General features: G+C 35.2%; 93 protein-coding genes and 3 pseudogenes (1 of these 96 running past the window's edge). 26 read left to right on the forward strand and 70 right to left on the reverse strand.

Annotated features, from left to right (window positions below):
• From U6A24_RS19580 to U6A24_RS19585, 3 genes and pseudogenes are all read right to left on the reverse strand, one after another.
• On the reverse strand, positions 1–1,717 hold a 1,717-nt coding region (locus tag U6A24_RS19580; protein WP_324181711.1), incomplete at its 3' end, for a leucine-rich repeat domain-containing protein.
• Between the two features lie 42 nt (positions 1,718–1,759).
• Positions 1,760–2,818, reverse strand: a pseudogene (locus tag U6A24_RS23230) (leucine-rich repeat protein); the annotation flags it as partial.
• A 652-nt stretch (positions 2,819–3,470) separates the two neighbouring features.
• Entirely contained in the window at positions 3,471–4,406 is a 936-nt protein-coding gene (locus U6A24_RS19585) for a nicotinic acid mononucleotide adenyltransferase (RefSeq protein ID WP_324181712.1), read from the reverse strand.
• Positions 4,407–4,528: 122 nt separating this feature from the next.
• On the opposite strand from U6A24_RS19585, the gene U6A24_RS19590 reads away from it, so the two are divergent.
• The 12 genes from U6A24_RS19590 (at position 4,529) to U6A24_RS19645 (ending at position 15,480) form a co-directional block, all read left to right on the forward strand.
• On the forward strand, positions 4,529–5,524 hold the full coding sequence (locus U6A24_RS19590) for an NAD(P)H-dependent glycerol-3-phosphate dehydrogenase (RefSeq protein WP_324181713.1): 996 nt from the start codon (positions 4,529–4,531) through the stop codon (positions 5,522–5,524).
• A 41-nt stretch (positions 5,525–5,565) separates the two neighbouring features.
• Complete coding sequence (locus U6A24_RS19595; protein ID WP_324181714.1) at positions 5,566–6,021, forward strand: nuclear transport factor 2 family protein; 456 nt, start codon at positions 5,566–5,568, stop codon at positions 6,019–6,021.
• A 17-nt stretch (positions 6,022–6,038) separates the two neighbouring features.
• Positions 6,039–6,497 carry a nuclear transport factor 2 family protein gene (locus U6A24_RS19600; RefSeq protein ID WP_324181715.1) on the forward strand — a complete coding sequence of 153 codons (459 nt, stop codon included), beginning with the start codon at positions 6,039–6,041 and terminating at the stop codon, positions 6,495–6,497.
• 13 nt (positions 6,498–6,510) lie between these two features.
• Positions 6,511–7,359, forward strand: a complete 849-nt coding sequence (locus U6A24_RS19605; RefSeq protein ID WP_324181716.1) for a sulfurtransferase — start codon at positions 6,511–6,513, stop codon at positions 7,357–7,359.
• Positions 7,360–7,384: 25 nt separating this feature from the next.
• Positions 7,385–8,503: a glycoside hydrolase family 3 N-terminal domain-containing protein gene (locus tag U6A24_RS19610; RefSeq protein WP_324181717.1), complete on the forward strand. Its 1,119-nt coding sequence runs from the start codon at positions 7,385–7,387 to the stop codon at positions 8,501–8,503.
• Positions 8,504–8,538: 35 nt separating this feature from the next.
• A complete protein-coding gene (locus U6A24_RS19615; protein WP_324181718.1) occupies positions 8,539–8,934 on the forward strand; it encodes a nuclear transport factor 2 family protein in 396 nt (131 codons plus the stop codon).
• Positions 8,935–9,132: 198 nt separating this feature from the next.
• A complete protein-coding gene (locus U6A24_RS19620; RefSeq protein WP_324181719.1) occupies positions 9,133–12,285 on the forward strand; it encodes a S41 family peptidase in 3,153 nt (1,050 codons plus the stop codon).
• A gap of 38 nt (positions 12,286–12,323) precedes the next feature.
• Positions 12,324–13,034: an SGNH/GDSL hydrolase family protein gene (locus tag U6A24_RS19625; RefSeq protein WP_324181720.1), complete on the forward strand. Its 711-nt coding sequence runs from the start codon at positions 12,324–12,326 to the stop codon at positions 13,032–13,034.
• Positions 12,989–14,008, forward strand: a complete 1,020-nt coding sequence (locus U6A24_RS19630; protein ID WP_324181721.1) for an AraC family transcriptional regulator — start codon at positions 12,989–12,991, stop codon at positions 14,006–14,008. The genes U6A24_RS19625 and U6A24_RS19630 overlap by 46 nt, the downstream gene beginning before the upstream one ends.
• A gap of 68 nt (positions 14,009–14,076) precedes the next feature.
• Positions 14,077–14,247, forward strand: a complete 171-nt coding sequence (locus U6A24_RS19635) for a hypothetical protein (RefSeq protein WP_324181722.1) — start codon at positions 14,077–14,079, stop codon at positions 14,245–14,247.
• 7 nt (positions 14,248–14,254) lie between these two features.
• Complete coding sequence (locus U6A24_RS19640) at positions 14,255–15,130, forward strand: sterol desaturase family protein (RefSeq protein WP_324181723.1); 876 nt, start codon at positions 14,255–14,257, stop codon at positions 15,128–15,130.
• Positions 15,127–15,480, forward strand: a complete 354-nt coding sequence (locus U6A24_RS19645) for a SnoaL-like domain-containing protein (protein ID WP_324181724.1) — start codon at positions 15,127–15,129, stop codon at positions 15,478–15,480. Before U6A24_RS19640 ends, U6A24_RS19645 begins: the two co-directional genes overlap by 4 nt.
• Before the next feature lie 5 nt (positions 15,481–15,485).
• Here the strand turns inward: U6A24_RS19645 and dprA are convergent, their stop codons facing one another.
• The gene (gene dprA, locus U6A24_RS19650) at positions 15,486–16,589 is read right to left on the reverse strand and encodes a DNA-processing protein DprA (RefSeq protein WP_324181725.1); all 1,104 of its coding nucleotides are present in this window, start codon (positions 16,587–16,589) and stop codon (positions 15,486–15,488) included.
• Between the two features lie 147 nt (positions 16,590–16,736).
• Between dprA and U6A24_RS19655 the strand changes: the two genes are divergently transcribed.
• Both U6A24_RS19655 and U6A24_RS19660 read left to right on the forward strand, forming a co-directional pair.
• On the forward strand, positions 16,737–17,735 hold the full coding sequence (locus U6A24_RS19655) for an HU domain-containing protein (protein WP_324181726.1): 999 nt from the start codon (positions 16,737–16,739) through the stop codon (positions 17,733–17,735).
• Positions 17,736–17,940: 205 nt separating this feature from the next.
• On the forward strand, positions 17,941–18,450 hold the full coding sequence (locus tag U6A24_RS19660) for an acyl-CoA thioesterase (RefSeq protein WP_324181727.1): 510 nt from the start codon (positions 17,941–17,943) through the stop codon (positions 18,448–18,450).
• A 230-nt stretch (positions 18,451–18,680) separates the two neighbouring features.
• On the opposite strand, the gene U6A24_RS19665 is transcribed toward U6A24_RS19660, so the two are convergent.
• From U6A24_RS19665 to U6A24_RS19760, 20 genes are all read right to left on the reverse strand, one after another.
• On the reverse strand, positions 18,681–19,910 hold the full coding sequence (locus U6A24_RS19665) for a murein hydrolase activator EnvC family protein (protein ID WP_324181728.1): 1,230 nt from the start codon (positions 19,908–19,910) through the stop codon (positions 18,681–18,683).
• Positions 19,907–20,683: a DUF4292 domain-containing protein gene (locus U6A24_RS19670; protein WP_324181729.1), complete on the reverse strand. Its 777-nt coding sequence runs from the start codon at positions 20,681–20,683 to the stop codon at positions 19,907–19,909. Before U6A24_RS19670 ends, U6A24_RS19665 begins: the two co-directional genes overlap by 4 nt.
• The gene (locus tag U6A24_RS19675; RefSeq protein ID WP_324181730.1) at positions 20,683–22,062 is read right to left on the reverse strand and encodes a tetratricopeptide repeat protein; all 1,380 of its coding nucleotides are present in this window, start codon (positions 22,060–22,062) and stop codon (positions 20,683–20,685) included. Before U6A24_RS19675 ends, U6A24_RS19670 begins: the two co-directional genes overlap by 1 nt.
• A 34-nt stretch (positions 22,063–22,096) precedes the next feature.
• Positions 22,097–23,113 carry a sugar phosphate nucleotidyltransferase gene (locus U6A24_RS19680; protein WP_324181731.1) on the reverse strand — a complete coding sequence of 339 codons (1,017 nt, stop codon included), beginning with the start codon at positions 23,111–23,113 and terminating at the stop codon, positions 22,097–22,099.
• 66 nt (positions 23,114–23,179) lie between these two features.
• Positions 23,180–23,614, reverse strand: coding sequence for a dUTP diphosphatase (dut, locus tag U6A24_RS19685; RefSeq protein ID WP_324181732.1), 435 nt, complete (start codon positions 23,612–23,614; stop codon positions 23,180–23,182).
• 31 nt (positions 23,615–23,645) lie between these two features.
• Positions 23,646–25,100: a lipopolysaccharide biosynthesis protein gene (locus U6A24_RS19690; protein ID WP_324181733.1), complete on the reverse strand. Its 1,455-nt coding sequence runs from the start codon at positions 25,098–25,100 to the stop codon at positions 23,646–23,648.
• A 91-nt stretch (positions 25,101–25,191) separates the two neighbouring features.
• Positions 25,192–25,650, reverse strand: coding sequence for a hypothetical protein (locus tag U6A24_RS19695; protein ID WP_324181734.1), 459 nt, complete (start codon positions 25,648–25,650; stop codon positions 25,192–25,194).
• 150 nt (positions 25,651–25,800) lie between these two features.
• Positions 25,801–28,380, reverse strand: a complete 2,580-nt coding sequence (locus U6A24_RS19700) for a hypothetical protein (RefSeq protein WP_324181735.1) — start codon at positions 28,378–28,380, stop codon at positions 25,801–25,803.
• 369 nt (positions 28,381–28,749) lie between these two features.
• Positions 28,750–29,610, reverse strand: a complete 861-nt coding sequence (gene atpG / locus U6A24_RS19705) for an ATP synthase F1 subunit gamma (protein WP_324181736.1) — start codon at positions 29,608–29,610, stop codon at positions 28,750–28,752.
• A 32-nt stretch (positions 29,611–29,642) separates the two neighbouring features.
• Positions 29,643–29,981: a four helix bundle protein gene (locus U6A24_RS19710; protein WP_324181737.1), complete on the reverse strand. Its 339-nt coding sequence runs from the start codon at positions 29,979–29,981 to the stop codon at positions 29,643–29,645.
• 23 nt (positions 29,982–30,004) lie between these two features.
• On the reverse strand, positions 30,005–31,585 hold the full coding sequence (atpA, locus tag U6A24_RS19715) for a F0F1 ATP synthase subunit alpha (protein WP_324181738.1): 1,581 nt from the start codon (positions 31,583–31,585) through the stop codon (positions 30,005–30,007).
• A 60-nt stretch (positions 31,586–31,645) separates the two neighbouring features.
• Positions 31,646–32,173, reverse strand: a complete 528-nt coding sequence (gene atpH / locus U6A24_RS19720) for an ATP synthase F1 subunit delta (protein ID WP_324181739.1) — start codon at positions 32,171–32,173, stop codon at positions 31,646–31,648.
• A gap of 6 nt (positions 32,174–32,179) precedes the next feature.
• Positions 32,180–32,680, reverse strand: coding sequence for a F0F1 ATP synthase subunit B (locus tag U6A24_RS19725; protein ID WP_324181740.1), 501 nt, complete (start codon positions 32,678–32,680; stop codon positions 32,180–32,182).
• Between the two features lie 88 nt (positions 32,681–32,768).
• Complete coding sequence (gene atpE, locus U6A24_RS19730) at positions 32,769–32,960, reverse strand: ATP synthase F0 subunit C (RefSeq protein WP_027394417.1); 192 nt, start codon at positions 32,958–32,960, stop codon at positions 32,769–32,771.
• Positions 32,961–32,994: 34 nt separating this feature from the next.
• Complete coding sequence (gene atpB, locus U6A24_RS19735) at positions 32,995–34,062, reverse strand: F0F1 ATP synthase subunit A (RefSeq protein ID WP_324181741.1); 1,068 nt, start codon at positions 34,060–34,062, stop codon at positions 32,995–32,997.
• Positions 34,063–34,602: 540 nt separating this feature from the next.
• On the reverse strand, positions 34,603–34,857 hold the full coding sequence (locus tag U6A24_RS19740; protein ID WP_324181742.1) for an AtpZ/AtpI family protein: 255 nt from the start codon (positions 34,855–34,857) through the stop codon (positions 34,603–34,605).
• The gene (locus U6A24_RS19745; protein WP_324181743.1) at positions 34,805–35,254 is read right to left on the reverse strand and encodes a bactofilin family protein; all 450 of its coding nucleotides are present in this window, start codon (positions 35,252–35,254) and stop codon (positions 34,805–34,807) included. The genes U6A24_RS19740 and U6A24_RS19745 overlap by 53 nt, the downstream gene beginning before the upstream one ends.
• A gap of 22 nt (positions 35,255–35,276) precedes the next feature.
• Positions 35,277–37,913 (reverse strand): type IX secretion system periplasmic lipoprotein PorW/SprE, encoded by a 2,637-nt coding sequence (gene porW, locus U6A24_RS19750; protein ID WP_324181744.1) that lies wholly within the window; start codon positions 37,911–37,913, stop codon positions 35,277–35,279.
• Positions 37,914–38,175: 262 nt separating this feature from the next.
• A complete protein-coding gene (locus U6A24_RS19755) occupies positions 38,176–38,871 on the reverse strand; it encodes an ABC transporter ATP-binding protein (RefSeq protein ID WP_324181745.1) in 696 nt (231 codons plus the stop codon).
• Positions 38,872–38,875: 4 nt separating this feature from the next.
• A complete protein-coding gene (locus tag U6A24_RS19760; protein WP_324181746.1) occupies positions 38,876–40,351 on the reverse strand; it encodes a DUF5687 family protein in 1,476 nt (491 codons plus the stop codon).
• Between the two features lie 127 nt (positions 40,352–40,478).
• Between U6A24_RS19760 and U6A24_RS19765 the strand changes: the two genes are divergently transcribed.
• Entirely contained in the window at positions 40,479–41,531 is a 1,053-nt protein-coding gene (locus tag U6A24_RS19765; RefSeq protein WP_324181747.1) for a ferredoxin--NADP reductase, read from the forward strand.
• A gap of 67 nt (positions 41,532–41,598) precedes the next feature.
• On the opposite strand, the gene U6A24_RS19770 is transcribed toward U6A24_RS19765, so the two are convergent.
• The 3 genes from U6A24_RS19770 to U6A24_RS19780 form a co-directional block, all read right to left on the reverse strand.
• Positions 41,599–42,648 carry a glycosyltransferase family 9 protein gene (locus tag U6A24_RS19770; protein WP_324181748.1) on the reverse strand — a complete coding sequence of 350 codons (1,050 nt, stop codon included), beginning with the start codon at positions 42,646–42,648 and terminating at the stop codon, positions 41,599–41,601.
• The gene (locus U6A24_RS19775) at positions 42,635–43,243 is read right to left on the reverse strand and encodes a DUF4254 domain-containing protein (RefSeq protein ID WP_324181749.1); all 609 of its coding nucleotides are present in this window, start codon (positions 43,241–43,243) and stop codon (positions 42,635–42,637) included. Before U6A24_RS19775 ends, U6A24_RS19770 begins: the two co-directional genes overlap by 14 nt.
• Before the next feature lie 140 nt (positions 43,244–43,383).
• Positions 43,384–44,304 (reverse strand): DUF6427 family protein, encoded by a 921-nt coding sequence (locus U6A24_RS19780; RefSeq protein WP_324181750.1) that lies wholly within the window; start codon positions 44,302–44,304, stop codon positions 43,384–43,386.
• A 124-nt stretch (positions 44,305–44,428) separates the two neighbouring features.
• On the opposite strand from U6A24_RS19780, the gene U6A24_RS19785 reads away from it, so the two are divergent.
• Positions 44,429–44,659, forward strand: coding sequence for a DUF6341 family protein (locus U6A24_RS19785; protein ID WP_324181751.1), 231 nt, complete (start codon positions 44,429–44,431; stop codon positions 44,657–44,659).
• Positions 44,660–44,740: 81 nt separating this feature from the next.
• Here the strand turns inward: U6A24_RS19785 and purD are convergent, their stop codons facing one another.
• The 15 genes and pseudogenes from purD to U6A24_RS19860 all read right to left on the reverse strand — a co-directional run bounded on the left by purD (position 44,741) and on the right by U6A24_RS19860 (position 66,689).
• Positions 44,741–46,012, reverse strand: coding sequence for a phosphoribosylamine--glycine ligase (gene purD, locus U6A24_RS19790; protein WP_324181752.1), 1,272 nt, complete (start codon positions 46,010–46,012; stop codon positions 44,741–44,743).
• Positions 46,013–46,820: 808 nt separating this feature from the next.
• Positions 46,821–47,381 carry an REP-associated tyrosine transposase gene (locus U6A24_RS19795; RefSeq protein WP_324181934.1) on the reverse strand — a complete coding sequence of 187 codons (561 nt, stop codon included), beginning with the start codon at positions 47,379–47,381 and terminating at the stop codon, positions 46,821–46,823.
• 188 nt (positions 47,382–47,569) lie between these two features.
• The gene (locus U6A24_RS19800; protein ID WP_324181753.1) at positions 47,570–48,058 is read right to left on the reverse strand and encodes a hypothetical protein; all 489 of its coding nucleotides are present in this window, start codon (positions 48,056–48,058) and stop codon (positions 47,570–47,572) included.
• A gap of 239 nt (positions 48,059–48,297) precedes the next feature.
• A pseudogene (locus tag U6A24_RS19805) lies at positions 48,298–48,420 on the reverse strand (transposase); the annotation flags it as partial.
• Between the two features lie 226 nt (positions 48,421–48,646).
• Positions 48,647–48,985, reverse strand: a complete 339-nt coding sequence (locus tag U6A24_RS19810) for a hypothetical protein (protein WP_324181754.1) — start codon at positions 48,983–48,985, stop codon at positions 48,647–48,649.
• Positions 48,986–49,048: 63 nt separating this feature from the next.
• Positions 49,049–55,426, reverse strand: a complete 6,378-nt coding sequence (locus tag U6A24_RS19815; RefSeq protein ID WP_324181755.1) for an RHS repeat-associated core domain-containing protein — start codon at positions 55,424–55,426, stop codon at positions 49,049–49,051.
• An 11-nt stretch (positions 55,427–55,437) separates the two neighbouring features.
• Positions 55,438–55,896 (reverse strand): T9SS type A sorting domain-containing protein, encoded by a 459-nt coding sequence (locus tag U6A24_RS19820; protein WP_324181756.1) that lies wholly within the window; start codon positions 55,894–55,896, stop codon positions 55,438–55,440.
• Entirely contained in the window at positions 55,886–56,971 is a 1,086-nt protein-coding gene (locus U6A24_RS19825) for a hypothetical protein (protein WP_324181757.1), read from the reverse strand. The genes U6A24_RS19820 and U6A24_RS19825 overlap by 11 nt, the downstream gene beginning before the upstream one ends.
• A 4-nt stretch (positions 56,972–56,975) precedes the next feature.
• The gene (locus tag U6A24_RS19830; protein WP_324181758.1) at positions 56,976–58,268 is read right to left on the reverse strand and encodes a hypothetical protein; all 1,293 of its coding nucleotides are present in this window, start codon (positions 58,266–58,268) and stop codon (positions 56,976–56,978) included.
• Between the two features lie 10 nt (positions 58,269–58,278).
• On the reverse strand, positions 58,279–59,439 hold the full coding sequence (locus U6A24_RS19835; RefSeq protein WP_324181759.1) for a hypothetical protein: 1,161 nt from the start codon (positions 59,437–59,439) through the stop codon (positions 58,279–58,281).
• Positions 59,440–60,378: 939 nt separating this feature from the next.
• The gene (locus U6A24_RS19840; RefSeq protein ID WP_324181760.1) at positions 60,379–61,677 is read right to left on the reverse strand and encodes an O-antigen ligase family protein; all 1,299 of its coding nucleotides are present in this window, start codon (positions 61,675–61,677) and stop codon (positions 60,379–60,381) included.
• Between the two features lie 111 nt (positions 61,678–61,788).
• A complete protein-coding gene (locus U6A24_RS19845; RefSeq protein ID WP_324181761.1) occupies positions 61,789–63,135 on the reverse strand; it encodes an exopolysaccharide biosynthesis polyprenyl glycosylphosphotransferase in 1,347 nt (448 codons plus the stop codon).
• Between the two features lie 12 nt (positions 63,136–63,147).
• A complete protein-coding gene (locus U6A24_RS19850) occupies positions 63,148–64,122 on the reverse strand; it encodes a UDP-glucuronic acid decarboxylase family protein (protein WP_324181762.1) in 975 nt (324 codons plus the stop codon).
• Between the two features lies 1 nt (position 64,123).
• On the reverse strand, positions 64,124–65,437 hold the full coding sequence (locus U6A24_RS19855) for a UDP-glucose dehydrogenase family protein (RefSeq protein WP_324181763.1): 1,314 nt from the start codon (positions 65,435–65,437) through the stop codon (positions 64,124–64,126).
• A gap of 31 nt (positions 65,438–65,468) precedes the next feature.
• Positions 65,469–66,689 (reverse strand): WcaI family glycosyltransferase, encoded by a 1,221-nt coding sequence (locus U6A24_RS19860; protein ID WP_324181764.1) that lies wholly within the window; start codon positions 66,687–66,689, stop codon positions 65,469–65,471.
• A gap of 198 nt (positions 66,690–66,887) precedes the next feature.
• On the opposite strand from U6A24_RS19860, the gene U6A24_RS19865 reads away from it, so the two are divergent.
• Entirely contained in the window at positions 66,888–67,742 is an 855-nt protein-coding gene (locus tag U6A24_RS19865; protein ID WP_324181765.1) for a hypothetical protein, read from the forward strand.
• Between the two features lie 23 nt (positions 67,743–67,765).
• On the opposite strand, the gene U6A24_RS19870 is transcribed toward U6A24_RS19865, so the two are convergent.
• The 20 genes and pseudogenes from U6A24_RS19870 to U6A24_RS19970 form a co-directional block, all read right to left on the reverse strand.
• Positions 67,766–68,947: an O-antigen ligase family protein gene (locus U6A24_RS19870; RefSeq protein ID WP_324181766.1), complete on the reverse strand. Its 1,182-nt coding sequence runs from the start codon at positions 68,945–68,947 to the stop codon at positions 67,766–67,768.
• Positions 68,948–69,000: 53 nt separating this feature from the next.
• Positions 69,001–69,657, reverse strand: a complete 657-nt coding sequence (locus tag U6A24_RS19875) for an O-antigen ligase family protein (RefSeq protein WP_324181767.1) — start codon at positions 69,655–69,657, stop codon at positions 69,001–69,003.
• Positions 69,658–70,213: 556 nt separating this feature from the next.
• Positions 70,214–70,912, reverse strand: coding sequence for a CDP-alcohol phosphatidyltransferase family protein (locus U6A24_RS19880; protein ID WP_324181768.1), 699 nt, complete (start codon positions 70,910–70,912; stop codon positions 70,214–70,216).
• A 42-nt stretch (positions 70,913–70,954) separates the two neighbouring features.
• Positions 70,955–72,352, reverse strand: a complete 1,398-nt coding sequence (locus tag U6A24_RS19885; protein WP_324181769.1) for an oligosaccharide flippase family protein — start codon at positions 72,350–72,352, stop codon at positions 70,955–70,957.
• Positions 72,353–72,375: 23 nt separating this feature from the next.
• Positions 72,376–72,822, reverse strand: coding sequence for an adenylyltransferase/cytidyltransferase family protein (locus U6A24_RS19890; protein WP_324181770.1), 447 nt, complete (start codon positions 72,820–72,822; stop codon positions 72,376–72,378).
• A 71-nt stretch (positions 72,823–72,893) separates the two neighbouring features.
• Entirely contained in the window at positions 72,894–74,714 is a 1,821-nt protein-coding gene (gene asnB / locus U6A24_RS19895; RefSeq protein ID WP_324181771.1) for an asparagine synthase (glutamine-hydrolyzing), read from the reverse strand.
• A 3-nt stretch (positions 74,715–74,717) separates the two neighbouring features.
• Positions 74,718–75,770 (reverse strand): GDP-L-fucose synthase family protein, encoded by a 1,053-nt coding sequence (locus U6A24_RS19900; protein ID WP_324181772.1) that lies wholly within the window; start codon positions 75,768–75,770, stop codon positions 74,718–74,720.
• Between the two features lie 3 nt (positions 75,771–75,773).
• Positions 75,774–76,886 carry a GDP-mannose 4,6-dehydratase gene (gene gmd, locus U6A24_RS19905; RefSeq protein WP_324181773.1) on the reverse strand — a complete coding sequence of 371 codons (1,113 nt, stop codon included), beginning with the start codon at positions 76,884–76,886 and terminating at the stop codon, positions 75,774–75,776.
• A 321-nt stretch (positions 76,887–77,207) separates the two neighbouring features.
• Positions 77,208–78,233, reverse strand: a complete 1,026-nt coding sequence (locus U6A24_RS19910; protein WP_324181774.1) for a mannose-1-phosphate guanylyltransferase — start codon at positions 78,231–78,233, stop codon at positions 77,208–77,210.
• Between the two features lie 12 nt (positions 78,234–78,245).
• Complete coding sequence (locus tag U6A24_RS19915; RefSeq protein WP_324181775.1) at positions 78,246–79,214, reverse strand: type I phosphomannose isomerase catalytic subunit; 969 nt, start codon at positions 79,212–79,214, stop codon at positions 78,246–78,248.
• A gap of 4 nt (positions 79,215–79,218) precedes the next feature.
• Positions 79,219–80,082, reverse strand: a complete 864-nt coding sequence (gene rfbD / locus U6A24_RS19920; protein ID WP_324181776.1) for a dTDP-4-dehydrorhamnose reductase — start codon at positions 80,080–80,082, stop codon at positions 79,219–79,221.
• Entirely contained in the window at positions 80,072–80,623 is a 552-nt protein-coding gene (gene rfbC / locus U6A24_RS19925; protein ID WP_324181777.1) for a dTDP-4-dehydrorhamnose 3,5-epimerase, read from the reverse strand. The genes rfbD and rfbC overlap by 11 nt, the downstream gene beginning before the upstream one ends.
• A 2-nt stretch (positions 80,624–80,625) precedes the next feature.
• Positions 80,626–81,483 carry a glucose-1-phosphate thymidylyltransferase RfbA gene (gene rfbA / locus U6A24_RS19930; protein ID WP_324181778.1) on the reverse strand — a complete coding sequence of 286 codons (858 nt, stop codon included), beginning with the start codon at positions 81,481–81,483 and terminating at the stop codon, positions 80,626–80,628.
• Between the two features lie 64 nt (positions 81,484–81,547).
• Positions 81,548–81,918 (reverse strand): annotated as a pseudogene (locus tag U6A24_RS23235) (four helix bundle protein).
• 23 nt (positions 81,919–81,941) lie between these two features.
• Complete coding sequence (rfbB, locus tag U6A24_RS19945; RefSeq protein ID WP_324181780.1) at positions 81,942–82,958, reverse strand: dTDP-glucose 4,6-dehydratase; 1,017 nt, start codon at positions 82,956–82,958, stop codon at positions 81,942–81,944.
• A gap of 3 nt (positions 82,959–82,961) precedes the next feature.
• Positions 82,962–83,936 carry a type I phosphomannose isomerase catalytic subunit gene (locus U6A24_RS19950; protein ID WP_324181781.1) on the reverse strand — a complete coding sequence of 325 codons (975 nt, stop codon included), beginning with the start codon at positions 83,934–83,936 and terminating at the stop codon, positions 82,962–82,964.
• Positions 83,937–83,999: 63 nt separating this feature from the next.
• Complete coding sequence (locus U6A24_RS19955; RefSeq protein ID WP_324181782.1) at positions 84,000–84,968, reverse strand: hypothetical protein; 969 nt, start codon at positions 84,966–84,968, stop codon at positions 84,000–84,002.
• 2 nt (positions 84,969–84,970) lie between these two features.
• Positions 84,971–86,662 (reverse strand): DUF6909 family protein, encoded by a 1,692-nt coding sequence (locus U6A24_RS19960; RefSeq protein WP_324181783.1) that lies wholly within the window; start codon positions 86,660–86,662, stop codon positions 84,971–84,973.
• A gap of 23 nt (positions 86,663–86,685) precedes the next feature.
• Positions 86,686–88,185, reverse strand: a complete 1,500-nt coding sequence (locus tag U6A24_RS19965; RefSeq protein ID WP_324181784.1) for a GH3 auxin-responsive promoter family protein — start codon at positions 88,183–88,185, stop codon at positions 86,686–86,688.
• A 2-nt stretch (positions 88,186–88,187) separates the two neighbouring features.
• On the reverse strand, positions 88,188–89,060 hold the full coding sequence (locus U6A24_RS19970) for a M23 family metallopeptidase (RefSeq protein ID WP_324181785.1): 873 nt from the start codon (positions 89,058–89,060) through the stop codon (positions 88,188–88,190).
• 246 nt (positions 89,061–89,306) lie between these two features.
• Between U6A24_RS19970 and U6A24_RS19975 the strand changes: the two genes are divergently transcribed.
• Entirely contained in the window at positions 89,307–89,498 is a 192-nt protein-coding gene (locus U6A24_RS19975) for a Sec-independent protein translocase subunit TatA/TatB (protein WP_324181786.1), read from the forward strand.
• A 202-nt stretch (positions 89,499–89,700) separates the two neighbouring features.
• On the forward strand, positions 89,701–90,270 hold the full coding sequence (locus tag U6A24_RS19980; RefSeq protein WP_324181787.1) for a hypothetical protein: 570 nt from the start codon (positions 89,701–89,703) through the stop codon (positions 90,268–90,270).
• A 40-nt stretch (positions 90,271–90,310) separates the two neighbouring features.
• Here U6A24_RS19980 and U6A24_RS19985 read toward each other — a convergent pair whose 3' ends face one another.
• From U6A24_RS19985 to U6A24_RS20005, 5 genes are all read right to left on the reverse strand, one after another.
• Complete coding sequence (locus tag U6A24_RS19985; protein WP_324181788.1) at positions 90,311–92,437, reverse strand: Tex family protein; 2,127 nt, start codon at positions 92,435–92,437, stop codon at positions 90,311–90,313.
• Positions 92,438–92,661: 224 nt separating this feature from the next.
• Positions 92,662–93,642, reverse strand: coding sequence for a DUF4837 family protein (locus U6A24_RS19990; RefSeq protein WP_324181789.1), 981 nt, complete (start codon positions 93,640–93,642; stop codon positions 92,662–92,664).
• A gap of 16 nt (positions 93,643–93,658) precedes the next feature.
• Positions 93,659–95,287, reverse strand: a complete 1,629-nt coding sequence (locus U6A24_RS19995) for a LysM peptidoglycan-binding domain-containing protein (protein WP_324181790.1) — start codon at positions 95,285–95,287, stop codon at positions 93,659–93,661.
• 285 nt (positions 95,288–95,572) lie between these two features.
• A complete protein-coding gene (locus U6A24_RS20000; protein ID WP_324181791.1) occupies positions 95,573–96,760 on the reverse strand; it encodes a phosphoglycerate kinase in 1,188 nt (395 codons plus the stop codon).
• Positions 96,761–97,021: 261 nt separating this feature from the next.
• Positions 97,022–97,930, reverse strand: coding sequence for a LytTR family DNA-binding domain-containing protein (locus U6A24_RS20005; RefSeq protein WP_324181792.1), 909 nt, complete (start codon positions 97,928–97,930; stop codon positions 97,022–97,024).
• Positions 97,931–98,165: 235 nt separating this feature from the next.
• Here U6A24_RS20005 and U6A24_RS20010 point away from each other — a divergent pair, with 235 nt between their 5' ends.
• The 7 genes from U6A24_RS20010 (at position 98,166) to U6A24_RS20040 (ending at position 103,521) form a co-directional block, all read left to right on the forward strand.
• Complete coding sequence (locus U6A24_RS20010; protein ID WP_324181793.1) at positions 98,166–98,522, forward strand: VOC family protein; 357 nt, start codon at positions 98,166–98,168, stop codon at positions 98,520–98,522.
• A gap of 29 nt (positions 98,523–98,551) precedes the next feature.
• The gene (locus U6A24_RS20015; protein ID WP_324181794.1) at positions 98,552–99,304 is read left to right on the forward strand and encodes a CPBP family glutamic-type intramembrane protease; all 753 of its coding nucleotides are present in this window, start codon (positions 98,552–98,554) and stop codon (positions 99,302–99,304) included.
• Positions 99,305–99,322: 18 nt separating this feature from the next.
• Positions 99,323–99,754 carry an SRPBCC family protein gene (locus U6A24_RS20020; protein ID WP_324181795.1) on the forward strand — a complete coding sequence of 144 codons (432 nt, stop codon included), beginning with the start codon at positions 99,323–99,325 and terminating at the stop codon, positions 99,752–99,754.
• Positions 99,755–99,761: 7 nt separating this feature from the next.
• Positions 99,762–100,715, forward strand: a complete 954-nt coding sequence (locus U6A24_RS20025) for a gliding motility protein GldB-related protein (RefSeq protein WP_324181796.1) — start codon at positions 99,762–99,764, stop codon at positions 100,713–100,715.
• Positions 100,715–101,800 (forward strand): hypothetical protein, encoded by a 1,086-nt coding sequence (locus U6A24_RS20030; protein ID WP_324181797.1) that lies wholly within the window; start codon positions 100,715–100,717, stop codon positions 101,798–101,800. Before U6A24_RS20025 ends, U6A24_RS20030 begins: the two co-directional genes overlap by 1 nt.
• A 91-nt stretch (positions 101,801–101,891) precedes the next feature.
• Positions 101,892–103,046 carry a DNA polymerase III subunit gene (locus tag U6A24_RS20035; RefSeq protein ID WP_324181798.1) on the forward strand — a complete coding sequence of 385 codons (1,155 nt, stop codon included), beginning with the start codon at positions 101,892–101,894 and terminating at the stop codon, positions 103,044–103,046.
• A gap of 79 nt (positions 103,047–103,125) precedes the next feature.
• Complete coding sequence (locus U6A24_RS20040) at positions 103,126–103,521, forward strand: DoxX family protein (protein ID WP_324181799.1); 396 nt, start codon at positions 103,126–103,128, stop codon at positions 103,519–103,521.
• Positions 103,522–103,603: 82 nt separating this feature from the next.
• Here the strand turns inward: U6A24_RS20040 and U6A24_RS20045 are convergent, their stop codons facing one another.
• The 3 genes from U6A24_RS20045 to U6A24_RS20055 all read right to left on the reverse strand — a co-directional run.
• Positions 103,604–110,221, reverse strand: a complete 6,618-nt coding sequence (locus U6A24_RS20045) for a T9SS type A sorting domain-containing protein (protein WP_324181800.1) — start codon at positions 110,219–110,221, stop codon at positions 103,604–103,606.
• Between the two features lie 200 nt (positions 110,222–110,421).
• Positions 110,422–111,378 (reverse strand): PorP/SprF family type IX secretion system membrane protein, encoded by a 957-nt coding sequence (locus U6A24_RS20050; protein ID WP_324181801.1) that lies wholly within the window; start codon positions 111,376–111,378, stop codon positions 110,422–110,424.
• 95 nt (positions 111,379–111,473) lie between these two features.
• A protein-coding gene (locus tag U6A24_RS20055; protein WP_324181802.1) for a T9SS type B sorting domain-containing protein crosses the window boundary here: on the reverse strand, positions 111,474–115,343 show its final stretch. The gene runs 7,752 nt beyond the window's last position; the window shows 3,870 of its 11,622 coding nt (coding positions 7,753–11,622); its start codon lies off the right edge, out of view — the gene reads right to left on this strand; it ends in the stop codon at positions 111,474–111,476.

The raw sequence follows: 115,343 nt of genomic DNA on the forward strand, positions 1-115,343 counted from the left end.
TTTGGTGGCGGTTTGCATTAGCAAAGGCCGTTGCATGGAGCACTGGCGGATCATTGGCCTCTACTGTCACCAAGACAAGGTCTGGATTGTTATAAAAAGCATGGCTATCTATACGTTCCACACTGCCGGGTATGGTAACCGCTGTCAATTTGTTATCACTAAAAGCCCTTTGCCCGATGCTGGTGACACTGGTAGGAATTTCGATACTGGTCAGTTCCTTATTTTGAAAAGCACCTTCTACGATAGTGGTCACCGTGTAGATGTTCGTACCATTGTTCACCGTTTCTGGCATTGTGATCTCTGTGGCCATCCCGGTATAGTCCACCGCCATTACTTCACCAACCGAAGTAATTGCATATTTGATGTTATCAACCGTAAAGATTCCGTAACTGATGGATCTGAATCCGTCCCACCCATTATCTAAGTAAGTCTGTTTGGTGTCTGTAGGTACCACAAGATCTATTTGGTCTCGGTATGCATTTGAAAAGGCATCTTTATGAAGGTTTGGGGGAGTCTTGGCCTCCACCGTGACAAAGTGAAGATCGGGGTTGTCCAAAAAAGCATACAAGTCTATATTCGTCACACTGTCAGATATGGTCACCTCTGTCAATTGGTTGGAGGCATAGGTCCAACTTCTAATTCTATTCACATTACTCGGGGTGGTTATACTGGTCAATTGGTTGTCCCTAAAAGCAGAATCCCCAATATCGGTCACACCGTTCGGTATGGTCACTTTTTCCAAATTGTTATGGGCAAAAGCAAAATCCCCAATACTGGTCACTTTGTCGGGTATGGTCACCTCCCCATTTAAATTGTTATTGCCAAAAGCACTTGATCCTATATAGGTCACAGCATCGGGTATCTCAATACTCGTCAATTGATTATCTTGAAAAGTACCGACCGCAATACTGTCCACCGTTGTGGGTATAAGAACACTAGTCAATCCCTTCCCCTTAAAAGCGTCCTTCCCAATAGACGTGACCGTATACATATTGTCAAGCTCGCTGTTTGCGAGGTATCCGATTTCTGAGGGAATTTCCACGTCACCACCTCCATAAGGGTACCCCACGAGACTTACTTCATTGGGGATTAGCGATGTGACTTCCCAAGTCCAGCCACGACTATCGCGATGTAGCTGCCCTATGAGCGAAAAGATGTCCCTGAAACCCGTCCACCCTGCATCTTTATAAGCTTGCTCCCTGCCCTCGGGCACTATCAGGTCTATTTCGGTACGGTGTGGGTACTCAAAGGCAGTTGAATCGAGCGCTGGTGGATCATTGGCCTGCACCATCACCTGTTTAAGGCTTGAGTTATAAAAGGCCTCGGCTCCAATACTTTTCATAGTCTCCGGTATGATAAGTGTTAGCAGCGGTAGCGTGCCAACATCTGGAAGAGCTTTATCACCTATAGCGGTCACATCGCAGGTGACCCCGTCAATATCCACCGTTGAAGGAATGGTTAAATTATATGGATTACCAGTATTCTGAATCAGCGTTGCCTCGTTTGGAGTGTCAATAATTCCGTATTTAATGCCATCAATGGTAGTGATTCCGGCGGTGATGGTCACAAAACCAAAGTCCTCCTTCCAGCCTGCATCTTCATAAGCTTGTATAGCGGTCAAAGACACCAAAAGATCCATGCTTCGGAAGTGCGGTCCGCTTGGAGTATCAAAGGCCGTTTTATCAATTTCTGGTGGGGGATTGCGCTCGCACCTCACAGTCCTCAATCTAGAATTGAAGGGATCGAGTCCATAAAAGGCCTGAAAACCAATATATTCCATATTGACTGGTATGGTCAGGTCTTGTAAATTGCATTGGGCAAAGGTCCACCGCTCAATTCTGGTGATATTTTCTGGAATGTTAACACTGCTTATCCCTAAATTAGTTCCAAATGCCCTTTGCCCGATACTTTCCACACTTTCTGGAATCTCCAGATTACCTGTCAATTGGTTTTCATAAAATGCATCTTCTCTGATATGGGTCACATTACTCTCACCGGAGAAGACCAACTTGGTCAATTGCTTATTGTAAAAAGCTCTATAGCCAATAGCGGTCACCGTGTAAGTGTTCGTGCCATGATCCACCGTTTCGGGGATGGTCACCTCTTTTCCGGAACTGGCATCATAGTCTGCGATCTCAACTTCGTTTTGAGAGATAGAGGTAATTGCGTATGTGATGCCATCATCGGTATCGGTAAAGGTGCCGGGGTCGATGGAGCTGAACCCGTCCCACCCATTATTCGAATAATGATCGGACCTGTCTGCGGGCACTAAAAGTTTTATTTGACTACGATTACTAAAGACATTTGCGTTAACCAGCAATGGACGATTGTAAGACCTTGCAATCACGGTCTCCAGCGGGTTGTCTTGAAAAGCAGAAGCTCCGATACTTTTCACCGCATTGGGTATGACCACCTCGGTTAAATTGTGATCACGAAAAGCACTTTCCCCAATACGGGTCACCCTGTGGGGGATATAAACACCGGTCAATAGGCTATTACCTTGGTCTTTACGAAAAGCATCATCTCCGATACTGGTCACCATGAAATCATGATCTTTGTTGTTAACCTTTGCGGGGATAGTCATCTCTTCTCTGACACCGCTATAATCTACGACCTCTACTCTGCCTGGAAGAAAAAATAAAGAGTCATTGGGATTAGCATAGTCAGGAATAGTGGTAATTTTGTATTTGATGTCATCAACGGTAAATTGGTCCCCTACGGTAAATTGGTCCCCTGCATTTTGGCCATATGTGGTAAGGCTCGCCAATACCATAAAGATGGCAGGCATTATTAGTTGTAATTGTTTTAGATTTTTCATGATAGATTTACTTTTATAAACTTTTGAATATTGATTAATACAAATCTTAATTATATAAGAATAATATCCAATAATTGGTGCCCAACCCCGTTAAAAACGGGATGATACCAGATCTTTCAGGGATAAAGAAAACTAGAAGTTAGTATAGAGCACAAAGTATTAAGACCATGATAACGATTTAAGAATGTACTTTTTAAAAAATCTACAGCTACTAAGCCTGTTGAGATCGAGGAATAGTTTATTAAACTGCTACAAAGTTTTGAGCAGTCAACTACCCCGGAGGAAGCCTACGAGGCATTCGTTAGGAAAGTATTTAAAAAATCGAGGTAAGTCTCGGAGCATTTAAATCTCGATTATCGAGTCAAGCGAAGTTTTTAATGAATTCTTTTTGACCACATATTGGTTTCCTCTTCCTCTGGGCTACCGTAAGTACATCAATATGGATGGATGTTTTCGAATAAAAATCAAGTCCATAAAAAATATTCCACACATAAGCCTTGTGTGAAATTACCAAGGTAAGGGATATGAAAATCCCCCTTATTCATAAACCAAGAGTCTCATTAAAAAGAAATCGCCCCAACAAGATTTCTCTTGTAGAGCGATTCCCAACTAAATAACCAACCAAAAAGTTAAGTATTGTTTAGCGCGATCCTTACTTTTTACTTTTAAGCTTTAAGAAATCGGCTTTTTTATATCGTTTAGTTTCATTCTGAGTAGGCTTACCATTCTCAGAACTCTTGAATTGTATACGTCCTCTTCCTACGAATTCGTAAACCGTTTCAGAAGAAGGATGAAACAATTCTATTTTACTGTCATTTATAACGGTCAATTCAAAGAATTCATTGCCCAAGTAATCGTAACTAAGTGTTAAAGTTTTCCTATCAAAAGTGTTAATGATATCATTTACCTCATAATATCCAGTATAATCATAAAAAATATCATTGATCGGAAGTCCATTTTGATCTTGCGAACTCATAAAGTTTTCTCCTGCTCCAAAATATTCGAACTTAAGATAGTTCTCATTATCAAATTCATTTAATACTCCAAACTCGCTTGTATATACTTTTTCCCAAACTCGATATTCTTGAAGGAAATAATGAATATTATCATAAAATACTTGGTCATAATCAAAAGTACTTCTTTGATGTCCTATCAAATAATAACTTGTATTCGTTACACCATCATATAATTCGATTTGATTACTTGATAATTGCGTTACGGCAAGTTGATACACTCCGTCAATATCATGATCGATATCTACTGTTGTTCTATAGGCATCATAAAATCCAACATCCAGCCCGAAACCATTTCCGTTACTTCCCATTCCTACCAAATTGTTGTTGGCATAAAATGTTCCGTTTCTAAAAGAAACCGTAAACGCTTTTTGTAAAAACGGCACTTCTCCATTACCTGTAGTACGTTCAATATCAACATACCAGATCTCGTAATCACTAAGCAATGCATTTAGGCTAATGCCTGGTGCTGGTTCATCAATAAAAACATCTTCTTCAATTACCACTTCTGCTACACAAGAAGTTAGTAACATAGACCCGAATAAAATAACCGAAAGTAATTTAAGCGTTTTCATAAGCTGTGTGTTTTCAATTTCGAATATGAGAACCAAAACACATGCCAAACTTACAATAATCTGATTATCAATATTTTAATTTGAAATGTATTTTACTTATTTTTGAAATCATAATCTTTTCAATGGAAAAAAAATTAAAATTTGCAGTTCTTGGTGGCGGTAGTTGGGCTACCGCTATTGTAAAAATGCTTACCGAAAACCTGGACGAAATTGGCTGGTACATGCGAAGTGTATATGCCCTCGAACACTTAAAAAGACAACAACACAATCCTAATTACTTAAGTTCTGTCGAATTTAAATTAGAACAACTAAAACTTACCAACGATATTAATGAAGCAGTCGAATATGCAGATTATTTAATTTTTGCAATTCCTTCGGCTTTCTTGCACAGCGAATTGCAAAAACTTACTGCTTCTCTAAAGGATAAGGTTATTTTTTCGGCCATTAAAGGTATTGTTCCAGAAACGGGATTAATTGTAGGAGAACATTTTCATGACCAGTATGGTATCCCTTTTAATAATATTGGTGTAATTACAGGCCCTTGTCATGCAGAAGAGGTTGCATTAGAGCGTCTCTCTTACCTCACAATTGCTTCAAACGACGAGGAAAAAGCAAAAATCATAGCAGACCGTTTAAGTAGTTATTATATCAAATGTAAAACTAGCGATGACATCATTGGTACCGAATATGCAGCCGTTCTTAAAAACATTTATGCTGTTGCTGCAGGTATAGCACATGGTCTGGGATATGGAGATAATTTTCAGAGTGTTTTGATGAGTAACGCCATTCGTGAAATGAAACGTTTCATCAAACATGTACACAAAATGAAACGTAATATCAACAATTCGGCGTATCTGGGAGATTTACTCGTTACGGGATATTCAATTTTCTCGCGTAACAGAATGTTTGGTAATATGATCGGAAAGGGATATACCGTAAAAAGTGCCCAAATGGAAATGAATATGGTTGCCGAAGGGTATTATGCCGCAAAAACCGCCTACGAATTGGACGCCACCGCCGCTACACGAACTCCAATTATTGATGCTGTTCATGACATCTTATATGAAAACAAAAATCCAAAAAAGGTATTCAAAAAATTAGCCGAAAAACTGGATTAATTATCCGTATCTTCATAGCGCTTATTTTACAATCATATGCTATGAAGAACGTTATTGAAGCATTTTATACAGGGCTTAGTGAACTTGATGCCGACAAAATGGTGTCCTGCTATCATAATGATATTGTTTTTGAGGACCCAGGATTTGGTGTACTTGAAGGTGAACGTGCCAAAGGTATGTGGCGCATGCTATGCAAAAGTGCTCAAAATTTTAAAGTAGAGTTCTCTCAAGTTCAAGCCAATGATCAAACAGGATCTGCTCATTGGGAAGCTTGGTATACATTTAGTCAAACTGGTAGACGCGTTCACAACGTCATCGATGCAAAATTCGAATTTAAAGATGGGAAAATTATAAAACACACCGATCATTTCAATTTACATAGATGGGCGTCGCAAGCTATTGGCTGGAAAGGTAAATTGCTTGGTGGCACGTTATTTTTTAAGAAAAAATTAATGCAACAAACCAATCGAATGCTTGATAAATTTATAACTTCATAATCAAGAAAATATGAGGTATGAAAGAACTTATCGAAACTTTTTATTCTGCATTAAACAATCATGATGTTGATGCGATGATGACCTGTTATCATGACGATATTGTTTTTGAAGATCCAATATTCGGAAAATTAGATGCAGAAAAAGCAAAGAAAGTATGGTATTGGCTTTGTGAAAATGGAAAAGATCTTACGGCTAGATTTTCGGATATTACCATAGATGGAAACAAAGGATCAGCCTACTGGGAAGCTCGATATTCTTTCGGCTCAAGAAAAAGACCTGTTCTTAATAGAGTAAAATCTTCCTTTGAGTTCAAAGATGGTAAAATCATAAAACATACAGATCACTTTAGTTTAAAGAAATGGGCTTCACAAGCTATGGGTTGGAAAGGAAAGGTTATGGGTGGAAGTAGTTATTTCAAGAAAAAAATACAATATCGATCTAATAGATTACTTGACAAATTCGAAATCAATTCGTAGACAGCACTGCATTATGAAAGACTTTGAAATTAACGCTCCTTTAGTAACTATTTCCTGGCTTTATGATCGCATTGACCACCCAGATTTGATCATTTTGGATGCCACAATCAAAAAAGTAACTTCAAAAGCAGGCGAGAACGCTTCCAACATTAAGATAAAAAATTCTCGATTTTTTGATATTAAGAAGTCTTTTTCTGATAAAAATACCGATCTACCCAATATGCTTCCTTCAGAAAAAGACTTTGAAGAAGCCTGTAGAAAACTAGGGATTAATGCTAATCATAAAATCGTAATCTATGATAAATTAGGCATTTACTCAAGTCCCAGAGTATGGTGGATGTTCAAAGCCATGGGACATCAACAAGTAGCTGTGCTCGACGGTGGTTTACCAGAGTGGCAAAAAGCAAATTTACCTTGCGAAGACGAAACGAATCTAATTGAATATACAAGTGGTAATTTTAGAGCTGTTTATAATCCAAAATTGGTAATAAATTCTGAAGACATCCTTAGTGCTATACATCGTAAAGATATTTTAATACTAGATGCACGATCTCCTGGTAGGTTTACAGCACAGGAACCCGAACCCAGAGATGATCTTAAAGGAGGTCATATCCCGAATTCAATGAATTTACATTATGCTCAAGTGCTAAAAGATAGTAAAATGCTGCCTATAGATACCCTAAAAGAAATCCTTGCAGATTTTAATATTGAAAATAAAAAACTGATCTTTACTTGCGGATCAGGAATTACCGCTTGCATTATCATGTTGGCTGCTAACCTTGCTGGTTACAAAAATGTATCGATATATGATGGTTCCTGGAGCGAATGGGGACAGCTTAGCGGTGTACCTATTGAGTGTTAACAAGAATTATATACCCAAATATGAAATGAACATTAAGAAATTTAAACGTGTGAAATATATTTCCTTTTTGTTTTTGCTGTTGGTTTTTTCAAATGGAATTGCCCAAAATTCAAAATTTAGCTTAGACGATTTTTATACCGATAATCCCGCTTTGGATCATAAAGTTGATTCGATTTTTAATGCTTTGTCTGATCAGCAAAAAATAGCCCAGATGATCATAAGTTGCACAGGAGAATTGGGTAAATCTGAAGCAACTGTCAAAAAATTGGCCGAGGATGATATTATTGGTGGCGTCGTTTTTTTAAAAGGAAGTAAAAAGACGCACACGCAAACGATCAATGAATTAAATACTATTTCAGAAAAGAAGAAAACGCTACCTCTTATCTTCAGTATGGACGCAGAGCCAAGTTTGTTTGCCAGCAGAATTAAAGGAGCTCAAAATGTTGGTAAAACCATTGAAATAAAAACACATTCGCGATCGGATTCTGTGGTGAATATCATTAACAAAGAGCTGAAAGAAATTGGAGTGCATCATAATTTTGCCCCAGTTTTAGACATTAGTCCTGGTAATGAGGCTATAAAATCCCGAAGTTACGGAAACAATAAAGATTCTGTAATCGATCTGGCCAACCGTTTTATTAAATGCACAGAAGAAGGCGGTATTATTGCAACCGCAAAACATTTTCCTGGTCATGGGTTGGTAAAAGGAGACACTCATAAGCAAAGCGTCTACATCGATGGCCCTTTACAGGAAGTAGACAATTACAAGCCTATCATTGCCGAAGGTGTATTATCGATCATGGTTGCCCATATCACGGTAAGAAATAATGATGTTTTTGGAACCGATGGTTTACCTTCTAGTTGTTCTCGAAGAATTATTACCGATTTGCTTAAAGACGGAATGTGTTTTGAAGGCATTGTGGTGTCTGACGCCTTGAATATTATGAAGGCTGTTACTATTTTGGATAATGCTCCCCTTTTGGCTTCAAAAGCAGGATGTGATATGATTTTGATGCCGCAAGATGAAAGAAAGACAATGAATTCTATTCTTGCCGAAATCAAAAAAGATCCCGAATATCATCAACAGGTAATCGCATCTGTAAAAAAAATATTAAGACTAAAAGTTTGTGCCGGGATTATTTAGTTGGTAATTTTCAATCAATGTAAATCTAAATATTTATGACTCATCAAGAAGGTTTGGCAATGTGGCACCAATTTGTAGCGCAAAGAAATGTATCTCAATTAGGAGATCTTATTGCCGATGATGCCGTTCTTCATTCTCCAGTAGTATGGACCCCGCAAATAGGAAAGACTATTGTGTGCATCTATCTTACTGCAGCAGCTAGTATTATTGCTAATGAGCATTTTAAATATGTGCGCGAGGTAACAAACAACGAGCATAGTATCTTGGAATTTACCACAATCATAGATGGTGTTACTGTAGAAGGAGTAGATATGCTTACTTTTGACAACCAAGGTAAGCTGAAAGATATCAAAGTTATGGTTCGCCCCTTAAAAGCGATACAGGTGGTTCATAAAAAAATGGGAGAATTTTTGGAGCAAATGAAAAAGTAGGTTTTTAAGACTTTGTTTTCAAATGCGATATTATACCAATTACTATCGTCTCTTAAATTGATTCTACACTATATTTAAAACCATTTGAGACCGAAAATCATCAAAAATAAGGCTGGAAATTAGTATTTTAACTTTTTGTTTTTAGATTGATATAGGGCAAGTTTAGTATCTTTCTTGCTTCAATCAAATAAGCACTACATGTTCAAATCACTCTTAATTTCGGTTTCCTACCTTACTTTTATTCTTTTCACGTTCCCGATTTATGCACAAGAAGCCTTTTTTACCACAGATCCAACATTATCTCCAGATGGCAAAACAATTATATTTAGCTATGATGGTGACTTATGGAAAGTACCTTCAGATGGTGGAGAAGCATTGCGAATTACAGGAATGCAAGGAAACGAAACCTTGCCAAGAGTTTCTCCAGACGGAAAATGGATATCTTTTAGTGCAACGCAATATGGTAATAGAGATGTTTATATCATGCCTTTTGAAGGTGGAGAAATAAGGCAACTTACCTACCACGACTCTGATGATGACGTAGATAGTTGGTCATGGGATTCAAGAAACATTTACTTTACCTCATCAAGAGAAAATAGATTTTCTGGGTACACCGTATCCATTTCAGGAGGAACCCCAAGCCGTTTGTTTCCTCATTATTTTAATACCGTTCACAATGTAGTAGCTCATCCTATTTCTGGGGAAGTTTTTTTTAATGAAAGTTGGGAAAGCAAGTATTTCGCACATAGAAAACGATACAAAGGAGATTATAATCCCGATATCAAATCTTATAATCCAACTTCCCAAGAATATAAAGAATATACTTCGTATAGAGGAAAAGATTTTTGGGTCACATTAGACGAAAAGGGCACTCTTTATTTTGTTTCAGACGAAGCCAACGGAGAGTATAATTTGTATACTTTTAAAAATGGTCAAAAAACTGCCCTTACCACTTTTAAGACTTCTATCCATAGACCACAGGTAAGTGCCGATGGAAGCAAAATAGTTTTTGGCAAAGATTATCAAATCTACATATACGATGTGGCTTCGAATGTTTCAAAAAAGGTTCCCGTGGTTATTTATCGTAACAATACGCTTAATAAAACTCAGGACTTCAAGGTTAAAGAAAAAATCTCTTACTTTGATGTCTCTTCAGATAATAAAAAAATCGCATTTGTATCAAGAGGAAGATTGTTTGTATCTGATGTTAAAGGGAAGTTTATCCGTCAAATCCCTACAGATCCTAAAGAACGTATCGTTGAAGTAAAATGGTTAAAAAACAATCGCAGTTTATTGTATAATAGAACTTATAACGGCTATTTAAACCTATTTACTGTTTCTGCAGAGGGAAATGGAAGCGAAAAACAAATTACCAAAGATGCTAGAAACAATGTAAACATAGAAATAGATACCGCTTCAACACGTGCCATTTATATTAGTGGAAGAGATGAGTTGCGCCTTCTAGATTTAAAAAGTTTTAAAAGCACCATGGCCGTTAAAGATGAATTTTGGGCGCTTTATCCCCCACAACCCAAGTTTTCACCCAATGGAAAATACATCGTTTATAATGCGATTCGAGATTTCGAAAACGACATTTTCACATACCACATACCGTCAAAAAAAGTAGTACACCTAAGTGAGACCGGAGTAACAGAAAATAGCCCGTTTTGGTCACCCGATGGTAAATATATATACTTTAGCTCTAACTTAACGCAACCAAGCTATCCCTATGGTTTAAGAGAGGCCAATGTTTACCGTATGGCACTTGATAAATATGAAAAACCCTACACCTCATCAAAATTTGAAGAATTGTTTGTTGAGGAAAAGGACGAAGAGGATGACAAAAAAGATAAAAAAGAAACAAAGACTAAAGAAGTCCCTATTACCATCAACCAAAAAGGATTAATGGATCGAATTGAACGCATTAGTCCGGAATTTGGTTTTCAAGGCGGCCCGATTATCATCTCAAAAGAAGAAACAACTTATGTATTTTACCTTTCTAATCATGATGAAGGAGACATGAAACTATGGAAAACCACCATAAAACCCTTTGAAAAGAACAAAACCGAAAAAGTTTATGATAAAGAAATCTTTGATTATCAAATTGCCAAAGGAAAAGACAGTCATTATGTATTACTAGGGGGTAATATACATACCTTAAATATCGAAAGTAATAAGACTGAAATGATTGAAATTGATTTCAAGTTTAGAAAGTCATTATCTGAAGAATTTAATCAAATGTTTGAAGAGGCCTGGGCAGGTTTCGAAGAGAATTTTTATGATGGAGATTTTCATGGTGAGGACTGGAAAAAGCTAAAAAATAAATATAAAGCATACCTACCCTATATCACAAATCGATCGCATTTAAGATTGCTTTTTAATGATATGTTAGGTGAATTAAATACCTCTCATTTCGGATTTCGTTCTACTGGCGAAGAAGAAAAAAAGTTCTATAAAACCAATACCCTATCTACCGGAATCATCTTCACAAAAAATGACCCATATGTCGTTGAAAGAATCGTAGAAGATAGTCCTGCAGATGTGGCCAATAAAAATATAAGACCGGGAGATCGCCTCATTGCAGTAAATGGTCAAAGCATTGACCTCAAAAACAATAGGGAATCCTATTTTGTTCAACCTTCTATGGATAAAGAAATACAATTAACGCTAGATCGTAACGGGCAAAAAATTATGGTAGAACTTCACCCTATCGAATCAAATAAATTCACTGGGTTGTTATATGATGAATGGGTAGATCATAATCAAATGTACGTTGATCAAAAAAGCAATAAAAAAGTGGCATACGTTCATATGAAAAACATGGGACGCAATGAATTAAACAACTTTAAAAAAGAAATGGTTTCTGAAGCCTATAGAAGAGATGCTCTGATTTTGGATTTAAGAAATAATACAGGAGGTAATGTTCATGATGAAGTACTACAATTTTTATCTCAAAAACCGTATCTTCAATGGAAATATAGGGAGGGTAAAGTAACATCACAACCTAATTTTAGTCCAGCTGCCAAACCTATCGTTGTACTTATAAATGAGCAGTCCTTAAGTGATGCCGAAATGACTTCTGCTGGTTTCAAACAATTAGGATTGGGTACAGTAATTGGAACCGAAACCTATAGATGGATCATCTTTACATCCAGTAAAGGTTTGGTTGATGGCTCATATTATCGCTTGCCTTCTTGGGGTTGTTATACACTAGATGGCAAAAATCTGGAAAAAACAGGTGTTCAACCCGATATTTATGTTAAAGAAAATTTCAAACATCGCCTCGATGACGATCAACCGCAACTTGATAGAGCTTTGTCTGAAATTATGAAACAATTGGGAACTAAGTAGTATCTCGAAACGATGATATAATAGTAAAGCGTTACGATATGACTCAAAAAGTATTTATTTTCTTATCGGTAATATTGGTATTGTTTTGCTGTTGTTCTTCGAATGATGAATCACCGGTACAAAAACCCGAAGGAGAACAAGAAAATGAACAGGTAAAAAACTTCTCTTTTCTGGCACTAGGAGATTCGTATACTATTGGCCAAGGTGTCGAACAGGATCAAAGTTGGCCTTTTCAGTTAAAGTCTTCAACCCAAGCTTCAAAAAAAAGAATAGAAACTCTCACGGTTATTGCCAGAACTGGATGGACTACCGGTAATTTATTAAATGCCATAGACGAACAATCCCCATCAAACCATGATTTGGTCTCCTTACTTATTGGCGTAAACAATCAATATCAACGAGGCAGTTTTTCAAAGTTTCAAGAAGAGTTCAATACACTGCTCGATATCGCTATCGATTTGGCGCAATCTAATAAAAAGGTAATGGTAATTTCAATTCCAGATTATGGGGTTACTCCTTTTGGCGCCAGTAATAGTCAAACCATAGCCGAAGAGTTGGATACTTATAACGCTTATATAAAACAACAGTGCGTTGCTACTGAAGTAGTTTTTGTTGATGTCACCACAATTTCAAGAAACCTTGGGGCTTCAGAAAATGCTCTGGCAAGTGATAATTTACATCCTAGCGGTTATCAATATAACTTGTGGGTAGAAAAAATGCTTCCGGTTGTAGAAGAGATTCTAAAGTAAATGATCCTTGGGGTATTATACTCTTTGGCGGTGCCAATAAATTGTCCAAAATTGACAATAGTACTACGCTTCTTGATTTGTACCTTTCAAAAAAAGGAATGGTTATGAGTAATACTACACAGATAGAAAGATATAAAACCCTAGTCGAATTTTTAGATCAAAAGTTCAAAGAAGACATCTCTATTAAGGATATAGAAGATGTTTCGTATTACTCCTACCGAAATATTAACCGAATTTTTCTTGCCTTGCATCACGAAACTATCGGGAAATACATAAAAAGAATCAAACTAGAAAAAGCTGCCCAGTATCTAAAATATTCAGACAATACCATTTCAGACATCGCTTTTGAAGTTGGTTATAGCGATATAGCTGCTTTCAGTAAAGCCTTCAAAAATCAATTTAATTGCAATCCTTCTCGTTTTAGAGAAACACAAGAACTCAAACAACAAATAATTCAAAAAGCCATAGCCGAAAGCGAAACTGCCCTTAAACCTTCACTAGAATTTGAAATCGAGGAGTTACCCACTCTTGAAATTCTTTATCTAACCTATCAAGGATCTTTTGAAGATATTAAGGCTATAAAAAAGATCTGGAATAAGCTTATGAAGTATGCCTTTAAAAAAGAATTGATAGATGATGACAGCATATTTCTTGCCGAAATATTAGATGATAATGAGATTACCGATCAAGTACACTGCAGATACAACGCAGGTATTGTTATTGAATCTCCTTTACAATTTAAACCAAAAGGACTTTTTAGAACAAAAATTATACCTTCTCAAAAATATGCTAAATTTCTTCATAGGGGCAGTCATGAAGATTCGTTACTAACTTATGATTACATCTATTCTAACTGGATATCAGAAATAGATCTGGAATTAGAAGATAAACCAACGCTAGAGTTTTTTCTGAACGATGAAGAAGACACTGCGCCAGAAGAATTACTTACCGAGATCTATATCCCTATTAAATAGCAGATTGTCCAAAATTAACAAACACAGCAGCCCGTATTGAAATTACTTTTGCCTCATAAACCAGAAATATGAGCAATATTACATTTCAAAAATATTGGTACTTGGGAGTTTTTGGCTTTGTTGGCTTCTATAAATTTCAATTTGCAATTGATTATTTTCAAGGGCAAGGTGCCTTATGGGACCTATTAAATCTATTGTGGTTCTTCTGGTTTTTATACTTCTTACCAAATAAAAAATAAAACTAGAATGAACGTAGAAGAAATTATTACCCTTTTTGAAACCTCAAAGATTTTAACCTATGTGGGTTACTTCTTTATCATTAACATTTCACTTATTCTTTTTGAAATTTTACTGGATGTACTTACCTCAAAAGAAAGGCGATGGAAAGATACGGGAGCCAATATCGTTATCTTTTTTCTTGGGCAACTGCTCGAGAAAACGGTATTTGGTTCTATTGGTCTTATTTGCTTGTTGCCATTTCATCATCTTACTCCTTTGGAAATCCCTATGAATGGATGGACTTGGGTACTAAGTATGCTCGTGGCCGATTTTACCTATTACTGGATGCATCGTATCGAGCATGAACATAGAATTTTATGGGCAAATCATAGTGTACATCACTCTTCTGAGGATTATAACCTTACTATTTCTATGCGTTTGAGTATTATAGAAAGTGCTATCGAGTGGATTTTTCTTATTCCTATGATATTAATTGGATTCAACCCCTTTCAGGCAATTATATCTTTGGTATTTGTGGCACAATACCAAACCTGGATCCATACAGAACGCATTGTAAAATTAGGTTGGCTTGACGAGGTTTTTAATACACCTTCAGTACATCGGGTGCACCACGGTTCTAATCGCAAATATCTCGATAAAAACTATGGTGGTATTCTTATGATTTGGGATAAGTTATTTGGAACTTTTCAGAGAGAAGAAGAAAAAGTGGTGTATGGATTAACCAAAAACATTAATTCGAATAATCCAATTACTATAAACTTTATTGAATACAAAAATATTTGGAAGGACGTTCAACAATGCAGGTCCTGGAAAGACAAGTTGCGAATCATCTTTGGAAATCTTACCTGGAAACCCTATTACTTTAAAAATAACAAATCATGATAAATACTATTGCGAATCAGTTAGTAACATTATTACGACAAAAAAGATTTTTAGAAGCTCAGGAAACATTATTTGCTTCTGAAGCTGTATCCCTAGAACCTGAATTTAATAAGGAAAGGTCTACTTTTGGTTTAGAAGCAATGACAACCAAAGAGAAAAGATTTCTTGCCAATATAAAACAGTGGAATCATTTTGAAGTTTCGGATCCTCTTATAAGTAAGAACCACTTTATAATCCATATGATCACCGATGTTATTTTAAAAAATAATGATAACATTCATATCGATGAAATTATTATTTATGAGGTAGACAACAACAAAATCATTAAAGAACAATTTTTTTATAGATAAAAATATCAAACAACTTCAAACAACTTTCCTGGTAAAGGTTTAATCACGCCTTTCAGTTCCATATTTAATAGCACCGAAGCCGTTTTAAAAGTGGGGATTTGGCATTGCAAAGCTATGGTGTCTAATAATTCCTTTCCATTATCATTTAAAAAATTGTAAATCTTCTTTTCGTCTCCTTCTAACTCAACAAAAAGCTTTTTTTGAACAACCGGTTTTTCTTTTTCTTCTAGTTCCCAATTAAGCATATACACCAGATCTGCCGCACTGGTAAGCATATGTGCCCTTTGGGTCTTGATTAACATATTACAACCCTTGCTAAGAGGGTCGTTGGCTCTACCAGGTACTGCAAATACTTCACGATTATACGAATTTGCAATATCGGCAGTAACAAGAGATCCTCCTTTATTTGCACTTTCTATTACCACCGTTGCCTCACTAAGTCCAGCAATGATACGATTACGTCCTAGAAAGTTCTTGCGATCAAAAGTATCTGTACTCCAAAAATCTGTAAAAAACCCACCATTCTCTTCTATTTGCGAAACATACTTTTTATGGGATTTTGGATATATTTGATTAAGCCCATGGGCCAAGCAGCCTACCGTTTGCAAACCATGTTTTACAGCAGTACGTTGTGCCGTAATATCGACCCCATAGGCAAAGCCAGAAACAATAACAGGATTGATTGGTGCCAAAGTTTCTATTAATTCTTCACAAAACTGAGTACCATAACTAGTTACCTGTCGGGTACCAACAATGCTTACTATTTTCTGATTTTTTAAGTCAATATTTCCTCGACCAAACAATACCACTGGACCATCGATACAATGCTTCAATTTTTCAGGATAATCAGTTTGATCATAGGCCCAATACTTTATCCCATTTTCTTCAATAAACTTTAGTTCATTTTCTACGGCCTTTTGATGATCAGGATTATGTAAATCTTTAATTTTTGTTGTTCCTATTCCATCAATTTTAAGAAGATTACTTGCTTTTTCTTTAAGAACATCTTGAGCAGAGCCCACTTCTCGAATTAATTTTTTGATAGAACTATCACCAAGATTTGCTGTCTTCTTTAGAGTTAGTAACGCTATAAGTTTTTCGATGGTCATGTAATATTTTGTATATCAGCACAAGAAACAAAAAAAATCAAAACTGTTGATAAATAAACCTATGATTGTTTTTACGACTTTCATTTTTTTTTACCTTTGATTTAACTAACCACACACTGCGCAAGCGGCATATTTTAGAAGGGGTAAATGAACAATACTGCAAAATACATAAGCGAATTATTATATAGATATGAATGTGTAATCTTACCTGGTTTTGGTGCTTTCTTAACGAGACGTCAACCAGCAATGATCCAAGAAGCTAACAATTCGTTTTTACCTCCTAAAAAGTTAATTTCTTTTAATCGTCAGTTAAAAAATAATGATGGTTTACTAGCTAATTATTTGGCTACCGCAGAAAACATTTCTTACACCGATGCAGTTGCCAAAATACAGCGCTATGTATTGTCGCTTAATGAAAAAATCGCACAAGGGAAACGTGTTGAATTAGAAAGCATTGGTTCTTTCTTTACCTCAGTTGAAAATACCTTGCAATTTGAGCCATTGCAAGAAGTAAATTATCTTACCGAAGCCTTTGGGTTAAATACATTTGTATCGCCAACCATTACACGTGAAGTTTCTATAAAGAGAGAAGAGTACAAAGAGGAAGTTGAAGCTATTGAAGAAGTTGCTCCTTTAACTTTTACTCCCGAAAAACGTCAAGAACGTCCGTATTTGCAATATGCTGCTGCTGCAGCTATTCTAATTGGTGTTGGAGGTTTCTTTGGTGTACAACAAATTAGCAATAACACCAAGAGCTTTAATAATCAAGAGTGGGTTAAAGCCGATGCCGAAATCGAGAATAGAATTCAAGAAGCTACTTTCGAAATCAGCAATCCATTACCTGCAATTAATTTAAACCTGGCCAAGGAAGAGGAAGCTTCTGTCAATATTGATGAAGAATCTACTATGGTATCTGGAAAATATCACATTGTGGCGGGAGCCTTCAGAATAGCATCAAATGCCGATAAAAAAGTAAAAAACCTTAGAGCTCAAGGTTTCGACGCCAAGCTTATTGGTGTTAATAAGTACGGTCTTCACCAAGTAGTATATCAAAGTTATTCTGATCGCATAGAAGCACTTCAAGCACTTCGAAAAATTAAAAAAGAAGAGAGCCCAAGAGCTTGGTTATTGGTGCAGGAACTATAGGGCAAAAAAGTATCTTTCAAAGAAAACTATGTAACAGTATCTTCTTTTTAAAGATTTACTGTATCTAATTCTGTTATTTTCAATTTCCAAACAAAAAAACTGTCAAATCCATAATGGGTTACTTTTTGGCCTAATGCACTTTTATTCAACAGTATAGTGTAGAGTTATTCTTACCTGATTATCTTTGCCAAAAATTATACAGTTTATGGAAGGCAGACACCCCTCAGAATCTCTGGCAATACTTACCGACTTTGTATTGACGGGAGAAACAAATTCTTTAAATAATCTATTTGGTGGTGAATTATTAGCTCGTATGGATCGTGCGGCTGGAATTGCAGCAGGAAGACACTCCAGAAGAGTTGTAGTTACGGCCTCAGTAAATCATGTTGCATTTAATAGAGCCATTCCTTTGGGAAGTGTTGTTACTGTAGAGGCAAAAGTTTCAAGGGCATTTACATCGTCTATGGAGGTTTATATTGACGTTTGGGTAGAAGATCGCCAGAGTGGAGATAAAACTAAAGCCAATGAAGCCATTTATACCTTTGTCGCTGTAAATGAAACCGGGAATCCAGTTCCGGTTCCACCTATTATTCCTGAAACCGATTTAGAAAAGGAACGTTACGATGCAGCACTACGTCGTAAACAACTTAGTTTGGTACTTGCGGGTAAAATGAAACCCAATGATGCGACCGAATTAAAAGCTCTTTTTGTGTAATCTTGCTGCAAGCTTAAAAATATCCTAAAGTCTATTTAACTAATATTAAATACGTTCTATTTCTTTATATTTATTATGATTCTAAATCATATACATTGTATAAAGTTAAGAAAACAACCATATCACTTATTATAACTTTAACCGGATTAATTCTGGCGATTATTCTTTTTATCAGGCTTACATATTGTGGTACACAAGAGTATCCTGTAGCGGCTATTTTGACATAGTCATTACATTCTATAAATCCAAGTTTGCGGATTTAGTCTTTTAGCATTTTGATAAATCAAGAACTTCATGATCGCTCTTCCTGTGGTAGGGTTTACACGAACTTCACCTATGGATTCTTTGGTCGCTACTTTTTGACCTTCTTTAACCGTGATGTTTTCTATATTATAATATGTAGTAATGTAATTACCATGTCTTATTTGTACAAGACGACTGGCTCCTTTTAATTTTTGAATAGCAATTACCTCACCTTCAAAAATCGCTCGTGCCTTCTCCCCTTTTCTAGTTTCAATCTCGACACCACTACTATTAATTTGTATGTTAGGAAGTGTAGGATGAGGCTGACGGCCAAATTTTTTGGTAACTCTACCGGTTCCCACAGGCCAGGGGAGTTTTCCTTTGTTTGATGTGAAGTTATCTGCCAATATTTTGGCTTCGGCAGTCAAGGCAAATGTGGTTGCAGATCCTTTTTTTGTGACTTTTTTGCCCGCTTTTCTATTGGCCTTGGCAATGGCTTCTCTGATTAACTTTTCTATAGCTTTATCGATTGCACTAGCCTGCTCTTCTTTTTTCTTAATCTGTTTGGTATATACACCTCGTTTTTTCCGAATAGAAGCCATTAAAACCTGTTGTTCTTTTTTCTCTTCTTTCAGTTTTTCTTGGGCTTCGCGATTTTCTACAATAAGTGTTTGTTTATCTTCTTTTTGCTTGGATAAGTCTTTATTTAATTTCTGAAGCTCCAAGGTATTTCCCTCAATACGTTCTGCCTGTTCTTTGCGATGTTCATTGTATTGCTTCATATATTGCAATCGCTTATAAGCCTGAGCAAAATCTGAAGAAGAAAGTAAAAACATGATTCTACTTTGATGAGACTTACTTTTGTATGATTTTTTGATCATTTTGGCATAATCCGCCTTAAGCACCTTAAGCTCTTCACGGTAGGTATCGATTTTTTTTAGATTGGTGTTAATCTCTCTGGTAAGTAAATTTGCCTGTTGATTGGTAATCTTTATCAGGTTTTCGCGTGTACTTATCTGAGAATTTATCGTTTCTACCTCGTCAAGTACCGAACGCTCTTTAAGTTTATTATCCTCACGCAACTTTTTCATTTGGGCAATTTCTTCTCGAAGTCGTTGTCGTTCGGCTTCAAGTTGCTGTTGCTTTGCACTTTGCGCAAAAGACGGTGTGCAAATCAACAATAATCCAATAACATATATAGCTCTTAAAAACCTCATTGAATGGTAATCTCCTTATATCCTGATGGTATTTTAAACGGAAAACTTACTCGAGCATTGTAGTCTACCGCTCGATATTCTATTCCGATTATCGTTTTGGCACCTCCTTGTTTAGCTTTGATACTTATTTCTTTAGGAAAATCTTGATTTCCTACCTTTTGATAACTGCGATAATCTATAGTAAGATCTCTGTTCTCTATAGGTTGTTTGAGTTGTTGTGAGGCCATTTTAAAGCTACTCGGATGAATCAAAAATAGTCGTTCAAATAGGGCCACCTGTGTCTTAGGTTGTAATTGGTAACCTTGCTCTATAATTGAAGATTTATACTTATCATCTCTTAAATTAAATAAAGCTTGACCCACTAACATTTGCTGTACCTTGTTATAATCAAGTTCATCAGTTCCTAACCATTCACTTAAAACCTTAAAATCTCCTTCAAAATATGTATTATCGATTTTTTCATAATAGCTCACCTTTTCTGGAGTAATTAATGCCTTGGCCAGCGTTATACCCAACATTTTTACGCTCAGCCAAATTGTTTTGTCTTTTTGTATTCGTAAAGTTGCTGTAGGACTATATGAATTTTTTCCATCATCATACTTTACTTTTACTCTAGCATTTAGTGTTTCAAAATTAAATGACCTGTTGTAGTGATTAGCAATAATTTTTTCGGCACTTAATTTTTTTATTCTAACTCCGGTAGTTGCTTTGGTTCCTTTACACGAACTCAATAAAACCAAAGAAAAGAAAAGTAGATACAATATCCTGTTCATTAACCGTTGTGATTTTTCTGAAGCTGAATTGCTTTTTGTTGATATTCTGAAGCTTTTGTGGTATCTCCCAATTTTTGATAAGCAATACTTATTTGCTTATAAAAATCGGACTCCATTTTTTGATCATCTATTACATAGTCAATCCCCAAAGAAAGTATTTCTATCGCTTCTTTGGCTTTTTCGAGATTGATAAGTGAAACCCCATTTACCAGATAAAAAATAGGCTGCGCGGGGTACATTTCTAAAGCAAGTTGACTTCCTATTTCGGCTTTTTCATATCGTTTTAGGTCTAATTGAAGAAGTAAAATTCTTTTTAGAAGCCCAAAGTCGCCGGCATTACTTTTTATTCCTCTTTCATAAAAATTTAGTGCTTGTTCCTTACTATCCTTTTTATAGTAAAAATGTCCTAGCTCTGTAAAAACTTTAGAATTGTCTTGTCCTCCTGAAACCAAAGACATGATTTCTCCTAATTGAGGTTCATATTGTGGATTTTTATTAAGGAATGGTAAAAAATCGTTAACTATCTTATACTTGGATTCTGTATCTATTTTTGAACTTTGTAAAGCAATTTTCATTGATTTAATAGCCTGATCTACTTTGTCTTCTTCGAGGTAGAATTTATAGAGTGCCAGATGTACCAATTCGGATTTCGGATTTTTTTTCTGCAACAGTTTTGCCGTAGTATAAGCTTCCTCATTTTGGTTATTTTGGCTATAAATAAAAATGAGGTTGAGATAGTTCTGCTCTACCTTTGGGTTTTCTTTTATTCTTTTTTGTAAAATAGCAATTCGACTATCTGGGTTTGTTATTTTGGAAGCGATTCTTTTACGCAACTGATCTCGATAGGTATCTGCCCCGTATTCTTCATTAAGTTCGTCCAGCACCGCCAAGGCATCATCGTATCGTTGTTCAAGAAAATATAGGTTTGCTAATTGTTCTTTGAACATTGAATCATAAACGACCAATTTTTCGACTACTTCTACCGATTCTTTGTATTTGCGTTGTTGAAAATAGACTTCATACAAAAGTTCGAGTACATACTTATCGTTGGGCTGGGTTTCAAGTACCTTTTTAAAGTAATATTCTGCTCTTTCAAAAACTTTGAGTGCCAAATAATTTTTTCCCAACTCTGAATATAAAAAATTAGGCTTTGGGTCAATTTCAATACATTTATCCAATGCCTCAATTGCTTTGTCATAGTTGGTGATGGCTTTTTGTTTTAAGGCTTCGAAAAAGTTTTCCTGAAATTCATCTGAAACATCACCCAAATCATCAATATTAACGTCTTGTTTTGGTTCTATTTCTTGAGAAAAGACAATGGTTTGGCCCAACCCAAAGAACAGGGATAAAAAACAGATATATTTCCAGCACTTACTCATAAAACCTATTAAAACATTCTTTTTGCCTCACAAATTATTCCAAAATAGAATAGTCTCCTATACTAACTGTTTTAAAATGACCATCATAGACGGCATTGTTTCCTATCATAGCATTGTCTAAGTTAGCATTTTTTATGACAGTTTTGGTCTGTATTAAACTATTTTTAATTTCAGAATTTTCGATTTTACACCCTTCACCGACCGAAACATTTGGTCCTATGGTGGTATTGGTTAATACTACATTTTCTCCAACATAACATGGCGGTATAATGGTTGCGTTATTCAGCGTAATATTTTTACTCACCAAATCTTCTCCATCATCCTGTAAAAACCCTAACATTCTTGTATTTGTTTCTACAGTTACATTTTTGTTTCCGCAATCCATCCATTCATCTACCTGCCCGGTTACAAATATCTTTCCATCTGCCATCATTCTTTTAATCCCATCATTAATTTGGTACTCTCCTCCATTAATAATGTCATTATCCAGAACATATTGTAATTCGTTCTTCAAAACGGCTACATCCTTAAAATAATATATCCCAATTACTGCTTTGTCTGAAACAAATTTCTTCGGTTTTTCTACCAACTCAACGATTTGATTTTTATCATTCAGTTTTACCACTCCGTAGGCTTCAGGGTGATCAACTTGTTTTACCCAAATTACAGAATCCGCATCCTTATCAAGGTTAAAGTCTGCTCTAATCAACGTGTCGGCATAGGCAATAACTGCGGGTCCCGATAAAGAATCTTTTGCACACATAATTGCATGACCTGTTCCCAAAGGTTCATCTTGTCTATAAATAGATGCTTTTGCACCAAGGCTTTCTGCCAATATTGTCAAACTTTTTACCACGTCATCACCAAAAAAAGCTGGATCCCCTAATACAAAAGCAATTTCTTCTATAGGTTCACCTAAAACTTTGGCAATATCTGATACCAATCTATGTACGATTGGTTTTCCTGCAACAGGTATTAATGGTTTGGGAACAGTAAGTGTATGAGGTCTTAATCTCGAACCTCTTCCTGCCATTGGTACAATAATTTTCATTCTATGTTGGTTTTTTGTTTTTGATTGATTTATATAACGTTTCGTTGGTTTATCAAAATTCTCTAGTTACTTTACTCCTGTACTTCCAAATCCTCCTTCGCCCCTAGAAGTTTCAGAAAGTTCGTTAACTTCAATCCATTCTGCTCGTTCATGTTTTGCAATTACTAATTGTGCCACCCGTTCTCCATTTTCTATAGTAAAACTATCGTTGGAAAGATTTACCAGGATTACTCCTATTTCTCCTCTATAATCTGCATCAATAGTTCCGGGAGCATTAAGGACTGTGATTCCTTTTTTTGCAGCCAAACCACTTCTTGGTCTTACTTGTGCTTCATATCCAACGGGTAGTTCAATAAACAAACCTGTTTTGATAATTGTACGATCCAAAGGTGCCAAAGTTACAGGCTCTAATAAATTAGCTCGAAGATCCATTCCTGCTGAAGCAATAGTTTCATAATTAGGAAGATCGTGTGATGACTTATTAATGATCTTTATTTGCATAGTTACATGGATACTCAAAATTTATGAGTATTTATCGTTTTAAAAATTGTTTTAATTCCCTTTTTTCAGAGGCGTACAAAATTACTAAAAACAGCAGTAACAAAGGGATCGAAATCATATAATTACTGTCAAAAATATAATACGATACTACCGAGAAACTTATGGACAGTATAAGATAAAGACCTATTTTCTTTAGATTATAAGGTATTGGATAGTATTTTCTTCCAAAATACCATGACAACAACATCATAGACCCGTATGCCACCAAGGTAGCAATAGCAGAACCCAAATAGCTATACATAGGGATTAATGCAAAATTAAGCCCCAATGTAATTATAGCGCCAATAATAGATATATACGCTCCAAATTTGGTTTTGTCGGTAATCTTGTACCACACCGATAGATTGTGATAAATACCCAGGCATAGGTTTGCCAGCAGAATTATTGGCACAACTACCATGGCTTCCCAATATTCAGGGTTTTTAATCATAAACTCTTTAAGTAAATCTGAAAAAGTGACCACCCCAAGTAGAATCAAAGACCCAAAAATCACAAAATACTGGGTAATAGCCGCATATGTCTTGGGAGCATTTTTATTGCCAGCATGACTAAAAAAGAAGGGCTCTATCCCCAATCTAAAAGCCGTAGCAAATAACGTCATAAACAAAGCAAGTTTATAACATGCCGAATATGCCCCAGAGTCAAATAAGCCTTTTTCTTTCCCCAAGATCCATTCTAGTAATATCTTGTCAAAATGCTCATTAATTGCAAATGCCAATCCAGAGATTAAAATAGGGGATCCGTAAAGCATCATTTTTTTCCAAAGCTCTTTGTCAAATTTATATGGGATCCTAAAATAAAAAGGCAGCATTAATAACAAAGTCACTCCGCTGGCAACAACTAATGATAAAAACACATATTGAATTTCAAAATTATTAAAGTAAATGGGTTGAAGCCACTTTACTTCTTCAGAAAGTTTTGGTAAAAAAATTAGAGAAAAAACGTTAAGCCCCGCGTATATAACGACATTTATTATCTTAATAATCGAATACCTAATGGGTCTTTCTTTGGCCCTTAGGTCGGCAAAAGGAATAATAACCAGTGCATCAAGGACCAAAATTAAGATTACATAATGTAAAAATTCTCTTTCGATACCAATAAGGGAAGAAATCATATCTTGCCCCAAAAATGCCATAACTCCAAAAATTAGTGTAGTTATGACTATAGATATTGCCGATGTACTCGTTACTGTATTTTTATACTTTTCTTGATTTAAAAACCGAAAAAAAGAAGTTTCCATCCCATAGGCAAGGATTACATTAAAAACTATAATCCATGAAAAAAGAATGGTTACACGACCATAAGACACTGGGCCTTCAAGATATTTTGTATGTACTATAACCAGAAGAAAGGATAGCATACGTGGTAACACTGTAGCTAACCCATAGATAAACGTCTGTTTAAATAGTTTATGAAAAATGCTCAATTCGTAGTATGCTTGTAATTGTAAAAATACAATTTTTTATCACCAGAGTCGGTAGATATTCTTTTTACTCCTTTTTGACCTGCTTATATGATCATTGTTCTGGTACATTTTCAATGCTGAAATGCCCTTCGGTACCTTCTTTTGAATAAACAATAATACATTCGCCCTCTTTAAGTCTAAAGGGTATTCTTTCTATTCCTGCGGGAACCTTATTCTTAAATTCTTGTTTAGGATCATCACTCATTACCATATCTCCTTCCTTTTTTGGATAGGTATATTTTCCGGTATATAGTGCCTTATCATTTTCTTTTACCAACATTATCTTTTTCTGCTTGAAATAGGCATGTTTTAGGGCAATTGACATCTCTTGATCTACAGGGATGTACAATGTGAAACCACTTTCGTTATCAGAATGCCAATTTTTGAAATATGCATTTTTAACTCCTTCAGGTGTTGTGTTGTTCATCTTTTGACTGCTAGCACATTGCGTAAAAGCAACCAGTGCTAATAGTATGCATACCTTAACGCAAATTATTTTAAAATTTTTCATACTTACTTTTTGTCTATTTTGAGGAAGGCAAATCTAGTGCCAAAGTGAAATATACTATTTTTAGTCTTAAAATTAATCGTATAGGATATTAATTATAACAAATAAGAGCCAGCATAAAGCCGACTCCTATTATTCTGCCAAAATTATTAATTATTGAAGATCGATACTCAGGGTTCCTGTTCCCTGGGAGTAGTTGTTATATCCCCCGGCAACAACATAATATGTCCCTGCATTTATTGTGCCGGTCATATTTCCAGAATCACGGCTATTAATTAAATTACCCACATCATCATAAAGATATACGAACTCGTCATAATTTGCCGAATTTATTTCGATGGTGTAATTTGCCGTTGCACTAATACTTAATGTATAACCAATTTTCTTGTCAATTTCGCTTGTTGTATCAAAGGCAAACGACTGGTTGTATGGAATACTTAATGCTCCCAAATCAACATCAGATGCTATTGGATCATCAAAAAGTAGGTTTACGGTACCTGTAGTTCCATTATATCCATTATTATTAACTATCTCTAGGTAGTAATTTCCTGCTGCAAGCGTACCCGAAACATTATTATAGCTACTTGCAACATAATTTCCATTCTCTTGATATACATTCAAATAAGCTCCTACTTCGGTCGAAAACGAATACCCCGTTTCTGCTCCGATTTGAAATGTATATCTAATTTTATTATCGGTTTCTTCATAATTGATACTGAAATCATTAGAAGAAGAATATGGTATCGCAATCGCTCCCAAATCAACATCGGTAACACTTGGATCATTAAGAACTATTGTAAAAGTTCCAGAAGCTGAAGAGTTATAATAGTATTCCATAACTTCCAAATAATAATTCCCTGCTGGTAACGATTCATTAAAAGCATGCCTGTATCCAGAAGCAATATAGTTTCCATTGTTATCTAACAAATTGAAATTTACGTCGGTTGAAGAGAAAACTGAAAAACCAGTTTCTTCGCTTATCTGAAATGAATATCCAACTATATTATCTACTTCTGTTTGAGGAATTGAGTAATTGGTATTGGTATTATATGGCACCGTTAATGCTCCCAAATCTACATCGGTTGCTTTTGTATTTCGTATTGCCATAGAAAAGTTTCCAGAGACGTCGGTATCATTATAGTAATACGATGAGATTTCAATATAATAAAATCCTGCATTTAGATTAGTCCCTTCAATGGTAGAACCGCCACTATTAATGTAATTTCCATTAACATCTTTAAGATATATATCTGCACTTATATTAGAAGTAATGTAATATCCCACCTCCTGATCTACCTGAAAATCATATCTAATTTTTCTGTCTGGTTCTATTTTTTCGATTATTATATCTGAAGTATTATCATATGGTAATGATAATATGCCCAAATCTACATCTGTAGCATTAGAACTTCTTAAAGAAAACCTGATTTTATTAGAGACTGTCGCTTCACTATAATTATGAACTTCAAGGAAGTAAGTTCCCGCCTGTATCGACTCTCCTCGTACATACGAACCTCCATAAATATAGTCTCCATTAACACCTCTTAAGTTTAGATATACTCCTTGATCTGAAGAGATGTAGAACCCTGTTTCTTGTTCTACTTCAAAACGGTATCTCACAATATTATCAGGTTCATTTTCATCAATGGTTAAATCCAATGTTGCGTCATATGGCAATGATACTGCTCCCAAATCAACATCAGTATCTCTAAAATTAAACGTTTGGCTGATTTCTGCTTCACCCCCGGATCTATCATTGGCTATTACCTTGACTGTAACTTCATTGTCGAGATACTCATCATAATTTTCATAATAATAAACATTTCCAACAAAGGCTTCAGAACCAATAATAAAGTCATCTGCAATTAGTATATCATTTAAATACACGTCATAAGACAATACATCTCCGTCTTCATCTATAGCCGGGTACCAGGATACGTATAAATTGGAATAACTAGACATATCAAAATTAATACTAGCAAATTCGAAAACACCCGGAGTTCTATTCAATAACACGTTTCTTTTTACTTCTACTTCTTCAGAAACACTATCGCTGGTATCGTATGCTTTGATTTTGATTGTCAATTCCAGACTAACTCCTTTTATTAAATCACCACCTTTTGTTTTTCTACTTTTTTCGGGTATAAGATCTACAGCATCAAACTCTATAAAGGTTTCTGTAGTCTTATCGGCTATTACTTGGCCATTCACCACAACATCATAAGAGATTTGGTCGTCACTTGGGTGTTGAGATGGGTCCCATGATAGTCGCACCATTGTTCCTTCTATAGCAACCGCTTCGATATTAAGAACATTTGAAGGTGGAATATTCACAAAAACACTCTTTGTTACCTCTACTTCTTCTGAAACACTATTATTGGTGTCATAAGCTTTGATTTTGATCAAAAGCTCTAAAGTGGCTCCTTTATTTTGAACGCCGCTTTGTATGCTACCTCCTTTAGAAAAATCCAGATCATTTGCGCTAAATTCAACAAATGTATCTGAAGTTTTACTGGCTACTACCTTATCATTCACAACAACATCATACGAAATGGCATCGCCATTTGGATCTTCTGATGCCTCCCAGCTTACTTTTATTTTGGTTTGCTCCATCACTTCGGTTTGAATATTAGAAACCTCTGATGGAGGTAGGTTTCCGAGATCATCATCCTTGCTACATGAAGATATAAGAATCAATAGAAAGACGGTTAAAATACTTACTAGTTTTCTCATAAAAGTGTTTAATTAATTTTTGTTGTTTAATACTAAGTTATTTTGATACTGCTTATTTTTCACAATACTTGTTTATAATCCCAAATACTTCAAATTGAAGCACAAAAAGACTTAATACTTTGATGTAATTACTATTTATTGTGTTTGATCTGCCGGTATTCTCTTATTTTACTTTAGAGATGACAGTAGGGTAGGCTAAAAACGGTGCAATAATAGTTCTTTTTTTTAAAAAATAAGAGGTTTTACCATACAATAATTATGGTACTTTTTTACATGGTTTTAACCTATTGATTTATAAATAATTAAAAAAACAAAGCCTAACTTTAAAAGTTAGGCTCTATTACTTTTATAGAAACTTAATTATATCTGCTAATTATTCAATGCTTCTGCACCACCAACGATCTCAAGGATTTCATTTGTAATTGCGGCTTGTCTTGCTTTATTGTAAGACAATTTAAGAGAATCTCTTAATTCTGTTGCATTATCTGTAGCCTTATGCATTGCAGTCATACGTGCTCCGTGTTCTGAAGCAAATGAGTCACGAATGGCCTTGTACAATTGTGTTTTAAGCGATTTAGGAATCAATTGTTCTACAATTTCTTCTTTAGACGGTTCGAAAATGTAATCTACATTACTAGCCGTAGCACCTTCTATAGGAACAATTGGTAAAAACTGCTCTGTTGTAACATCCTGAGAAGCTGCGTTTCTGAATTTATTATAAACAATTACGATTTTGTCATATGCGCCATTGGTAAATAATTGCATCAACTCTTCTGCAATTGCAGCAACATTGGCAAAAGTAAGGTCATCAAATACTTCACTTTTGTTGGCAACAACAGTGTGCGTTTTGGAAACAACATCATTCACTTTTTTACCAATTGTATAAAAGTCAACCTGCTTACCTGCATATTCATTCTCATATAGGTTTTTTACACCTTTGATGATGTTTGAGTTAAAAGCACCTGCCAAACCACGATTAGAAGCGACAGCCACCACCAATACTTTGTTTACCTCACGTTGTTCTGCATAAACACTAGCACTATCACCTTCAAGAGAAGCACTTAAGCTTTGCAGAAGCTCGGTAAGTTTATCTGCATACGGACGCATAGCAGTAATCGCCTGCTGTGCCTTGTTCAACTTTGCAGCCGATACCATTTTCATGGCACTGGTAATTTGCATCGTTGATGACACTGAGGTAATTCTACTACGTAATTCTTTTAAATTCGCCATTGTTATTCAAATTATGAGTTAAGAGTGATGTGTTATGAGTTTTTAATAATTTTTACTAAAATTCGGATCAACTCATCACATTTACTCAATAAATCGTTAGGAATATCCATTATCGTTTCTTCAATAACCAAAAGCCAAAACTCTGTCTCATCGGCCTCTTTTAAGGCTATTCCAAATTTATTTTTAAAATCTTTAGTGCTAACACCTCGCTGAGCTTCACGAACATTAGCGCCTATACTTGTTCCTGATCTTAAAATTTGAGAAGCAATTTCATATTCTTTCTTCTCTTTCAGTAGTTGAGCAAAGCGAACAATGTCACATGCAAATTCAAAACTTTTATTTCGAATAGGACTATTATCCAATCCACTCATAACACTGAACTCAAGACTCTTAACTAATTTTTATACTTCGCTGAAATTTCTTTGCAAGCAGACATTAATACGTCTGTAACTTCATCTGTAAGTTTTCCAGCCTTAAGTGTATCTAGTGTATCTCTATGCTTAGCATTTAGATATTCGATGTAATCACTTTCAAACTCTTTTACTTTATCTACAGGTACGTCTCTTAATAAGTTTTTAGATCCTGCATAAATAATTGCAATCTGATCTTCTACTGTATAAGGATCATTTTGTGCCTGCTTAAGAATCTCAACGTTACGCTTACCTTTTTCGATTACGTTTAAAGTAGCCGCATCAAGGTCAGAACCAAACTTTGCAAACGCTTCTAATTCACGGAACTGTGCCTGGTCTAGTTTTAAGGTACCCGCTACTTTCTTCATCGACTTAATCTGTGCAGATCCACCTACACGAGATACCGAGATACCTACGTTAATCGCCGGACGTACACCAGAGTTAAACAAGTCTGACGTTAAGAATATCTGACCATCTGTAATCGAAATTACGTTGGTTGGGATATACGCAGATACGTCCCCTGCCTGTGTCTCGATAATTGGAAGTGCGGTTAAAGATCCTCCTCCTTTTACTTTATCTTTTAAAGAATCAGGAAGGTCGTTCATGTCTTTTGCAATGGTATTATCGGCAATCACCTTTGCAGAACGCTCTAACAATCTTGAGTGAAGGTAGAAAACGTCTCCAGGGTATGCCTCACGTCCTGGTGGACGACGTAACAAAAGAGATACCTCACGATATGCTACCGCTTGCTTAGATAAATCATCATAGATGATTAATGCAGGGCGACCTGTATCACGGAAATACTCTCCGATAGCGGCACCAGCAAAAGGAGCATATACCTGCATTGGTGCTGGATCTGATGCGTTGGCAGCAACAATAGTTGTATATGCCAATGCACCTTTATCTTCTAGTACTTTAGCAATACCTGCTACTGTAGAAGCTTTTTGTCCAATAGCTACATAAATACAATATACTGGCTCACCAGCATCATAAAATTCTTTTTGATTAAGGATCGTATCAATACAAACTGTAGTTTTACCAGTCTGACGGTCACCAATTACCAACTCACGCTGTCCTCTTCCAATCGGTACCATGGCATCGATAGACTTGATCCCTGTTTGAAGTGGTTCATTTACCGGCTGACGGAAAACTACCCCTGGAGCTTTACGCTCTAATGGCATTTCGAAAGTTTCACCTTCGATTGCACCTTTACCATCAATAGGATTTCCTAGCGTGTCTACCACACGACCTACGATTCCTTCTCCAACATTGATCGATGCAATACGCTGTGTACGTTTTACAGTTGCACCTTCTTTTACTTCTGTTGAAGAACCTAAAAGTACTACCCCAACATTATCTTCTTCAAGGTTAAGTACGATACCTTCTAAACCAGATTCAAATTGCACTAATTCTCCATATTGAGCATTAGACAATCCGTATACACGAGCGATACCATCACCTACCTGTAATACAGTCCCTACCTCTTCTAATGAAGCCGATGCTTCAAATCCAGATAATTGTTGTTTTAATATTGCTGATACTTCAGCAGGATTCACTTCTGCCATCTTATAGTAATTTAGATGAATGAGACATTATATCTCAATCCCTTATTATTAATTTATATTTTAATTACTTAATTCTCTTTTTAATGTGGTAAGCTTGTTTGCTATACTTGCGTTATATTGCAAATCTCCTACCCTAAGAATAAATCCACCAATGATACTTTCATCAACGATGTTTTCTAAAGTAGCTTCGTTACCCGTTAGCTCTTTAACTTTATCTAAAACTTTTTTGCTTGAAGCTTTATCCAAAGGAACCGCGGTAGTAACTGTTGCCACTTGAGTGTTATTCAATTGATCGAATAAAATCATATATTGCTTTGCAACCTCTGCAAGCAAATCCACTCTTTTATTTTGAATCAATGTTTCGAATAATTTTTGTGTGATGTCGCCAGCACCTTTAAAGATCTCGCGTAGAGAAGCCAGCTTCACTTCGCTTTTGATCAATGGACTGTTTAAAACCATTTTAAGCTCGGCGCTATTATCAACAGTAGCGATAATACTTTGCATATCCTTCTGAACATCCTCAGTAGCTTTTTTATCCTGAGCCAAACTCAAGACTGCTTTTGCATAACGTATTGCTGCTCTACCCATTTATTATTAGTTTAAGGTAACATCTCCCAACATAGAATCAACCAATTCTAGTTGTTTCTTTTTGTCGGCCAATTCATTTCTTACCACTTTTTCTGCAATTTCTACAGAAAGTCCGGCAACTTGATTCTTTAACTCGGCAATTGCAGCTTTCTTTTCACTAGCGATAGTAGCTTGCGCTTGAGCAACAATCTTATCAGCTTCAGCTTGTGCCTCAGCCTTAGCATCTGAGATCATGTTTTCTTTAAGCTGTCTAGCTTCTTTCAACATTCCATCGCGCTCTGCTCTTGCTTCGTTTAAGATTCGCTCATTATCTGCCTGAAGGTTTTGCATTTCTTTTCTTGCAGCTTCTGCAGACTCTAATGCATTTTTAATTCCTTCTTCACGATTATTAACTGCATCAAGAATTGGTTTCCAGGCAAATTTTCTTAACAATAATACCAATCCTACAAAAAGTAAAATCTGCCAGAAAAAAAGGCCGAACGAAAAATCATTTATTAACTTCTCCATTATTAATATGTGTTATTTCTTTATTGTCTAATTTTAAAAAAATCTAGAACAACAGCTATAACCAACCGTTATAGCTGTTGTTTGTAAATTAAGCTGCGAATAAAGCAGCAAATCCAATACCTTCAATAAGGGCAGCTGCGATAAGCATTGCCGTTTGGATTTTTCCTGAAGCTTCTGGCTGACGAGCGATAGCTTCCATCGCTTGACCACCGATTCTACCAATACCTAAACCAGCACCGATAACAATCAAACCAGCTCCTACATAATTTAAACCTTCCATAGTAAAGAATTAAAAAAATTAAACAATTATCGTTTTAGTGATGCGCCTCTTCATTTGCCATACCGAAGTATAGTGCAGACAACATCGTAAATATATATGCTTGTAATGCTGCTACCAATAATTCTAATATCGACAGCGCAAATGCTAAACCAAATGAAAGTGGACTACCAATCCAGCTTTTAAACAAAAACATCATCCCCACAATACTCATTAAAACTACGTGACCCGCAGTCATATTTGCATATAAACGAATCATTAATGAGAATGGCTTAATGAATACCCCCAATAACTCTATAGGAGCTAATACAATCTTCATGAACGTTGGAACACCGGGCATCCAGAAAATGTGTCCCCAATAGTTTTTGTTTGCGGTGAAATTTGTAATCAAGAATGTAAGCAATGCCAAGGCAAATGTCACAGCAATATTTCCTGTAACATTTACTCCTAATGGTGTCATACCGAGAAGATTTAACAACCAAACAAAGAAAAAGATCGTTAACAAGAAGCTCATATACTTCTTGTACTTTTTCTCTCCTATATTTGGTATTGCAATCTCGTCTCTTACAAAAAGCACTAATGGCTCCAAGAAACGACCTACACCCGTAGGAATACCATTGTTCTTTTTATACGATTTTGCTAAACTTCTGAACATAAAGAACATCAACAAACCAATAAGCAACATGCTTACCACATTCTTTGTAATCGAAAAATCTAAAGGTTTTGCATTGGTAGCATGATGATCTTCATCATAGTTGATAGTTCCTTGAGCATCGGTCTTATAAATTTTGCTATGGTATAATTTGTAGTAGTTACCATCAACCTCTGCAACAGTTTCTCCATGATGAAATTTTGAGGAAGAAAAAACTTTTAATCCATTATCCCAAAGTATAACCGGCAATGGAAATCCGTAATGCTTATTAGTAGCTTTGTCAGAAAATAAAGTAAAATCATGAGAGTCTTGAAGGTGATGATCAATAAACTCTTTTATTTCAGTTTTTAAATCTCCTTTTCCTTCTTTCTCAGTTTCTTTTGCAAATAGATTAGAAGTGGTAAAAACCAGGGTAAAAATCAGTAAAATCTTAACTACAGTACGTTTTTGCATTACGCGTAAAATTTCGGTTCCTAAATTTCGGTGCAAATGTACATAATTATGTTAGATTCTTAAACTATTTTAGTTAAATAAGTTTGAGATTATTTTTAAAAATATAATTAACTGTAAATCAATTAATTAATATCCTTCAAAATTCTCGAAACATAATAAACTTCTAAGATCAAACAAATTAGATAGGCGACAAAGAAATCTTGAAAGACATTTTTATCGATCTGAATATCGTTAAGCTTGGTAATAGCAATAAACCCACCTATTTTAACCAAGCTACCCCCCATAAAGATAAAACCGATCTGATCTTTGAATTTTTTGCTTAATAAGAGGATTCCTATGGTAAACACCAAGGTAAAAATGCCATTAAATAGATAAGAAAGATTAATGATTTTTAAATTGCGATCAAGGGAGAAAAATTCAATGCATTTTGTATGAATAAAATACCCCCCAACGACAATAACTACAAATAGCAATGAAAAACGAAATAAACTGTGAAGCATTAGTATTCGTTGCTTAGAAATAATATGATGACAAAACCCACTACTTATTATCGGATTTATTAATTCGGTTGAGCTGCTTAATCACTACATATATAGACGCAGTGACTCCAAAAAGGACCAAACCCATTGTAAACCATTGTTTTTCTAGCTCATAATAGGCATCCAATTTTTTTCCGGCATAGGCGCACAAAAATATGGTAGCTCCCATCTGGAAAGCTATTCCAGAGAGAGCAGCATATTTTTTAAGCTGATTTCCCTTGTCCTTGCGGTTGGGTTGGTTGTTTTGTTGGCTCACTACTAGTTGGTTTGCTTAAGGATTTTACACCACCTTTCATAGAACAAGATGCGTTGAAGTTGGCGCCCGGTTCTACGGCAAGTTTACCTACAGTAACTTCGCCCTCGATATGTGCAGTCGGTTTTAATGATAGCGTATTAGAAACGTTTAGGTTTCCTGAAAACTTACCTTCAAAATCTGCATCAGAACATTCTAATGTTCCTTGAATAAATCCAGATTTCCCTACCACCACTTTTCCAGTGGTTTTAAATGTACCTTCGATAGTACCTTCAATTCTGAAGCCTCCTTCGGCAACAATATCACCAACAATTTTAGTTCCTTCCGAAATTTTATTCTGATTGCGTGAAAAATCTGTCATACCTGCTTGATCTCTTCCTTTTTTATTATCTGAAAACATAATATATAGGGGGATTAAATTATTACTCTGTTTCTTCTGTTTCTGTTTCTTGGTTATAATTCTCCAAATTCTTATGAATCTGAAGTATTCTATAATTAGGAGATGCTATCGTAAAAAATTTGGCATCTACTTTATCATAATATTTCTTTTTTCGATTCCATCTCGTCAGATCAACACCTCGCGTATCTTCTGTTTTACCCAAAGATAATAGCTCGGCCAATCCTTCGGCTTCCAATTTAGTTCTTCTAGTATGTACAACTACAAATTGCTGGTCTTTAGTATATATATCCAGAGAAACTTTCATTTTTTCGTATCTAAGCTCTTTCAAGATTTGCGCAATGTGTTCTTTTAAGGCCATTGCCTGATTGTTTCCAAAGGTCGAAAAAGGATATATCAATTTATGATTTGTCTCTTCTTCAAGATTGGTTAAAAACGTATTGCTCTCAATTTGCGGAATGGTAACCTGATAAATCATTTGTGCTTTTTTACCTTCAGGGCTTTGGGGGTAATTTAAAGCAACATAGTTTAGGGCTTGTTTGTATGCCTCAAAACCTCGGTAACGGCCAATTGCCTGGGCTTTTAACAATTCAAATTTTGGCAAAAAGTTATCATCTGCACCAAACTTGGTTATCAACTCATTACTTTGTTTAATGACTTGAGCATACTTTTGATCCTGAAAATCTTTATATAGCTGATTATATCTTGATTCTGGGCTATCTTTATCCTGTAGCTCTTCATTGGGGTTTTGCAAAATTTTTGCATACCTAGATTCACCATGATTATTAATAATGTCCTGTTTATACCCATTAGCTTTAGAAACATTACCTTGAGCCGTATATATCTTATATAGATTATATTTTGAAGGGATAATCAAGCGCTCCTCTGGTCTATTTTGAAGCAGGCCTTCAAATTTGTCGATTGCCAATTGATATTCCAAAAACTTTTCTTTATAAATCACTCCTAGTTGATAATATGCAAAATTACGATCGGTATGCAAGCTATCCAGGGTGCTTTGTTCTGTGGGTAGTTTGGCTATATAAGTTTGTGGATCAAAAGCGGGATCATCATCTATAGCATATTCCTCTGGTTTTTCCTCGACTTCTGCTGAAACAGCTCCTGGGTTTGAGATGCTTGATACTCTCCAGTTGTCTTGCAACTCCCGGTTACCATAAATTCTTTTGAATGCTGTTTTTCCATAGGCCACAGTGGTTTGGTTATAGAAATAGAATTTATCTCCAGTAGTATTACCACTTTTTGGTGCACCAGCCAGCCTTGGCCCTGTTTGACCAAAACGTTGTTCTGTAGGCAGTTGTCCTTTAATTTGTGCTATTTCCTGGGCTTCCTGTTCAGCTACAGCTTCTGCTTTTAGTTTATCGGTATATTCTGAATAATACGCTAACCGTTCTGCCGGTGACATCGCAACTACCGTAAGAATACTATCGTTTGTCCTGGCAATGCCCTCATACAAAATAACATCATCCAGATTAACTCGTTTTTTCTTAAGTACCCTATATCTTTTGGAATTCACAACCATCCTTTGTAGGGTACTATCATAATATGCCCCCGCGGTTGCATATTCTTTTCTATCAAAATTGATATCCCCAAGAGTATAATAGTTAAGAGACTCGAGATATTTGTCTTCAGAGTTCGTTCGTAAAGATTTGTTATAATAAACGACGGCTAGGTCTATTGAATCTAAGGTTTTAAAATACTCTGCTTTTTGATTGTATATTTTATCTAGAAATGGTCTGTTTTCCCGGTTTTCTTCGAGATCTGTGAGCAACTCAAGAAATTCTTCTTTATTTCCAATTTCGTAATTGAAATTTCGCGCTTTTGCCATCTCGGCATTGATCATGTAAATTCTAGGGGTTCTTCTATTTAAAGCAATGACCTGATCAAAAGCATAGTTGGCACTATCTTTATATCCAAGTTGATTTAAGAGTTGTCCCTTGATGTACAGATAACGTCCTTTTTCTTCGAAATTTTTGGTATGAACTGCTGCTTTGTTAATATAGGTAACGGCAGAGTCTTTTTGTTTTAAGTTGATATAGGCCTGCGCCTTCATCGCTACAGCGTCGGCATAATCTTGAGGCTTCATATATTCCTGCTCGATCATCCTGGTGAGGTCTTCGATTGCCTTTTCGTTATTATCCAAACGAAGGTTGGTTTTGGCTCGCCATACCTTGGCATGGTTAATCGTATTACTGGTTGGATACTTATACAAAATGTAATTAAATGCTTCGAGTGCCGGAATAAATCGTTGCTCAAAATATCTTGCTTTTCCCAGTAATAAAAAAGCTTCATCAATTTTCGGGTTACGCTCCCTGCCATCGATCAACATGCTATGTTTTTGGATGGACTTTACCGATTTTTCTTCGGCTTTATCAAAATTCTGGTTTAAAACCTCATTGGGCAGTCTAACATCTTCACTTACAATCATTCGCTCTATAGGAAGTAGTTCCCAAAAATTATCCTTATAAGATTGAATAAGCTCTTCCTGGCCTTTGGTATAGGCTACTCGACCGTTATATAAGGTATTATTTTTGGTGGTAACATCATGCCATGCACGATTAACGAATTTGTCTTTTTTTCGTGAACAGGCAAATCCTAAAAGTGCTAGAAGCAGAATGAGCGTGATTTGTGATATTCTTTTCCCCAAACCAGATAATTTATATATACGTGTGTGATAACTAAAAAACTTGTTTTTTAGTGTGTTCTGACTTCACAAAAATAACAAGTGAACGGTAAAAATACATTTCTTTGGTTAAAAAACAGGTTGTTAGCATGTTTTTCTCTTCCAAATATCATTTTTGTCCTATTCTCTATGCCGGATAACCATAAAATCATTGTAATAAAAAACATCACCACATGAATTGCGCGGTGATGTTCATAAAAAATTCCCTGACTTTTTGCTTAATCTCTTATTTATTAAAATGCTCTTCTAATTCTTTAAGTGTTTCTTGTGAAGTAGTGATGTCTTTTACAACCTCTCCTTTATCCAAAACTACAATACGCTCACATACCTCGGTAACATGCATAAGATCATGACTTGATACCAAAACGGTTACCTCTGGATTCGAAGCAAGATCTTTGATGATCTTCTTCAATCGTATCTGAGTAGTTGGGTCCAAATTGGCAAAGGGCTCATCAAGAATAATAACATCTGGACTACCTATTAATGCTGCAATAATCCCGACCTTTTTCTGATTTCCTTTTGATAAATCCCTTAGATACTTCTTTTGTCCCAAAATTTCGCCATGAAAGAAATCTTCAAAACCAGCTAACAGACTATCTACATCGGCCTTGTTTTGACCTCGCAATTCGCCTATAAAGTAGAAATATTCTTCGGCTGTAAGATATCCAATCAAAAAAGTCTCGTCTATAAAGGCCGACGTGGTGGCCTTCCACTCTTCGCTCTCATTAACCTTTACCCCCATATTTTCGATATATCCCGATGTAGGTCTAATTAAATCAAGTAGTGCACTAAACAAGGTTGTTTTTCCAGCTCCATTATTACCAACCAAGCCAAAGCTATTTCCTTTTTGAATTTCAAGATACTCTATGTTTAGAACTGTTCTTCCTGTATATTTTTTTGTCAGATTTTGTACCGCTATCATTCTCTTAGTTTTTTTGTTTATAGGCCCAAAGGGTCTTATATTTTTCTGATCTGTAAATGCTTTCTATTTTATCAAAGACTTTGTCCTTGAATGCGAACCCTGCCACGCCAGCCACGGCTACTAATACATAACCAGCATATGGACTGTAGGCATAATGCCCGATGGCATACAATATCATAGGCAAGGCCATTTTTGGAAGTGATAGTAAAAGCGTTTTTGTATTAAACGCCTGTCTATCTCCAAAAGCCTTTTTGTTACTAGTAAGATCAATAGGAGTCTTAACATATGCCCCCGCCCAAAGTACGACGTGAGAATTTACCCCGATATTATATACTGCAGCCACCAAAATTGCAACATATATCTCCCATCCATAATATAGATATCCCGAGGCAAGGATGGTTGAGATTAGTGTTGCTATTACCATTAACCACCATTTTGATTGCAAATACTCTTTGTATTTGATATTCTGGCTCATCATAAGTGGATAGTAAGAGCTATCCCAACTAGGTACAAATTGTCCAAAACTTAATAGAAACCCTCCTGTTACAAAAATTGCTGCAAAAATTCTAAACACCGGACCATCGTAAGCTTCTATAGAGTTTGTAAAAAATAATAATCCATAAAAAAGAAATAATATACTTACCATTACCGTAGATCTTGCTCTTTTATTTCTTTTAATAAGTTTAATATCATTCTTAAGGAATGTTGCCGTTTTCCCAAATCGATTTAACCAATCCAGATTTTCAACTTTTACGTCTTTAGATCTTGTAGCCAGACCAGCATCGAGGTATAAGTCACTACTGAAGGACCTAAACGAAACAAATATCAAAAAGAATAAAAGTACAACTGGGGCCAATACTAAAGCAGGAAAATTATATAAAGCTTCAAAAAATGGCGCTGTGTATAGCGTTACATCAAAATATCCAAAATACTGCAATCCTCCTAGTAATACTACAATCCCACCTATTATAAAAATGAGATTATCCTTTTTATTAAGGATGATATTCAAAAAGTTATTGCTATATATAAGTGCGATTAATCCCAAATTCCATAACAAAACATTCATCACAGGATATTCGGCCTCGGTAACCAGTAATACAGAAAACGGAATAAAAAAGAAGGCATGAACAATATTAAAAAACGAGAATATCGTTTTACCAAATGCAAAGGATACAATCCTATTTTTGTTAAAAGGTAACAACAATAACGGTGTTATATTAATAACTGGCATTTTTTGTAAGGCATATCTAAAAACCAAATCTACTACCAGCCAATAAATTAAAAATCTATTGATGACCTCTAAAGGATCCAGTTCCAGTTCTTTTTTAATAAAGAAAAATGCTCCTACACCACCAGAACTCATCATTATAATAAACCAAACTGCCCAAAACCCCATAAACAACTTCATAAAAAGTCCAGAAGTTAAAGAGGCCGAGCGCCAAAAGGATTTCCATTGTAAGGTGATAAAGTGTTTGAACATAGTTGAGTAATATTTAACTATTTAGTAATCAAAAATGAAATTTTGTTACAAAATAGAGCTTAATAATTTTTTCTTAAACCTCTAGATGCTCTTATTGCATTTGTTATTTTTGCCAAAAATTACCGAAATGTCAGACTTTAATACACTCGCTATAAAAAACATCACCAAAGAAACTCCGAGTGCGGTTTCAATTGCTTTTGATGTACCCACAAGCCTTATAGATACCTATTCATTTATTGCGGGTCAATATCTTACTATAAAAACCGAGGTAGAAGGAAAAGAAATACGCAGAGCCTATTCGATATGCAGTTCTCCAAAAAGTGGAAAGCTAAAAGTGGCTGTCAAAGAAATTGAAGGCGGGACATTTTCGGTAATTGTCAACAACCAACTAAAGGAAGGCGATACCCTTGAGGTGCATCCACCAGAAGGGCAGTTTCTTCTACAAACAAACTCGACTGCAAATAATACGTATGCTGCTTTTGCAGCCGGTAGCGGGATCACACCAATTATGAGTATGATTAAAGCAGTTTTAGAAGAAGAACCTGACAGTCGTTTTGTTTTGGTATACGGAAATAGAACCGTGGAAGAAACTATTTTTCGCGATGAGCTTTTAGCACTGCAAAGCAACTACCCAGAACGGCTATTCATTGAATTTGTTTATAGTCGCAGCCAGGAAGACGACGCTCATTTTGGAAGAATCGAAAAGCCCATCGTAAATCTGGTCGTAAAAAATAAATTCAAGGAGGTTTCTTTTGAGGCATTTTATTTATGCGGTCCAGAAGAAATGATTAATACGGTAACCGATATTTTGGTTGAAAACGGAATCGAAAAAGACCATATTCATTTCGAATTATTTACTGCAAGTACCGAAGAAGTAGCAATGGATGCCAATCTTGAAGGAAAAACAAATGTAACCGTCTTGGTAGATGATGAAGAATTTACCTTTGTTATGGATCAAAAAAGTACCATTCTTGACGCTACTTTAGAAGAGGATATCGATGCTCCATATTCATGTCAGGGAGGAGTTTGTAGCTCTTGCATTTGCAAAATTACCGAAGGAAGTGCCGTAATGGAAAAAAATAGCATCCTTACCGATGGTGAAATTGCTGAAGGTCTTATTCTTGCTTGCCAGGCGCACCCCACAAGTGTGTCAATCAAGGTTGATTTTGATGATGTGTAGTTTGTAAGATCAATCGAAAAAGAACTTCCTTACTCTTCACCAAATACGTAAGGTGTCGTATGAAAATTTATAGATTATTAATTGCCTCGACAACAGTTTTTGGTTTTATGGTATGCATCACCTTTTCATAACCCGGTGGTACTTTATTTCCATAAATTGATGTTGGGATCAAATCATATTTCGTAAGATTTGGTAAAATTGCTCGTTCAAAAGGTTGTCCAAAGGGCATAAAACCAGTAAACGGATGTGTCACGCCCCAAAGTGTAATAGTAGGCACACCATACATGGCTGCCAAATGCGCATTACCACTATCCATAGACAACATAGCATCCAGGTTTCCTATGAGTTTCAGTTCATCTTCAAAAGGTAGTTTGCCCGCCACATTTACTACATTATTGTATTTGCTTCCGATGTTATTTAGAATATCCATCTCTCGTTTTCCGCCTCCAAATAGGAAAATCTCGAATTGGTCATCTTTATCTAATTGTTCGATAACCTCAACCATTAATTCCAATGGATATGTTTTACTCTCATATTGCGCAAAAGGAGCAATGCCTAACCATTTTTTTGTTGAGTTTTGCGTGAGCGATACAATGTTCGGACTTAGTCGTTTCTTTTCAGGAAATTGATGTGCATCAAGATCAATAGGATACTCTAAGCTATCAAAGACATCTGCATACCGTTGATGCGTCGTTTTTAATTGTTTAAAGACCTTGTTTTGGGATCGCGTCAATGCCTTTTTTTCTGCCCTTCCTTTGTCAATTTGTACTACTTTGATTCCTTTTAGAGAGAACATTGTCTTTAGCACATTCGACCGTAGCACATTATGCAAATCTGCAACCGCATTAATATTTAATTTTTGAAGTTCGTTAAACAAACGATTAAGACCAAATATCCCTTTATGCCTTCCAGTTACATCGGCATGATACACCTCGACATTTTCTATGTCGCAAAATATAGGTTCAAAAAACTTTCTGGTAAGGACCGTTATTTTTACATCGGGATAGGTAGCCCTAAAAGTTCTTAATACGGGAACCGTCATAGCTACATCTCCCATTGCCGAAAGACGAATAACGAGAATATGTTTTTCAGGATTTTTGGAGCTATTTTTCGCCACGCAAAACAGGGTTCAATTCGTCGTCATTGTACATTTTCATCTGTTTGTAAACTTTCATGTACTTATCTCCATTTTCAATATCCTTAAGCAATGTATCAATTGCTGTAGAGAGATCTACTTGCTGCTCCAATAACACATTCAGTTTGGCTTGGCATGTTGCTTTATGCGATTCACTGGCACCTTCACGCACAGTTTCTTCATGCATATGATAAACTTTAAGTGCCAAAATTGACAATCTGTCGACTCCCCAAGCCGGGCTTTCTGTATTTATGGTAGCATCGGTTTTTGCTGTGACGTCCTTGTATTTTTCTAAAAAGTAACTATCGATATATTCAACCATATCGGTTCGATCCTGATTGGATGCATCGATTTGTCTCTTTAATTTTAATGCTGCTATAGGATCAATTTCCGGATCTCGAATAATATCTTCATAATGCCACTGTACAGTATCTATCCAACACTTACGATACAATAAATGTTCTAGAACTTCAGACTTACTATCATAAGGATTAGAAAATTCCTGATCAACCTTATCAATAACATGATACGTGTCTATAACTTCTTTAAAAATTGAATTTGCTTTATCTGTAAACATGTGCATTATCTTTTTTGAGAGGTACAAAGGTATCATATTTTACTCGATAATCGAGATTTAAAATGCTTCAAGGCTTGCCCCGAGATGAAAAATCGGTTTCATACAAATGCCTTGTAAGCTCTAACCAAGGTTCTTGTCGTCTAAAACAATAGTGTGGTAAACGGAATTAGCAGGAACACCCAAATATTGATCTCTTTGGCAAACTCGTGAAATTGCATTTCGAGATAGGTTGTTCCTATGATGGCAAGTGGTATGGCCACAAAAAATAATTCGGAAACATTGTTTTGAGGAGAGGTAATAGCAATAGCAACAGTAATGATAAGGTATGCAATGATTAATCTCAAAATGGGTTTAATATTTGCGGGCTTTCGGCTAAATTTTAGTAGATATATACCCAAAAAGAAGATCAAACATATCGACAAAACTCCTACCGAAAATAATTGATCCTTTGCAAGATACGATTCAAATGAAAATGAAATAGGGTCTATATATTCTTGAAACGAAAAAAAAGAATCATAAAATAATAATGTAAAGCAATTTGCAAATAGGTATATCATAAGTAAGCCAATCACAGGAATAATCCAGTTACGGTAATTTTTGGGCTCGAAATAGGAAATAGCTAAAAATATTAGGGCCATAAAACCAATACTCCAAAAAAACGCCAAGGAAGCCAAACATATATAAATCGATGCATTAAAAATTTTGGCCTTTATATGTTTTTCATTCCTAAGGTGTAGTAGATTTTGCAATCCAAGCATAACCAAAAACCCTGCAAGCAAAACATTAATATTGGTCAAAGCTCCTGGTAAAATACCTGTAAGGAAAGCATACAAAAGTATGGTGTAGGTTCCCTTATCTGTAATATCGTTTCGTTGTACTACAACACTAAGTAGTAACATTGGTACTATATACAAAATTGCTCCTAAGACAAATAATACTATCGCTATGGTTTCTAGCTCAAACCCTCTTTTATAATGTGCAATAATATAGAGTGTAAGCATATACAATCCTACTACAATATAATTTATGGGCTTTGATTTACTAAAAAAGCTTGTTAACACTACTATTTTTTATATTTTTGTGGCAAACAATATTAAACCATTGTTTTGATTTATTGAAGAACTAATGTATAAAAAGTTTAAGGATTTGTTTTTTTAAACTTTAAACCCGATCATATCCTGAATTATGAAAGAATTTTTTGAAGCTATCGAATCTCTTTTTGTAGATGTTTTATTTGCACCATTAGATGCTCTAAGAGCTCTAGAGCTTGAAAGCTGGACAGGAGCCAATGTAGTTAACTGGTTGTTTATGCTAATTGGTTTTGTTGCATTTTTCTATTGGATGAAAGAGTTGAAAAAGTTTAACGATAACAATGAGGAAGACAGAGATCCAACTGCTCACTCTTTTTTGAATTAGATTTTTTCTAATTTCTTAATAAAAACAGACAGCCGTTATCTTCGAAGATAACGGCTGTCTGTTTTATATACTTTAGCCTATTTATAAATCAAACCCGAGGTCTTTTCTATAATACATTTTATCAAAGTGTAATTTCTCAATATTTTGATATGATTTTTTAAGCGCCTCTCTAAAATCTGAATCAAATGAGGTTACGGCAATTACCCTTCCGCCATTTGTAACCACTTTATCTCCTTCTAATTTTGTGCCTGCATGAAAAACGATTGAATCTGAGATAGAATTTATGCCTGTGATTTCCTTTCCTTTTTCGTATGCTTCGGGATATCCTCCTGATACTGTCATAACAGTTGTTGCACTTCGATTATCAATCTCTAGTTTTGCTTGATCTAATGTTTGATTACCTACGTGTTGAAACAAAGAGACCAAATCGGTTTTTACCCTAGGCAATACTGCTTCTGTTTCTGGGTCCCCCATTCGCACATTATATTCGATCACTTTGGGGTCATTACCTACTTTGATCAATCCTATAAAAATAAAGCCTTTGTAATCTATATTTTCTTTCGATAAACCATTTACTGTAGGCTTTATGATTTGTTCTTCAATTTTGGTCATGAAGATTTCGTCTGCAAAAGGCACAGGTGAGATAGCTCCCATACCTCCGGTATTGAGACCGATATCTCCTTCTCCAATACGTTTATAGTCTTTTGCAGTGGGTAATGTTACATAGCTTTTACCATCGGTAAGTACAAATACACTTAATTCTATACCCTCAAGAAATTCTTCGATCACTACTTTTTCGCTTGCGGCACCAAATTTTTTATTGGTAAGCATATTTTCGAGTTCGTTTTTGGCTTCTTCAAGGTCTTTTAAGATGAGTACTCCTTTTCCGGCGGCAAGACCATCGGCTTTCAAAACATAAGGAGCGCTTAATGTCTCCAAAAATTGTTTTCCTTGTTCTACAGTTTCTGCAGTAAAACTTTGATACGCTGCAGTAGGAATGTTGTGTCTAAACAAGAACTCTTTGGCATACTCTTTACTGCCTTCTAATTGGGCGCCTTCTTTTGAAGGGCCAATCACCACAACCTCTTTAAGATCAGGATCACCAGCAAAGAAATCACTAATCCCCTGCACCAAAGGGTCTTCTGGCCCTACAACTACCATTTCAATATTTTCTTTGACCACTAATTCTTTAATAGCAAAAAAGTCGGTAACCCCAATTGGTATATTGGTTGCTATGGTGGCGGTACCAGCGTTACCTGGTGCAACAAATAGTTTGTCACATAAATTGCTTTGTGCGATTTTATAAGTAAATGTGTGCTCTCTCCCTCCTGATCCGAGTACTAGAATATTCATGTTAGTTGTGCTTGAATTTTACGGCATCAAAAATAGTTGATTCGATTTGGTAATGCTAATGGTTTTGGTTAAAAACTTGCGATCTGACGAAAGATTTTTAGCAGGATAATAAATACGATGCCTGTATTATCACTTCTTAGGATTGACTTGGTGGGTTTAGGTGGCTGCATAAATAAAAAAGGCCACGCTTGTATTTGAATACTATTAGTTTACATCATCTGTCTGGAAAAATCAAACCATTCTTAAGAAATATGTATTGCTTTGTAATATGATATTACTCATATCCTTGCGCTCGCACTAGCCGGGGTCTACATAAGTTCTAAGCTTCATGGCATCGAGATCTTGTTCTTCGCCAGGCTCTATGACGGTATGCGTGTATTTTGAAAATTATCCATTCTTAAAACTTTTTAATTGTAGCATGACCAATACATGGTTCATAGGTTATATGTAACTTAAATTATTTAGAATGATTCTACACCTGGGAAAAACGCCCCGGAAAACCCGGGAACATTTTCCGGGCCCGGAAAAACGTGCCGGGTTTTCCGGCAGCATATTCCCTGCTCGGAAAGTTGTACCGGAATTTCCGGCAACACATTCTGATGGGATAATAAGCTGCCAGAGTTTCAAGCCTGTTTTTCCTTAAAAATTATCCAATGATAGGTGCTACGAGTTTCATTTTTCGCTACGGGGAAGAAAAAAGTGAATTTTTTAAACTTTTTTTAGGACGAGACATATTCGTTTGTTGCACGGATTGCAAATTCGCTATCCCTGGCTAGCGCTCGAATCCTTTCGAGTGCTCATATTCCATTTAATTCGCCAAAAACCCAGCAGTGTCAATATCTAAAACTGTAGGATCATCCTGATAATTTCGTGCACTGCTATATTTCCAATCTACAACATTTGTGACAAAACCTAATACTATTGGATTTTGATGAATATAATTGATCTTCTGTTTAATTACCTCTTCACTCCATAACTCAATAGGCTGATTATGATGTTGCCAAAATTGATACTGAGTTACATTACCAATGGCTTTTCCTGCCTTTTCAAACATCCATAATAGCCATTCTTTTCTGCTTTCTTGAGGGTTGTTCACTATACTTTCTATCATTTTTTTGGAAGTATATCGTTTAAAATCTCTTAAGAGTTCCATAGGCTTTTCATTTGCAGATCTAAAGATAAGATGTATATGACTTGGCATAAAGCAATAACAATACAACTCCATACCTTTTTCTTTTCTGCAATACCTTATACTATCTGCCAATACTTCAAAATATTGCTGTCTTGTAAATACATCGATCCAATATACTGTAGCAAAACTTACAAAATATAAACCTCTTTTATTATGAAACTTGTATTTTCTGCTCATACTATCAAAAATATAATGCCCTAGTTTCATTTTTTGAAACTGAACGTTACTTATAAATAAAAACAGCCACATCCTTTTACAAGATTGCGACTGTTTTTACTGTATCTTTTACTCTTGCTTGCCAAGCCTTGACGGCACTCGACAGGAGTCGAGCGCTAGCGATCAATCATTCGAGCGCCATCAGGGGGCTATCTAGTTTTTATAATTCCTATTTTACCTATGCCTTCTATTTTAAGAAGCTTATTAATTCCTATTTTGGAAAAAACACGAAATCCAAATTCCAAAAAAATAAATCTCAAAACGAACAGAGTTGATATAGTAGGCAAAATTAATTCTGTAATTTTCGAAATTCCATTTTTTACCAAAGCCATTGCAAAACCTGCAATCGGAAAAATGAAAAATATTAAGAAAATTAAACGAAAAACCTTATTCACCTTTATTTCTAAAATACCATTAATATTTTGAAATTTTCCCCTAAAAACGCATAGCTGCCCCAGTATTTTTTTTGATAATACTATTTCAAACCCATTATCATTTACTTTACCAATAAACGTTTGATTGTTCCAATTTGAAATGTACTGTTCGCTCGATTTAGTCAATTTATTTAGCTCAGATAACACTGCATCTTTACTATTTTCTAATTTAATTTCATAATTACTAACCGAAAAAAAATTCATTTTTTTAGTCTTGAAGTTATAATCATATTCATTTTAATTTACACAAATTGAGATTATTTTAATTTGCTATCATCTTTGCCAGGTATTATAATTCCTGCTTTGAAATTAGCTTCAACGCCTACAAGATAAGCCGCAGTAAAACCAATATTTAATCCCAATTTTGACCTTGAAATTTTTCCTTGATGAATTCCAGAAGTATGAAATTCATTTGTAAGTTCTGAAACTAGGCCACTATAGGTGTTTATACTATCTGCCAATACATCAAAATATAACTGTCTCGTGAATACATCGATCCAATATACTGTGGCAAAACTTACAAAATATAAACCCCTTTTATTATGAAACTTGTATTTTCTGCTCATACTATCAAAAATACAATGCCCTAGTTTCATTTTTTGAAACTCAACGTTACTTGTAAATAAAAACAGCCACATCCTTTTTTACAAGATTGCGACTGTTTTTACTTTATCTTTTACTCTTGCTTGCCAAGCCTTGACGGCACTCGACAGGAGTCGAGCGCTAGCGATCAATCATTCGAGCGCCATCAGGGGGATTTTACCATGGAAATCGAGGGCGAGTATAACGTTATCAATCACGACATTTATAATCGAGTTTAATCTCTGTAATACTTCCATTTCTATAAACTAATACACCATAACCTCCTTTACTTTTAACAATGCTATCTTTTTTTGATACATAATCAAACAAATTACTCTTATCGTAAGATAACACGAGTTTATGCATCCCACCATTATTAGTTAACTCTATCGTTCTTAGCATATGATTATTAGTATCTATATACTTATTTTGCACAGTTCCAGAATACATAACATCTTTCTGTAATTTGTATGCCTCCTTACAAGATGGAATTTGATTAATGTTTAGGTAAATAAAAATAAAGGCAATTATGGGAAAAATGAATAACATAACTTTTTTATAAATCCTAAATATTTTTATCACCTTATCTTTATTTGAATTTTTCATTTTAAATCAAAATCTAATTGGTTCCACTTTTACAGGGAGTTTATAAATTGACGTATTGGTTTCTTCCCATGTGGCCCATCCAAAATCTATTCCTTTTCCAAATCCACTTGCACTTATCTGCATATAAGGGGTTTCTACTTCACCATTGGTTCCAAACTCTAATCCGTAGGCTCCTAATCCAACACCATGAGAAACTCCTCTACCTCTTAAAACATCCATATTTACATTTCCTTGAGTACCATGAACATAAGAAATTTCTGGTGCAACTGAAAACGCATAACCTCCTTGTCTATTTGTTTTTTCGGTATAATACCACCCGATATGTGTAATATCTGCTACCAATCCAAAGCTTACACCTTGCCCACAAGTAGTACATCCTGTCCATTCAGGTAAAACCAGCTCAAAAGTTAATCCTAATGTTATTGGCCCCATTGCCCATTCCTCTTCTGGGGTAGATGGATCTCCAATCCATCCTATTTCCCAATCGTCATAATTTCCATCTACGTAAACAGACGCCGTTGGTTTACTTGGTTCTAATAATGGATTTGCAGGAGCATCATCTTCAATTGTAACCTCATCATTACCCCAAATTTCACCTCCAAAAACGGCGAGTCCGCCTAATGCTGCCAGCTGAGCATATCCGGCATTGATCGTAATATTTACCAGGGGTATCGTTACTCCCTTAACCGAGGTCCCTGCACCTAGCAGTAAACTCATATTACCAGCTTGAATCTGACCACCAGAAAAACCTCCAATTATGGCTCCAACACCAATACCAATCCAAGTACTTGCACTACCCCAATCCCATTTACCTGGATTAAAGGTTCCATTGACAGCAGACCCTCCTAAATAGGCTCCTACTAATGCCCCAATAATGATTCCTATAATCTCTCCACTAGGATCATTATAAATTAGAGGATTGTTCCATACATATCCATAACGATTAAAACTTTGAGTGTTGTATGGATCCTGAATGTAATTATCAGGCGATAAGAATCTTCCCAATTGTGCATCATACATACGACCGTTCATATGAATCAACCCAACGCTAAAGAAATGTTCATGCCCTGTAAATCCGCGACCTAATAGACTTTCATAACCAAATGCTGTTGTACCATTCTTCGCCCAGAATCGATCTACTTTACCCCAGGCACCAAACTGGCTTTGTTCAACAATTTCACCAGCACTATTACTAATCCCTAAGATACTACCCAAATAATCTCTATGCAAGTAATGGTATTCATTAATGGCTTGACTACCTGTTTTTTTGATGTGGGCCATCGGTGCACTGTATGCATCACCCATTATATAGGTGATCATCTTATAGCTGTTATCCTGGGTGTCGTGCACAATTTCTGCAGGAATAATTGATGAATATTGTTTATGATATCTACGTTGTAATTTATCTTCTTGCAATCCACCATACCATGCATGGCTACGGCTCATCATCGGGCTATATTCAAAACTTACTCTTCCATTACCTGCCTCATGAATATCCACGGGTTTTTTAAACGCATTATACGTAATCTCTTGAGGCGAATGTTGTTCATAATATTGATCACCCCCAGCATTAAGTGTAATGTCTTTTAACTGATACTTGCTACTGCCCTGATACGCATAAGTACCTATATCAGAATTGTCAACAATTCTACCACTACTATCATAAGTTTGTGTTTTAGTTACTGCTCCTGATATCCCCGTTAACCTATCTAAACTATCATAACTAAAATTTTCTTGCCAATTAAATTCGTGATTCTTTCTACTATCTAGAACTCCTTTGGCCGCATTAAACGTATACGTAGTGTGCAATGCTACCGCGTTGGTGTCATTATGAACATCGCTTATAGCTTTTGGCAAACCATAAAGATCATATTCTCGAGATTTTGTGATTCCATTTCCTAACTCAATGGTCAAAGCCTGACCTCTATCATTATCTTCAACAAGTTTCCAAAGGCTTTGTCCAGAATTATTATCTAATACTTCGGTTCGAATACCCCCAGAACTGTAAATATTTCTAACAGAAACCGTGCTAGATTGTCCATGAGTTGAGGATTTATAAGTTTCTCTATTGACTCTACCATTCGAATCGTACGTTAAACTCTTTTCAAATACGGCTTCTCCGGTATTTTCGATTACTTTTTGTGGACGTTGATATGCATTATCATACTCATAGGTATACGTATACGATCTATCAAAAAATGAATCCTGTGCCGTAATGCCAGAAATTAGTTTTGTAGTTGCGTTATATGCATAGTCAATCATCATTGATGTGTTTTCTCCATCAATTTTCTTATTAGTGATTTTTCCATAATCATCGTACGTATAGTTTGTAGTACCTTTTGGAGTGGTCTCTTGCAATAGTTCTCCCAAAATATTATAAGTATATGTATAGGTACCCGCAGATGGGTCGTGCAATTGTGTTTTTCGACCCCACCCATCGATATCTACTGTTACTTTATGCCCTCCGTAATCCGCAGATTGCATGCTTCCATTTGCATGATATTTGTAGTTGATCGTACCTCCTGGATCGGTTACCTGAGCAATATTACCAACAGCATCTAATGTTCTTGTGGTAACTTTTGTACCATCATCAACTGTTGTAGAAAGTCCATTATACGAAGTACTTACTACCCGACCTGTATGGAGTTGTTTAGAAATGGGTCTACTGTACTCGTCATAACTTGTAACCGTCCACTGGGATGCGGCAGATGAATACGGTTCACTTTCACGTCTTACTTTACCGGCTACATCGTACTCAAACTTTCTTGAAACTAACTTTCCATTTAGTCCATACACTGAATGCTTCATCTCCCAACCAAAGTGATTGATATAAGATTCTGTATTCTGCCCATGTGTAGATCTATTATGTGAGATCTTAAGAAAAGCATCTGCATTTGATGAAGTAGTATAGCTCGTCTCTGTAATCTTACCTAGATAATCCGTGGTTCTTACAACTCTACCCCATCCGTCGTATTGATATTGTGTCTTTCTACCATGGATATCAATATCATTTAGCAGGTATCCGGTAACACCATCATAAGAGTATTGACTCTCCATCCCTTCGATGTCGATAGCTTTTTCCATAAACCTACCCGAGGTATCGTATTGAAAACTTTCAGTTCTGTCTGTAACACCGGTTGCCGATAAGGTTTTTGACGTTATGTTTCCAAAACCATCGTAACTAAAAGTTTCAGTAAGCCAATCGGTATTGTTTCCTTTTCTCTTTATTTCTGAAACAAGATTGTTTTCATAATCATATTCTTCGGTAGTGCTAAAAGTATTTCCGTAGATAGTAGACGATTCTACTTTTTTGCGCAATCTTCCTATATGATAGTTCAGTGTACCTGTGTCATGAAAATAGGTATATGTTTCGCTACGAGACCCTCCTGGAAAAGTTGTTCTTACCGTTAATGGATTATTATAGGCATCGTACGTATAGTTTGTAGTTGTACTGATGCCTTTTAGGTTGTCATCAACCTCTATTTCTGTTGGGACAACTTTGTACACTTTATTGCCTAACAAAGAATAGCTATAACTATAATCAGACTTTGTAATATAATTTCCTGAGTTTGCCGGGTTGGATGATAAGGATGTCCATTGCGTTGTAATTGCCCCTCTAAGTTGTGGATCGCTTTTAGACACATTGTAAATAGGTGATACATCGGTTCCATGCCAATTTGATCTTACGAATGTTTGAAATCCTAAAAACCCTAATCCTTGAGCGTGTGAAACTGCACCCCCATACGTATAGTCCTGACTTCTCTCAATCCCTGAGGCCGTTTCGGTAATCTTGTTGACCAGTTTGAATGATGATGCTGCATTTACATTTATATAAGGATATTGCTGATTGCTTTCTGGAATATAAGTGTCATTATCCTCTATACATCCATAGGTAATTTCCTGAGTTAAACCATTATTTCGAATTCGATAAAGTTCGGTTTCATCTTGATTACTCTTACCGAATTCGTATGCAAAAAATCTTCCCTCAGATATATATCCATACGTTTGAATACTATTTGATTGTTTTAATCCCAAAAATACTGGCATCCCATATTTTGTATAGCCTTTGTCCGTATTTATAATCCATCCTGGATTTGAAAATGAGGGTTGTGTTTTATTTTCCTCTAAAATGTTTTTAAATGTTTGAACTACAGAATACGATTTATCATTTGAATTTAATGGCGTTGCTACTACATGTTTTATAATATCGGTCTTACCATCTTGATTATAATCTTGTGCTATGTAATGATACTCTGCAAATGGTGCATATATATGCCCCACATTAACACTACCATCGTTGGTTGCAAAAGATTTTTGGTAAGTGACCGTAATTCCCTTATTGTAAATATAAAAATCAGTACCTCTAGACATGAAAAATCGCCAAATTTTTGATTTATCTTCTGTAGGTAGTACAAAATCTGTTTTACCATCGCCATTATAATCTCCTAAAAGAATTGGGGTTTCAGATTTTATATAATCATCTGTAATACTTTCAATTAATACCAACTGATTTGCTTTATTTAGGCTATATATCTTTAAGAATTTATCTCCAAATTGAAACAAATCTGATTTACCATCGCCATTAAAGTCTCCTACACTTATTGGATATTTATAGGATGAAGATATTGAATTTTGTAGCTCTCCTGCAAAGGTTCCAATGTTTCCGGTATGAGCACGATTTAAGTTTATAAAATAAACTTTGGGATCACTTTTTTTAATATCATAACACTCTTCCTCATAACCCTGATCTAATGGATCCTGTGATATTTCGCAATCCAGTCCTACCGTATATGTTTTCTGAATTGCTAAAACATCAATAATACCATCTCCATTAAAATCACCAGAAATATATTCTTTTGGAATTTTTTTACGATCTCTATAATCCATTTTACCATGGAAAGTACTTCCGGCGGTAGTATGAAAACCTGGTTTCAGGGTCAATTCTTCTGAAACACCATAAGTCACATTAGCACTGCTATATACTCTGTGACTGGCAGTAACAAAATCATGATATTTATTTATCATCTTTCCTTTGACATCCCTCGTAAAGCTAACTGTTGTTGGTTCTCCATTATGATCCTCACCATAATAAACATGAGTAGGAACTTCATTCCAAACCTGTTGATATTGTTCCCAACTGTTGTTTATTCTTTTAAATGTTTTAAATCTAACTTGAGAAGTCCCAGAATTTCTTGAATAATCTTCATCAATAATAGTAAAACTATTTCCTGATAACACCTTATTATTTTCATCCATATAGGTGCTTGTAATAATATCATCAAACCTATTACTAAATTCTATGATAGAACCTGCACTTGTAGTATTTGATGTCCCATTAAAAAATTGATTAAAAAGATTAACTTCATTTCTTGTTTTTGTAGGATAAGTAACAAAATCCATACTACCGTCTCCATCAAAATCACCAGAAACAACCCCATTATCTTTACTATTGGCAGAAGGATATATTGAGCGGGCACCATTATAAATTGAACCAATGTCAGATCCATTCGTATTTTTATAATCAAATAATACTTTTGGAAAGGCACTTCCTTTTCCATTAAGCTCTTGGACTGTTTTTAACCGTTCATACCCTAAAAATGTCTGATCATGTTCTAAACGATATTCACGAAATAATGTATTTCCTCCTTTTACTTCAATTTTATCCAAAATATGTGACCTAGTAAACGTCTGTCCTGCAAAATGAGAGATCTCTGAACGCTTTCTGGTTTTATAAGAAAAAGTAATCGTATTGTCTTTATATGTAATGGTATCTATTTTTAATAAATGCCCTGACACCGAATACTTATATACAATTGCATTTCCCTGTGTATCCTGCATTCTAGATATTGCCCATTCTAACTTTCCTTGAGAGTTACCATGAAAACCATAATAAATCTTTGTCCCATTAGGCATATAAACCACAAAGTATCCTGGTGATCCTCCAGAGCCTCCATAAGCCCTAATCTTTATGTTGTTAAAATTTTCAGTTTGGTACTCTGAACCATCCGCACCATAGGTGCCTGATTTTAATAATAAACGCTGCCCATCTAGAGCAAATCTATCTTTACTATCAAAATCAACCGGATCAATTTCGCCATCATGATATGTTGTAGAAGGCACCCTAGTAATTGTCGATAAACCTGAGATATTCCAACCCCAACCCGCTAATCCATTAGCAGATTGACTATTAAACTGAAGTCCTATTCTTGGCACTAAATCTTTTACTCCTGGTGGTACCGTAATTGGAATTTTATAATTAGCTCCTCCTGTAGGAGTAACCGAAAGTTCGCCGGTAGTTGCTCCAGCATCTATAGTTTGTGCATTTACGTTTATAAAGGATAAAAACAGAAATGATAAGATTAATAATCTTTGTAAAGCTTTCATATATCGATCCGTTACTTTTTAATAATTTTTTTGGTTAGTGAGTTTCCGTCGGTAAGGAAGAATCTTACGACATATAGACCATTGGGCCAGGTTGATAAATCAATTTTGGCTTGATGATCTCCCGGAGTATATTTTACACGATGCACTTTGGATGCAATATCGATCAATACAATCTCAGTGATCGAGTTGCTGTATTCTTGGTTCCAGTTAATCGTTAAAAGCCCTTTGGTTGGGTTCGGAAACACAGCAATACTTTTGTCAAATTGCGTAGTAACCGTAGTCTCTTCTTTGATTTCTTCTTCGGCTACTTCTTCGGTTGCGGCTTCTTTTGAGGCATCGCAATCCCCATTTTTACAGTACACTCTTTTTACCTGGTTGCCTGCGGTATCATAAGTAAACACCAATTTTGATTGCGAGAATCCCAAGGCTGTGATCAGAAAAAATGCTATGCTAAGTATGTTATTTTTCATTGGTTTGTGTGTTAAGTAGATTTGCTATTATTTTTTCAAGATTTTCAACTCGTTCTTCTAAAGTTGTATTTTGTTTTTGTACCGCTTTTAAGGTTTGTATTTCTTTTTCTTGCGCTATGGTATATAAAGTCAACTCTTCAATCTTTTCAAGTAGCTTCATATTCATGGTTCCCAGATCCACACCTTCGGTTTCCATAACCTTTGCTGATGGAATATTAGGTAGGTGTCCTTTTTCCTGGATATACTGTTGCACCTCATCAATGGTCAACAAGTCATACTCTTTTTTGAATACATAATCTGGTGCGGGTACACTTAGATCAATTTTCACTTCTTCGGCGTGAATTTTTCCTTTGACGGTAAGTTTGGCATCAGGAGTTGTGGTTCCTATACCCATTCTTCCATTTGATGTTATTTTAACCAAATTTCCGTTTGCGTTTCCAAAATTATACCCTCTTATAGTGGATGAATTCGAGATATTAACCCCATCATCATTAATCCCTACCGTCATTGTGTAGGGACTGGAGTTACTCCCAGTCAGAAATCTGATAGTTTGTCCCACATTTTTTAAGTTGAAGCTTCGGATTTTTGAGTTATTAGTAAAATTTACTCCATCATCATTTAATCCCAAACTCATTGTGTAACCACCGCTATTGGTTCCTGTTAGTAGCTTAAAGTTTTGTCCTCCATTTTTTACATGAAATCTCGACTCGGGAGCAGATACTCCTATTCCTACATTTCCAAATTCGTTTATAATCATTTGGGGTAAAGGATCGACAACCTGACCAGCAATCGTATTACTTTTATAGGTATAAAACATAAGTTTGCTCCAACTTGCTCTTAGACCGGCAAACCCATAATTGTTTGAATGATTAAAAGGAGTATACATTTTATTGTGATTGGCCCCTCCTTGAAATAGCGCTAAGTTGCTCCCGAAAACCGCATTGCCCCCCGTAGTTCCTGAAATACTGGCCCCAAAATTAGATCCTATTGTGACGTTTCCGTTTACGGGAAACGTGTTTTGTCCCGATAACTGAAAAGAAATTAGTGCTAAAAGAAAAATTATTGTCTTTTTCATAGGATTATTGCCTTTGCTTATTTTGTAAAATTGAATTCATTTTCTGTTCTAATTGTTTAATTCTATTTTCTTGCTCAATCGTATACAGCGTTAACTCTTCGATCTTTTCAAGCAATTTCATATTCATGGCTCCAAGATCAACGCCTTCGGCCTCCATAACTTTGGCTGATGGGATATTAGGCAAGTGCCCTTTTTCCTGGATATGCTGTTGCACTTCATCAATCGTTAATAAATCATACTCCTTTTTGAAGACATAATCGGGTGCGGGTACGCTTAGGTCGATTTTTACCTCTTCGGCATGGATTTTTCCTTTTACGGTGAGTTTTGAGTCGGGTGTTGTCGTTCCGATTCCTACATTACCTCCATTAAAAAAAGAGTTCCCAGAGGTATGTATCCTTATTTTTTCGGCATGATTAGTTTCTGAAGCTGCTGTATACATCTGGAAAACCGATTGTAATACTCCTTGTGATGAGCCCCCTGGTTTTAATTTAAAATTGTTATGATTGTAACTGCCAGGAATTGTTCCCATGGTCATGTTATGTCTTGCCCAATATATACCATCATCATCAGGCCCAGAGTTTAAATAAATCTTACCTGTGACTTCTAGTTTTTCTTGTGGATTTGTAGTCCCTATTCCAACATTACCTCCATTAAAAAAAGAGTTCCCAGAGGTATGTATCCTTATTTTTTCGGCATGATTAGTTTCTGAAGCCGCTGTATACATCTGAAAAACCGATTGTAATACTCCTTGTGATGAGCCCCCTGGTTTTAATTTAAAATTGTTATGATTGTAACTACCCGGAATCGTACCCATGGTCATGTTATGCCTAGCCCAATAAATGCCATCATCATCAGGCCCAGAGTTTAAATATATCTTACCTTTAACTTCCAATTTTTCTTGTGGATTTGTAGTCCCAATTCCAACATTACCTCCATTAAAAAAAGAGTTCCCAGAGGTATGTATTCTTATTTTTTCGGCATGATTAGTTTCTGAAGCTGCTGTATACATCTGGAAAACCGATTGTAATACCCCTTGTGATGAACCCCCTGGCTTCAGTTTAAAATTGTTATGATTGTAACTGCCAGGAATTGTTCCCATGGTCATGTTATGTCTTGCCCAATATATACCATCATCATCAGGCCCAGAGTTTAAATAAATCTTACCTGTGACTTCTAATTTTTCTTGCGGATTCATAGTTCCAATACCAACACTCCCGTGAACAGGAAATGTATTGGTTTGTTGCGCCGTTAGGGCCGATGTTAGTAGTATTGATAAGCTGAATATGAAGTTTTTCATAACTATTTTACTATTGGTTATTTAACAAGGTTTCTAATTTCTTTTCAAGAATCTTGATTCGTTCTTCTTGTTCCTTATTTTTTTTATTCTGCTCTATTGCATACAGTGTTAACTCTTCTATCTTCTCGAGCAACTTCATATTCATAGTTCCCAGATCCACACCTTCAGTTTCCATAACTTTGGCTGATGGAATATTAGGCAAGTGCCCTTTTTCCTGGATATGCTGTTGCACTTCATCAATGGTCAACAAGTCATACTCTTTTTTGAAGACATAATCGGGTGCGGGTACGCTTAGGTCGATCTTTACTTCTTCGGCATGGATTTTTCCTTTTACAGTGAGTTTTGAGTCTGGAGTTGTCGTTCCAATACCGACACCACTACCATCGCCCTTGATAGTAACCAGTTTTGAATTTCCGTTGTTACTGTTAAAAAATATATCCTGAAAATCTCTTGTTTCTATTTCCAACGCCAACCCATAACTTCTAATCTCATTGGTACCTCCAGAATTATTCCTGAAGAGTAAAGACCCTACTGAATCTCCAAGATTTATACTTCTAGAAGCTCCATAAATATCTAGTGTATGGTTAGGGGCAATCGTTCCGATACCAACACCACTGCCATCGCCCTTGATGGTAACCAATTTTGAATTTCCGTTGTTACTGTTAAAAAATATATCCTGAAAATCCCTTGTTTCTATTTCCAACGCCAACCCATAACTTCTAATCTCATTAGTACCCCCAGAATTATTCCTGAAAAGTAAAGATCCCCCTGAATCTCCAAGATTTATACTTCTAGAAGCTCCATAAATATCGAGCGTATGGTTAGGGGTAATCGTTCCAATACCAACACCACTGCCATCGCCCTTGATAGTAACCAGTTTTGAATTTCCGTTGTTACTGTTAAAAAATATATCCTGAAAATCCCTTGTTTCTATTTCCAACGCCAACCCATAACTTCTAATCTCATTGGTACCTCCAGAATTATTCCTGAAGAGTAAAGACCCTACTGAATCTCCAAGATTTATACTTCTAGAAGTTCCATAAATATCTAGTGTATGGTTAGGGGCAATCGTTCCAATACCAACATTGCCATGATCCGGAAATGTATTGGTTTGACCAAAAGTAACACCACATAGCAATATTGCCATGCATGTAAAAATGCTTGTTTTCATAATACGTTGATGATTAAAAAAGTTATAGGCTTTTATATTTTGGGGCCGTAAAAAGCGCGGCAAATATAGATATATTGATACTGCTTTATATCTAAAAATGATGATTGTTAATAATTTAATAATACCCAACAAAAGCATGAAATTTCTAATTACTGATCCACAGAATAATACGTTTTTATGCTGCTTATTTTTGCAAGAATAGAAAATTCCAGTTTCATTTTTTGAGACTCAGAAAACATAAGTGTTAAAATTTTATTAATAAAAATAACTGTATATAGCTAAATCAATAAACAATTTCATCCCGAACTACCTGTTTGTCTTACAAGTGGGGATTTGAGATTTCATTTTACTAGGTAGAACATATCTTAATGAGATGCTGAAACAAGCTTGTGCTGAACTCGTTTCAGTATTATCATCGGCCAATGTTGTAATATATTGATTTTCAGTCAGTAAAACACTTTACTGCAAGCACACGAGGCATTCGTTAGGAAAAAACTTAAAAAATTGAAGCAAGCCTCAGGTCTAAATCTCGCTGTGTCTGTCGGGGCAGGATTATCGAGTAAAACATCTCCCTAAATCCCTCTTCAAAGCTACCGTGTGTACACAACTCTTGAATTGAACCTTTTTGATAAAAAAACATCCATCCCCGGCCCTTCCTTCAAAGGAAGGGAGTTAAAAAGTCTCCATGCCGCGGCGTGGAGATTTAAAGGGATGTTTCAGACTCTGTTCTATCGTAATATTATTTGTATACACATCATAGCTCTTCTTAAGAGGGACTTTACTCCCTTCCTTTTGAAGACGATGGCGCAATAGCGACAGGCGAGATTGTGTGTGGGCCAAAGAAGGATGTAAACGTCGATGTAAACACTGGATAAAATTTTATTGGAGGTCTCAGGGTGACGTATGAATTATGAGTCTTAACGGATATTCAACTTTAAATTATTCATTTCGTATAATTCTACTACTCAAAATACTTCGCTTTTTAAGTAATAATGGGATGATTATAGAAAAGAACACAATCCCGTTAAATCGTACCAGCATCGATTCAAAAAAGAGTGAAATAAAAAGAATAACATAAACTGCTACTTCGTTTCGACTTCTATTCATTCGTATAGCCAGTAAAACAAATATATTTACCAACACACCAAATCCAAAAATTCCTGTTTGTAAGAAGGTTTGAAGAAATTGGTTATGCGCATTATATTTATTTTGATAGTTGGAGATATAATTGAGCTCTTTGTATTTTTCGATTAAAACATCATTGGTGTCTCCTATACCATAGCCCAAAATAGGGGCTTCTTCTATAAGTTTCACGCTCGCATCCCAGGTTAATAATCTGGACTTTTCTACCGATGTGTTATCAATTTCCAGGGTTTCAGCCGTGTCAGTTACATTGGTATAAAAATCAAATACCCTGGGGTTTTGTAAAAAAACAATCAATCCCAAGATAAATACTATGATCATGGTATATTTTTGGTTTTTGTCGGGAATATTGAAAATCAACAATATGCTTATAATAAACAAGGTAAGATAAGCTGCTATTGATGCTAACAGAAATAGATATAAAAAAAGTACAAGAGTTATAAGTAACCGGGTTCTGGAAAGTATTTTGTTTTTTAGGTAATAACTTAAAACCAGCAATATGTACAAAGAGACATAACTTGGGTTAACCAGACCCGAAAACTCTGCTCCAATAAAATAATTCCACCCATCTGATAAAGAATTCAGAAGTAAATTGAACCCCTCTAATGAAAGTTCAAAAAAAGAAAAATCATCCTTAATTATAGAAAACACATTATAACAAGCGACCGTAAGATTTATAAAAAAAGAAACCAACAGTCCAATAAGAAGAAACTCGATGAGTTTTTTAACTGTAGACGCATCTTCTTTTACAAAGAGGAAAATAACGGGAAAAAATAATAGTGATAAAGATCGTTGAAGCAAATCGAAGCCAGCCGAAATATTATCTGAATATATAAGGCTAAATGCCATTATTATAAAATACAATGGGAACAATAGAAGTGCCTTGTCATTAGAAAAATGCTTTTTCCTGGATCTAAAAATATTAATAAGACCCAGCACAATAGAAATTATAAAAAATGGGGTTGGTAGATTAATCCCAAGTGGCAACAGGAAGAAAGCGGTATATAAGCTGTTCCAAAAAATGGTTAAGACCAGATCATTATCATCGATATAAAGCATCTCCTTGAAGCCAGATGTTATTTTGGTTAGTTCCATATTATTCTGGACATTAGCTATTTATGGAGTAATTATATATAAACGGATAATTTTAAAATTAATTATTTCTTGTAAAAGCTACAGTATCTTAAAATACTATTCAAAACATTATTAATAAGCTTTCTCTTCTCCTTTAATGGCATTAACCACGGTAAGAATCACAATTTTTATATCGAGTAATAAGGACCAGTTTTCGACATAAAAGATATCATATTTAACTCTGTTAATAATGTCTTTTTTAGTTTCTATTTCTCCTCTAAAACCACTTACTTGTGCCAAACCAGTAATTCCTGGTTTTACAAAATGCCTAACCATAAACTTATCCACTTTTTGAGCAAACTCTTCATTATGCTTTACCATATGCGGTCTTGGCCCCACGACAGACATATCTCCCTTAAGTACATTAATAAATTGAGGCAATTCATCTATACTGGTTCTTCTCATAAATTTACCTACTTTGGTAACACGAGCATCTCCACGAGTAGCTTGATTTGAACTTGTACTTGGTTTCATCGATCTATATTTATAGCAATAAAACTCTCTATAATCCAACCCGTTGCGAAGTTGTCTAAAAAACACGGGGCCTCTAGACTCTAATTGAATAAATAAAGCGATTAAAGGAGTAAGCCACGAAAGGATTCCTATCAACACAACTAATGATAATAAAATATCAAAAGTTCTTTTTAAGAATTTGTTTATCGAATCATCTAAAGGAATTTCGCGAAACGATAAAACAGGTATATATTCATAATAATTAAAAATTAACTTTTTGGTAAAAATATCCTTATTATCCGGGATAAATTTTAATACTTTTAAGTTATTTTCGGTGAAATTAACTATTCGATACAATTGATCATTTGATAATTCGGCTATCGAACAATAGACTTCATCGATCTCGTTTTCGACGATATAATAAAAACATGTTTCTAAATCGAAATCTTTATCCTTTACCCCAAATTTCTTTTGGTATCTATATCCAAACTCTGGCTTGTCTTTGAATATCTTAATAAGTTGATTTGTTTTTTTATTGTCTCCAATAACGACAACTTTACGAATATTTCCTCCAAACACTTTCCTATATTTCGATAACAAAAAGAGAAGTGTATACTTCGTAATTGTAATAAGCCCTATTATAGCAACAAAATATTTCCCCATTTCCAACCTACTTATATTGGGTTGTTTAAAAAACCCAATGAATGCATAAAGAATAAGGCCAAAAATCAAAAATTGTCTAATCAAGGATGCTAATACTTGAATTACTTTAGAAAAGCGCTTAGTGTCATAAAACTTATTTTTTATTGAAAGTATGATCCATAAAACCGATATATAAATAGAAAATAAGATTTTATAAGTTATGTTAGTCTGAAAAAATAATATCGTACCATTTAATATAACCAAATCTATCAAACCAAAAAGAGGTTTTATATATACAGAATATCTGCCTATTCTACCACTCATATAATCTTTATATTATTTTTTAAAATCTCTATGTTCACTCTTATATAATTCTTCCTTTGAAAGACTTTTAAAATATTCTAATGTCCTTTTCATCCCTTCGGTTCTACTAATTTTTGGCTCCCAGTTCAAAACTTCTTTTGCCTTAGTTATATCCGGTTGTCTTTGCAAAGGATCATTAATAGGTAATTCTTTATAAATTATTTTTTGTTTGGTTCCTGTGAGCTTAATAATTTCTTCCGCAAAATCTCTGATGGTAATTTCATTAGGGTTTCCAATATTTACTGGGTATATATAATCACTTGAAAGTAGTCTGTATATTCCTTCAATTTGATCGTCAACATAACAAAAAGACCGTGTCTGAGAACCATCTCCAAAAACAGTAAGGTCTTCACCTCTTAAGGCCTGTCCAATAAATGCTGGAACTACTCTACCGTCGTTTAATCGCATTCTTGGGCCATACGTATTAAAAATACGCGCAATCCTAATTTCTAATCCATGATATGTATGATATGCCATAGTAATGGATTCTTGGAAACGTTTGGCCTCATCGTAGACACCTCTTGGCCCGATGGTATTTACATTACCATAATACTCTTCATTTTGAGGGTGTATCAATGGATCTCCATAGACCTCACTAGTAGAAGCTATAAGGATTCTAGCTTTTTTCTCTTTGGCTAATCCCAAAAGGTTATGAGTACCTAGAGAGCCTACTTTCAAAGTTTGAATTGGGATTTTTAAGTAATCGATAGGGCTCGCAGGTGAAGCAAAATGAAGTATATAATCTAATTTACCCGGAACATGAACAAATTTAGTCACATCATGATGATAAAATTCAAAATGTTTAAGTTTGAACAAATGTTCAATATTTTTAAGGTCACCAGTGATTAAGTTATCCATTCCGATTACATGAAACCCTTCTTTGATGAATCGATCACAAAGATGAGATCCCAGAAAACCAGCCGCTCCTGTAATTAAAACTTTTTTCATTTTATAACTTTATATCTTTTCTACCTATCGAAAAATATGAAATTCCCTCCTTCTCTACATCCTGAAGATCGTAAACATTTCTGCCATCAAAGATAACGTTATTAATTAGACGATCCTTTATTCTGCGAAAATCTGGCGTTCTAAAAATACTCCATTCAGTACAAATAATCAATGCATCTGCATCCTGCAATACATCATACATAGAGCTGCCAAAATTAATTTTATTGCCCAGCAATCGTTCTACATTGGTCATAGCCTCTGGATCATAAGCATTTATTTTTGCGCCTTCAATTAGCAAGTGGTCAATTATTGCAAGGGATGGTGCCTCACGTATATCATCGGTCTCCGGCTTGAATGACAAGCCCCAGAGGGCAAAAGTTTTTCCCTTTAAGTCATTATTAAAATACTCTCTAATTTTTGGCAATAGAATGGTCTTCTGGTTCTTGTTCACCTTGATAATGGCATCCAACATTTTGAAATCATACCCTTTTTCCCTACCTGCCTTTTGGAGTGCTTTTACATCCTTAGGGAAACAAGAACCACCGTATCCTATTCCCGGGAACAAAAAACGTTTACCTATTCTAGAATCTGTACCCATGCCTTTACGAACTTGGTCTACATCGGCACCAACTTTTTCGCAGTAATTGGCTATTTCATTCATAAATGTAATTTTTGCCGCTAGAAAGGAGTTTGCGGCATATTTGGTAAGCTCGGCAGATCTTTCATCCATCACAATTATTGGGTTTCCAGATCTTACAAAAGGTTTGTAGAGTTTTTTCATAAGCTCTGTGGCCTTTTCAGAGCTAGAACCAATAATTATTCTTTCAGGTTTTAGAAAATCATCTACGGCAAAGCCTTCTCTAAGAAATTCGGGGTTCGAAACTACGTCAAATTCACATTTTGCACTTTCTGCAATTACTTTCTTCACTTTATCTGCGGTTCCAACAGGTACAGTGCTTTTATCAACTATTACTTTATAATCAGTAATCAAATTTCCGATTTCTTCTGCCACTCCAAGAACATAAGATAGATCTGCGGCGCCATCCCCATTTTCTGGTGTAGGTAAGGCCAAAAAAATAATTTCTCCGTGGTCCAATCCTTCAGAAAGTGACGTAGAAAACTTTAATCTACCGGCTTTTATATTTCGTTCAAATAATATGTCCAAATGAGGTTCATAGATAGGAACCTCACCCTTTCTCATTCTTTGAACCTTTTGTTCGTCTATGTCTACACAGATTACCTCGTTTCCTGTTTCTGCCAAGCAAGTTCCAGTTACTAGGCCAACATATCCAGTCCCTATTACTGAGATCTTCATTTATTCACTTTTTTTGAAGAAGAACATTGTTTTAGACTTCTTCTAGTTTGTTATTTAAGGTTTCTAGAATTTTATTTTTAGAAAATCGATTGACAATATATTCTCTAGCCTTCAACCCCATTTCTTGAGAAACAGTCTTATCATCCACTAGATTATTTACAACATTCATTACTTGATTTACATTGGCCTCGCTTAAATAATATCCTCCCCTTGACTCATCTAACACTTTTTTTACTTCTGATTGTATATTACCTGTAACTAATGATGGTGTAGCACTAGCCATCATCCCTAATAATTTTGATGGCATCACAGTATCTATGACATCTTCTTTTTGAAACAAAATATGCAAATCTGCACTACATAATAAATCCGATAATTCTTCAAAAGGAACGGGCGAAAAATATTTAACGAAATTGTATTCTTTAATTTTATCAAGTAACCACTCTTTTTTCGCTCCATCTCCAACAACAATAATTTCGGTTCTTTCTGTATCCAGTTCTTTTATAAACTCTAAGAAAAATTCCCAATTCTGCTTATCTCCAATATTACCAGAATACAGAATCTTAAATTTATTAGAGTTTAAATATGCGTGCTTTTGAGCTGATTCAGGATTTATTTTATTTGCATCAATCCAATTAGGAAGAAAAAAAGACTCAGCTTTGGCTTTCCGGTCTAATTTCTTGAGCATTGTATTGCTTATAGTACTTGCAATATCCGCTTTGGAAAACAACCATTTTTCAATACCAAAAAGAATTTTAAAGATTAACGTTTTTATCCCTTTACTAGATTTTGTAACTCCTGATTGTAATGCTGCATCAAATTCAAAATCCTGTACATGAACCCATAAGTTTGCCTTACGTCTTTTCTTTAAAATCCAGCCAAGCAAAATTGTAGAGGTAAAAGGAACTATGGAAATAACAATATCTGTTTCTTTTATTTTAAACAGGTTGAACCAAGATCCAATAGTAAAGTCAATTAAATGAAATATTCGTTTTATGAAATTTGGTTTTTTAGGAACGTATTGTTTATACCTATATATCCTTATTCCATCAACCTCTTCTTGGTAAAAAGAACTTTTCTTTTTATAAGAATCTTTAATCCTCCATTGAGGATAATAAGGAAAGCCTGTAACGACATTCACGGTATGGCCTTTTTCAACAAAATACCGCGCCATATCTGTAGAATATAATCCTATCGCTGTATCTTCTGGATAAAAGTTTACACCTATTAATGTTATTTTTTTACTAGTCAACAATTCTCGTATTTAATTATTTCTAACCAAGCCATTAATCTTATTAGAACATCTATAGCTCTATATTACTATGATTGTAATAATCGCGCAAAGTTAAGATATTTAACAGAACGTAATGTGATTATCTGCCTAATTTCTTAAGTCATTTTATCTTATGAGCAAAAAATATATCTTTGCGAAGAATTTTATTAGTTTTTGATGAAGAAAATTGGGTTTATATTGGTGCTTTTGGTTGGAGTTGCAAGCTGCGATTCTGAAATAAATATTACACCCCCGACTATATTATTTGACAATGAAACACCTGAAGCGTATGATACATTATCACTAAGAGTAGTTGAATATGCAGATATAGATGGTTCTCAGATAACACCAGATTATTATAAGTGGTCTATTTTGGATAAGAATGATATTATTATATCTTCAGATTTTGATGATAGCCCAACTGTAGAGTGGACCCCTAATCGTGGCGGGTATTATATTATACAGGTTACTGTTGGATATGATGGTAATAAAAGTATTACCGCAGTGCGAGATATCACCGTAACCGAAAGTGCAAGATCTTTTCAAAAACGTCTCACAGGAACCTGGACGGGAACCGGAGAACAAAAAAGATTTGATGGAAAAAAATGGAAGGTAGACCTTACATTTGAAAGTAATGGTTATTATTCGGGGCTTTCTTCTCCAATCGAAAGTGGAGGTTATAGCCCACAAGGACCATTTTATAATGAATACTACTTAATAATAGACCCCGATAGACCTCAAGGACCTGACACAGGAAATCCAATTGGGCAGCAAGCCTCTGAAGAGGTGCCTTGTAGAGAATTCTTAATAGATAAAATTATTGACAACAAGGGCTATGGAAGTAGTCTGTCAATAAGTTTTGAAACTGAATTATTAGGTGATCCTGACTCATACACTTATAGTTGCTTAGATTATTACGACATCAAAGAGCTAGTTTTTTCGGATGACGATACTGTTGTGAGTTTTTTATTGACTGACAATAATGATTCGGTTGACGAATGGATTTTAAAGTATACTTTGACAAGAAACTAACCTTAATCGTTAATTTCTAAACGTTAAGCACTATCTTGTAAATTATAAGGGGATTTTTGTTTGTCTAAAAAGTAAAATGTACAAACTATAAAAATAAATAAAATAATCCCTGATTGTCGTTCCAGTATATTTTCGGTAAGCATGACTATTGAAAAGAAAATCAAAATAGAAATGTAAGTAGAATCACTTTTACGAACAGCAATTTTAAAATTATAAAACAGGAATCCAACCAAGGTTAAGAAACCAAAAGCACCAGCATTTAAAAAATATCCTAAAAATTGATTATGAGAATTATAGTCCTTTTTGTATAAATGGTCTGATAATTCTGAATAACACTCTCTAAGTGCATTGGACCCTAAACCATAACCGAAAACTGGTTTTTCTGAAATTGTTTTTAATACACATTGGTAAACGCCAATTCTAATACTAGAAGAATTATGATGCTGAATTTTGGTGTATGTTGTTTTACGATATAGCTCCCTGAATCTTCTTTCTAAAGTAGGTAGATAAAAAATGGCTATAAAAAAAGTAGCAATAAATCCTAAAGCTACAATAAATTTAAATCTTTTTCTAGAGCCTTTTAACATTAGAAGCACATAGACTGTAAATGATAAAAATAAGCTTACAACAACTCCTTTGCTCGAGATCAAAAATAGATCTATGACACAAAAAATGATACCAAGAATAAAAAAGACCTTTACTTTCGAGTTTACTCTTTTAAATATATTTGGGATTAACAAAATCGATACAGCCAAAAACATCGAAACGTATATTGGGTGATCGCTAAGCATGGGTATGTCAACTACCGCTTTTCTAAAAGAATTTACTCTTAAAGACTCCTCGCTGAATAATCCAATGGAATAATAATAGACCATGTGAGATATTGATAGTAAAACTGAGCTGCTTATAAAAACAATACTAAATTCTTTTAATTCACTACGATTTACTTTACGATTAATTAATAAAAAAGCCAAAGGAACAAGTAACAAAGAAAGCATCGTCTCCACCTTTCTATTGGGAAAATCGAAAGTATTTAAAAGGCTTAAAATATTAATTATAAACAAAGAAGATAAAATCAGGAATGTATACACATTAAATCTTTTAAATCCAGAGGTAACAATGCAGTATACAGAAGCCAATAATAACAAAATTACAGGAAGCCCTTTTAGGTTCTCAGGAAGCAATGGGAAAACTCCAAAGCTCAAAAAACTAGTTTTTAAAATTTTATCTCTAAGCATATAAAAGAAAGAATCACATTTTATTCCACTCTATTATCATAGTCTAATTTCTGTCTATTCATAGTTTTGTATTCTAATAAAATCATAAAGGCTATAAACCAAAACAAAAAATTTGACATCATATGTGGAAAAGAGATTAACGAGTCAAATAGTAATATTAAGACATAAAGGCTCCCTAAAATAATTGAATAATGATTCGGTTTTTTTAACGTTTTCCAGCAGACAAAAAACATTCTAAAAATAAAAGTGATATAAATCACTAACCCTAGAAGGCCATACCGACTCAAAACAGCAAAAAAACCCATATGTATATTTCTCACATTATGAATGTCGGTATTCGCACCTGCAATAGTTTTATCTACAGTTCCAGAAAGATCAATAGTGCTGCCGAATCCATTTCCAAATAACTTCTCAAAAAAATTGCTTTCCCTAAAATTACTAAGAATTACCTCTCCTTCATATAATCTATGACTTGTAGAATGATCAGTAAATTTTAGTTTAGAAAAATCAGTGTTCTTTAAAAAATATGTGAAGTTTCTGTAGGATCCTGTAGCTTGTATTTTGTCCCAAAAAATAACTATTCCAATCGTGATTAAAACTGATGGTATAAGTAGTAAATAAATTTTCTTTTTCCTGCTTACATTAACCGAATCAAAAATAAAAAAGTATGATACCATAAAAATAAGCATTAATAGTGCGCTTTTACCTATCAAACTTTTAAACACAATTATTGGAAGTAAGGCATATAAAAGAATAATGTTAAGTTTGTCCTTAACAAAAAACAAAATATAAACTATTGCTAATAAACTGAAATACGAGAATTGTAATTTCACATCAAAAACCACTAATAAACTACCTAAGAAAAGAAGCCATAAAAAGCTGTTTTTATATACCTCTGTACTTATACTTGTCTTGAAAACTAAGATGTAAAAAAAAACGGGTAACAAAGCAATAAAACCATCTGTAATTATTAGTGAAAATTTATTTCCTTTGAAAAAGGAAACAAATAATACTATTGCATAAAAAGTGAGGTATAATACGATGTTTGAATTTATACTTATATTCCTCTTTTTAAAAACTAAATAAAAAATCCATAAAAAAAAGGGAAATGACAATGCCGTCATTATTCTTTTTGCATAAAAGTCATTCTTGAAAACGTTTCCTTCACCTAAATCAAAGATATACGGAACTACCATTGCTAAAAAGCATATGGTAAAAAAAAGTACTACAACTTTATTTAGACTTACTGACATGTACCCAGAAAAATTGTTGTTTCAATATTCTTAAGACTAATAATAATGACACTATAATACAAGAATAAAATTCTATACCAAATTGAGGTGATAAAATCAAATAAAAAAGAAATAGTTCTGGTAGAGAAATCGGTTCTTTTATTAAACCCATTTTATCACACCACTTTCCGTATTTTGAAGTTGAGGTTTCATCCTTATCTTTTATAGAATTTTTTAATTTATATATATCGATATTATATCTGCTTTCGGAGCCAATAAAACTTAAACCTAAAAATAATGAATTTAATAGAAGTAGTTTAAAATCCCCCTCAGAAAGAAAATAATTGTACGCAATTGCTGTACTAATTAGGGTTAGATTTAATCTATCTATACTAATATCCATCCAAGCCCCATATGGTTTTCCAGTTTTAGTAATTCTAGCAACTTTGCCATCTGTAGCATCAAAAATATAGGAAATAAAATACATTAGCCCCCCAAACAAAACATTACTAGAAAAATAATAATAGGCAGATAGAACTCCGAAACCCATAGATAAAATACTAATTATATTTGGTGTTATCCTAGTATAATTAACCATAATAAAAACTAATGGAACCGTTATATATTTAAGTAATAAAACATTAACCCAAGCTTCTTTACTATGAAAACTATTCTTAACCAGTGAGTATGGATACTTCATATAACATTGTGTTTTTCTATATACAAAAATAATATACTAAAATCATAACTTATTATAAAAGGGTAATAGGCCAATAAGCATCCTGCCTTTATAATAGATCCCTAATAAAATTAAATTTATTATTGCAGTTAGAATTAAATCAAATAAGATATCTCTAAAAAGCAATTTTTGCAGTAATACATTTAAGACGAAAAGGAGTAATAAAAAAAAATGATTTTTTTCAAGTTTTATAAAGCCCTGAATTCTCAAAGAGCCAAATACATATATTATGTTTAAGACGATATGCGCTGCTAAGCTAGATAAAAAAGCTCCTTTTATGCCCATTACTGGAATTAAAATCAAATTAAACATTATACTAAAAATCACAGATACAATAACAGCTTTTGCCCTAAGATCCTGTCTGCCATAACAGGTTAATATAATTCCGGGAACTATTCCTATATATCTTAAAAACATAATACTAAGTATATAAATTGTAAAATTTTCTAATACTAGGTATTCCTCGGAAAATAATAACTGGATAATTGTTCTATCATAAAAAAACACTGTGGCGATTGCCAAAAATGAGAAAAACATTACGAATTCAAATAGCTTGGCCAGCTTCAATTTTACTTCCTCTCTTTTTTGAAGTAATCCTGATATTTCAGGAATAAAAGCATCACTTATTATAACCGCTATAAGCATTGATGCCATTATTATTCTCATTCCTGCTTGATATAAGCCTACATCTTCAATACTAGATAATAAAGACAATATAAAGGTGTCTATGTAAATAATAGAGGCTCCTAAAATTAAATGAATTGCATAAGGTGTCGCATTTTTTAAAATTGTAAAAACCTTACTTATTTCTAATTTTAATGTTGTTGAAAAACTTTTATTAAATACAAGAACTGAATACAAGAAATATACTACCCTTATAAGTGCAAGTATGTAAGCAAAATAAATTATATCGTTTTTGCCAAAAAATTCATTTATAAACAACAACACAAAAAGAAGGCCGCCCTGTATAATATACCCAATAGCCTCTTTATCAAATCTATTGACAATTTTAAAACTGTTCAAATAAAAGTTTCCAAAAGAAGCAGGAATGGCTGAAAAGACCAATATTGCTATAATTTTATTCGTAATATCATCATATGTGTTGAATAGAAGAAAGGGAATAAAAAATATTAAACTAGCAAGAGATACAATTATCTTTCCGGATACCATTAATGAGAGATTTCTATTTATTTCTTGTTCCTTCTTGCCACTAAGAATTAAACTCTTTAGATTAAAACCATAATCTAACAACAAAATTCCAAGTGATGAAAAAATAAATGCTAAAGAAAAACTTCCGAAATCGCTTATACTTACCTTTTTTGCCACAAAAAAGACAACAAAAATGTTAATCCCCATTTTACAAAGCAAGGAAATACTAAGGTATATATATTTTGAATTCACAAACTTCGTATGGCTTTATTCAATTAATTGGTTCCTCTAAGATTTTTTAAGGTTTCATTAATCAAAGTAGATGAGGTTCCTTGAGTATATGGGAAATAAACAATTTTAACTCCCACTTCTTTAAATTTTTCATCTAATTCCTTCCATTTTGGAGTGTCTAACCAATCATCACCAACAAACATGACATCAAATTTTAGTCGTTCCCACATCTTAAACTTATCCATATCGTTTTGGGGTATTACTACATCTACATGTTTGATGCTTCTAACTATCTCCATTCTTTCTTGATGGTTTATTACGGATTTCTTGTTTTTATAAGAAACTAATTCATCACTGGTCACACCAACAATTAATTTATCACATAGGCTTTTAGCATTCTTTAATAGATTTAAATGACCTATATGAAATAGATCATAAACCCCAGAAGTATAACCTACTATCATCTTTTCATCTCCTCTTTTAAAGCTCATAATAATCTTAATTAAGTTTAAACTATAGTCGAAATTAATATTGTTTAACATGATTAAATATCATGTTCGACTTAATTCCATCTCCAGTCTTTGTTGAAATAATTTTTCTTGAATAATTCTATATTTATAAACATCCAAAGGATCTGACCTGCTCTAGGTTCTTTTTTACTTCGATCAATCAAGTTGTCCAGCACATTTGGCTTCAACCAATCAACATTCTCCAGTAAGTCTCTCGCTAATATATCAAGATTATCGAACCATTCATTTAAAGGTACGGGAAAACCAACCTTTTTCCTTTCTATAATTTCTTTAGGAAGATATTTATAAGACAATTCTCGTAATATATATTTAGGAATATCAAGTTCTTCACTATAATCATTAGAGTTCAACTCTTTGGCTTTTTCTTTGGACTCTTCATCTAACCATTTCAATTTTAAATCGTAAGGAATATTCTTGTATGCATATTCAATCAAATTATGATCAAGAAACGGAACTCTAGCCTCGACTGAAGTTTGCATAGTGGTCATATCAACCCTTTGCAAAAGGCCTTTTACATGGTATTTATGGAAAAAATTGAATACATTTTCTTCATTTGACCTTGACTTAAATTCTTTTTTAATTTTTGAATCAAATTCATCTCGATATTCTACAGAGGTGTTTATTAACTTATCCCTCATGCTTCTAGGCACGTATTCATAATTATGAATAAAATAATTATAGAATTCGGTTTCCTTTTTTGAATTTTCATATTCAAAAGGTTTTCTAAATATTCTACCATAACCACCTAATAATTCATCTGCTCCTTCACCTGATAAAACAACTGTTATTTTTTCTTTTAGCTTTGATGACATTACCGCTAACGGGATTTCATTTGGAACACCTAAAGGAGAGTCTTTAAACTTTATCAATTGTTCCCATTTTGCCAAATAATCTTCTTTTTTCATCAATATTTCGTGATGATTGGTCTTATATTGTTCGGCTATAAGTTCTGAATATTTAAATTCATTTAATTCATTAAAACCTATTGTATAAGTGTTAACTTTTTCATCTTTATTCAGAGCAGTAATTGCAGTTATTAAACTGGAATCGACACCTCCACTAAGATATGTTCCCAATGGCACATCGGAAATCAATCTATACTTAATAGCTTTTACTAACTCCTTTTCAAAGCCTTCCAACACATGGTCCTCATTATAATCCTTGGAAGTGTTAAATTCTTTAGGTATATCCCAAAACTTTTTTTGAGTGCTTAACAACTCATTATTTACTTCTAAATAGCTGCCGGGTTCTACTTGAAAAATCTTTTTAAAGAAAGTATATGGGCTTCGAACATACCTGTTTGCCAAATATTCATCAACAGCACTATCATTAAATTCTGCTTTTACTAACCCGCTTGATAATATGGCTTTTATTTCAGAGGAAAAAACCATATTCTGTCCATCATTATAATAGAATAAAGGTTTTATCCCAAGTCTATCTCTAACTAGAAATAATTTTTTCTCTAAGCTGTTATACAGGGCTATAGAAAACATTCCATTTGCTCTGTCCAAAAACCAATCTATTCCTTTTTCTTCAACTGCCGCAATTATTACTTCTGTATCAGAGTTTGTGATAAATTCATAATTTAAACATTCTCTTATTCCTTGAAAATTATAAATTTCACCATTGAAAACAATATGCCATCTATCTGATTTTGTATGCATAGGTTGATTAGCAATCTCACGAGTATCTATAATGCTAAGTCTTCTATGCCCTAAAGCTATTTTGTTTTCACTTACATAATGCGCCCCTGCATCTGGGCCTCTATGTAAAATAGAATTATTCATCCTATCTATTCTTTCTTCTATCTTGGATATTCTTCCCGTAGAATATATTCCTGCTATACCACACATATATTAGTGACTTCTATTAATGTACCAATTATACATTTTCTCAATTCCTTTTTCCAACTCAACATTATGTTTCCAACCCAAGCTATTAAGTTTAGAAACATCTGTTAGCTTTTTCATCGTCCCATCTGGCTTGTCCGAATTAAAAACTAGATTCCCAGAATAACCGACGATTTTTTTGATTAATATTGCTAAATCTTTTATTGAAATATCTTTTCCGGTTCCTATATTAATATGAGTGTTTCGGATCTCTTTTGCATTTTTATCGTAGGTGTCCTCAAAATCTCTATTTTTCATAATATAGACACATGCATCGGCCATATCCTCACTCCATAAAAATTCTCTCATAGGCTTTCCACTGCCCCATATTTCTACACTGCTAGCATCTACACCAAACCCTTTTAGATATTCATTCGCCTCATCAATATTATTCTTGCCTAAATCCTTAATTACTTCATCCGATTTAGATTCAGATAACAATTTGGCTAAGTGCATTTTTCTTATTAATGCAGGAAGAACATGTGACTTTTCTAAATCAAAATTATCGTTTGGGCCATATAAATTTGTAGGCATTACCGATATGAAATTAGTGTCATATTGTATATTATAACTTTCACACATTTTAATACCTGCAATTTTTGCAATCGCATATGGCTCATTAGTATACTCAAGAGTATCGGTTAATAGGTAATCCTCTTTCATGGGTTGAGGACAGTTTTTAGGATAAATGCATGTGCTTCCTAAAAAAAGTAACTTCTTAACTCCATTAAGATAGCTTTGATGAATTACATTATTCTGAATCATCAAATTTTCATAAATAAAATCAGCTCTATATACATTATTAGCAACTATTCCTCCAACTTTTGCAGCCGCCAAAAACACATATTCTGGTTTATGTTCTTCAAAAAAATCAGCTACCGCATTTTTATCTGTAAGATCAAGTTCTTTATGAGTTCTAGTCACGAAATTAGAATATCCCTTTTCTTGTAAGTTTTTAAGAATGGCGCTTCCTACCAAACCCCTATGACCTGCAATATAAATTTTTGAATCTTTCTGCATTTCTTATTCAAAATAATTGAGGGTTGTATATCCCCCGTTCTGAAGGAATTGATCTTTCTTCATTAATTTCAAATCACTTTGCATCATATCTTTTACCAAATCTGGTAAATCGTACTTTAATGTCCATCCAAGTTTTTTCTTAGCTTTTGTAGGGTCTCCAATAAGGAGATCAACTTCTGTAGGCCTAAAATATTTGGGATCCACATTCAAGATTTCCTTACCTATTTCTAATTGATACTCAGGGTTGTTACATTTTGCTATATAGGCTTTTTCGTTAACTCCCTCGCCTTTAAACTCAAGTTCTATTCCCGCCTCAGCGAAACTCATTCTTACAAAATCTCTCACTGGGGTTGTCTTTCCTGTAGCAATAACCCAATCTTCAGGTTTATCTGCCTGGAGAATCATCCACATCATTATTACATAGTCTTTTGCATGTCCCCAATCTCTTTGGGCATCTAAATTTCCTAAGTAAAATTTATCTTGCAGTCCTAAGGCGATTCTGGATGCTGCTCTTGTAATTTTACGTGTCACGAAAGTTTCTCCTCGAATTGGAGACTCATGATTAAACAAGATTCCATTACAAGCATACATGTCATATGCCTCGCGATAGTTAACTGTAATCCAATATGCATACATTTTTGCTACAGCATAAGGACTTCGAGGATAAAATGGTGTTGTTTCGGACTGCGGTACTTCTTGAACTTTTCCATACAATTCTGAAGTTGATGCTTGATAAATTCTCGTCTTTTTTTCCAAACCTAAAATTCTAATAGCCTCTAACAACCTTAGAGTACCTGTTGCATCCGCATTAGCTGTGTATTCAGGTGTTTGAAAAGACACATGGACATGACTCATAGCTGCCAAATTATAAATTTCATCTGGTTGAATTTCTTGTATTAAGCGTATCAAGTTTGTACTATCCGTCATATCACCATAATGAAGATGAAAATTTCTGTCTTCTACATGTGAATCCTGATATAAATGGTCTATCCTATCTGTATTGAAAAGCGAAGATCTTCTTTTCATACCATGTACTTCGTAACCTTTTTTCAACAAAAACTCGCTTAAATAGGCTCCATCTTGACCTGTAACGCCGGTTATAAATGCTTTCTTCATCTAAAAAATTAGTTTAAGAACTTGTTGTTTTTCAACAAAATTATATATTTTACTTTTTGACTTCCTTTAATATTGATGGTATTCTTCATATTAAAATCTCAAAACTCTCATCAATAATTTTCATGTCCAAATCTTTTTATTCGCTTTGCTAAAAACACTATGGTTTGAACCTAGCTGCAAAAGTAGGATAATTATCTGTTTTTTCAAGTTTTATGTAATCAAGTTTACCAGAATACCTTAAAATTTCCTTTACAGAATAGTACTAAAATGTTCCTTTAAAATCTCTAAGAATTAAAGCTCTCTGTTCAGAAAAAAGAATAACTATTTTACTAATCTATTATCTGTTTTTTTTACAGAATTATATATTTCTTTTACTTTCTGACTTTCTCCCTTTGGTAAAATAAGAAGACAGTCTTCGGTATCTACTATGATCATATCAGAAACGCCAATTCCCAGGGCCTTTTTGTTTCCAATGAAATATGAGTTGTTTGATTCGGTCCCCTCTAATTTTTGTATATGATCGATCTGAGTGGGATAACTTTGAAAATATCCAACCAATGAATCAAAAGACCCTAAATCTGTCCATTCAAACGCCGAAGGGATTGTTTTTATCTTACTACTTTTTTCAAAAACAGCATAATCTACACTTTCTTCAGGTATAGATAACATTGCTTTTTCATCAACCAAATTATTCTTAATAGTGCCTATTGCATTTTCACTGCTTTCAAAAATGTCTTTTCTGTATTTTTTTAACTCTTCTAGAAACACCCCCGCTTTAAAACAAAACATTCCACTATTCCATAAAAAATTTCCTGAAGCAAGAAATTCTTTTGCTGTTTTTGCATCGGGTTTTTCTCTAAAACTTATTACATCTTCGTTATTATATTCGATATAACCAAATCCAGTTTCTGGGGCTTTGGGCTCTATACCAAATGTTACCAAATAATCGTTCTTAGCAAGCTCAATTGCTTGGTTAAAGCAAGATTTATAAACATCCTTGTTTGTAATCATATGGTCGCATGGAGTAACAAAAAGAATGTCCTCTGGGTTTACCATAAACGACATCAGCGCTATTGCAGGAGCGGTATTTCTACCTACTGGTTCAACGATAAGGTTAGAAAAAGATTCTTTCACCTCACTAATCTGTTTGTTGGCTTCGGTGATTTGATGTTTATTGGTGATTAACAAAAACTCATCAACCAACTTCTTATTTCTATCAATTGTGTGCTGAAACAAGGATTGGCTATTAAAAATTTTCAAAAATTGCTTAGGTCGGCTCTCCCTTGAAAGCGGCCAAAGCCTAGTACCCGAACCTCCACTTAGAATAACGTTGATTATCTTACTCATTTAAACTTGAATTTATTTAATATAAATTTCTAAAAGTTCTATTGCTGCCCCACGAATTTCAATATGATCTAATGCTGCTGGAATCAATATCGTTTCGCCTTTTTTTATTGGTTCTTCGTTTTTATTTGCGGTAATACTTCCCTCTCCATCAACACACATATAAATTTTAAAGGAATCAATATTCGTATATGTTCTTTTAAGATACTTGTCTACTGTCAAATAGTTGGTAGTAAAATAATCGCATGAAGTGATTTCATTAGGAACGTTTTCATGAGTACTATAGTTTTGCTTATAATTATTGTTATAATTATAATCTAAAGCATCTATAGCCAGCTCTGTATGTAACTCCCTTTCATTTCCTTGATCGTCTTTTCGATCCCAATCGTATACTCGGTAGGTGATGTCTGAGGTTTGTTGTATTTCTGCAATAAGAGTTCCTCCCCCTATCGCATGTATGGTGCCTTCGCTTATAAAGTAGCTATCACCTTTCTTTACTTGTTCTTCGTTTAAGAGATCATGAATTCTTCTGTTCTCGAGAAATTCAGAATATTCTTCCTTTGACGTGTCTTTATTGAAACCCACAATTAGCCTGGCATTCTCATCAGCTTGCATTACATACCACATTTCGGTTTTTCCGAACGAGTTATGTCGTTTCTTTGCCAATTCATCATTTGGATGTAACTGAACAGATAAATCCTCTTTAGCGTCGATAAACTTTATTAATAAAGGAAACTGATTCCCAAACTCTTGATATACTTTTTTTCCTAGTAAGTCCTCTTTGTAATTCTTTATTAATTGTACCAAGTTTTCGCCTTGATAAGCGCCATTTGCAACAACTGAAATATCTTCATCGACTGTCGAAATTTCCCAGCTTTCACCTATATTTTCCTTATCTGAAGCTTTGTTTAACAATGTCTTCAATTTATCCCCTCCCCATATTTTCTCTTTGAGAATAGAATGAAATTTTATTGGATAAAGCATACTACTATTCGTTCATTAATTTTTCTAAAGAGTCTTGCCATCGTAAAACCCTCATATCTAAGGACTTTTCGATTTTCTCTTTACTTAAAACACTATATTTGGGCCTGGCTGCAAAAGTAGGATAATTATCTGTTTTTTCAAGTTTTATACCACCAAGTTTGCCTGAAAGCCTTAAAATTTCTTTTGCAAAATGATACCAAGTTGTTTCTCCTTGATTGCTATAATGATAAATACCATATTTTTTATTGTTTGATCGAATCAAACTAAGAATAAACGCTGCTAGATCATTGGCATTAGTAGGCGTACCGATCTCAGAATTCGTGATTGTGAATTGCTTTTCGATATTTGATTTTTGTAAAATAATCTTAAAAAAATTATGCCTATATTCAGAATACAACCACGAGGTTCGGATAATGAAGAATTTCTCAAGAATTTCTTGAATATACTTTTCTCCTAACAATTTAGACTTTCCATATTCATTGATGGGATTCGGAACATCTTCTTCGGTATATGGTGTTCTTTTTTTTCCATCAAACACATAATCTGTCGAAATATGAATAAGTATCGCATCATGTTTTTTACAAACTTCTGCAACATTTTTTGCGCCTTCGGCATTAATCAAAAATGCTTTTTTTGGTTCTTTTTCGGCTTGTTCTACATTGGTATACGCAGCACAGTTAATTACAACCTTAAAACCTTTTTCAATAAAAAGACTTTCTATCTTTTGTTTTTGAGTAATATCTAATTTTTTTGAATCTGCGAAATAGATTTCCAAATTATCATAATCACCCCCTATTTTCCTGATACACTGACCTAATTGGCCTCCTGCTCCAGTAACTAGAATCTGTATTGGGGTTCTACTGTTCATTAATTAGATCTTTTAGGAAAGGTAGCATATTATCTTTTGCAGACAACTTAATTTCTGAATCGTTTAATTTCCAGTCTATTGCCAAATCGGTATCATTATATCTAATTCCAGATTCTGAAGATTTATTGTAATAATTATCACATTTATACGAAAAAATCGAATAATCACTTAAAGTAACAAAACCATGGGCAAAACCTCTTGGTATATATAGCTGAAAATTGTTTTGATCATTAAGTAGGATTGAAAAATGCTTTTTAAATGTTTTTGAGTTTGGTCTTAGATCGACAACTACATCCAAAACTTCACCCCTAACGACTCTCACTAATTTTGCCTGGGCAAAACTTCCTTTTTGAAAGTGTAGGCCTCTCAGTATTCCTCTATGGGAAAAGGATTGATTGTCTTGAACAAAATCTACCTCGAAACCTATTTTTTCTTGAAATTCTTTTTGATTGAAGCTTTCAAAAAAGTAACCTCTGTTATCCTCTATAATCCTAGGTTTTATTATAAAACATCCTTCTAAAAAGGTAGATTCTATATTCATTTTTAATCTAATTGCAGTAAATATTTACCATAACCACTTTTTAAAAGAGGTTCGGCTAATTTAATGAGTTGTTCTTTATTTATAAATCCTTTTTTAAATGCGGTTTCTTCAATAGCACCTATCTTAAGGCCTTGTCGCTCTTCGATCACCTGTACAAATTGCGATGCTTGCATAAGTGAATTAAACGTTCCGGTATCAAGCCAGGCAGTTCCTTTATCTAATATGCTCACTTTTAATTTCCCTTTATTAAGATATGCATTATTAATATCGGTAATTTCCAATTCTCCTCTTTCACTTGGCTTTATCAATTTGGCAATTTTAATAACCTCATTATCGTAAAAGTAGATTCCGGGGACCGCATAGTTTGATTTGGAGTCTTTTGGCTTTTCCTGAATAGAAATTGCATTTCCATCCTGATCAAACTCAACAACTCCATATCTTTCAGGGTCCTGAACATGGTATGCATATATAATCCCTCCTTCGGGGTCGTTATTGCTTTCTAATAGATTTTGTAATCCAGAGCCATAAAAAATATTGTCTCCCAATATGAGTGCTACTTTATCCTGGCCTATAAAATTTTCTCCTATTAAAAAAGCTTCTGCCAGACCATTTGGTTTTTCTTGTACGGCATATTCAAACCTGCATCCATATTTTACACCATCTCCCAAAAGTTGTTTGAAAAGCGGTAGATCTTTAGGTGTTGAAATAATTAGAATTTCACGAATTCCGGCAGACATCAAAGTAGAAAGAGGATAATAAATCATTGGCTTATCGTACACAGGCATCAGTTGCTTACTAACTGCCAATGTCAAAGGATGTAACCTTGTTCCCGAACCTCCTGCCAGAATTATTCCTTTCATTTTATTTTTGTTATACTGTTATCAAGTAGCAAAGTTAACTAGAACAAGATTATGTTTTTTTAACTTACAGTCTTTTTAGTAAATTCAAGATCATCCTTCTTATATAAACAATTTGTTTTTCTAGATCAGTTTCTTTTGTAATATAACCTAGTCTAATCGAAATTTCTATCTGGGTTTCTAATTCTGATAAGGACCCTAAAGCAATATATAAAATCTAGATAGTTCTTTATTTCCTTTCCTGCCACAACCCTCCGATATATTTGAAGGAACAGAAACAGAAGCTCTTCTTAACTGGCTTACTAACCCATAAAGCTCTGATTGAGGAAAAACATCTGTTATTTTATAAATGTTTTCTACTAAAAGCATCGATTCTTTCCAAACTCTTAAATCTTTATGGGATTTTACCGGCGTTTCTTTTTTATCCTTTTCCTTCATAGGGCTTAGTAACTCATAACTTATTAACTGTTGTACTTTTCAAGATACCATTTTATAGTTTTTTCAATGCCTGTTTCGAAATTCTCATCTGCTTGCCAGCCTAACTCCTCCTCAATTTTTGTAGCATCAATGGCATATCGTAAGTCATGACCAGGTCTGTCTTTTACATAGGTAATTAACTCTTTGTAAGATTTTCCGTTTTTTCTCGGAAGCCTTATATCTATCAATTCGCAAATTTTTGAAGCAATATAATTATTATCACGTTCGTTTCTCCCTCCAATATTGTAAGTTTCCCCATACCTTCCTCTTTTGTACACCAATTCGATTCCTTTACAATGGTCTAGAACGTAAAGCCAGTCTCTAATATTTTTCCCATCTCCATAAATAGGGATAGCACTTTCAGCCAGGGCATTTCTTATAATGGTAGGTATTAATTTTTCGTCATGTTGCTTTGGACCATAGTTATTAGAACAATTGGTAGTAACCACATTGATGCCATAGGTATGAAAATAACTTCTTACAATAAAATCTGAAGAAGCCTTAGAAGCACTATATGGACTATTAGGGGCATACGGTGTTTTTTCCGAAAATAAACCCGTTTCTCCTAAAGTACCATATACCTCATCTGTGGATATATGATGAAATTTACTCTCTTTGTGTTCTTCTTTATGCTGATGAGGAGATGCTATCCAATGATTTTTTGCCACATCTAGTAATGTAAACGTCCCAAAGACATTGGTTTTTATAAATTCATCTGGATTTGCAATAGAATTATCCACATGGGATTCTGCAGCAAAATGAATAACGCCTTCAAAATTGTACTTCTCAAAAAGAGATTCAACCAAGTTTCGATCACAAATATCTCCTTTTACAAACGTATAGTTATTGTTGCCCTCTACTTCTGTAAGGTTTCTTAAATCCCCGGCATAAGTAAGTTTGTCTATATTAACGATATGTATTCCTGGATTCCTATCAATAAAATATGGAATAAAATTAGAGCCAATAAACCCTGCTCCACCAGTAACCAAAATATTGATCATAACTTACTTAATATATACCTCTAATAATTTCATATCCTTTTCAGCACTTTCAAATGAAAGGCTTTCAATTTTTGCAGGAATTAAAATGGTTTCTCCTGCAGAAATAGGCAAAGAATACTCTTTAGTATTAATAGTACCCTTACCTTCTACACACATTAAAATTCTAAAAGAATCATCTTGTTTACAATCCCTTTTAAAAACTGTATCTACATCTATAAAGTTAGTGGTGAAATATGGAATAGATATAATTTCATTGATTTGATTTGATTTTTTGCCATAAGACAATTTTAATTTTTTGCCTGTGCTAAAATCCAGTGCATCTATCGCCAAATCTGTGTGTAGTTCTCTTGAGTTTCCTTTTTCGTCTTTTCGATTCCAATCGTATACGCGATAGGTGATGTCTGAAGTTTGTTGAATCTCTGCTATTAATGAGCCTTTTCCTATAGCGTGTATTGTTCCAGAAGTGATTAAAAAACTATCTCCCTTTGAGATTCGTTCAAAATTTAGTAAATCAATTAATTTTCCTTCTTTAAGATACGATTGATACTCTTCTTTTGTTGTTTCTCTATTAAAGTCTACAATTATTTTGGCTTCATTATCAGCTTGAACCACATACCACATTTCGGTTTTACCATATGAGTTGTGTCTTTTTTGGGCCAACTCATCTCTTGGGTGGAGTTGAATAGACAAATCTTCATGGGCATCTATGAATTTGATGAGTAATGGAAACGTGTTTCCGAAGGCTTTATACACTTTTTCTCCTATCAGATCTCCCTTATACTTTTTGATTAGTTCACCTAGTCCTATTCCCTTTAAACTTCCATTTGATACTACAGAAACATTTCCTTGTATCGTAGAAATTTCCCAACTTTCCCCAATTTTAGTTGACGAAACAGGTTTACCGAGAATCGTTTTCAATTTATTTCCACCCCAAATTTTTTCTTTTAAAATAGGGTCAAACTTTAATGGGTATAGCATGAACTTGGTTCTACATTAATTCTTTCTTATATACTGGATAAAATGTTAATCTCTAAACCAATACTATTCTTCATTTACAAAACTTATCACCGATTTTGATAGATATCCTAAAAAGTATACTCCAGATACCAATCCAACCAGAATTAATGGTAATGTAAACATCATCCTCCCGCTAAGTTTCTTTCTTCTTGCGATAACACCGGTATTCTCAACAACTGTATATACTTCTTTACTTAATTCTAATGATCTTTCTTGATTACTGATTTGAAGTATTAATTCTTCTTTTCTTTTAAGCAGAGAAGCAATCGTTGGTGTTTCTGTTTCTGTAGCAAAAATAAATTTACTATCCTCAGCACCAGGGTTCTCACTCAAGTTTGTTAAATAATCATTTACAAATGTTAAAGATCTTTTATTCTGCTCAAGATTATTCTTGGTCAACTTTAATTGTAAATTTACCACTTTATTATAATGGGGGTTTGATTTTAAGTACTTCAAAATAACGTCGGTAATTTTACGATTGCTTTCATTTTTTTCGTCAAAAACAATTGAAAGCTTATGTTGTTTATAAAAGTTTCGGTATTTCCTCTCCTTTAATATTTTGTCATTATAATCTTCGGTAAAAGACTCCGTATCTTGTATCTTGTTTAAAACATCTTCAGGATTAATAATAGGCTCTAGCTCTATCATTTTAATATTTTCAACCTCTGCCACTTGCAACCCCAGACTTTCTACATAGTTTTCGTCCTTAAGATTGTCTTCTAAATCCTCAACAAAATCATAAATATATTCAACCGATTGGTACTTGGGTTCTATAGTTATCTCTTGTATCAAACTGTCTTTTTTACCTTTGTATTGATCCATGAAAAAACCCAAACCACCGCCTATCAGGGACAGTATTAAAAATAAAACGACTTTTTTCTTGAAGAATAAAACTATATCTACAAATAACCCTAGAAACCTCCTAAAAAAGCCCTTGATCATTCCGAAAAGTTGCATTAAATCTATTTCTTCACTTTGATTCTCTTGACTCATTTTTATCTTTCTTTAAATATTTGTTCTATTATTTTTTCTGTAATTAAATAGGTGGGTTTTACTCCTGTAGTCCCTAAACCTCCAGAAGCCAAAGTGCTTCCGGTTTCTAAAGGGTTATCTGAAGCATAATATGCATACCTTACTTTTACTTTTGTGCTAATACTACCCCGCAATTTTGAGGCCGACTGTATTGCTTTTTGATAATGTGCTCCTTCCATTTCCAAGCCAATCACATTCCATGTTGAATCATGAAAAAACTTCAGGATATCTCTGTTCTGTAAAGATGTTCCCAAAACCGTAATCATCGCACCATCATAAATATCGATTCCCTGACCTTCAAGATCTTTTTTTCTTAATTGATTCTTAAACGGATAATTATCTGCAGTTCCTTCAAAGACATGAGCAGAGGGAATCATGATATCTCCCTTTCCTCCTTCAAGAATGCCCGCTTTACCCATGATGGATATCGATTTCACATTTAAATGTTTTTTGGTCCCAGAAGCCAAGAGGTAGGGTTTCAAAAGCTCATCCATAGTTTCATAAGCTTGTTCGCCAAATGCATAATCCATCACTACAATAACCGGCTTTTCTGTGTCTTCTATGTCTAACATCAAATCGGCATGTTCTCCCTCATATTTTGATGTATCAAACAATTGAACATTAATATTTGCACCACTATGGTCTTCGATATAGGTCATTCCTTTTTGTAAGGCCAATTTGTTTACTCTTGCTCTTAGTCTATCATTTTTGTTATCACTAAGAGATTCATATATGTCAAAAGTGGTTTTGTTTTTTAGCTCTGTTTTTAGAGCTATTGGGGCAAATAATGTATTCATAACACTATGCATATTGGCACTTATGATATGAATCGGTCGTTCCAATAAATCTAGTTCTTCTAGTTTTTTCTTGATGGCATTAGCCCATATTTCGCCATGAATGTGATGTCCTAATCTTTCCCTTAACACGGGACTAAATGTAACAATACGCTTATTATCTTCTATGGACTCATCGATGGCCAATTTGCCCAACCAGTAGATAATATGCAAAAATCGTTCTTTATTTTCGGGACAAGAAAAATCTTCATAGATGGTAGAAACTTCTTCAAATGTTCTTCCCAATATGTTTGCCGTATGCGTAAGCGCAACTTCTCTTTCAGCTTTACTTAATTCTTTTTTGGTGCGAACGGCTTTTTCCAATTTTTCCCAATCGCGAGTTACATTTCCTTCTTCGTTAATCACGACTCTATTCATGATTTTATGCGATTCTATAAAAAGAAATGTCAGGTGCGTAAGAATATCATAAATTTCAGATCGACCCCGAGTAATTTCTATATTCATTTGTTCCTCGTCGATTCTATAACAATTTCTTCGACGTTTTGGAGGAACAATAGCTTTAAAATGAGAGTTTTTATAGCCTTCTTCACTCGTAAGGTTTATATACCTACATTCTTCGATCCCATAAGGTAATCGATCAATAACATAAAGTAATCCATTTAATTCTACCTTTTCTTCGGCAACAGATCCATAAATTTCAGGTCTCAGAATTAATAAAGCCTCCCTTAGCGTCTCTCCCGATACTCCCATAGGTTTATAGAACCCACGGTTAAATAAATGACGCATGGTAATATACATGCGTTCTATCGCACTCGAACTTTCTTGAGCACGTGTTCGTCCTTGTAATATAAGATTTGCCATAAATTTTTCGTAGCAAATATAGCTTATTTGTTAATCATAGCAGTAAGAGCATCTGCAATTTTTCTATCGTTAGATAGTCTGGGAAGTTTATTTTGTCCTCCTAATTTCCCAATAGATTTCATGTAATCGTTAAATCCGTTTTTGGGAACAATAGTTATTTTGAGAGGTCTTAAAATTTTTCCTTCAATAAGATCATCATAATACGTGTTTTGACCTCGAAGGGCATTATCAATTTCTTGAGACAAAGCTCCTATATTCTCCGGAGTGTCTTGAAATTCAATAAACCATTCATGATAAGGCAAGTCTCCTTCTGTTGGATTTACCTGAGGGGCCACAGTAAAGTCATTAACCATGGCCCCAACTGCATCTGCTCCTTCTTTAAGGGCTTGATCCACCTCTTTGCCAATTACATGTTCTCCAAATGCCGATATAAAATGTTTTATTCGACCCGAAACTACTACCCTATACGGTGAAGTGCTTGTAAACTGTATTGTATCCCCAATATTATATGCCCATAATCCCGCACTGGTGGATATTAATATTACATAATTAATTCCTACCTCAACCTCGGCTATCGTGAGCCGTTTGGGGTTTTCGTTAAAAAACTCATCGGCCTTTACAAATTCATAGAACATCCCAGAGTCCAGTTGTAAAAGCATTCCTTTTTCTTTTTGGCTGTCCTGAAACGCAAAAAAACCTTCAGATGCCGGATATAATTCTATCCCGGCAACTTTTCTACCGATCAGTTTTTCGAATGTGCTTTTATAAGGTTCGAAATTTACCCCTCCGTAAATGAATAATTCAAAATTCTTAAAAAGGTCTCCTATCTTTTTATTGGTTTTTTTCTGAAGTTTTTCAAAATACATCTGTACCCAAGGCGGAATCCCGCTTATGATCGTCATGTTTTGATCTACGGTCTCTTCCACGATTGCATCTACTTTTTCTTCCCAATCCTCAATACAGTTGGTCTCCCAGCTTGGCATTCTATTTCTTTGTAGGTATTTGGGCACATAATGTGCTACAATGCCCGAAAGTCTGCCCAACATTATCCCGTTTTTCTCATCCATTTCTGGACTTCCTTGCAGGAATATCATTTTGCCATCGACAAAACCGGCATTTCCAGTTTCTTCTATATAACATAAAATCGCATTACGGGCAGCATTAATATGTGTTGGCATAGATGCTGCGGTAAGTGGAATATATTTGGCACCACTGGTTGTTCCAGACGTTTTTGCAAAATACAATGGTTTTCCTGGCCAAAGTATATCTTTTTCTCCATTAACAACTCGGTCTACATAGGGCTTTAATTGCTCATAATCTCTTATGGGCACTCGCTCTGCAAAATCTGAGTATGTTTTTATATTCTGAAAATCATGGTCCTTGCCAAATTGAGTGTTTTTGGCAGTTTCTAACAAATTTTTAAAGACTTTTTCCTGAGTTTTAAGAGGGTTAGAAGCCCATTTGTTTATTTTTTTTCGAATGCGCTTGGCAAAGATCTTCGCTCCTAGTGCTTTTAAAGACATAGTTATTGTTCAAAATCGATAAAGTTGGATGGATCTGTAGGAAATCCATCTCTCCATAATTCAAAATGCAAATGCGGGCCTGTAGACAACTCACCGGTAGAACCTGCAGTTGCAATAACCTCTCCTGATTTAACTTGCTCACCTTGTTTCTTGGTGAGCGAAGCATTATGCTTATAAACTGTAATAAGGTTGTTGCTGTGTTTTAAAATTATCACATGACCAGTTTCTGCAGTCCATTCAGAAAAAATCACAGTTCCCGAAGAAGCCGCTTTTACCGGAGTATCCTTGGGCACGGCAACATCAATCCCATAATGCTTTTCGGAAACACTATATCCCGATGTAATGTTTCCTTTTACCGGAGGAAATAACGTGAAATCGGTACTTGATTTTTCGTTTTCAAACAAACTATATCTGTCCTCTTTGGAAACCTCTTCTCTAAGCTGAATGTCTTGTTCTGATGGTGCCAGGTCTATTTCTTCCGGATTCAACTTTTGAGATTGTATCGCAGAATCAAGATCAAACTCTACCGTTTTTACATCGCCTGTCAATACTTTTCGAATGGATTTATAGTATTCTTGATTTATATTAATCACCGACTCTAACGAGTCTGTTGTCGAAGCAAGTTGCGTGGCTCTCAAGTTAAGCGATGTCGAAGAATACCCAGGGATATATTCTCTAAGCGGAGTAAATGCAATCAAAAAGGTAGTTCCGGCTACCAAAAGTATACCTGTGATGGTAACCATTACGAAAACATTGAGCCTGTTGAGTTTAAACGAAATACGCTCCTCAAAAGTATCTTCATTAAGAATTACCAGCCGATACTTATTAAGCAGCTTTTTGGTAATTTTCTTTTGTTCTTTGTTCTTTTTTGCCATAGGTTTAAGACACAAATATACGCAATCTGCCAATATTAAAGCACAACGTCTTTTAGGTTTAATTCGTCTATAAAAACCAAAAAAATGTGGTCATGCAAGTTTCAAGTTCACCATGTATCCTTTGATAAATCTAATATTGATGCTCGTCTACAAGAGAATATATCTCTTTTATCTAGTTAAAGATTGCATAAATTATGTCGGTTTTGTCATTTCTTGTTAACTTTGTAACTTAATAATAGTTAGATCATGATATCATCAAGTATATTTTTAGGAATGATAGGCCCTTGGCAAATCGCTTTAATTGTAATCATTGTATTGCTTTTATTTGGAGGAAAGAAAATCCCTGAGCTAATGAGAGGTCTTGGAAGCGGTATTAAAGAATTTAAGGATGCTTCAAAAGAAGATGAAGATCCAAATCAAATTGATGAGAAAAAATAATTTCTGAAATCAAATGTAATATGCAACCCCAGCTGTCTAGAGACAACTGGGGTTTTCTTTATTGGTTTTGTATCCTAGTTGGGCAACACTTACTACAATCTGTCACTAATATTCAACAATTCGAGATTAAAAGCTTTTTGAATTATACAGAATACTGGAGTTTTGAAAAATAAATCAATAAAATAGATATTAAATCTTATAAATGAAATTAAAAATATTTGCGACAATCGGACTTATTTTTCTAATTCTAAATCAAGTAATGCTTTTAGGAGGTCATGAGTTTATTCAAAATCAACAACCAATTGATTACGCACATTGGCTGTTATTAATTGGAGCATTATTGTGTTTATCCTTAAACTATATCTTTTCAGATAATATTTTTAGTAATGTAGCAACAATTTTAACTTCATTGGGAATTGTTGCTCTAATCGGACAGTCAACAATTGATTTCTTATGGTGGAGTTATGGAACCGATTTTAAAGGAATGGATAAATTAACAACTCAAATAATGGAACGACCATCAATTCGAATTCCATTTATGACTATTGGGCCTGCTCTTTTCTATTTTGGATTAGCAACTCACGCAGGAAAATTTATACGAACTCATCCATTATGGCCAATTTTAACTTTTATCGGAGTTATTGGAATTGGATTAGGCGCATTTACTTTTGACAGCAGAATACTTATTGTCTTAGGTCATATTTTATTAACATTAGGTCTTGTAGTATTGATTTTAAAAAAAGAAAGTGCTCCCCCAATTGTTTCGGAATAAAAAAACATTGCACGACACTATATATTACACCTTAAATTTGTTAATCAATTAGAGATAACTGAATCCTTTTCCTGCTTAGGTCTACATCGATAACCGTTACCATAAGATGTTGATGTAATTGCACAACAGCGTTTACATCGCTAATGTATTCGTTGGCAAGTTTTGAGATATGAATCAATCCGCTTTCTTTGATTCCTATATCCACAAAACAACCAAAATTGGTGATATTATTTACAATCCCCGGTAGTTTCATTCCCGTCTTTACATCTTCAATCGTTTTTACATTGGGATCAAATTCAAAAACGGTCACTTTTTTTCTTGGATCTACTCCTGGCTTTTCGAGCTCTTTTACAATATCGGTAAGCGTTGGTAAACCCACCTCATCGGTAATGTAATTTTGTAATTTGATCTTTTTGATGGCTGCTGCATTTCCTATCAAATCGGTTAATGGCACTCCAGCATCTTTTGCCATTTTGGAAACCAATTGATATCGCTCTGGATGTACCGCCGAGTTGTCCAAAGGATTTTTGGGACCGGTAATTCTAAGAAATGCCGCGGCTTGTTCGAAAGCTTTTCCTCCTAATCTTGGTACTTTTTTAAGTTCGTCCCGGGATCGCAATGCTCCATTTTCCGATCGGTAGGCTACAATATTCTCAGCTAGTTTTTCTCCAATACCCGATACATAACTCAATAGGGGTACACTGGCTGTGTTTACATTAATTCCTACACTATTTACACAACTCATTACCACAGTATCCAATTCATTTTTGAGTTTGGTTTGATCTACATCATGTTGGTATTGCCCCACCCCAATGGCTTTTGGGTCTATTTTCACCAATTCGGCAAGGGGATCTGCCAGTCTTCTTCCTATAGAAACGGCTCCTCGAACCGTAACATCATAATTTGGAAATTCTGCCCTGGCTATTTTGGATGCCGAGTATACAGACGCACCACTTTCATTTACCATAAAAACCTGGATGGCGGTATCAAAAGGTATTTTTTTGATAAATGCCTCTGTTTCTCTTGCCGCAGTACCATTTCCGATACCAATTGCTTCGATTTTATAGGCATTAACCAGAGATCTTATTTTTTTGATCGCATTTGTAGTTTCTCGCTGCGGAGGGTGCGGATATATGTTTTCGTTATGAAGTAAATCCCCTTGCTCATCAAGGCAAACCACTTTACACCCCGATTTAAAACCTGGATCGAGGGCCAATATTCTTTTCTGCCCAAGTGGCGAAGCCAAAAGAAGTTGTTTTAAATTCTGAGCAAATACTTTGATCGCATTATCGTCTGCTTTTTCTTTGGCTTGATTAAGTACTTCAGTAGAAATTGCAGGAGTCAATAATCGCTTATACGCATCAGAAATTGCCAAAAACATATGATCTGTACAAGCCTCGACATTGGTTTTGATCATTACACCATCAATAATATCGAGGGCATCATCTTCGGGAACCGAAATTTTGACTCTTACAATCTTTTCATTTTCGGCTCTTAGAATTGCTAGTAATCTATGCGATGGACATTTGTGCAAAGGTTCATCCCAATCAAAATATTGTTGATATTTCTGAGCTTCTTCTTCATCTTTTTTGGTTTTTACTACCACTGAAGCGATACTTGCCTTTCGCTGAAATAATCTGCGTAGCCTGTTTCTCACTTTTTCATCTTCATTGATCCATTCTGCAATAATATCTCTGGCACCTTGAAGCGCTTGCTCCTCATTTTCAATAGTCTCATTAAGATATTTAGATGCTACAAAAAGAATCTCTTCTTCTTTTTGCTGCATTATAATTTTTGCCAGGGGCTCTAATCCATGTTCCTTGGCTACAGAAGCTTTGGTTTTTCTTTTTTTCTTGTACGGCAGATATAAGTCTTCTACTTGCGTAAGCGTTTCGGCCTGCTTAATTTTATTTTCAAGTTCTGGAGTTAAGGCTCCTTGCTCCTTTATGGTCGACAGTACGCTTTCTTTTCGTTTTTCGAGTGCTTCAAAGGCCGTTTTGTATTTTACAATCTCACCAATTGCCACCTCATCGAGATCTCCTGTCATCTCTTTACGATAACGGGCAATAAAAGGTATAGTGGCTCCTTCATCTAGAAGAGCAACAGTCTTGGTAATCTGTTTTTCTGAAACAGGAAGATGTTTGGCGATATAAGAAACGGTATTCATAAATTTATTTTTAGAATCGCTAAATATAATGCCAAAAACGAAGGTTTATTTTATATACTCAAGAAAGTTTTCTACAAATTTGTGTTGTACTAAACTTATTATGTCATGCTGAATCTATTTCAGCATCTCACATTAATTGAGAAACTGATTTTTGCGAATGGGATACTGAATCAAGTTCAGGCTGACAAGTATATTCCAAAGAATTATGAGCTTTTAATAAAATATTACTCAAATTTAAGTGACTTAATGATCGCCTCAAGTTCGAACATATTGTCCCTTTTATTTACTGAAGGTGCAAAAACAAAACCTTCTAGAACCATTAATCGATTATTGGGTACATCTTCGACTGCATAGTTCACAAATGGACCCGCCATAAATCGATCTTTGATCTCCCAGGTACCTTTGGTTTCAAAAGTAAAACGGCCATCCAGAGTAGTTTCATAGAGATAAGGCGCATAGGCCTCTTCGGTCACAAAGTTGCCTACATCGGTAGGGATTTTTTTTGCGCCTATTGAATCTCTCATTTTTATAATGCTGGAAACCGTATTAGAATCCTTGGTGATTGTTCCTAATGGAAGTTCGTAAATCATAAGATTCATACTTCCCTGTGGGATATCTTTTCTAATCCAAAAGAATTTATCTTCTTCTATCGCTATACGATACGCAGTAGGAATTTTTAGTGTAATTCCCATTTTTTCAGGAAGTTGTGGGATTTTTTCCAGAGATTTTCTGATTCGTTTCTGTTTCTCTTTGGTCTCGGTCATTTTGTACTTTGAAATGATCGTTTCGTAATTTTTTCGAATCAGATCAATAATTTCATTTTCAGTACCAGAAATTACGGCTCCTAATTGCGGAGTAGCATATTTATTTTCTAAGGTTGTAAAACCACCTTGTCCTCCTCTTTTAATCCAAAGAAAGGTTCTATTCTTTCTCGCTAGACCCGAAAAGGCTTCCTTGGGCATCTGCCTCATCGAAAATAAAGGTTCCTCTTGCGGGAGCCCTGGTACTTCTGCGCCAAAATATTTGCGAATGGTATCACCAACTCTTCCCTTCCATAGATTATTATCTACAACAACAGAAAGTTCATTTATCTTACCAACCGAATGGGCCATGGCACCACTAGATTTGGTTTTTTTATCCTTCTTGGTTTCTGTACAGCTTACCAGACATAGTAAACAAATGATTGCGAGAGATAATTTTTTCATACGATATTATTTGCGGTTATGATTTTGAAAGCCTGAGTTTCATACCAGGTTTTATACCGCTACCGCTAATATCGTTCCAATTTTTAAGATTTTCGACAGAAATGCCTTTAAATTTTTGTGAAATGCTCCATAACGTATCCCCAGACTTCACAATATACATCTCTCCGCTACTAGTAACTGCCTTGGGTTTTGATGCTACACTACTTTTTTGTGGCCGGTTGACTACGGGTCTTCTTGGATAAATTGTAAGTCGTTGACCAATCCTTAGATTATTCGTGCGCAATCCATTCCATTTTTTAATACTGCTTACTCTTACGCCATATCTTCTTGCAATTTTGCCGAGATAATCTCCACTACGTACCCGATATCGAATTCTATCATTGGCCTCAAAGTATTTTGGTAATGGTTTTTCTCGTTTATCAAATTCGGCCTGTGCCAATGTATAGATTTTATCTTCATTGGCTACAAAGGTGCCCACTTTATCCAATGGCAAACGCAAAACGTAGTCTTCATCTTTGATAAAGGGAATGATATCCAATTTATACGATGGATTTAAAAACTGTAACTCTTCGACATCGATATTTATGTATTCTGACACTTGATCTAGTGTGATCATTTGTTTCACTTTGATCGTATCTGTTTCAAAATAGGCAAATTCTGGTTTTCTAGGTTTAAAACCATGCTTGTCTGCATATTCAAAAATATACATGGTTGCCAAAAAAGCTGGTAAATATCCTGCCGTTTCCCTAGGTAAATTGTGTCTGATATTCCAATAATTGGTATAACCACCACTGCGTCTTATCGCTTTGGTCACATTACCTGGTCCAGAATTATAGGAGGCAAGGGCCAAATCCCAATCGCCAAATATTTGATACAGTTTGGCTAGGTATTTACAGGCTGCTTTGGTTGCCATAATGGGATCCATGCGTTCGTCTACATAAGAGCTTACTTCTAGTCCATACATTTTACCTGTACCAAACATAAATTGCCACAGGCCTGTTGCTCCTACCCTTGATTTTGCTCTTGGTTTAAGAGCTGATTCTACAATAGCCAGATATTTTATCTCTAAGGGTATGTTTTGATTGTCTAATTCTTGCTCAAAAAGAGGAAAATAAAACTCGCTAAGCGCCATTAATCGTTCTAGATGCTCATGGCGATTCTTCAAATAGTTCTTGATCACACTTTCTAGTGAAGGGTTATACTCTACATTAAAAGGCGTACGTGCGTTAAGCTCTTTTAGTCTTGCCTTAAGTGTATCGGTAGGAAGATCGACATACTCTACAGGCTGATATTCTAACTCGGTAACCGATTTATAAATAGTGTCGAACAAGCTTGAGTTGTATAATTCTTGCTTCCAAAGAGAATCCAACTTGGACATTTTTGGATGGTCCTGAGCAATGTAAATCAAACTATCCTTTACGCTAGTCGAAGTAACTGTTGCCGTTTGCAGTTCACTCCCTACGGTTCTAATCACTTGGGTGGTGTCTATTACCTGAATGGTATCTTGTTTTAACTCCAGGTTTTCTTTTAAAAGGATTTCTTTGGCAGTATTTTCTTCTGAAGTTGTTTGTGCAGTAACTTCCTGTGCGATTAGTGATGTTGAAACCAATGCAAAAGAAAAAAAGAATAAAAACCGGTTTTTCATTTCAAGAACTGTTTACTTAAATTTATTTTTTTCGGGAATTTTGGGGTAAAAAAGTGTCGTTTTTAACACCTTATCAACAATACGATAGCGAAAATCGCATTTTTTTTCTAAAATCCAAAAGATCAACGCGTTAAAAACGCAAAAAAACCGGTTAAAAAGACCGGTTTTCTAATATTCTTACAAAAAATGTAGTATTTCTTACAGGTTATCAACAATGTGCTCGCGCCAAGTATTAGTATCTACAACATTTTATTAAGGTTTCTTCTCCTTGGGGAGAGGAAATTATTATTTTTCTATTGCTGCAATTCCTGGCAATGTTTTACCTTCCAAACTTTCTAGCATCGCTCCTCCTCCTGTCGATACATAGCTTACTTTATCTCCAAAACCAAATTGTTTTACGGCGGCTACTGAGTCGCCCCCACCCACTAGAGAAAATGCGCCATTTTGTGTTGCCTCTGCAATTGAATGCCCTAATGAAATAGTACCTTTGGCAAAGTTTTCCATTTCAAAAACACCTAGGGGTCCATTCCAAAGTATGGTTTTTGACTTCAAAATTACCTCATGAAAGTTTTTAAGCGTTTCGGGTCCTGCATCAAGTCCTTGCCACCCATCTGGGATTTCATTTACTGCAATCACTTTGGTATTTGCGTCATTATCAAAAGCATCAGCTCCTAATACGTCAACAGGTAAATGTATCTCTACTCCTTTATCTGAGGCTTTTTTAAGGATCTCTAATGCCAATTCTTGCTTATCATCCTCACAAATCGAATCACCAATTTGTCCACCCTGTGCTTTAATGAAAGTATATGTCATACCACCCCCAACGATCAAATGATCTACTTTATCAAGGATGTTTTCGATAATGGTAATCTTTGATGATACTTTGGATCCTCCCAACACAGCTGTAACAGGTTTTTCACCACTTCGTAAAACTTTATCGATACTTTCGATCTCTTTTGCCAATAAATTTCCAAAAGCTTTATTCTCGGGAAAAAACTGCGCTACAATTGTAGTCGAGGCATGTGCCCTATGTGCTGTACCAAAAGCATCATTTAAGTATATATCTCCTAACTTTGATAACTGTTCTGCAAAGGCAACATCCCCTGCGGTTTCTTCGGCATGAAATCTTAAGTTCTCTAACAGCAAAACCTCACCTGGGTTTAGTGCAGCAACTGCATCTTCGGCCTCTTGCCCAACACAATTGTATACAAACTTTACCTGCACACCCAAAACTTCAGAAACCTTATCAACGATGTGCCTTAGAGAAAACTCATCCTGTACTCCCTTGGGTCTTCCTAAGTGCGACATCAAAACGGCACTTCCACCATCTTCCAAAACTTTAATTATTGTAGGTTTTGCCGCTTGGATACGTGTATCATCGGTTACCTCAAAATTTTCGTTCAGGGGCACGTTAAAATCTACTCGAATTAACGCTTTCTTATTTTCAAAATTAAAATCGCTGATTGTCTTCATTTTACTGTGTTGGTATTAAGCAAACGAAAATAATTTTATTTCCTTAAAAAACACCTCGATTTGGTTAAAAAAATCTACGAAAACGATGGTAATTTTTCACTTTTATTGATTTTTTAGAAAAAGTCGTTTTTTGCTAGAAATATGATAGTGGTAGATTTACGTAATTTCTGAACTCTGATTGTTTTGCATTTGGCGTAATCAAAAGCCTTGAAGCTGTCAACCAATAAAAACCAAATCCAACTAAAAACTTGCACTGATTAATTATACCCGATAAGGAGGCTCAAAATTTGTGTTACAGAACTCAATTCTTTCTTTTATTTTTTTTAATCGCTCTCGGGTTACATTGTATTCTGCACCGTTTTTCATTCTAAAAATGTATTTTTCGTTTTCCCAGAATGAATAATCCTTAAAAAAAAGAAGGTTAACTATGGTTGATCTATTGATTTTTATAAAATTATGGTCCAGTTTTTCCTCCAGTTCTGTAAGGTTCTTAGTAATTTGATACTTCATATTCTCTATGTTTACCATATAGTTTGATCCCTCTTTGACGATCGAAATTACCTCTGAGCTACTAATCAACCTTTCCCCTTTTTCAGTTTTAACTTTTAACGTAATATTGTTAAGCTGGCTTTTAATTTTTTGACTATTTATTTTCAGGCCAGATATTATTAAACTAGTTAACCACAAAACACTGCTTAGCAAAATAGGTATTAAATATGCAAAATAGATTTTAGAATTGATAAAGAAATAAGAATCCAAATAGCTCAAATTATCACGCTGCAATATTAGTAAATGATAAAAATATCGAATCGTTGTCGTTACCGGGGCTATTACAAAATATACGAGAAGAAGCAACGGAATAAATTTCAGAAAAAGCAATACAATACTTTTTGCCGATAATTCAACATTTTGAAGTTTAAACTTTGATGCATAATGCATCATCGATATTGCAATAATGTATGTAGTGAGGAATTCTATCAAAAGTTGGTCTATAAAAACAAACTGCAATACATTAAACCAACTGAAATCATCCTTAGATGTCCATTCAATATTTGCAGGGTGTAAATAAAAAATGCTTAATACAATCAACATAGTTATCGAAGTGATGATAACGATACTCTTTATGGATATCAAGTTTTCAAACTGAAGGGTAATTGTTTTGGGTTTCATAAGAACAAACATTTCAGTCTTTAAAATTATCCCTTTTTCAGAAACTATTTTAGGTGTTTGGGACCAAATTAAGTTAAAAACAAACTTCCCATAAATATATTAGTGCGAGGTTTCGCATATAAAATCAAACCAGTTAAAGATTTTGAATTCAGGAATCATATAAAATGGTACTTAAGTATGAATAGTATTTCTGAAACATTTTGCTAATTGCAATCACATCATAAAATATATTATTATGGAATTGGGAATATTTTCACTTAGTCTAGCGGTTAAAAATATAGAAGAATCTGTAGCTTTTTATGAACATTTAGGTTTTACCATTATAGATGGCGGACATATTAACGATAGTTTTAAGGACACCCCTACTCAAAAATGGCGCATTTTGAAACATTCATCATTAAAGCTAGGATTGTTTCAAGGAATGTTTGAGCAAAACATACTGACTTTTAATCCTTCAAACATCCTAAGCATTCAGGAAAGTTTAAAAGAAAAGCATGTTAAACTCATAAAAGAAACCTCACCCAATGAAACAATGAAGTCTGTTGTTTTTTCAGATCCAGATGGCAACCAAATCATGCTTGACCAACACTAAATGATATACAACCGTTATTACATATGCTTATGACTACACATTATGCATCTCTCATGATAGCCTATAGTGCTGCTGCTTTATTATGGCTTCTCTTCAATCGTTTTTTCGGAAATAGACTTTGGAACAAACCTGTTGATTACCAACCCGAAAAACCATATATAGATTTTATTTTTGCCAGCATTGCAATACTGGCAATACTTGGTATTGGACAACTTTATATTAATGGAATGTTACTTCCCAATAAAAATAAATTACCCATAATAGATGCTATAAATCAAGCATTTATCTTTTCGCCCACTTTGATTCTGGTATTTTTGCGCAAAGATTCATTAGATAGCATTTGGCTACCAAAGGCAAACATTATAATTCGTATTGGTATTGGACTATGCATTGCTATGATATCCCTAATTATCTATTGGATTGTTAGAGAAAATGCCACCCCTTTGGGAAAGATGATGCTCAATATATATAACCCCAAAAACATATCCGAGCTTACTCAAGTATTTATGGAAGACATTACAATTGCTATGATATTTGTACGGCTTTCCAAATGGATTGGGAGTTCATGGACCATAGGAATTGTTGCTATTCTGTTTGCTGCTGGCCATATTCCCAGTATGATCGCAGACGGATATTCTCTTGCCGAACTTGGCAGTTTGATCCTAGATACTGCTATCGGGGTAGTAATTCTTTCTGTAATAAGTAGATCCAAAGATGTTTGGTGGTTCTTTTTGGTTCATTTTACCTTAGATATGACACAATATTTTGGCAGTACTTTATAAACTAAATATACGATACTCATGAACAATTATTCGATTTATCACGATTTGCATATCAATGCTCATATAAATAAAGTTTTTGATGCCATAACCAACCCAGAGCACCTTATTAATTGGTGGCCACTACGCTGTACAGGTACTCCTGAAACAGGAGAAGTTTACAATCTTAATTTCACCGACGATTATGATTGGTACGGGAAAGTAATCAAAGCCGAAGCAAACAAGAGTTTTCATATTAAAATGACAAAATCAGATAAAAACTGGAATCCTACCTCTTTTGGTTTTGATTTGGAAAAATCTGAAAATGGTGTAGTGCTTAAGTTTCAGCATACAGGGTGGTTATCCTGCAATGATGAATATAGACAATCTTCATACTGTTGGGCTATACTGCTACAGGGATTAAAAAATTACATCGAAAAAAATGTCATCATTCCTTTTGAAAAAAGAGCATGAAATGATTATGAGAAAAATACAATTCCTTTTTCTGATTCTTGGCGTTTTTTGTCTTAGCTGTTCTCCAGATATTAGAGAACAAAAAACTGTTTTCGCCAACAAACCCGAGAATGCAAAGATAATCGTTACCGACATAGATTTGTTCTGGAAATCGTTTGACAAACTTATGAAGGATACTCTTACAAATCCTTTTGAAAGTTATATAAAATATGGAAGCCCGGGAGTCCAAAACTTTATAAATGACCAACGTATTGTAAGCGCCCATGAGCTAAAAAAACTAGTGCTATCAGAAAAAGAATACTATCAAAAAGTTAGACCTTCTACCCATAATGCAAAGGATTTCAGCAAACAGATTAAAGCTTCTTTTTATGCCCTGGAATATCTTTATCCCGATGCCATATTTCCTCCTACCTATTTTTTAATAGGAAGAACGACTTCGGGAGGCACAGCATCTGATGCTGGTTTAAGTATTGGAATAGAGATTTTCTCAGATAACCAAATTAGCACAGAATATGGGAGGCCAAGTTTAGATTTAGACCTACTTCCATTTTTGGTCTCTCATGAAATCATTCATTTTATTCAACTTGATGATAAATCTGACGACAGCCTGTTAAAGCATTGTATACGAGAAGGTGCAGCAGACTTTATTGCCGAAATGATTGCCGGTGAGCAAGTAAAATATTGCAATGGTCCAAATGTTTATTCCTATGGAGAAGCCAATCTTAAGCGATTACTAAAAGAATTTGACAACAATAAAAATAGTTCAAACCTATCTCCCTGGTTATACTCTAAAACAAACGATGGTAGACCCCAGAACCTGGGATATTGGATAGGATATAAAATTGTTGAGTCGTATTATAATCATCATCCCAATAAGAAAAAAGCCATAAAAGAAATTCTAAACATTAAGAATTACACAAAATTCTACAAACAATCTAAAATTGAAAATCAAATACACTAATGAAAAAATATAGTATTCTATTAGTAATATTAATTACAAACAGCTTTTTCGGCTATTCACAACTATCATTAGAACTGGATCTGTCTAATGCCCAAAAAACTATTGAAGTTTTGAAAAACAAGACGTTCTCAGAAAGCCAAACAATTACTTTAGCGCAATTAGGAAGTTCGAAAGCATTATTGAAAAAACTGAATACAAAGGATAGTACTATGATAGAAACTATTAAAAAAGTACAATCTGGTTCAGGATCTCTTAATACCATTGAACAAAAATTTCAATATAATGCTATCATAAAAGACCTAGATCGCTTGTCTGGTTTTATCAAAGAATTGCAATCAAATCTCGGGATTATTGAAACAAAACTGAAAAAATCTTTGCAAATATTTATCCCTTCAAACAAACATATTACGATTAAAATCATAGGCATTGTCGGAGGAAATTCAACAGGTTATACATTTGGTGACGGAAACACTTTTCATATTTCACTACACCATATGAATAATGATTTGGACTATTTTTTTATGATTTGTAAACATGAGTTATTTCATAATCTACAGGCCATCTGGTCTCAAGACGAAAAAATCAGAAATACCCTTGAAAAAACCAAGGATAGTTCACCTGATTATTGGACATACTTTTTATTTAATGCTCTATATCTTGAAGGTAGCGCAACGTATCTCGACGATTTAAAAACCATCAAAGAAACCAAGGCCAATAAAAGTTGGTTGGATCGGTATAAGGACAATGAGAAAAGAGAAAAGTTTATATTTTGGATGTTCGACAGACTTATGGTAGATTTTCAAAAAAGCCATTCGCAAAAAAATGTAAATAACTTCTACAACACTTTTTTTACTACCAACATTGATGAAATAGGTTATTATCTGGGAAGCGCCATTACTACCTATATATTAAAAAATAAACCCAAAACAGATCTGATCACCTACATGAAAGCCAGTCCTTTACTTTTAGTTTCAGATTATATTAATCTTTCAAAAAATGATGATACTGCTCCTTATCAATTTTCAGAAGAATTCGAAAAAATAGTATCTCAGTTATCTGTCAAGGTAAATAATATGTCCAATTAGAATATAAGGAAATTAACCAAAATCTTATCCTATATCTAAAACCCGAGCAATCTATATTGTTTCACTACAGGTGAGTTCATTATATTTGCCTATGCTATTTTCAGAAATTTTAGGCCTAAAACATATCAAGAGTTACTTGACTACCAGTGCAGATCGCAAGAGGATTCCACATGCCCAACTTTTTGTGGGACCTAATGGAAGCGGGACCCTGCCAATGGCCATAGCATATGCACAGTACATTCTGTGTCAAAACCAAAATGGAGAAAACACCGAAGGTGTCCAGGCCTGCAATATAAAATTTGACCACCTGGCTCATCCCGATCTTCATTTTGTCTATCCTGTAGCGGTAAACGATAAAATAAAAAAGCATCCAACTTCTGATCAATTTGCAGAAGAATGGAGAGCTTTTGTAAAGGATAATCCCTATGGAAGTATTTTTGATTGGTATATCTCTTTGGGAATTGAAAAGAAACAAGGTCAAATAGGTGTTGATGAAGCTCACGAGGTTGTAAAAAAGCTATCTCTTAAAAGTTATGAAGGAGGTTATAAAGTGATGTTGATATGGATGGCCGATAAAATGAATATTGCCGCGTCAAATAAGCTTCTAAAGTTAATTGAAGAACCACCAGAAAAAACCATATTTATTCTTATTACTGAAGATGAAGAGCAACTCATACAAACTATACGATCTCGATGCCAGGTATTGCACTTTCCGCCTTTAGGAGAGCAAGTGATTAAAGAAGCACTTCAGAAAAATGAAAATATTGGTGATAGCGAAGCTCAAAAAATAGCGCATCAGGCTGATGGTGACTATAGCAAAGCATTACACTTGTTGCATCATGATGGCGGTGATGAGCAGTTTGAAGAATGGTTTATACAATGGGTGCGTACAGCATTTAGAGCCAAAGGAAACAAGTCTGCAGTGAATGATCTTATTACCTGGAGTGAATCTATTGCTGGTGCTGGCCGTGAAACCCAAAAACGGTTTTTAAACTATTGCCTTGATTTTTTCAGACAAGCTATGTTACTTAATTATGGAGCCAAAGATTTGGTTTTTCTAGAGCCCAGCACGAATGGTTTTAAGCTCGAAAAATTCGCCCCGTTTGTTCATGGTGCCAACATTATGGATATCTGCAATGAACTACAGGAAGCTGCCTATCATATTGAACGAAATGGAAATGCAAAAATCATTCTTACCGACCTTTCTATTAAGCTCACTCGTTTGCTTCATAAAAAAAGCGCTTAGTAATTAATTCAGACTTTCAAAAACAAGTCATAGCATTTTCAAATCTTATTCTATATTTGAGGTACTAAACTCTTCATCTATGGATAATTTTATGACTCACATTGTCGCAATTACAATCTTATTATTTCTTTTGATCACATTTTTGCAATCTGGTATTGATAAACTAATAGACTGGAAAGGAAATCTGGAATGGTTGAAAGGCCATTTTGCCAAAACTTTTATGGGAAGGGTGGTTCCACTACTCCTTGCTACTATTTTACTTATTGAGCTGGTAACGGCTATTTGCTGTGTTATGGGCATTTATCATCTAATTGCAGATAACCATACTTTTTATGCTGTTTTGGCTATGTTTTTGGCTTGTTTAACACTTTTAATGCTTCTTTTTGGGCAAAGAGTAGCAAAAGATTATCAAGGCGCTTTAACAATAACCTGTTACTTTATTGTGGCCATATTTGGATTGTATATAATTACTTAATAATCCTGTATAGCAGCATCTTTGGTATAAAAAAGAGCACCATTCGAGGTGCTCTTTTTTTATTTATAAGGAATTTCTGGGATTACTTCTTGACCAATTTGGTTATTATTTCTTCATTATCATTGGTAATAACTTTCACGAAGTAAACTCCGTTGAACAAAGAACTAATGTCGTAAGAGTTCTCATTGCTTTCCAGTACCATTTTACCCATTACATCAAAAACCTGAATGCTTTTTACTTCTCGGTTAAGTGTTACACGTCCCCTGGCTGGATTAGGGTACATCTTAAATTCCCCTTCCAGATCTGGCATATTCGTTTCTGCTTTGAAATAATAGATGATCGTATTATTTCCATTTTTGGTTACAAATGTTATCACAATACGATATTGACCCTCGTCGGTAATGGTTCCTGATGTTCCTGTGGCAATATCAAACCAACTTGAACTACAACTAGAGTCTGTTGTTGGACATGTGTCTTCTTCTACTTCTGTACAAGTGATATCGCTTAACTTTTGCCATACTATTAACGCTTCTGCTACGGCAGGAATTTCTAAGGTCTCCCCTTCGGTATCCTCAATAGTAACCACAGGATAGCTTTGGCCTGTAATCGTACAGAAGAAAATTTCATCTGCATATTCTGTTAATGGTGTTTCCTGTGGCCCCGCAACAGTTACATCTAGCCATGTCTCACAACCATTTGCATCACTAACGAATACCCGGTAGTTACCAGCAATATCTACTATAAGTAAATTATCTGTTTGTGCCGGAACAATAACTTCGCCTGCTGGATTTCTTAATTCATAGCTATAAGGTGCAGTTCCTCCAACAACATCGACTTCGATCGAACCGCTTGCATCTGAAGTTACTGGTGTAATTGTAGGATCAAAGAATAATGCTTCGGCCTCTGCAATATCTACTGTTAGATTTACTCTACAATTGTTTGCGTCTTTAATAAATACTGTTGTCGATCCAGCAGGAAGATTTGTATATGTAAATACATTTTGCACAAAATCGGCATCATTATTAGTAATATTAGTTTCATAAGGAGGCGTACCTCCAGTAACTTCAAACCTTGCCGCTCCATCACTACTCGAATTACAGGTTTCTGGGAACACTTCTAAAGTAGTAGCTTGTAAAACCGATGGTTCGAAAATATTGGCATCTTGCTCTGTAGGGCAGCCATTTGCATCTTCTACGGCAATCCTGTATGATCCGGGAACCAATCCTTCAAACGTATGTTCTCCTGCAATGCCATCCACACCGTCTTGAACAAATGCAGAAATAACCTCTCCCGAACCAGTGAATAAAGAATAACTATAAGGAGGTGTTCCTCCTCTAGAAGTAACAGTTACAATACCATTATCTAAACCATTACATACAATATCGGTAGTGTTTACTTCTATCGTTACTTGCTCTGGCTGTGTAATTGCGAATGGAATACTCTGTGAAGCATTATCTGAGCTTTCTACAATATACTCATAGTTACCAGCTGCCAAATTACTAAACAGACTATTTGCTTGTGCGCCTGTACTAATCGTATTTCCAAGATAATCTGTACCTACTAACCTATATAAATATACCCCCGAAGCACCTGTTGCTGTTGCATCTATAGAAGCCTCACTTCCGCCAAAACAGATAATAACTGCATTGCTAAGGTCTAATTCTACCATAAGTCCTGGTGCGGGATCAATAGTAATTATTGAACTTGACACGATACAAGTACTACTATCTTGTACATAAACTGTATACTCTCCGGCAGCAAGGTCTTCAAAAATATTTGATTGAGAAAATGAGATTCCATCAATGGAATAAGCATATGGAGGAACTCCTCCTGTTGCAGAAACTTCGATTTTACCCCCTTCATTTGTTATAGGTTGGGAAATGGATGTTTCAATTTGTATAGCGGCCGTTGGTCCATCAATAATAAAATTATCTGTGGTTTCGCAATCTGTACTAATATCAAAAACTCGAATATAATAATTACCTGAGGCCAGATTATCGACACTTACATAATCATTATTAGAAGTTGCGCTGGTTATAAAACCAGAGGCCGGGTTTCCAATCTCGTAATTAAAATTTGTAGAGCTAACAGAGAATTCAACAAATCCATCATTGCTTCCAAAACAAGCAATGTCTTGGGTTCTTACATTACTAATCTGCACTGGTTGCACAGTTGGCAAAAAGTAATCCTTTTCAAATATACATAGGTTATCACTACGTCTTGCCGTAATGGTGTAGTTTGTTCCTCTGGTAAGCACATATGTATTTGTGTTACTAAACGAGGTGCTTCCTGTATTGCTTGCAGGATCTGGAGAGATGCTATACTCATAGAATACTCCCTGTGAAACTACAGGCAAGGCTTCAAATGTGGTTTCTACTGTTTGCGCATCACAATCTATTGTTCCGGAATTAAATATTATATCATCGATGCTTATTATTTCGGAAATATCAACGCTTCTGCTCACTGCACAACCTGGAGAATTAGGTTCTCTCACGTAAATTATAAAGCCTGCTTGTGCTGTAGCTACTTCAATTACAGCAGATGGTCCTGAAACTGGAGTAAAAGGCCCAGTAGCATCTGTGGCCCATTCAAAGGCTCCGGTACCTCCAGCAAAATTTGATATAGTTACCTGTGCTGCTTCACTACCTTGTATACAGCTCAATTCTCGTGTCACCACCGCATCAAATGTTATCCCGTTTGGAACGGTGATATCAAATGGCCCAGCATCAACTGGACAAATAGGACTCCCCGCAGGGTCCGTCGTATTGTTATGCGATACTCTAATTGTATACTCATTATCCACTAGGACATTGGTAAATGTAATATCAGTATCTATAGCATTTGTAATAGTTTGTATAGCCGAATATGTATCATCTAATAACTCATAAGTAAATGTCCTGTCTGCAATTACAGATGAAGGTGTTAACTGCACTCTTATACTTCCACTATCAGATGGACATACAGGACTAATTGGTGTAACGGTTTGAATTTCTATAGGAACATACGGCTCTGGTCCATTTACTTGTGCTTCTATGATACATCCGTTTAAAGTACTTGTATCTGATACAAAAAAGGTAAACGTATCTGTAGATACTGCATTTTGAGGGAGTGTAAATGTATTATTCGCGCTAAAAACCCCACTTTCATCAGCATATTGATATGGGCCTCCAGAACCGGTATTAACCACCACTTCAACAATCGCTCCGCTATCACATGTTGAAGGTGCAATAATATGGGCATCGGCTATAAAAATTGGCGCAGGAACAATGACAACTACTTCTTCAAAACTACATTCAGACAGTGGATCTCGATTTGAAATCACCTGAACAGTATAAGTTCCTGATTCTATGTCGTGAAACGTAAAGTTACCTGAGTTTACTTCTCCGTTACCCGTCACAATATCAATATTATTGGGCCCTCCGGTAATTCGATATTCGTATTGTGGTAGCCCTCCTGTAACCTCAATTTCGATCCTTCCGAGACCGTTTCCGTTATCATTATTGACGCACTCTGGGGATATTGGATTTATAATTACTTGTGGATCATATGATAGAACTGTTCCATCTATTTCATAAATACAATTAGGTAAAGCACCATCTATCGCATATACCGTAAAATTATATGGGTTTAACTGAAAAGGAATGTCAAATCGACCTTCTGTATTCGTAAACAATCCAATATCTGCCAAGGTTGGCGCAGGATCTGATTGAGGCTTCAATAAAAATCTAAATGTACCGCTTACAGGAATATTGTTTACCTGAACAATCCCTACATTATTGCACTTCATGTCGGCAATATCCACAGCAGGTTGATAATCGCTTTTGTTAATATCGAAATAGTAAACCTGAGTACAGCCTCCGTCAAACTCGACAATCATTCTATATTCTCCTGGGTTTTCAAACTCCAAACTTGTAGTTAATCCAGTGGTTGAAATATCCGTCCAATTGGCAATTGCATCGCAACCTCCTACTATAGCCGGACAATTATCACTTCTATCTAAACAATTTACATTGGTAAGCTCTTGCCATGTAATATTAAATACATTACTCGCATTGAAACCAGAGTCTACAGTATAGGTTTGGTTGCCACAAAGATTGATTTTTGCCAACTCCACATTACACCCACCATTTGTGATATCAAAATAATCCACAAAATTATCAATCGCTGCAACATCTTGTAAGGGGTGTGGAAACTCTGCAAAATTTGTAACCTCAAATTCTTCGGTTAAGGATACACAAGTACCATCTGATGGGTTGGTATCATTTTTAACTACAGAATATACTCCTGTCCCACCTGAAGAAACTTCAACAAAATTAGTAGCAGTAGTTGCCGAAAAGCCATTGGGTCCAGACCAAATATATTGGTCATATCCTGCTCCTGCAACTAATTGAAGTGAACCTCCACAAAAAGCAACATCTGTACGACAAGCGGGCACATTAATAAAGAAACCTGTTGCTTCACCATTAGGGTTTCCGCAAGCATCGATTTCAGAACTACTCGTGTTTCCTGATACCGTTGTTCCTGAAACCTCTCCCACATAAGTCGCCGTTGCTACATTGGAGATTTCATCAGAACATGCATCTCTTAAAAAATTACAATCGACTATGGTTTGTACTGTAAAATCTATTGCGATTTCTCCTGTGCCCAACGGGCCAGAAGTTAAAAGATCGGCAGGAATTGTGAATTGTACGGTTTGAGAGGAACCTGTTCCAACTCCTGTAGTTGTATAGCTTATCGTAGGAATTGTATTTATATTTCCTGCTGGATTAGCATTTACATCTATACCATCTATGCTTACCAAATCAACATTTGCAGGTAAAATATCTTCAACAATCACATTCCCTATATAGTTTTCATTTCCTGTGTTTTCAAGTCGTAATCTATATACCAAATCGTCACCTAACTCTACCGTTTGGTTGTTTATTACTGTAGTAAGATCACTTGGATCATATACTTCTTTAATCATTCTGAGCTCTGGAGCAATATCCTCAACAGAAAAAACGGTCATAAATGCCTGATACGTATCTCCATTTGTAGACAAGCGGAAATCGGCACTAGTAGCATCATTTGGAATAAGGTCTAATGCATCATTCTCTAACCTAAAAAAATCAGTATCAAAGCCTAGTGTATTTACGGATGCAGGATTACGATTAGTAGTTGAAACACCGTCTACAGAAATTGAGCTATTAAAAAAATTGTTTTGAGGGTTGGCCGCATTAAAAATGTCTACATAAAAACTAGACGTATTAAGAATCTCCAAATTATCTCCTGCAATACCATTATCACCTTCAAGAGAAGCTACTCCAAACTTCACATCTACAGGGTTTGGGGCAGGAAGTGTTCTAAACCCTTCAATCGGTAAATCTACCATTGTTGCACCTGCGCCCCCTAATATTTCTCTGAACCCATCAGAAATGGATATAAACCTGTTGGTAGACGCAACATCTGGGCTACTGTATACAACTACCAATGACCAACCTCCTGCAGCACCCGAAACCCCAGAGGTTACCCCTACGGTAGCTTTCATATTTGCCACGGTATAGGTTCCAAAGCCGTTAGTTTTTACAATATCGGTTACATCTGCAAAACACGTGTATGGAACATTGTCACTTGCATTTGATGCAGGGTTCGATGCTGTGTTCGCATAGCCATCATAAAGAACTCCACCATGTGTTGTAGTGGGAACACCATTAACATCAATTACTTGTGTGCCAATCTGTGGTTGTACCGTAGTATACGTTACCGATCCAGGCAATCCAAATCCTAATTGAATGTTTCTGTAATCTGCGGTACCATTCTTTCTTACGTCATTGATTGGTAATCCTGTTTCAACTTCATTACCGGTGGTTGATAGTATTGCGTTTACAACTTCAGTGGTTGCCAGTAGCTCTGTAATTAAGTTTTCAGAACCAATACCAAATAAGTTGTTGTTACCCATACTTACCGATGGAATTGCAATTGCGGTACTACCACTACCTGTAAGTTTGTGTAAATTTCCATTATCATTTACTATCACAACCCCGATAGCACCTGCATTTTGTGCGTTAATCACTCGTTCTCTGTCTGTACAAGAGGCACTACCACTTTGTATTACAGCTATGTTACCTGTCAACTGTGCAGCATTGGTAATCAAACACCCATCTATAGGTTCTGCAACCACCAAATTTGAAGATGCCGGACTAAGTTTAATATCTGAAACATCATTGTCGAATTCGCTGTTTCTTACGAAATACCTGCCTGCCAAAGCACCATTATTAATATTGAGTGTAACATTAGAATCGCTGTCTGTAACACCATATGCGTCTTCAGCGGTAATTTCATTATCTAAATAAACGTTTGGAGAGTCTTGTCTTGCCAAATAATAATTTGCTGTCCAGTACAGGCCGGCATATACTATTTCTGCGCAACCTCCACTTGGATCATCCAAATTGGCACTACTAGAGCTAAAAGTGGTGTCATCGCCATCGATATCAATATAGGCTGTATCAAAGGATCCCCCATTATTAGTGCCAAGTATATTATACGCATCATTTTGAGTTCCTTTTATCCCATGTATTGCATTACCAATAAGCAACACGTCGCCCTTGGTAGAAATGTTCTTTCTTGGCCTAAAATCCTGTTGAGCATTAGTACCTGTTACCGCTACTAAAGAGAAGATTAAAGCTTTTGCCCATAAGCTACTTCGTAAAAGTATTTTCATACAGTTTTTGTTTGTTTACCTGATCTGATATATCTGTATCAGCTATTTATTAGTTGTTGTTTTCCTAAAATGTTAGCCTAGCCCTTCTCACTTTTTATAGAAAATGGAAGGCAAAATTAATTTTTTTCTACAAAAAGACCACCTTAAGCTTGGGGGTGGTCTTTATCTTTATGTTATTTATATATAAAATGTTACCCAATTTAGTAGGTACATCCACATTTACTCTGTCTACATCCAAAGTCAAGTCCAAGCGTAATCATATGTGAACCTGCCGATGTGGTCGGTTCGAGAACTTCATTTACATTTACCTGGTATCCATACGCCACATAAAAGTTAGACTTTTTGATACCCACCATTGGTGAAAGGGCTAGTGGTTTAAAATCTTGATCTACCAATGATCTCAAGCTTATTCCTGCCCATAGGTAATCGCTACGATACATTTTACGAACCTTCAGGTTGATATCTGTCGTAGAACGTCCGTCTCCTGCAAAGTTTTGATACAAAATTGATGGTTCAATTTCTAGATCACTAAATCTATGATAAAATGTATACCCAGTATATATATAATAATTCTGGATCTGTGATGGTTCTGTTGGATTAAAGTCATCTATTTCCTTTTGCAACAAGTTTACGGCATTGGCACTTAAAAAGAATCTACCTAAACGATATAGCATTGCAATATCAAAGTTAGAATCATTTACAGTTACATCTGCCAATCCAGGGTTTACTGGAGCATCTGGATCACCATTATTAAATTCAGAGGTATCAATACCAAATTGCGTAAACTTATAACTAATACCAAAAGAAAGATATTGATTGTTATACTCACTTAATGTTAAGTGATGTGCAAATGATAACTGAATCCCTTTTTGGGTTGTAAAACCATTCTGATCATTAAATAAAATAGCTCCTACTCCCGATCGATCAGAGATTCTACCATCAATAGATAATGATTGGGTTCCTGGTGAATCTTCAATATTTACCCATTGCTCAAAGCCCGAGGCTCTGATCTGCCAACAATCTCCGATACCTGCATAGGCAGAGGATATTAAATATGGGTTATCTGCGATATACTGGTTTTGTACAGGAGCAAAAAACTCTTGTGCAAAAGTGCAATAACTTGCAAATAGACTGAATATTACAATATATTTCTTCATCTAACATTTAAAATTACAGACCATTGACTTCTTTTTCTCTTCTCTGTCATTTGGCTTTGTCCATATTGTTTTATAACTCTCTTATGCTTTATATATTATCTATATAAAGTAAAGTGGCCGGTAAACTCTCTTTTATCAATATCGTTTAATTGGATAGTGAACCAATAATCTCCCGAAGGAAGCTGTTTTCCTTGGTACAATCCGTCCCATCCTTGTTGATCTCCTTTGAACTCGGCTAGCATTCTTCCGTATCTGTCAAATACCATTACTTCCATGTTTTCAAAGAAGAAAGGATCATCAATATTTGGTGTAATCTGTCTTGGATACCAGAATCTTTCTTCTGGAGTCCCATTAGGATCATCTGGCGTAAAGTAATTCGGGATACGAATATTGATATAGGTCAGGAATTGCGTAGCAATAACTTCACAACCACTAGAATCAACCACACGCAATACATAGTCCCCTGTTTGTCTGATCGCAAAAATATTAGACTCCAACTCTTCTTCTACACCATCGAATGACACAAAATATGTATATGGAGGAATTCCTCCAGAGACTATAATTTCGTACTCATTAGGATCGAGCGGGTTGTTAGTCATTTGCGCTACAGGAAGTGAAAGTGGTTCATAAACATCAACCTCTATAGTACCTGCTGACTCTTCACAACCATTTGCATGCAACATAGTTCCCTCGTATTGTCCAGGAGCTACTTCAAACTCACCAGTCATATTAAAGTTACTTGTTGGATTAGGCGTTCCATTAATTCCTATTAATGTGTACACAATATCTTCGGTCACAGAGTCATCTCCTAACACAAAATCAATAAAGTATCTAGGTGGCTGTATTACGTTACCTGCATTATCAATTACAGGACACTCCAATCGGTCACTTAATACTGCATTAAGAATAACACCTGGTTCTATGGTTACCGGTAACTCTGTTCTACAATCATTGGCATCAATAATGTATACTGTAGTGATTCCTGCCGGAAGGTTTTCATAGGTTAACAGTCCTTCTACAAAATCAGCATCATTATTTGTGATATTTGTACGATATGGTTCTGTACCTCCAGTAATAATTACTGTTACGGCACCATCTGCATCTCCAAAACAAGTTTCTGGTGTAGGTTCGCCATCTACAGCAACCATTAATGCATCCGGTTCGGTAATTTCAATATCTCTAATTTCACTACATCCAAGAGCATCCTGTGCTATTACTGTATACGTACCCGGAGCTAATTCTTCAAATACATGCGATCCGATTTCTCCGTCTGAAACATCATTCAAGAACTCCTCATTATTGATCGCAAATGAATATGGTGGTGTACCTCCACTAGCGTCAATTCTAATGGTACCGTTATCAAATCCTTCACAAGTAACATTACTTGGTGTGAATACCGGTTCGAATAGCGGTGGATTAATAATTGTAAATCTATCTTCTGCCTCACAACTTCTTTCTGAAGTTACCGTATAGATATACTGTGCAGGTGCAAGATCTCTAAATTCACTATTGGACTGAACAATCGGTGTAAATGGTGTACCGTCTGACAACACCCCACCCACTGTACTTAAGGTATACGTATAAGCTCCTGTACCTCCAGTTACGCTAGCATCAATCACTCCATTTGCTCCACCATTACAGTTTACAAATGCAAATCTTTCATCCAGATCAATTTCAATATCTGGAATTGGAATCACTGGTAATAGTGCCGAAAGATCTGATTGACAATTATTGCTATCTATCACAAAGAACTGGTAGTTACCCTCAGTTAATGGGAAAATACCCGTATTGTTTCTTGTAAGCTCTACAGGATTTAATGGATCGCTAGCATCCATTACTACATAGGTAACAATGGTTCTTCCATCTATAATTCCACCCGTGCTGGTATCAAATCCTCCAGTTACTGTTGCCGTAATAGACGGATTAGGGTTACCTATACAGGTTATCAACGTTGCATCAAAGTTTACGGTAAGTTCTGCTTTTTCATTAATTACTGCTGGTGCAGTTTCAGTACAGTTAAGATCATCATAAACGGTTATTGTATAATTACCTGGCGCCAACAAATCAAATGTAGCAGATGTTTGCTGTGCTCTCACTATATCACCAACTGCATTCCTCAGTTCGTATCGAAGCGGTGTATCTGTTCCGTTTGCCGTAACCACGATACTACCATCTTGTTCACCAAAACAGCTTACATCGTTATCTACTACGTTGGTAATAGCAACATCATCTGCAGGCGGGAAAATAGTAAAAGTATCCGTATCCGTACACTCTAGCGTGCCTGGACCTGCACCATCTATATCATTATAAGCAGTTACTGTATAACTACCAGCTGGTAGATTTGTAAAGGTACCTGTTGTGTTGTTTTGATTTACAGGGCCCGTTAATTCATAACGTACGACTATACCCCCAATTGGGCCTTGAGCACCCGTAAAACTAGCCTGGTATGCACCATCAGTTCCTGGGTCACAACTTTCTTGATCGTTTCTTGCATCAAGAACAATCTCAAAGTCATTGGTTGGTCCCATGATGTTAAAATTGGCTGAGTCGGTACATTCTGGGGCGTCAATTTCTGTAATGTTAATAGTATAGTTTCCGATACCTAATCCTGGTTCTCCAAGACGAGGTACTACGAAAGAATCTTCGGTAGTGATATCGCCATCCGTAGTTTCATTTGTACCTTGTGCCGCACTATCATAAACAATAGTTGCAGAAGCATCTACAATAGTATATGAGAATTCTCCTGCATATCCCAGAATAAACACTCGTGCTCTACCGTCTTCTTCTTCAAAACAGGTTTCACTAGATTCTTCTTGTGCCCGTACTTCAAGGAAATCGAACTCTGGTATGGTATAATTTGTGTCTATGGTACACATCGTGCCCTCATCGGTAATTACAAACCTGTAGAAATCTCCTGGTTCACCTCCTGTAAGAGGGAAATCTGCAAAATCTATACCCGCAATAGGATTTATTATTCCTATACTCGCATTTGTATCATCAAACCCTTCAAAACTATAGTTTCCAGATCCTCCAACTACTGTAACTCTAACTGTTTCGTCATTTGTACAGGTAGCTGAAACTTGAGGTGCTGCCGATGCACTAGTCATTGTTGGTAGACCAGGCACCGCAATAGTCTGCGCGGTAACTGGACAATTATTGCTATCTATTACTTGAATAGAATATGTTCCTCCAGTAATTACTGGGGCATCAACAGGGAATGGATCTGTCACTGGTGTAGGAACATTTATCACTCTTACCACTGTACTTGGTGCAGGCTCGACAACTCTTACCGTATATGGTGGTGTACCACCAGATATTCCCGTAATATTTATAGTTGCCGTATTAACTACATTTCCTGCAGAACAAGAGAAAGCATCTCCTGGCGCTAAACCAAAGCTAACTACCGTTGGGGCATCTATCGTATAATCAAGTTCGAATTCACATTCTACGTCTAACGGTGCTGGTGGTGACCCACTTGTACCATTATTTAATGTTGCTACCACACGTACTCTATAGGTACCCGCTCCTAAATTTGGAAATGATGGGCTGGACTGTAAAGCCGTAGGCACTGTAAGTGGCGGCGGTACTGGCCCAGATACAATCTGATACATATAGGTCGCTCTTGGATCGATAGAAGAAGGAGGTGTTACAGCCGGTGGTGCTGGATCTCCTCTTAGTATCGCTGTAAGCGTAGCATCTTCTGCCCCTATACAACTTACAATAGGATTTGTTACCGGAGCTATTAACACTGGCTCTATTGGGGCTTCGATACTAACTGTAGTAGTAAACGGACAACCCGCAGGTCCTCTATCAGGATCTGTAATTGTAATTTGATACTCCCCTGGTGGTACCCCCGTAAAAGTGGTTGTTTGTGGAGGGCCAACTATTACTGGACCCTGCACGGCCGTAGCTGGATTAGGCGTACCATTAATCCCTGTGATCGCATATGTAAGTGTTCCTGCAGG

The sequence above is a fragment of the Aquimarina gracilis genome (assembly GCF_035285365.1).
Lineage (GTDB): Bacteria > Bacteroidota > Bacteroidia > Flavobacteriales > Flavobacteriaceae > Aquimarina > Aquimarina gracilis.

Bases quoted from the DNA above. Each gene is read 5' to 3' on its own strand.
- U6A24_RS20020 (WP_324181795.1), top strand. From the start codon at position 99,323: ATGAACAATTATTCGATTTATCACGATTTGCATATCAATGCTCATATA.
- atpB (WP_324181741.1), bottom strand. From the start codon at position 34,062: ATGCAAAAACGTACTGTAGTTAAGATTTTACTGATTTTTACCCTGGTT.
- U6A24_RS19830 (WP_324181758.1), bottom strand. From the start codon at position 58,268: ATGAAAAACTTCATATTCAGCTTATCAATACTACTAACATCGGCCCTA.
- U6A24_RS19825 (WP_324181757.1), bottom strand. From the start codon at position 56,971: ATGAAAAAGACAATAATTTTTCTTTTAGCACTAATTTCTTTTCAGTTA.
- U6A24_RS19995 (WP_324181790.1), bottom strand. From the start codon at position 95,287: ATGAAAAACCGGTTTTTATTCTTTTTTTCTTTTGCATTGGTTTCAACA.
- U6A24_RS19695 (WP_324181734.1), bottom strand. From the start codon at position 25,650: ATGAAAAATTTTAAAATAATTTGCGTTAAGGTATGCATACTATTAGCA.
- atpH (WP_324181739.1), bottom strand. From the start codon at position 32,173: ATGGGTAGAGCAGCAATACGTTATGCAAAAGCAGTCTTGAGTTTGGCT.
- U6A24_RS19675 (WP_324181730.1), bottom strand. From the start codon at position 22,062: ATGAGTAAGTGCTGGAAATATATCTGTTTTTTATCCCTGTTCTTTGGG.
- U6A24_RS19625 (WP_324181720.1), top strand. From the start codon at position 12,324: ATGACTCAAAAAGTATTTATTTTCTTATCGGTAATATTGGTATTGTTT.
- U6A24_RS20010 (WP_324181793.1), top strand. From the start codon at position 98,166: ATGGAATTGGGAATATTTTCACTTAGTCTAGCGGTTAAAAATATAGAA.
- U6A24_RS20015 (WP_324181794.1), top strand. From the start codon at position 98,552: ATGACTACACATTATGCATCTCTCATGATAGCCTATAGTGCTGCTGCT.
- U6A24_RS19795 (WP_324181934.1), bottom strand. From the start codon at position 47,381: ATGAGCAGAAAATACAAGTTTCATAATAAAAGAGGTTTATATTTTGTA.
- rfbD (WP_324181776.1), bottom strand. From the start codon at position 80,082: ATGAACAGTAGAACCCCAATACAGATTCTAGTTACTGGAGCAGGAGGC.
- rfbC (WP_324181777.1), bottom strand. From the start codon at position 80,623: ATGAATATAGAATCTACCTTTTTAGAAGGATGTTTTATAATAAAACCT.
- U6A24_RS19660 (WP_324181727.1), top strand. From the start codon at position 17,941: ATGGAAGGCAGACACCCCTCAGAATCTCTGGCAATACTTACCGACTTT.
- U6A24_RS20035 (WP_324181798.1), top strand. From the start codon at position 101,892: ATGCTATTTTCAGAAATTTTAGGCCTAAAACATATCAAGAGTTACTTG.
- U6A24_RS19965 (WP_324181784.1), bottom strand. From the start codon at position 88,185: ATGTCTTTAAAAGCACTAGGAGCGAAGATCTTTGCCAAGCGCATTCGA.
- U6A24_RS19990 (WP_324181789.1), bottom strand. From the start codon at position 93,642: ATGAAAAAATTATCTCTCGCAATCATTTGTTTACTATGTCTGGTAAGC.
- U6A24_RS19890 (WP_324181770.1), bottom strand. From the start codon at position 72,822: ATGAGCTTTAAAAGAGGAGATGAAAAGATGATAGTAGGTTATACTTCT.
- U6A24_RS19975 (WP_324181786.1), top strand. From the start codon at position 89,307: ATGATATCATCAAGTATATTTTTAGGAATGATAGGCCCTTGGCAAATC.
- dut (WP_324181732.1), bottom strand. From the start codon at position 23,614: ATGCAAATAAAGATCATTAATAAGTCATCACACGATCTTCCTAATTAT.
- U6A24_RS19640 (WP_324181723.1), top strand. From the start codon at position 14,255: ATGAACGTAGAAGAAATTATTACCCTTTTTGAAACCTCAAAGATTTTA.
- U6A24_RS19840 (WP_324181760.1), bottom strand. From the start codon at position 61,677: ATGGAACTAACCAAAATAACATCTGGCTTCAAGGAGATGCTTTATATC.
- U6A24_RS19815 (WP_324181755.1), bottom strand. From the start codon at position 55,426: ATGAAAGCTTTACAAAGATTATTAATCTTATCATTTCTGTTTTTATCC.
- dprA (WP_324181725.1), bottom strand. From the start codon at position 16,589: ATGACCATCGAAAAACTTATAGCGTTACTAACTCTAAAGAAGACAGCA.
- U6A24_RS19615 (WP_324181718.1), top strand. From the start codon at position 8,539: ATGACTCATCAAGAAGGTTTGGCAATGTGGCACCAATTTGTAGCGCAA.
- U6A24_RS19585 (WP_324181712.1), bottom strand. From the start codon at position 4,406: ATGAAAACGCTTAAATTACTTTCGGTTATTTTATTCGGGTCTATGTTA.
- U6A24_RS19655 (WP_324181726.1), top strand. From the start codon at position 16,737: ATGAACAATACTGCAAAATACATAAGCGAATTATTATATAGATATGAA.
- rfbB (WP_324181780.1), bottom strand. From the start codon at position 82,958: ATGATCAATATTTTGGTTACTGGTGGAGCAGGGTTTATTGGCTCTAAT.
- U6A24_RS19810 (WP_324181754.1), bottom strand. From the start codon at position 48,985: ATGTTATTCATTTTTCCCATAATTGCCTTTATTTTTATTTACCTAAAC.
- U6A24_RS19600 (WP_324181715.1), top strand. From the start codon at position 6,039: ATGAAAGAACTTATCGAAACTTTTTATTCTGCATTAAACAATCATGAT.
- purD (WP_324181752.1), bottom strand. From the start codon at position 46,012: ATGAATATTCTAGTACTCGGATCAGGAGGGAGAGAGCACACATTTACT.
- U6A24_RS19775 (WP_324181749.1), bottom strand. From the start codon at position 43,243: ATGTTTACAGATAAAGCAAATTCAATTTTTAAAGAAGTTATAGACACG.
- U6A24_RS19985 (WP_324181788.1), bottom strand. From the start codon at position 92,437: ATGAATACCGTTTCTTATATCGCCAAACATCTTCCTGTTTCAGAAAAA.
- U6A24_RS19605 (WP_324181716.1), top strand. From the start codon at position 6,511: ATGAAAGACTTTGAAATTAACGCTCCTTTAGTAACTATTTCCTGGCTT.
- U6A24_RS19670 (WP_324181729.1), bottom strand. From the start codon at position 20,683: ATGAACAGGATATTGTATCTACTTTTCTTTTCTTTGGTTTTATTGAGT.
- U6A24_RS19645 (WP_324181724.1), top strand. From the start codon at position 15,127: ATGATAAATACTATTGCGAATCAGTTAGTAACATTATTACGACAAAAA.
- U6A24_RS19680 (WP_324181731.1), bottom strand. From the start codon at position 23,113: ATGAAAATTATTGTACCAATGGCAGGAAGAGGTTCGAGATTAAGACCT.
- U6A24_RS19900 (WP_324181772.1), bottom strand. From the start codon at position 75,770: ATGCAGAAAGATTCAAAAATTTATATTGCAGGTCATAGGGGTTTGGTA.
- U6A24_RS19835 (WP_324181759.1), bottom strand. From the start codon at position 59,439: ATGAAAACAAGCATTTTTACATGCATGGCAATATTGCTATGTGGTGTT.
- U6A24_RS19980 (WP_324181787.1), top strand. From the start codon at position 89,701: ATGAAATTAAAAATATTTGCGACAATCGGACTTATTTTTCTAATTCTA.
- U6A24_RS19665 (WP_324181728.1), bottom strand. From the start codon at position 19,910: ATGAGGTTTTTAAGAGCTATATATGTTATTGGATTATTGTTGATTTGC.
- rfbA (WP_324181778.1), bottom strand. From the start codon at position 81,483: ATGAAAGGAATAATTCTGGCAGGAGGTTCGGGAACAAGGTTACATCCT.
- atpA (WP_324181738.1), bottom strand. From the start codon at position 31,585: ATGGCAGAAGTGAATCCTGCTGAAGTATCAGCAATATTAAAACAACAA.
- U6A24_RS19765 (WP_324181747.1), top strand. From the start codon at position 40,479: ATGTCAGACTTTAATACACTCGCTATAAAAAACATCACCAAAGAAACT.
- U6A24_RS19635 (WP_324181722.1), top strand. From the start codon at position 14,077: ATGAGCAATATTACATTTCAAAAATATTGGTACTTGGGAGTTTTTGGC.
- U6A24_RS19970 (WP_324181785.1), bottom strand. From the start codon at position 89,060: ATGGCAAAAAAGAACAAAGAACAAAAGAAAATTACCAAAAAGCTGCTT.
- U6A24_RS19820 (WP_324181756.1), bottom strand. From the start codon at position 55,896: ATGAAAAATAACATACTTAGCATAGCATTTTTTCTGATCACAGCCTTG.
- U6A24_RS19950 (WP_324181781.1), bottom strand. From the start codon at position 83,936: ATGCTATACCCATTAAAGTTTGACCCTATTTTAAAAGAAAAAATTTGG.
- atpG (WP_324181736.1), bottom strand. From the start codon at position 29,610: ATGGCGAATTTAAAAGAATTACGTAGTAGAATTACCTCAGTGTCATCA.
- U6A24_RS19955 (WP_324181782.1), bottom strand. From the start codon at position 84,968: ATGAGTCAAGAGAATCAAAGTGAAGAAATAGATTTAATGCAACTTTTC.
- U6A24_RS20045 (WP_324181800.1), bottom strand. From the start codon at position 110,221: ATGAAAATACTTTTACGAAGTAGCTTATGGGCAAAAGCTTTAATCTTC.
- U6A24_RS19760 (WP_324181746.1), bottom strand. From the start codon at position 40,351: ATGTTCAAACACTTTATCACCTTACAATGGAAATCCTTTTGGCGCTCG.
- U6A24_RS19610 (WP_324181717.1), top strand. From the start codon at position 7,385: ATGAACATTAAGAAATTTAAACGTGTGAAATATATTTCCTTTTTGTTT.
- U6A24_RS19595 (WP_324181714.1), top strand. From the start codon at position 5,566: ATGAAGAACGTTATTGAAGCATTTTATACAGGGCTTAGTGAACTTGAT.
- U6A24_RS19880 (WP_324181768.1), bottom strand. From the start codon at position 70,912: ATGAAGTATCCATACTCACTGGTTAAGAATAGTTTTCATAGTAAAGAA.
- U6A24_RS19590 (WP_324181713.1), top strand. From the start codon at position 4,529: ATGGAAAAAAAATTAAAATTTGCAGTTCTTGGTGGCGGTAGTTGGGCT.
- atpE (WP_027394417.1), bottom strand. From the start codon at position 32,960: ATGGAAGGTTTAAATTATGTAGGAGCTGGTTTGATTGTTATCGGTGCT.
- U6A24_RS19915 (WP_324181775.1), bottom strand. From the start codon at position 79,214: ATGCTTTATCCAATAAAATTTCATTCTATTCTCAAAGAGAAAATATGG.
- U6A24_RS19725 (WP_324181740.1), bottom strand. From the start codon at position 32,680: ATGGAGAAGTTAATAAATGATTTTTCGTTCGGCCTTTTTTTCTGGCAG.
- U6A24_RS19710 (WP_324181737.1), bottom strand. From the start codon at position 29,981: ATGAGTGGATTGGATAATAGTCCTATTCGAAATAAAAGTTTTGAATTT.
- U6A24_RS20025 (WP_324181796.1), top strand. From the start codon at position 99,762: ATGAGAAAAATACAATTCCTTTTTCTGATTCTTGGCGTTTTTTGTCTT.
- U6A24_RS19700 (WP_324181735.1), bottom strand. From the start codon at position 28,380: ATGAGAAAACTAGTAAGTATTTTAACCGTCTTTCTATTGATTCTTATA.
- U6A24_RS19850 (WP_324181762.1), bottom strand. From the start codon at position 64,122: ATGAAAAAAGTTTTAATTACAGGAGCGGCTGGTTTTCTGGGATCTCAT.
- U6A24_RS19800 (WP_324181753.1), bottom strand. From the start codon at position 48,058: ATGAATTTTTTTTCGGTTAGTAATTATGAAATTAAATTAGAAAATAGT.
- U6A24_RS20030 (WP_324181797.1), top strand. From the start codon at position 100,715: ATGAAAAAATATAGTATTCTATTAGTAATATTAATTACAAACAGCTTT.
- asnB (WP_324181771.1), bottom strand. From the start codon at position 74,714: ATGTGTGGTATAGCAGGAATATATTCTACGGGAAGAATATCCAAGATA.
- U6A24_RS20000 (WP_324181791.1), bottom strand. From the start codon at position 96,760: ATGAAGACAATCAGCGATTTTAATTTTGAAAATAAGAAAGCGTTAATT.
- U6A24_RS19845 (WP_324181761.1), bottom strand. From the start codon at position 63,135: ATGAGTGGTAGAATAGGCAGATATTCTGTATATATAAAACCTCTTTTT.
- U6A24_RS19910 (WP_324181774.1), bottom strand. From the start codon at position 78,233: ATGAGTAAGATAATCAACGTTATTCTAAGTGGAGGTTCGGGTACTAGG.
- U6A24_RS19855 (WP_324181763.1), bottom strand. From the start codon at position 65,437: ATGAAGATCTCAGTAATAGGGACTGGATATGTTGGCCTAGTAACTGGA.
- U6A24_RS19875 (WP_324181767.1), bottom strand. From the start codon at position 69,657: ATGGTATCATACTTTTTTATTTTTGATTCGGTTAATGTAAGCAGGAAA.
- U6A24_RS20040 (WP_324181799.1), top strand. From the start codon at position 103,126: ATGGATAATTTTATGACTCACATTGTCGCAATTACAATCTTATTATTT.
- U6A24_RS19620 (WP_324181719.1), top strand. From the start codon at position 9,133: ATGTTCAAATCACTCTTAATTTCGGTTTCCTACCTTACTTTTATTCTT.
- U6A24_RS20050 (WP_324181801.1), bottom strand. From the start codon at position 111,378: ATGAAGAAATATATTGTAATATTCAGTCTATTTGCAAGTTATTGCACT.
- U6A24_RS19745 (WP_324181743.1), bottom strand. From the start codon at position 35,254: ATGTTTTCAGATAATAAAAAAGGAAGAGATCAAGCAGGTATGACAGAT.
- U6A24_RS20005 (WP_324181792.1), bottom strand. From the start codon at position 97,930: ATGAAACCCAAAACAATTACCCTTCAGTTTGAAAACTTGATATCCATA.
- U6A24_RS19960 (WP_324181783.1), bottom strand. From the start codon at position 86,662: ATGGCAAATCTTATATTACAAGGACGAACACGTGCTCAAGAAAGTTCG.
- U6A24_RS19755 (WP_324181745.1), bottom strand. From the start codon at position 38,871: ATGATAGCGGTACAAAATCTGACAAAAAAATATACAGGAAGAACAGTT.
- U6A24_RS19865 (WP_324181765.1), top strand. From the start codon at position 66,888: ATGAAGAAAATTGGGTTTATATTGGTGCTTTTGGTTGGAGTTGCAAGC.
- U6A24_RS19785 (WP_324181751.1), top strand. From the start codon at position 44,429: ATGAAAGAATTTTTTGAAGCTATCGAATCTCTTTTTGTAGATGTTTTA.
- gmd (WP_324181773.1), bottom strand. From the start codon at position 76,886: ATGAAGAAAGCATTTATAACCGGCGTTACAGGTCAAGATGGAGCCTAT.